General features: G+C 46.8%; 94 protein-coding genes, 2 tRNA genes, 6 pseudogenes and 2 riboswitches (1 of these 104 cut by a window edge). Of the genes and pseudogenes, 24 read left to right on the forward strand and 78 right to left on the reverse strand.

The genetic code is table 11. The features are described 5' to 3' along the window. Positions 1 to 115: 115 nt before the first annotated feature. The 22 genes and pseudogenes from DWY89_RS04815 to gap all read right to left on the reverse strand — a co-directional run bounded on the left by DWY89_RS04815 (position 116) and on the right by gap (position 18,472). Complete coding sequence (locus tag DWY89_RS04815; protein ID WP_004843292.1) at positions 116 to 295, reverse strand: hypothetical protein; 180 nt, start codon at positions 293 to 295, stop codon at positions 116 to 118. 12 nt (positions 296 to 307) lie between these two features. Next, positions 308 to 1,465 (reverse strand): helix-turn-helix transcriptional regulator, encoded by a 1,158-nt coding sequence (locus DWY89_RS04820; RefSeq protein ID WP_039959803.1) that lies wholly within the window; start codon positions 1,463 to 1,465, stop codon positions 308 to 310. Positions 1,466 to 1,828: 363 nt separating this feature from the next. Further along, entirely contained in the window at positions 1,829 to 2,074 is a 246-nt protein-coding gene (locus DWY89_RS04825) for a hypothetical protein (protein ID WP_233447377.1), read from the reverse strand. Between the two features lie 486 nt (positions 2,075 to 2,560). Next, positions 2,561 to 2,680: pseudogene (locus DWY89_RS14795) on the reverse strand (sigma-70 family RNA polymerase sigma factor); the annotation flags it as partial. A gap of 294 nt (positions 2,681 to 2,974) precedes the next feature. Continuing rightward, positions 2,975 to 3,235, reverse strand: a pseudogene (locus DWY89_RS04840) (topoisomerase DNA-binding C4 zinc finger domain-containing protein); the annotation flags it as partial. Between the two features lie 169 nt (positions 3,236 to 3,404). After that, on the reverse strand, positions 3,405 to 4,142 hold the full coding sequence (gene erm(B) / locus DWY89_RS04850; RefSeq protein WP_008687088.1) for a 23S rRNA (adenine(2058)-N(6))-methyltransferase Erm(B): 738 nt from the start codon (positions 4,140 to 4,142) through the stop codon (positions 3,405 to 3,407). A 124-nt stretch (positions 4,143 to 4,266) separates the two neighbouring features. Next, positions 4,267 to 4,350, reverse strand: a complete 84-nt coding sequence (locus DWY89_RS04855) for a 23S rRNA methyltransferase attenuation leader peptide (protein ID WP_001814874.1) — start codon at positions 4,348 to 4,350, stop codon at positions 4,267 to 4,269. A 20-nt stretch (positions 4,351 to 4,370) separates the two neighbouring features. After that, positions 4,371 to 5,213 (reverse strand): ABC transporter permease, encoded by an 843-nt coding sequence (locus DWY89_RS04860; protein WP_003060411.1) that lies wholly within the window; start codon positions 5,211 to 5,213, stop codon positions 4,371 to 4,373. Beyond that, positions 5,203 to 5,613: pseudogene (locus DWY89_RS04865) on the reverse strand (ATP-binding cassette domain-containing protein); the annotation flags it as partial. The pseudogene DWY89_RS04865 and the gene DWY89_RS04860, both read right to left, overlap by 11 nt. A gap of 14 nt (positions 5,614 to 5,627) precedes the next feature. Continuing rightward, a complete protein-coding gene (locus DWY89_RS04870) occupies positions 5,628 to 6,392 on the reverse strand; it encodes an MBL fold metallo-hydrolase (protein ID WP_008687118.1) in 765 nt (254 codons plus the stop codon). 101 nt (positions 6,393 to 6,493) lie between these two features. Beyond that, the gene (locus DWY89_RS04875) at positions 6,494 to 6,877 is read right to left on the reverse strand and encodes a YdcP family protein (RefSeq protein ID WP_008687119.1); all 384 of its coding nucleotides are present in this window, start codon (positions 6,875 to 6,877) and stop codon (positions 6,494 to 6,496) included. A gap of 15 nt (positions 6,878 to 6,892) precedes the next feature. Beyond that, positions 6,893 to 7,219 carry a YdcP family protein gene (locus DWY89_RS04880; protein WP_008792581.1) on the reverse strand — a complete coding sequence of 109 codons (327 nt, stop codon included), beginning with the start codon at positions 7,217 to 7,219 and terminating at the stop codon, positions 6,893 to 6,895. A gap of 236 nt (positions 7,220 to 7,455) precedes the next feature. After that, a pseudogene (locus DWY89_RS04890) lies at positions 7,456 to 8,079 on the reverse strand (VaFE repeat-containing surface-anchored protein); the annotation flags it as partial. Between the two features lie 60 nt (positions 8,080 to 8,139). Continuing rightward, a complete protein-coding gene (locus tag DWY89_RS04895) occupies positions 8,140 to 8,337 on the reverse strand; it encodes a SymE family type I addiction module toxin (RefSeq protein WP_039959807.1) in 198 nt (65 codons plus the stop codon). A gap of 60 nt (positions 8,338 to 8,397) precedes the next feature. Further along, entirely contained in the window at positions 8,398 to 9,312 is a 915-nt protein-coding gene (locus DWY89_RS04900) for a ComEC/Rec2 family competence protein (RefSeq protein WP_243022740.1), read from the reverse strand. Positions 9,313 to 9,533: 221 nt separating this feature from the next. After that, positions 9,534 to 10,496 carry a GerMN domain-containing protein gene (locus DWY89_RS04905; protein ID WP_107001067.1) on the reverse strand — a complete coding sequence of 321 codons (963 nt, stop codon included), beginning with the start codon at positions 10,494 to 10,496 and terminating at the stop codon, positions 9,534 to 9,536. Between the two features lie 201 nt (positions 10,497 to 10,697). Continuing rightward, a complete protein-coding gene (locus DWY89_RS04910) occupies positions 10,698 to 12,212 on the reverse strand; it encodes an ATP-binding protein (protein ID WP_118524454.1) in 1,515 nt (504 codons plus the stop codon). Between the two features lie 105 nt (positions 12,213 to 12,317). Then, on the reverse strand, positions 12,318 to 13,193 hold the full coding sequence (locus tag DWY89_RS04915; protein WP_118523237.1) for a DegV family protein: 876 nt from the start codon (positions 13,191 to 13,193) through the stop codon (positions 12,318 to 12,320). Positions 13,194 to 13,523: 330 nt separating this feature from the next. After that, positions 13,524 to 15,065, reverse strand: a complete 1,542-nt coding sequence (gene gpmI, locus DWY89_RS04920) for a 2,3-bisphosphoglycerate-independent phosphoglycerate mutase (protein WP_118524470.1) — start codon at positions 15,063 to 15,065, stop codon at positions 13,524 to 13,526. 165 nt (positions 15,066 to 15,230) lie between these two features. Then, positions 15,231 to 15,980 carry a triose-phosphate isomerase gene (gene tpiA, locus DWY89_RS04925; RefSeq protein ID WP_022359187.1) on the reverse strand — a complete coding sequence of 250 codons (750 nt, stop codon included), beginning with the start codon at positions 15,978 to 15,980 and terminating at the stop codon, positions 15,231 to 15,233. Positions 15,981 to 16,149: 169 nt separating this feature from the next. Continuing rightward, a complete protein-coding gene (locus tag DWY89_RS04930) occupies positions 16,150 to 17,355 on the reverse strand; it encodes a phosphoglycerate kinase (RefSeq protein ID WP_107001070.1) in 1,206 nt (401 codons plus the stop codon). A gap of 103 nt (positions 17,356 to 17,458) precedes the next feature. After that, positions 17,459 to 18,472, reverse strand: coding sequence for a type I glyceraldehyde-3-phosphate dehydrogenase (gene gap / locus DWY89_RS04935; RefSeq protein WP_022359484.1), 1,014 nt, complete (start codon positions 18,470 to 18,472; stop codon positions 17,459 to 17,461). A 539-nt stretch (positions 18,473 to 19,011) separates the two neighbouring features. Between gap and DWY89_RS04940 the strand changes: the two genes are divergently transcribed. The 4 genes from DWY89_RS04940 (at position 19,012) to DWY89_RS04955 (ending at position 24,277) form a co-directional block, all read left to right on the forward strand. Next, positions 19,012 to 20,667: an ATP-binding protein gene (locus DWY89_RS04940; protein WP_118523238.1), complete on the forward strand. Its 1,656-nt coding sequence runs from the start codon at positions 19,012 to 19,014 to the stop codon at positions 20,665 to 20,667. After that, positions 20,660 to 21,349: a response regulator gene (locus DWY89_RS04945; protein ID WP_117795944.1), complete on the forward strand. Its 690-nt coding sequence runs from the start codon at positions 20,660 to 20,662 to the stop codon at positions 21,347 to 21,349. Before DWY89_RS04940 ends, DWY89_RS04945 begins: the two co-directional genes overlap by 8 nt. Positions 21,350 to 21,584: 235 nt before the next feature. Beyond that, complete coding sequence (locus DWY89_RS04950) at positions 21,585 to 22,838, forward strand: sodium/glutamate symporter (RefSeq protein ID WP_107001073.1); 1,254 nt, start codon at positions 21,585 to 21,587, stop codon at positions 22,836 to 22,838. Positions 22,839 to 23,254: 416 nt separating this feature from the next. Beyond that, positions 23,255 to 24,277: a TAXI family TRAP transporter solute-binding subunit gene (locus DWY89_RS04955; RefSeq protein ID WP_118524455.1), complete on the forward strand. Its 1,023-nt coding sequence runs from the start codon at positions 23,255 to 23,257 to the stop codon at positions 24,275 to 24,277. Positions 24,278 to 24,405: 128 nt separating this feature from the next. Here DWY89_RS04955 and ribE read toward each other — a convergent pair whose 3' ends face one another. The 11 genes from ribE to DWY89_RS05010 all read right to left on the reverse strand — a co-directional run bounded on the left by ribE (position 24,406) and on the right by DWY89_RS05010 (position 38,140). Then, positions 24,406 to 24,876, reverse strand: coding sequence for a 6,7-dimethyl-8-ribityllumazine synthase (gene ribE, locus DWY89_RS04960; RefSeq protein WP_107001075.1), 471 nt, complete (start codon positions 24,874 to 24,876; stop codon positions 24,406 to 24,408). 44 nt (positions 24,877 to 24,920) lie between these two features. Then, on the reverse strand, positions 24,921 to 26,123 hold the full coding sequence (locus DWY89_RS04965) for a bifunctional 3,4-dihydroxy-2-butanone-4-phosphate synthase/GTP cyclohydrolase II (RefSeq protein WP_107001076.1): 1,203 nt from the start codon (positions 26,121 to 26,123) through the stop codon (positions 24,921 to 24,923). 15 nt (positions 26,124 to 26,138) lie between these two features. Beyond that, a complete protein-coding gene (locus DWY89_RS04970; RefSeq protein WP_118523239.1) occupies positions 26,139 to 26,786 on the reverse strand; it encodes a riboflavin synthase in 648 nt (215 codons plus the stop codon). 56 nt (positions 26,787 to 26,842) lie between these two features. Then, on the reverse strand, positions 26,843 to 27,976 hold the full coding sequence (gene ribD / locus DWY89_RS04975; protein ID WP_118523323.1) for a bifunctional diaminohydroxyphosphoribosylaminopyrimidine deaminase/5-amino-6-(5-phosphoribosylamino)uracil reductase RibD: 1,134 nt from the start codon (positions 27,974 to 27,976) through the stop codon (positions 26,843 to 26,845). A 365-nt stretch (positions 27,977 to 28,341) separates the two neighbouring features. Next, positions 28,342 to 28,457: riboswitch (FMN riboswitch) on the reverse strand. A 134-nt stretch (positions 28,458 to 28,591) separates the two neighbouring features. Next, on the reverse strand, positions 28,592 to 29,983 hold the full coding sequence (locus DWY89_RS04980; protein ID WP_118524456.1) for an MATE family efflux transporter: 1,392 nt from the start codon (positions 29,981 to 29,983) through the stop codon (positions 28,592 to 28,594). A 669-nt stretch (positions 29,984 to 30,652) separates the two neighbouring features. Continuing rightward, entirely contained in the window at positions 30,653 to 32,014 is a 1,362-nt protein-coding gene (locus DWY89_RS04985; protein WP_022359656.1) for an NCS2 family permease, read from the reverse strand. Between the two features lie 40 nt (positions 32,015 to 32,054). Then, on the reverse strand, positions 32,055 to 33,332 hold the full coding sequence (locus DWY89_RS04990) for a ribonuclease E/G (protein ID WP_118523240.1): 1,278 nt from the start codon (positions 33,330 to 33,332) through the stop codon (positions 32,055 to 32,057). A 105-nt stretch (positions 33,333 to 33,437) separates the two neighbouring features. Then, the gene (locus DWY89_RS04995) at positions 33,438 to 34,244 is read right to left on the reverse strand and encodes a TIGR03936 family radical SAM-associated protein (protein WP_118523241.1); all 807 of its coding nucleotides are present in this window, start codon (positions 34,242 to 34,244) and stop codon (positions 33,438 to 33,440) included. Between the two features lie 13 nt (positions 34,245 to 34,257). Further along, a complete protein-coding gene (locus tag DWY89_RS05000; protein ID WP_107001291.1) occupies positions 34,258 to 36,126 on the reverse strand; it encodes a TIGR03960 family B12-binding radical SAM protein in 1,869 nt (622 codons plus the stop codon). 294 nt (positions 36,127 to 36,420) lie between these two features. Continuing rightward, on the reverse strand, positions 36,421 to 36,744 hold the full coding sequence (locus DWY89_RS05005) for a pyridoxamine 5'-phosphate oxidase family protein (RefSeq protein WP_118467244.1): 324 nt from the start codon (positions 36,742 to 36,744) through the stop codon (positions 36,421 to 36,423). A gap of 82 nt (positions 36,745 to 36,826) precedes the next feature. Continuing rightward, positions 36,827 to 38,140 carry an ATP-binding protein gene (locus DWY89_RS05010; RefSeq protein ID WP_118524457.1) on the reverse strand — a complete coding sequence of 438 codons (1,314 nt, stop codon included), beginning with the start codon at positions 38,138 to 38,140 and terminating at the stop codon, positions 36,827 to 36,829. A 724-nt stretch (positions 38,141 to 38,864) separates the two neighbouring features. Between DWY89_RS05010 and DWY89_RS05015 the strand changes: the two genes are divergently transcribed. Beyond that, complete coding sequence (locus DWY89_RS05015) at positions 38,865 to 39,215, forward strand: GyrI-like domain-containing protein (RefSeq protein ID WP_279218422.1); 351 nt, start codon at positions 38,865 to 38,867, stop codon at positions 39,213 to 39,215. 10 nt (positions 39,216 to 39,225) lie between these two features. On the opposite strand, the gene DWY89_RS05020 is transcribed toward DWY89_RS05015, so the two are convergent. From DWY89_RS05020 to hrcA, 18 genes are all read right to left on the reverse strand, one after another. Beyond that, the gene (locus DWY89_RS05020) at positions 39,226 to 40,935 is read right to left on the reverse strand and encodes an acyl-CoA dehydratase activase (protein WP_118471956.1); all 1,710 of its coding nucleotides are present in this window, start codon (positions 40,933 to 40,935) and stop codon (positions 39,226 to 39,228) included. Beyond that, positions 40,932 to 42,212 carry a 2-hydroxyacyl-CoA dehydratase family protein gene (locus tag DWY89_RS05025; RefSeq protein ID WP_118523243.1) on the reverse strand — a complete coding sequence of 427 codons (1,281 nt, stop codon included), beginning with the start codon at positions 42,210 to 42,212 and terminating at the stop codon, positions 40,932 to 40,934. Before DWY89_RS05025 ends, DWY89_RS05020 begins: the two co-directional genes overlap by 4 nt. Before the next feature lie 331 nt (positions 42,213 to 42,543). Next, entirely contained in the window at positions 42,544 to 45,606 is a 3,063-nt protein-coding gene (locus tag DWY89_RS05030) for a YDG domain-containing protein (RefSeq protein WP_118524458.1), read from the reverse strand. Between the two features lie 129 nt (positions 45,607 to 45,735). After that, positions 45,736 to 46,248 carry a hypothetical protein gene (locus DWY89_RS05035; RefSeq protein WP_118524459.1) on the reverse strand — a complete coding sequence of 171 codons (513 nt, stop codon included), beginning with the start codon at positions 46,246 to 46,248 and terminating at the stop codon, positions 45,736 to 45,738. Positions 46,249 to 46,413: 165 nt separating this feature from the next. Then, the gene (locus DWY89_RS05040) at positions 46,414 to 48,255 is read right to left on the reverse strand and encodes an ATP-dependent helicase (protein WP_118523247.1); all 1,842 of its coding nucleotides are present in this window, start codon (positions 48,253 to 48,255) and stop codon (positions 46,414 to 46,416) included. Between the two features lie 281 nt (positions 48,256 to 48,536). Then, the gene (gene gltX / locus DWY89_RS05045; protein WP_118523324.1) at positions 48,537 to 49,994 is read right to left on the reverse strand and encodes a glutamate--tRNA ligase; all 1,458 of its coding nucleotides are present in this window, start codon (positions 49,992 to 49,994) and stop codon (positions 48,537 to 48,539) included. Between the two features lie 162 nt (positions 49,995 to 50,156). Continuing rightward, entirely contained in the window at positions 50,157 to 51,512 is a 1,356-nt protein-coding gene (mgtE, locus tag DWY89_RS05050) for a magnesium transporter (RefSeq protein WP_118467208.1), read from the reverse strand. A 371-nt stretch (positions 51,513 to 51,883) separates the two neighbouring features. Next, positions 51,884 to 52,993 carry a hypothetical protein gene (locus DWY89_RS05055; RefSeq protein WP_118523248.1) on the reverse strand — a complete coding sequence of 370 codons (1,110 nt, stop codon included), beginning with the start codon at positions 52,991 to 52,993 and terminating at the stop codon, positions 51,884 to 51,886. 3 nt (positions 52,994 to 52,996) lie between these two features. Continuing rightward, positions 52,997 to 54,190, reverse strand: a complete 1,194-nt coding sequence (locus tag DWY89_RS05060; RefSeq protein ID WP_118524460.1) for an ABC transporter permease — start codon at positions 54,188 to 54,190, stop codon at positions 52,997 to 52,999. A gap of 10 nt (positions 54,191 to 54,200) precedes the next feature. After that, complete coding sequence (locus DWY89_RS05065; protein ID WP_118523251.1) at positions 54,201 to 56,015, reverse strand: zinc ribbon domain-containing protein; 1,815 nt, start codon at positions 56,013 to 56,015, stop codon at positions 54,201 to 54,203. Positions 56,016 to 56,080: 65 nt separating this feature from the next. After that, positions 56,081 to 56,752: an ABC transporter ATP-binding protein gene (locus tag DWY89_RS05070; RefSeq protein ID WP_118523252.1), complete on the reverse strand. Its 672-nt coding sequence runs from the start codon at positions 56,750 to 56,752 to the stop codon at positions 56,081 to 56,083. Between the two features lie 165 nt (positions 56,753 to 56,917). Beyond that, complete coding sequence (locus DWY89_RS05075) at positions 56,918 to 59,017, reverse strand: polyribonucleotide nucleotidyltransferase (RefSeq protein WP_118524461.1); 2,100 nt, start codon at positions 59,015 to 59,017, stop codon at positions 56,918 to 56,920. A gap of 216 nt (positions 59,018 to 59,233) precedes the next feature. Beyond that, positions 59,234 to 59,500, reverse strand: a complete 267-nt coding sequence (rpsO, locus tag DWY89_RS05080; RefSeq protein WP_022358577.1) for a 30S ribosomal protein S15 — start codon at positions 59,498 to 59,500, stop codon at positions 59,234 to 59,236. Between the two features lie 166 nt (positions 59,501 to 59,666). After that, entirely contained in the window at positions 59,667 to 61,775 is a 2,109-nt protein-coding gene (locus DWY89_RS05085; protein ID WP_118467198.1) for a L,D-transpeptidase family protein, read from the reverse strand. Between the two features lie 459 nt (positions 61,776 to 62,234). Further along, the gene (gene dnaJ / locus DWY89_RS05090) at positions 62,235 to 63,389 is read right to left on the reverse strand and encodes a molecular chaperone DnaJ (RefSeq protein ID WP_118467196.1); all 1,155 of its coding nucleotides are present in this window, start codon (positions 63,387 to 63,389) and stop codon (positions 62,235 to 62,237) included. Between the two features lie 385 nt (positions 63,390 to 63,774). Continuing rightward, positions 63,775 to 65,643 carry a molecular chaperone DnaK gene (gene dnaK / locus DWY89_RS05095; protein ID WP_118523255.1) on the reverse strand — a complete coding sequence of 623 codons (1,869 nt, stop codon included), beginning with the start codon at positions 65,641 to 65,643 and terminating at the stop codon, positions 63,775 to 63,777. 144 nt (positions 65,644 to 65,787) lie between these two features. Then, positions 65,788 to 66,399 carry a nucleotide exchange factor GrpE gene (gene grpE / locus DWY89_RS05100; RefSeq protein ID WP_118467194.1) on the reverse strand — a complete coding sequence of 204 codons (612 nt, stop codon included), beginning with the start codon at positions 66,397 to 66,399 and terminating at the stop codon, positions 65,788 to 65,790. Positions 66,400 to 66,430: 31 nt separating this feature from the next. Further along, positions 66,431 to 67,474: a heat-inducible transcriptional repressor HrcA gene (gene hrcA / locus DWY89_RS05105; RefSeq protein ID WP_107001098.1), complete on the reverse strand. Its 1,044-nt coding sequence runs from the start codon at positions 67,472 to 67,474 to the stop codon at positions 66,431 to 66,433. Positions 67,475 to 67,944: 470 nt separating this feature from the next. On the opposite strand from hrcA, the gene DWY89_RS05110 reads away from it, so the two are divergent. Next, the gene (locus DWY89_RS05110; protein ID WP_182426607.1) at positions 67,945 to 68,628 is read left to right on the forward strand and encodes a 3D domain-containing protein; all 684 of its coding nucleotides are present in this window, start codon (positions 67,945 to 67,947) and stop codon (positions 68,626 to 68,628) included. 225 nt (positions 68,629 to 68,853) lie between these two features. On the opposite strand, the gene DWY89_RS14360 is transcribed toward DWY89_RS05110, so the two are convergent. Next, positions 68,854 to 68,997, reverse strand: coding sequence for a hypothetical protein (locus DWY89_RS14360; RefSeq protein WP_022358601.1), 144 nt, complete (start codon positions 68,995 to 68,997; stop codon positions 68,854 to 68,856). Between the two features lie 318 nt (positions 68,998 to 69,315). Between DWY89_RS14360 and DWY89_RS05115 the strand changes: the two genes are divergently transcribed. The 3 genes from DWY89_RS05115 to DWY89_RS05125 all read left to right on the forward strand — a co-directional run bounded on the left by DWY89_RS05115 (position 69,316) and on the right by DWY89_RS05125 (position 70,349). Beyond that, positions 69,316 to 69,389 (forward strand) — tRNA-Pro (locus DWY89_RS05115). A gap of 18 nt (positions 69,390 to 69,407) precedes the next feature. Then, a tRNA-Glu gene (locus DWY89_RS05120) sits at positions 69,408 to 69,479 on the forward strand. Positions 69,480 to 69,719: 240 nt separating this feature from the next. Beyond that, entirely contained in the window at positions 69,720 to 70,349 is a 630-nt protein-coding gene (locus DWY89_RS05125; protein ID WP_107001100.1) for a DUF4397 domain-containing protein, read from the forward strand. A gap of 185 nt (positions 70,350 to 70,534) precedes the next feature. Here the strand turns inward: DWY89_RS05125 and DWY89_RS05130 are convergent, their stop codons facing one another. The 4 genes from DWY89_RS05130 to DWY89_RS05145 form a co-directional block, all read right to left on the reverse strand. Then, complete coding sequence (locus tag DWY89_RS05130) at positions 70,535 to 70,945, reverse strand: metal-dependent transcriptional regulator (protein ID WP_107001101.1); 411 nt, start codon at positions 70,943 to 70,945, stop codon at positions 70,535 to 70,537. 241 nt (positions 70,946 to 71,186) lie between these two features. Next, positions 71,187 to 71,474, reverse strand: a complete 288-nt coding sequence (locus DWY89_RS05135) for a DUF2325 domain-containing protein (RefSeq protein WP_022358490.1) — start codon at positions 71,472 to 71,474, stop codon at positions 71,187 to 71,189. Positions 71,475 to 71,685: 211 nt separating this feature from the next. After that, on the reverse strand, positions 71,686 to 72,672 hold the full coding sequence (locus DWY89_RS05140; protein WP_118467190.1) for a glycyl-radical enzyme activating protein: 987 nt from the start codon (positions 72,670 to 72,672) through the stop codon (positions 71,686 to 71,688). A 117-nt stretch (positions 72,673 to 72,789) separates the two neighbouring features. Beyond that, the gene (locus DWY89_RS05145; protein WP_118467189.1) at positions 72,790 to 75,177 is read right to left on the reverse strand and encodes a formate C-acetyltransferase/glycerol dehydratase family glycyl radical enzyme; all 2,388 of its coding nucleotides are present in this window, start codon (positions 75,175 to 75,177) and stop codon (positions 72,790 to 72,792) included. A gap of 178 nt (positions 75,178 to 75,355) precedes the next feature. Here DWY89_RS05145 and DWY89_RS05150 point away from each other — a divergent pair, with 178 nt between their 5' ends. Next, positions 75,356 to 76,264, forward strand: a complete 909-nt coding sequence (locus tag DWY89_RS05150) for an AraC family transcriptional regulator (RefSeq protein ID WP_118467187.1) — start codon at positions 75,356 to 75,358, stop codon at positions 76,262 to 76,264. A gap of 96 nt (positions 76,265 to 76,360) precedes the next feature. On the opposite strand, the gene proC is transcribed toward DWY89_RS05150, so the two are convergent. From proC to DWY89_RS05215, 13 genes are all read right to left on the reverse strand, one after another. Beyond that, positions 76,361 to 77,191: a pyrroline-5-carboxylate reductase gene (proC, locus tag DWY89_RS05155; protein ID WP_107001105.1), complete on the reverse strand. Its 831-nt coding sequence runs from the start codon at positions 77,189 to 77,191 to the stop codon at positions 76,361 to 76,363. 105 nt (positions 77,192 to 77,296) lie between these two features. Then, a complete protein-coding gene (locus DWY89_RS05160) occupies positions 77,297 to 77,911 on the reverse strand; it encodes a GntR family transcriptional regulator (protein ID WP_181357223.1) in 615 nt (204 codons plus the stop codon). Between the two features lie 189 nt (positions 77,912 to 78,100). Then, positions 78,101 to 79,072 (reverse strand): hypothetical protein, encoded by a 972-nt coding sequence (locus tag DWY89_RS05165; RefSeq protein WP_107001107.1) that lies wholly within the window; start codon positions 79,070 to 79,072, stop codon positions 78,101 to 78,103. A 35-nt stretch (positions 79,073 to 79,107) separates the two neighbouring features. After that, positions 79,108 to 80,166 carry a TRAP transporter substrate-binding protein gene (locus DWY89_RS05170; protein ID WP_182426606.1) on the reverse strand — a complete coding sequence of 353 codons (1,059 nt, stop codon included), beginning with the start codon at positions 80,164 to 80,166 and terminating at the stop codon, positions 79,108 to 79,110. 30 nt (positions 80,167 to 80,196) lie between these two features. Further along, positions 80,197 to 81,477: a TRAP transporter large permease gene (locus DWY89_RS05175; RefSeq protein ID WP_118467183.1), complete on the reverse strand. Its 1,281-nt coding sequence runs from the start codon at positions 81,475 to 81,477 to the stop codon at positions 80,197 to 80,199. Positions 81,478 to 81,493: 16 nt separating this feature from the next. After that, positions 81,494 to 82,003, reverse strand: coding sequence for a TRAP transporter small permease (locus tag DWY89_RS05180; RefSeq protein WP_118467181.1), 510 nt, complete (start codon positions 82,001 to 82,003; stop codon positions 81,494 to 81,496). A 68-nt stretch (positions 82,004 to 82,071) separates the two neighbouring features. After that, a complete protein-coding gene (locus DWY89_RS05185; RefSeq protein ID WP_107001111.1) occupies positions 82,072 to 82,788 on the reverse strand; it encodes a hypothetical protein in 717 nt (238 codons plus the stop codon). A 16-nt stretch (positions 82,789 to 82,804) separates the two neighbouring features. Next, positions 82,805 to 83,884, reverse strand: a complete 1,080-nt coding sequence (locus DWY89_RS05190) for a Gfo/Idh/MocA family oxidoreductase (RefSeq protein ID WP_118467179.1) — start codon at positions 83,882 to 83,884, stop codon at positions 82,805 to 82,807. Positions 83,885 to 84,265: 381 nt separating this feature from the next. Continuing rightward, positions 84,266 to 86,842 carry a transglycosylase domain-containing protein gene (locus tag DWY89_RS05195; protein WP_242995738.1) on the reverse strand — a complete coding sequence of 859 codons (2,577 nt, stop codon included), beginning with the start codon at positions 86,840 to 86,842 and terminating at the stop codon, positions 84,266 to 84,268. 283 nt (positions 86,843 to 87,125) lie between these two features. Then, positions 87,126 to 89,741, reverse strand: coding sequence for a cation-translocating P-type ATPase (locus DWY89_RS05200; protein WP_118467177.1), 2,616 nt, complete (start codon positions 89,739 to 89,741; stop codon positions 87,126 to 87,128). A gap of 217 nt (positions 89,742 to 89,958) precedes the next feature. Continuing rightward, a complete protein-coding gene (locus tag DWY89_RS14565) occupies positions 89,959 to 90,921 on the reverse strand; it encodes a hypothetical protein (RefSeq protein WP_243015294.1) in 963 nt (320 codons plus the stop codon). A gap of 288 nt (positions 90,922 to 91,209) precedes the next feature. Next, positions 91,210 to 93,162 (reverse strand): oleate hydratase, encoded by a 1,953-nt coding sequence (locus DWY89_RS05210; protein ID WP_118467757.1) that lies wholly within the window; start codon positions 93,160 to 93,162, stop codon positions 91,210 to 91,212. Positions 93,163 to 93,410: 248 nt separating this feature from the next. Further along, a complete protein-coding gene (locus DWY89_RS05215) occupies positions 93,411 to 94,589 on the reverse strand; it encodes an MFS transporter (protein WP_118467175.1) in 1,179 nt (392 codons plus the stop codon). A 117-nt stretch (positions 94,590 to 94,706) separates the two neighbouring features. Between DWY89_RS05215 and DWY89_RS05220 the strand changes: the two genes are divergently transcribed. Beyond that, positions 94,707 to 95,606: an AraC family transcriptional regulator gene (locus tag DWY89_RS05220; RefSeq protein ID WP_118467174.1), complete on the forward strand. Its 900-nt coding sequence runs from the start codon at positions 94,707 to 94,709 to the stop codon at positions 95,604 to 95,606. A 44-nt stretch (positions 95,607 to 95,650) separates the two neighbouring features. Here the strand turns inward: DWY89_RS05220 and DWY89_RS14570 are convergent, their stop codons facing one another. After that, positions 95,651 to 95,884 carry a hypothetical protein gene (locus DWY89_RS14570; protein ID WP_243022741.1) on the reverse strand — a complete coding sequence of 78 codons (234 nt, stop codon included), beginning with the start codon at positions 95,882 to 95,884 and terminating at the stop codon, positions 95,651 to 95,653. On the opposite strand from DWY89_RS14570, the gene DWY89_RS05230 reads away from it, so the two are divergent. The 4 genes from DWY89_RS05230 (at position 95,883) to DWY89_RS05245 (ending at position 98,130) form a co-directional block, all read left to right on the forward strand. Beyond that, entirely contained in the window at positions 95,883 to 96,662 is a 780-nt protein-coding gene (locus DWY89_RS05230; protein ID WP_118523256.1) for a DUF134 domain-containing protein, read from the forward strand. The genes DWY89_RS14570 and DWY89_RS05230 overlap by 2 nt on opposite strands. A gap of 86 nt (positions 96,663 to 96,748) precedes the next feature. Then, the gene (locus DWY89_RS05235; RefSeq protein WP_276530431.1) at positions 96,749 to 97,267 is read left to right on the forward strand and encodes a rubredoxin-like domain-containing protein; all 519 of its coding nucleotides are present in this window, start codon (positions 96,749 to 96,751) and stop codon (positions 97,265 to 97,267) included. A 21-nt stretch (positions 97,268 to 97,288) separates the two neighbouring features. Beyond that, entirely contained in the window at positions 97,289 to 97,663 is a 375-nt protein-coding gene (locus tag DWY89_RS05240) for a desulfoferrodoxin family protein (RefSeq protein WP_117795958.1), read from the forward strand. Positions 97,664 to 97,845: 182 nt separating this feature from the next. After that, the gene (locus tag DWY89_RS05245; protein ID WP_147352785.1) at positions 97,846 to 98,130 is read left to right on the forward strand and encodes an ABC transporter ATP-binding protein; all 285 of its coding nucleotides are present in this window, start codon (positions 97,846 to 97,848) and stop codon (positions 98,128 to 98,130) included. Between the two features lie 50 nt (positions 98,131 to 98,180). Here DWY89_RS05245 and DWY89_RS05250 read toward each other — a convergent pair whose 3' ends face one another. The 5 genes from DWY89_RS05250 to DWY89_RS05270 form a co-directional block, all read right to left on the reverse strand. Further along, the gene (locus DWY89_RS05250) at positions 98,181 to 98,534 is read right to left on the reverse strand and encodes an Hpt domain-containing protein (RefSeq protein ID WP_118467168.1); all 354 of its coding nucleotides are present in this window, start codon (positions 98,532 to 98,534) and stop codon (positions 98,181 to 98,183) included. A 51-nt stretch (positions 98,535 to 98,585) separates the two neighbouring features. After that, positions 98,586 to 101,414: a transporter substrate-binding domain-containing protein gene (locus DWY89_RS05255; protein ID WP_118467166.1), complete on the reverse strand. Its 2,829-nt coding sequence runs from the start codon at positions 101,412 to 101,414 to the stop codon at positions 98,586 to 98,588. 69 nt (positions 101,415 to 101,483) lie between these two features. After that, complete coding sequence (locus DWY89_RS05260; protein WP_243022742.1) at positions 101,484 to 103,772, reverse strand: ATP-binding protein; 2,289 nt, start codon at positions 103,770 to 103,772, stop codon at positions 101,484 to 101,486. 2 nt (positions 103,773 to 103,774) lie between these two features. Next, a complete protein-coding gene (locus DWY89_RS05265) occupies positions 103,775 to 105,619 on the reverse strand; it encodes an ABC transporter substrate-binding protein (RefSeq protein ID WP_118467164.1) in 1,845 nt (614 codons plus the stop codon). Positions 105,620 to 105,719: 100 nt separating this feature from the next. Then, positions 105,720 to 105,795, reverse strand: a riboswitch (cyclic di-GMP riboswitch). Positions 105,796 to 105,929: 134 nt separating this feature from the next. Next, the gene (locus DWY89_RS05270) at positions 105,930 to 106,262 is read right to left on the reverse strand and encodes a helix-turn-helix transcriptional regulator (RefSeq protein ID WP_181986209.1); all 333 of its coding nucleotides are present in this window, start codon (positions 106,260 to 106,262) and stop codon (positions 105,930 to 105,932) included. Positions 106,263 to 106,847: 585 nt separating this feature from the next. Between DWY89_RS05270 and DWY89_RS05280 the strand changes: the two genes are divergently transcribed. Next, positions 106,848 to 108,542, forward strand: a complete 1,695-nt coding sequence (locus DWY89_RS05280; RefSeq protein WP_243022743.1) for an ATP-binding protein — start codon at positions 106,848 to 106,850, stop codon at positions 108,540 to 108,542. Positions 108,543 to 108,554: 12 nt separating this feature from the next. Beyond that, positions 108,555 to 108,782 carry a response regulator gene (locus tag DWY89_RS14575; RefSeq protein ID WP_227589577.1) on the forward strand — a complete coding sequence of 76 codons (228 nt, stop codon included), beginning with the start codon at positions 108,555 to 108,557 and terminating at the stop codon, positions 108,780 to 108,782. 151 nt (positions 108,783 to 108,933) lie between these two features. Here DWY89_RS14575 and DWY89_RS05285 read toward each other — a convergent pair whose 3' ends face one another. Continuing rightward, the gene (locus DWY89_RS05285; RefSeq protein WP_118523259.1) at positions 108,934 to 109,374 is read right to left on the reverse strand and encodes a MerR family transcriptional regulator; all 441 of its coding nucleotides are present in this window, start codon (positions 109,372 to 109,374) and stop codon (positions 108,934 to 108,936) included. A gap of 390 nt (positions 109,375 to 109,764) precedes the next feature. Here DWY89_RS05285 and DWY89_RS14580 point away from each other — a divergent pair, with 390 nt between their 5' ends. Both DWY89_RS14580 and DWY89_RS05295 read left to right on the forward strand, forming a co-directional pair. Further along, complete coding sequence (locus DWY89_RS14580) at positions 109,765 to 110,205, forward strand: flavodoxin (RefSeq protein ID WP_243022745.1); 441 nt, start codon at positions 109,765 to 109,767, stop codon at positions 110,203 to 110,205. A gap of 15 nt (positions 110,206 to 110,220) precedes the next feature. Continuing rightward, positions 110,221 to 111,192: an alpha/beta hydrolase gene (locus DWY89_RS05295; protein ID WP_118523260.1), complete on the forward strand. Its 972-nt coding sequence runs from the start codon at positions 110,221 to 110,223 to the stop codon at positions 111,190 to 111,192. A 43-nt stretch (positions 111,193 to 111,235) separates the two neighbouring features. On the opposite strand, the pseudogene rhuM reads toward DWY89_RS05295, so the two are convergent. Further along, positions 111,236 to 111,442 (reverse strand): annotated as a pseudogene (gene rhuM / locus DWY89_RS05300) (RhuM family protein); the annotation flags it as partial. Positions 111,443 to 111,446: 4 nt separating this feature from the next. Between rhuM and DWY89_RS14235 the strand changes: the two are divergent. From DWY89_RS14235 to DWY89_RS05320, 5 genes and pseudogenes are all read left to right on the forward strand, one after another. Then, positions 111,447 to 111,665, forward strand: coding sequence for a hypothetical protein (locus DWY89_RS14235; RefSeq protein ID WP_147353087.1), 219 nt, complete (start codon positions 111,447 to 111,449; stop codon positions 111,663 to 111,665). 85 nt (positions 111,666 to 111,750) lie between these two features. Next, entirely contained in the window at positions 111,751 to 112,023 is a 273-nt protein-coding gene (locus DWY89_RS05305; RefSeq protein ID WP_118467157.1) for a type II toxin-antitoxin system RelB/DinJ family antitoxin, read from the forward strand. Further along, a pseudogene (locus DWY89_RS05310) lies at positions 112,020 to 112,301 on the forward strand (type II toxin-antitoxin system YafQ family toxin). Before DWY89_RS05305 ends, DWY89_RS05310 begins: the two are co-directional and overlap by 4 nt. A 34-nt stretch (positions 112,302 to 112,335) precedes the next feature. Then, a complete protein-coding gene (locus DWY89_RS05315) occupies positions 112,336 to 112,872 on the forward strand; it encodes a TIGR00730 family Rossman fold protein (RefSeq protein WP_107001131.1) in 537 nt (178 codons plus the stop codon). 79 nt (positions 112,873 to 112,951) lie between these two features. Further along, entirely contained in the window at positions 112,952 to 113,395 is a 444-nt protein-coding gene (locus DWY89_RS05320; RefSeq protein ID WP_118467155.1) for a GNAT family N-acetyltransferase, read from the forward strand. Positions 113,396 to 113,696: 301 nt separating this feature from the next. Here DWY89_RS05320 and DWY89_RS05325 read toward each other — a convergent pair whose 3' ends face one another. Continuing rightward, positions 113,697 to 115,343, reverse strand: the 3' portion of a protein-coding gene (locus tag DWY89_RS05325) for an FtsX-like permease family protein (RefSeq protein WP_118467153.1). It continues 798 nt past the right edge of the window; 1,647 of the gene's 2,445 nt are visible here — the last part of the coding sequence; the start codon falls outside the window, past its right edge; its stop codon occupies positions 113,697 to 113,699.

A 115,343-nucleotide genomic window follows, 5' to 3' on the forward strand; every position in this document is an offset into this window, starting at 1 on the left:
AAGTAAACTTTTCTGGACCAACCTAAAAAAGGACAAAAAAATAGAGTTGCTACGCAATCTTTCGATTGCAGTAACAACTCTGGCATATAGTATCTCATAAATTATGGATCAGGGCTCAGTAGCTTGTCTGTGCTTCTTCAATTTGTTTCATAACATCCGTCAGTGCTATCCTTTCCGGATTTTTATGTACTTTTGATTCAAAATATATCTTTCCCTCATCGTCAATCAATGCATCAAACATTCTTGGCTTTGTGGGTTTGTTGCTGTTAAGATTTCTGATTTCAATTCTCTGCATCAGCACCACCTCCTATTTAAACGGCAGATCTATATCAGTCATAAAATCATCACTTGAAGGTTCTGGTACTTTAAAAGTCTTTGAGAGAACCTTTTTGTCCTTATTTAAATATGCATCAATAACACTCCTTGCCTTGTTATCAATATTTACGTGAGATGCCAATACCTCTATCTGCATGTATAAATCTATCACAGCAGATTTAATCAGATCACACGCCATAATCGTATTGCATAACGGAACTACGGATTTATCAGGAGCTACAAGATAAATTTCATAACATGCCTGTCCTTCTACGCAATTATCATCCATATTAATTGTACACGGAAGGATGTACATATCACTTTCTGCATCTTCCAATCGTGACCAATATACATTTCCAGTTACCTGTATTGCTTTTTCAGGATAGAATCTTGAAAAGAAACTGGCTACTCTATAATTTCCGTTACAATCCATGCTGTCATCATCAGGACTCTGCAATGGATGTGGTGCTGGACCAAATTCAGAGTATAAATCAGTCGGATTATTCAGCTTCTGATTTGGTTCTCTATGCCAGTACAAATTCCCACATTTGGAATCATCAGCTATTTTCTTTATAAATTCCAGGACATATTTTTCTGTCGGTGTTACCTCATCTATATTAGCTGATATCAAAAAGTCAATGCTGACTCCAAGCATCTTAGCTGCCGTTGCCACAAATTCCAATGTTGGTTCGGATGAATTATCCGGTTTTTCCAGTCTTGACATATATCCCAAGCGGACACCTGCTTCCTTTTCTATCATTCCGATTTTTACATCTGGATTTACTTTTAATAAAGCACGGATATTGTTAAAGCATGTGTACTTGTTAAAATTTTTAAAGTCATCTAATGCATCTGTTATATTTGTAAGATAATGCGCTAAACGGTTTCTCTGTTCCTGCAATACTTTTATTTCATCCCTTGATATAGCAGCAACTCCATGTGACTCCATTGCCTTTTTTACTTCGTCAGGATTAGTATTATCTTTTCCCTCAAAACTCATCATCTGTAAAACCTGTTCAAAATCGGCACATTCCGCATTCTTATCCTCAACTGCAGATTCAAGTCTCTCCTTGGCATCCAACAAATCTTCTTTTGGGCAGCATCCCAGAGATGCTTTTTGTAATAAAAGTTCAAATTCTTCATTATTCATGATAATCATCTCCTTTTTCACATCTATGAGCAAATTATAGTACCTTTTGTATCTATTGTCAATATATGCAAATTATTTTTTTCTTTGCATTTGTATGTGAATAAAATGCAAAATGCCTGACAAAAGCAAAAGTAAATAACTCATTGCTTCGTCAGGCATTGGTTGCTATGATTTTCATGCACCTATTCGCTCAGTACGAATCTTTTTATTATGTAATGATATCTGTATTATTTTTCTGCAGCACGGGCACTTGATTTGTATAGTGCCTTCTGTATCAGGCAGCACATCAAACAATCTACCGTTTTTGCAGCATGGACATGATACTTTCAGAATCTGCTCTCCCATATGCTATCCCCCATTTCTCTATAGATAATCATACGGAGAACGAAATCCTGTTCTCTTCTGTACTTGTTTCTTAGGTAAGCAACTTTGTGCTTCTTCCTTCGAAGAAAAAAGCCTGCTTGCCCTAAGTTGTATACCGCCTGATGTATTTTCTACAAAACGGACAGTAAAAAAATCTCTGCTCCTTTTCAGAACAATCACTTCTCTGACAATGCGATTGCTTTCTATAATAAAAGCTTTATCGCCCACTTCCAGTTTGGTAACCACGTTATCGCCTCCATATAATAATTGAAGGCCAGCTAAGGGAAAGTCAGGCTGACCTAACCTTGGTGTCAAATTTGTCTCTGTTTAACATTAATAACCTCAGGTAGCGAACCTGAGGTTATTATATCGAACATCTGTTCTGTTGTCAATAGTTCATTTACGTGCCCATTGGATTATTCCGGAAATACGCTGCGGACGAATTTCTCCAGTATAGAATCAAACGTTCCTCCGGCAACATCACCATTTATTATTTCTTTCCGCTTATCAGCATAAGTTATCTGAAGGTAATAACTACAACCGTCACACACATGTCCTTCAATAACATTCTTCTCCCATAAGGGAGCTCCTATGATTTTCTGCAGACTGCATGCAAGTCTGTATACCTTCTTTTCAGATACCTTCTCTTCCTTCTTAAACTGATATTTACGATTCTGCCCTTGATATATATATTCTTTACACCTTCCATCAGGATATATTTCATATACCCATTTCTTTATTCTTACGACGGTTTAATTCCTTGTAATAATCTTTCACGACACTACGGACAACTTTCTTTAAACAACTTTCAAAACGACATTGAACTGTTTTCTGGAAGTCAGACGGTTTCATCAATCTCACCTCCTTTCCTTTATGATTTGAAAAGTGTTTATCCCTCTTTCCGCACCATATAAGGACAGCTAGGTGTGATTTAATGACCTCTTTTGAAAAATTTTTTAAATTTTTTCGGGTATGAAAAAAGCCCGCACAAAACATATAGTCTGTACGAGCCTTTAAAGCTAAAACATAGTAATATTGTATCATTAAGAATCACAAATCACAAGTGATTTGTGATTAATCACTTGTGATTTGTGATAAGTGATTTGTGATTAATATATAAAAGCCCTCTTTAAAGGGCTTTTATGTTTATTTTGAAAAAGAGATAAAATCAATATATCCCTTTTCCCCAATTTTTACAACGGCATTGTAGGGCTTTTTCTCTTTGTTTTTGATTCCTTTTACCAGGGTTTCTTTTCCCTCCAGTAATTCTTTTACATTCGTTTTGGTTAGTTTTTTCTTTCTAAAATGTTCAGCTAAAGTAAACTTACATTCAGGATAATTTGAACAACCATAAAACGATTTTTTTAATACAATATTGTTGCCACACTTAGGACATTTTCCTACAAGGGGTCCCGAGCGCTTAGTGGGAATTTGTACCCCTTATCGATACAAATTCCCCGTAGGCGCTAGGGACCTCTTTAGCTTCTTGGAAGCTGTCAGTAGTATATCTAATAATTTATCTCCATTCCCTTTAGTAACGTGTAACTTTCCAAATTTAAAAAAGCGACTCATAGAATTATTTCCTCCCGTTAAATAATAGATAACTATTAAAAATAGACAATACTTGCTCATAAGTAATGGTACTTAAATTGTTTACTTTGGCGTGTTCCATTGCTTGATGAAACTGATTTTTAGTAAACAGTTGACGATATTCTCGATTGACCCATTTTGAAACAAAGTACGTATATAGCTTCCAATATTTATCTGGAACATCTGTGGTATGGCGGGTAAGTTTTATTAAGACACTGTTTACTTTTGGTTTAGGATGAAAGCATTCCGCTGGCAGCTTAAGCAATTGCTGAATCGAGACTTGAGTGTGCAAGAGCAACCCTAGTGTTCGGTGAATATCCAAGGTACGCTTGTAGAATCCTTCTTCAACAATCAGATAGATGTCAGACGCACGGCTTTCAAAAACCACTTTTTTAATAATTTGTGTGCTTAAATGGTAAGGAATATTCCCAACAATTTTATACCTCTGTTTGTTAGGGAATTGAAACTGTAGAATATCTTGGTGAATTAAAGTGACACGAGTATTCAGTTTTAATTTTTCTGACGATAAGTTGAATAGATGACTGTCTAATTCAATAGACGTTACCTGTTTACTTATTTTAGCCAGTTTCGTCGTTAAATGCCCTTTACCTGTTCCAATTTCGTAAACGGTATCGGTTTCTTTTAAATTCAATTGTTTTATTATTTGGTTGAGTACTTTTTCACTCGTTAAAAAGTTTTGAGAATATTTTATATTTTTGTTCATGTAATCACTCCTGAAGTGATTACATCTGTAAATAAATACAGAAGTTAAACGATTTGTTTGTAATTTTAGTTATCTGTTTAAAAAGTCATAAGATTAGTCACTGGTAGGAATTAATCTAACGTATTTATTTATCTGCGTAATCACTGTTTTTAGTCTGTTTCAAAACAGTAGATGTTTTATCTACATTACGCATTTGGAATACCAACATGACGAATCCCTCCTTCTTAATTACAAATTTTTAGCATCTAATTTAACTTCAATTCCTATTATACAAAATTTTAAGATAACAGTCAAGAACATATCTGCACAAGTTGTAGATATACCATAAATGCTGATAATCAACATGATTACGCTTACCATCAAATAAGTAAGTGTTTCTTGCTTATTAAAATTATCCATAGTACAACGTGAATTCCAGAGAAAAAGAGAAATCGCACCAAGAATAATACTTAAAACAAAAATGACATTTCTTTTTTTACTGTCACGGAACATTTTCTTTTCATTTTGTTTGTCAAAATAAAGAAAATCACGTATCGTCATTTTACTTATTCTTCTTAATAGATTAAGCAAAACCAAAACATAAATAGTTAAAAAATAAATTATCAATAGTCCAATAGAAACGAAATTCAAAGAAATAAAGAGAGTTTTTGGAATACCCAGTAAGTTTACAATTACTAACGACACAAACTGGCTGAATAAAAAGCCAATAGGAATAGCTAATACAAATGCTAAAATTCCCAACAGTATATTTTCAATTACAACTAAGTGGGCAATTTCTTTTTTCTTAATGCCAAGAAGCATATATGTTCCTAATTCTTTACTTCTTTTTTCAAACATAAATTTCGTTGTATAGTTGATCAAAAAGCATATCACAAAAATAATAAGAATATTTACAGCGAACAATGAATTCTTAAATGCATCCATACTGGAACATAACTTTACAATTTCATCAGAATTTGCCACCAAATTAAAAGCAAATATAAGAGAAAAGGATGCAGTAACGGTTATCAGATAAATCAAATAATCTTTAATATTTCTTTTTGTATTTCTATACGCTAACTTACCTAACATTTCCCACTTCACCTCCGAGCAAGGTTAATATATCCAGTATTTCATTGAAGAAATCTTTTCTGCTTTTTTCCCCTCTGAAAATTTCATTGAATATTTTACCGTCTTTCAAGAACAAAATACGTTCACAGAAAGACGCACTAAACGGGTCATGTGTTACCATTAAAATAGTAGCCTGCATTTTCTTGTTGATTTCAGACATTGTTTCCAGTAATAATCTGGAAGCTTTTGAGTCCAAAGCTCCCGTCGGTTCATCAGCTAAAATCAGTTTCGGTTCATTGATTAAGGCTCTAGCACAAGCACAACGCTGTTTTTGTCCGCCAGAAACTTCATAAGGAAATTTCGATAAAATATCACGAATACCCAATTTATCGGCGATAGCATGAACTCTTTTCTCAATATCAGTAAGATTGCATTTCAGATATGGATTTGAAACCCCTCATAGCTGAATATACCATTCCCTTGTTTTAATTTCCCTTCATTTGACAAGTTGTGAAAAGCTGTCTCTATCTTGTCAATTATAGTAACTGGAATAGATAAATGATGATGTCCTGGCAAAATTCGACTTATCTTTAAAGATTGAATTTTTCTAACAGACTTCCAAAATTCTTGTGGGTTTGTTGATGGATAAAAAGCATCAAGGCAACCGCTATATATCAAATCGCCGGAATACAGATATTTTCTATCCGCTTCATAGAAACAACAATGTCCGGGAGAATGACCGGGCGTGTGAATAACTACCAACTTTCTGTTCCCTAAGTCAATACAATCTTCATCATGTAAAATCATTTGCGGAACCCCTTGAAAAATCTGATATTTCTCTACCTTAAAATCCGAGGGGAAATCACATGGATTGCACATAATATTGTTTTTTACCACTTGCAAAGGTATAGGGAATTTGACCGATAGCCATTCTTTTTCTGCTTCATGAACTGCAATAGACCGAAAATATTTATGTCCACCGATATGATCCCAATGAACATGAGTAGTGATTACTGTAACGGGCAGTTTCGTCAATCCATCAATAACCTCTCTGATGTTGGAAACACCTAAACCTGTATCAATCAGAATGGCTCTTTTTGTCCCACACAATAGATAACAATGTGTTTCTTCCCAGTGTTTGTATTCGCTGATGACGAATGTATCTTGGTCTATTTGTTCGACGGTAAACCAACTGTCCATATACTATTCTCACTCCCTAAAAATTTTAATTTGTCGCTTTCTTCATACCCATATTATAACAGTTCCGTATATCCTCTACAACGAAAATCTATTCAGCAAGTCTATTTTTTCGGTTGTCCCTGCGGTGTATGGTTCTGTGTATTGCCTGCGTTCTGGTTGCTTTTATTCTTCAATACAATATCCTCTGCCTTTACATACCAGTCCACATCTGCACCCGTATAGGTTTTTCTTGATACCGTATCGGCTACTGGATTGACAAGCTCCACAACCGCATTGTACGGAAATTCCCTTAACGGTACTTCTGGCGGTACGGACACGGGGATAATTCCACCATGCAGACTGCACTTCAAATCATAGATACGCTTTTTAAGCTGGGTACTCGGTGTCCCGTCCTCATTCTGCAAGAACACATCTCGCACCGCTGTAAATTTTAATTCTCCAAATGTTTTCTCTTTGTCAATAACAAACCCGTTTGATAATCTCATAAATTCTTCACTCCTTTACTTTTCTTCAACTGCTACAATATCATCAGCAAGCAACACATAATCGGTATGTCCCATATCCCCGATTGCGTAACCTCTGCCATATAACTTCGGATTGACAAGTTTTACTTTCTGTTCATACTTGAAATGCTTTTCGCCAGCCTGCACGGGAATTTCTACCACAACATTTTCGCCTTTTTGTACGTCAGAATAAAGGTTATAGCTTCGTCTGGCTAAGACCCTGCGGTTATTTTTATCTCTTTCAAAGACTGGCTCACTTTCGCCTGCAAATTCAAGAGTTCCAAAAGACTGTGCCATATCTGGCACGACATATTTCATTTCCATAGTGTTTTACCTCATTTCTTTCTATTTTTGATAAGTTTTTTGATTGTGATTTCTTATTCTGGCGGTTTGGGAAGTACCAGCAATCCCCCAGATAGTAAAGGGTAAAATCAATGCTTACGCACCCTTGACTATCCGTGTTCTTGCAGGTAAGTAGCAGACAATCCAGAATAAGCGGAAGTCTGCCGACACGGTATCGGCGGAGAACGTGATTTTTCTTTTCTCATACCGTTACCGCCTTATGATTTCTTCATTTTACGGCGTTTGCAGAAGAAGATACCTGCCAGTCCAGCACCAGAAGTCAAAAGAAGTGCAAGCAGTCCGTAAAGGTTTGTGCTATCGCCAGTTTTTGGACTGTCTGTTTTATGCGGTGTATCTGGTGTCTGTGGTGTTTCGGGTTTCTTTGGTTCTTCTGGGACTTTGGTTTTTTCCTTAAAGGTAATCGTCTGTCCCTTATCCTCAATATCCTTATGCTCGGTAACTTTCTTCGGCTCGTCTGGATTGCTTAAATCGTACAATTCTTCAAAAGTTACAAGCTGTTTGCCGTCAAGAGAAGTAGCGTCAAAGGTAAAGGCAACTTCCACTTTCATAGTTTCGCTGTCAGCAGTAAAAGTGTAATCACTTTTCACACGTTTTCCATTGATAAGAAGCTCTGCATTTTCTTCTTTCAACATCTGCCAGCCCACAAGTTTGTACTGTGTACCGACTTCTAAGCCCTCTAAGATTACGGTATCAATGATTGTAACGTCTTTTCCAGCTTCAAGCTCTTTGTTGCCGTCCTTATCCGTAGCAGTCGTATGAATTTTGACGATACGCTCTGTGATAAGTACCGTCTGTCCGTCGTCCTCAATGTCTTTATGTTCCTTAGTATACATAATAATGTTAATTTTAGCAGCTTTAACTAAGTCGGTCAAGACACTACATCAGGCTTCAGCACTCCATATTTCATTTGCTTTTGTTATAATCAATCGACCGTCTTCGCACTTCACCTCAATTTGCTCTCCGATGTCAAATCCCAACTCTGAGAGCCATTTTCCTTTCAGGATAATACTTGGTGTTCGCTTGTACTGGTATCCGCTCGCTTCATAAACCTTCATTTCCCTATATTTTTTATATGCCATATTCATCTTCTCCTTTTGCTATTTTTTAGACTTCTGCCATAAGATTAAACTTACGCTGAATTATTGCTTCTTTTGCCAATTTATATAATTTGTGAGATACCCCCTTGAACAAGGGAAACGACAACGGGGAATAATTTCCTCGTCTAAGCACAGTTTTAGAATGTAAATTATAGCGATATGTAGTGGCACAAATGCCCAGTTTATGCGGGTTTCAGGCACTAGGGGGATACCCAACTTTAGAGTCTTAACACCGCTGACTGCCAGAATATGTGCAATCCCATTATCCTGAAACCGTTCGTGCAGCTCTTCCGATAACCCGGATTTATCCCCCAGCAAAATTGCCTGGAAAATCCCTGCATCTTCTGGATCACAGATTTCCTGAAAAACAGCCGTCGCGTACGCCCGGAAGCATTCTGCCTGACTTCGGAGAGGGGAACTTTTTCCTTCTGAAATAAAAATCCGATCCGCCGTCACCCGGTTTCTGATTCTTAGTCCCCGATAATACATCCGATACGAAAACTGCCCCGGATTGCGCGCTTCTTCCAGAAACTCAGCAGTTCCCGTCAGATGAATCTGACTTCCGCAGGGTGGCAGAACTTTTTCTTCATACTTCTCCAGTAAATCTCTTTTACACGATATCAGTACCTTTCTTACACTTTCATCCTCTACCTCCACCTCCGTCAAAATCATCGTACACCACCCATTTTTTTCCGAAACAGAATCCAGTGTTCCCGATACCGCCACCTCTGCCGAACCGCCCTTCTGCGTTACCATCCGTTCCAGCGCATCCGGGCGCATTTCCACCATCATCCGTCCCCATCCTGCCAGGAAACAGAAAAACAGCAGAAAGACACGGCACATCATCGGATCTTTCCAATTCCAGACGCGTTCTGCGTCTGTCTGAAAGTCCGAATCTACCCGTCCTTCTGCTGTTTTTATGACTGCAGGTGAAAAAGAATGTGCCTTGTGTTTCATAGGACACAATTTCCTATGAAACAAAAAAAACGCTGCTGCAATTATAAACCACACCGTCATGCCCATCTGGTACGCTGCGACCTCTCCAAGTACGAAAGCCACCATCATCCACATTACCGGTCGTTTGATATTCAATTCCTCTTTTCCTGTATTCTACAAAACATCAACAAAATCCCATTGCTGCTCTCTTCCAAATATGGCATATACATTCTGTCTGACAGTTACTTCACAATATACTTCTCCTCTCTCTCCAGAGGCTGCACCAGCGAAATCACATTCCGGTACGTCACATCTGCCGAGCCATTGACCGTGATCTGTACTTTATTTACCGTCTGAAGCTCTGTCAGCGAATCGACGATCGCGTAAATCGGAATATACTCCGCCACATCGATATCCCCGGAAATAAAACTGCTATCCAGGTTGACATAGCAGGTATTATCTGTCAGTGATACGTTTAATACCTTTGTATTTTTCGGCATCACTGAAAGCCCGCCATTCTGGGAACCTGCCAGCAGCTGTTCCACTACCAGGCGTTCCAGCGACGTGTTCATACTGTGAAATACTTCCCGTTTTTCTGCCACCAGACCATCTTTTTCTTCATTGGCAAAATACAGGGTCAGCTCTACTTTTTCATACGAATTGACATCCGAAATACTGTCTACAAAATCACTTCCTGCGATCGCGCCCACCGGGTTTCCATGTGTGTCCAGGAGCGGCTGTCCCTCGCAATTAATGCTGATATAATCGACTCCCTTAACCTGTGTAAAGGTCTTTGCCAGCGCCGCCCGGCACAGAATCTCCCGCGACGCTTTCGTATTCATATATTCCTGATTAAAATTCAACGTCAGCACGTTATTGTCCCGGTTAATATCCAGGAATTCAACCTTATCGCTTAAAACTGCCTGATACTCCGGGTTTTCCGGTGCCGCAAGGATCTGCCCCGCCAGCTCCCCGATCAGAATCTCAGCGTCCGCCGTCTCCGTCTGATAGGAAACACTCGCCAGCCCCGTGCGCGTCGAATTGAGATAATAAATCTGATAGACGCCGTCCTCACCCGCCGTCGGATGCACCTCTTCTTTTTTTCGGCATCCGCTCAGAAGAAGCAGACATGCCAGGCAAAGGATCAGCCACAAACTTACGCTTCCTGCCCATTTTCCAGAGCTTTTTTTTCTTATTTTCTCCATTTATTATTTCCTGTTGTTATTTTGCAATCTATCTCACAATAGACATTGCCCTGACCGCACATTCGAACACTGCAACCCTCAAATACTGCAACATTCAAACACTGAAACATCCGAACACTGCAGCATTCAAACACCGAAATATTCGAACACCGCAGCACCAGCAACCCTCTCGAACCTCTAAACCGCCCAGAACCACGCTGTCTACGGAATATAATTCAACGGAATCCGCACCGTAAAGGTTGCTCCCTTGCCTTCTTCACTCTTCAGGCGGATCGCGCCCTGATGAAGAAGAATAATATTCTTCGTGATCGCAAGCCCCAGCCCGGTACCGCCTGTCTCGCGTGAGCGCGCCTTATCTACACGGTAAAAACGCTCAAATACGCGCTCCTGGAATTCTTTCGGGATTCCCACGCCATTATCCTCTACCTTCACATAAAAGAACTTGTGGTCAGCATCCAGCGTCACCCAAACTTTTCCCTCTTCGCGGTTATACTTGATCGCATTTTCCACCAGGTTCGAAAGTGCCAGGCTCAATTTTACCTCGTCCACATCCGCCGATACTTCCCGCTTGCTCTCATACGTGATCTCAATGTTCCGCCGCTTCGCGATCGGGGTCAGACGTTTTAAAATCTGTTCCAGAAGACCATTGATCGAAGTCTGGGCAATATTCAGATCCGGCGATGATTTATCCATTTTGACTAACGTCAGCAGATCATCGATAATCTTGCCCTCGCGGTCAATCTCCGCCGAAATATCCTGCATAAACTCCTGATATAACTCCGCCGGGGCGTTCTCCATCCCCATCAGAGAATCCGCCAGCACCCTTATCGAAGTCAGCGGTGTTTTCAGCTCATGCGACACGTTGGAAACAAACTCCTGACGCGACTGATCCAGGTTTTTCAGCTTCCGGATGGTCTGCATGACTGCCTCCGAAATGTCCCGCGTCTCCCGGTACGTTTTTACATCAATATCCTGATCCAGATTTCCCTCTGCCACCATATCGAGCTGCTGCTGCAGGCGGCGGAATGGTTTCAGCAGGCAAGCCGCCGCCAATAAATCTGCGATCAGAATAAAACAGAACATAACGAGCTGCAAAAATCCCGTCTTCTGCACAATTTTCTCCTGCAAAAGCGCCGAATTTTCCGTGGACGCCATCAGAAGAAGGACTCCCTGCACGCCTGCCGTATTTTTCCCATTTCCGACTGCCACATCCGAATCGATCGGCGCTGCATCCGTGCTTTTTGCCTGAATCGGCTGCGCTACATAGAAATACTTTTTCTTCTGGTTCAGATAGCTGGAAGTTTCCCCGTCAAATGCCTTTAACACATCCGATACAACCAGCGTTTTCCCTCTGGAAAGACCAAATGTGTCTTTCAAAATTTTAAAGCTGTCGTCCACCAGCACGATTCTTCCGTTCATCAGATCCGCCGTTGTACTAAGTTCCGCATCCAGCGCCAGATTTGGATTTCCCGACAGCAGTACATTGATATAATCACTGCTGCGTATCTTGTTTGCTAAAATCAGACACCGGTTCTGCGCTTCCGCCATCCGTTCTTCCACGTGGCTCTGGTAAAAATACCCCGATGTAAAACGAACCTGTACCAGAAGCGGAACCAGCGTCAGGATCAGAAAGGCAAGGAACAGCGGGATTCGCATCCCAATCGTGTGCTCCATCGCTTTCCATATCTTTCTTTTATGTTCTGCTATTCTTCTCATGTTCCTGTCCTGAACGATTACAGTTCACACGCTCTTTGCGTTGCTTAACTTACTGACATTGGCTGTGAACTTTAACCCCGAAATGCTGCTCCGTAACTGCGTTTCTCACAACAACGATCCGATTTCAAGCTTCTTCGTTGCCGCAATCGCCAGCGCTCCCGGTCCGATATGGCAGGCTACACTTAAGGACAGCGGCTCTACACGGACTTCCGTCTCCGGGAAAAGTTCCCGAAGCTCGGCTGCCAGCTCCTGCGCCATCTCATCATTGGCGGTATGCGCTACATCAATATACGTTTTTTCTCCCGTCATATCATCAAACCGATTTTCCAGATCGCGGGTGATCGCCGTGATCATCATGGAACGCGCCTGTTTCATCGTCCGCGCCTTCGCAAATGCGTCCAGCTTCTCGCCCTGTATCGTCAGAACCGGTTTTAAACGGAGAAGTGTTCCGAGCGCTGCTGCCGCTGGTGTGATTCTACCGCCCTTTTTCAGATATTTTAATGTGTCAACTGTGATATAAATAGTTGAATCCAAACCTGTCTCTTCCAGCTTTTTGCAGATCGCCTCCGCGTCCATGCCGGCTGCCGCCATGTCAAGCGCATCCTGCACCGAACGGCGCTGGGTCACGAAAATCCTGTGATTATCCGCCACCTGCACTTTTCCGTCGAAATCATCTGCCAGCATCTTTGCCGTCTGGCAGGAGCTCGAAAGCCCGCTGGACATCGGAATGTGCACAACTGCATCGTATTCCTCCAAAAGTTTTTCCCAGAGATTTAAGATCGTCTCCGGGGACGGCTGGGATGTGCTCACATCGTGATCCCCGCTCAGATGCTCGTAAAATTCCTTCTGTGTCAAATTTATATCTTCCAGATACTCGGTTCCATCAATCATAAACGGCATCGGCAGGACATATACGCCCATCTCTTTCGCCTGTGCCTGTGTAATTCCGCTGTTGCTGTCTGTAACAACCGCTACCTTCATGCTTGTTTCCTCCTGTTTCCCTGTAAATCCGCTGCCATCCTATTTTCCGCATAACACTTTCTTTTCTAAAAATGTCTGCCCTGGAACAGCCTCCGAGCGGTTCACATAGATGATTTTATTTTATCCTATTTTCTTATGAAATGGAAGAGAGAAGTAACGGGATTTTCACGGGATTTTCAGTTCAGAAAATTCCCACCTGTGAACAAAAAACTGCCACAAAACAAGCCCCGACCAGTCCTCTGTTCATGATCTTTTCTTGCTTTATGGCAGTTTTCCCGATTCTTATTGACGGTTATATTTATACTTTCCTAATATATTCGAAAATTCTCCCTATTTCACCAACAGCGACTCTCCCGTCATCTCCTTCGGCTTCTCAAGTCCCATCAGTTCAATCAGCGTCGGCACAATATCGCAGAGGCGTCCGCCCTCGCGCAGCTTGTACGCCGGGTCAGCGCCGACCAGGACAAACGGTACCTGATTGGTCGTATGAGCGGTCCACGGCTCGCCGGTTGCCTCATCGACCATCACCTCTGCATTACCGTGATCGGCGCAGATAAAGAGAACACCTCCGGCTGCCTTGATGGCTTCAACTGCACGTCCTACGCAGGCATCGACGGTCTCAATCGCCTTGATCGCAGCCGACTCCACGCCCGTGTGGCCTACCATATCCGGGTTTGCAAAATTGATGATGATGACATCATATTTGCCGGACTCAATCGCCTCCACCAGCTTATCGCACACGATCGGTGCGCTCATCTCCGGTTTCAGGTCGTAGGTCGGAACCTCCTTCGGAGACGGAACCAGAATGCGGTCCTCGCCCTCGTTCGGCTCTTCCACGCCGCCGTTGAAGAAAAATGTTACGTGTGCATATTTCTCGGTCTCGGCGATACGTGCCTGCGTCATATGGTGCGCCGCCAGGAACTCTCCAAACGTGTTCTTAATCTCTTCCTTCTTGAACGCAATCAGCTTGTTCCCGATCGTCTCATCGTAATCGGTAAAGCATACAAACGTCAGATCAAGCTTCTTCTCTCTCGCAAATCCGGTAAATCCCTCATCGCAGAATGCGCGGGTGATCTCTCTTGCACGGTCCGGACGGAAGTTGAAGAAAATGACGGAATCGCCATCCTGAATCGTGGCAATCGGCTTTCCGTCCTTCTCTACATAGAACGGTACGACGAACTCATCGTTTACCTCTTTATCATAGGATGCCTGAATGCCTGCACACGCGCTTTCTGCCTTCTCGCCCTCTGCCTTTGTCAGCACATCATAAGCTTTCTGGACACGATCCCAGTTTTTATCACGGTCCATCGCATAGTAGCGTCCCATCACGGAAGCCACCTCGCCGATGCCAAGCTGCTGCATCTTCTTCTCTAATTCTGCTACGAACTCCTTGCCGGAGGTCGGCGGTGTATCACGTCCGTCCAGAAAGCAGTGCACATACACTTTTTTAAGTCCCTGACGTTTTGCGAACTCCAGAAGTCCGAATAAATGAGTCAGATGGCTGTGAACGCCGCCGTCTGATACCAGTCCGAACAGATGCAGGGCGGAATCATTTTTCTTGCAGGTGTCTGCGGCTGCCAGAAATTCCGGATTTTCAAAGAAATCGCCATCCTCGATTGATTTCGTGATACGGGTCAGCTCCTGGTATACGATACGTCCGGCGCCCATATTTAAATGACCAACCTCCGAGTTACCCATCTGTCCGTCCGGCAGACCGACCGCCAGACCGCTGGCATTGCCGCGCACAAACGGGCACTGGCTCATCAGCTGATCCATGATCGGTGTCTTTGCCTCACACACGGCATTGTGCTCACAGGTATCTCTCATGCCGTATCCATCGAGAATCATTAATACGGTTGGCTTTTTTTTCATCTCTTTCTTCTTCCTTTCCTTCCATGAAATGAACCGTTTTTCTGAAACAACCGGATGAACCAACAATTTTGATTGTTTCAGGTCAAAACCTTCACCTTCTTTTTTTACTGGCAAAAAGGGGACTGCCACGCCTCACACGTGCGACAGCCCCCTTTTTCTCATCTCTTATTTATAATTTACAATCTTTCCAAAATCTGCCTTTAAGGATGCGCCGCCTACCAGACCGCCATCGATATCCGGCTGTGCAAACAGCTCCGGAGCCGATGCTGCAGATACGGAACCGCCGTACTGGATGCGGATCGCCTCTGCGGTCGCCTCATCGTACACTTCCTTGATGCACGCACGGATCGCGCCGCACACTTCCTCAGCCTGCTCGGTGGTCGCTACCTTTCCGGTACCGATCGCCCAGATTGGCTCGTATGCGATCACAGCTGTCTTTGCCTGCTCTGCGGTCACATTCTGGAATGCGATCTTGATCTGCTGACGGATCCAGTCAAGCGTGATGCCCTGCTCTCTCTGGGTCAGAGTCTCGCCGCAGCAGATGATCGGGGTCAGACCGTGCTCAAATGCTTTCAGTACCTTCTTATTGACCGTCTCATCGGTCTCTGCAAAGTATTCTCTGCGCTCGGAATGTCCGATAATCACGTATTTAACGCCTGCATCGGTCAGCATATTCGGGGAAATCTCGCCGGTGTAAGCACCTTTCTCCTCGAAATACATATTTTCAGCGCCGACTGCGATGTTGGTTCCCTCGCACGCTTTTACAACCGGGATAATATCAATCGCCGGTACGCAGAATACAACGTCTACATCTTCCGAAACAACGAGTGGCTTCAGAAGCTCTACCAGAGCTACTGCCTCCGACGGCGTCATGTTCATTTTCCAGTTGCCTGCTACGATCTTTCTTCTAGCCATGACTATTCTATTCCTCTTTTCTGTTTGTTTATTTGTTACTGTTCACGCATACGTGCCCAGTAACGGAATTTGCCGTGGCTTCGCATTTAAATACGGCAAATTCCTGCTGCCACCACGTTTTCTTACGGCACTTTCGGTTCCAAAAGTGCCTACCTGTAAACAGTAACATTTATTTATTATTCGCTGCCGCTACACCCGGAAGCTCCTTTCCCTCTAAGAATTCCAGGGAAGCGCCGCCGCCGGTGGAAATATGGGTCATCTTGTCGCCAAATCCAAGCTGGTTGACCGCTGCTGCAGAATCGCCGCCACCGATGATCGTGGTCGCTTCGGTGTCTGCCAGTGCTTTTGCAACTGCGATTGTACCCTGTGCCAGAGTCGGGTTCTCAAATACACCCATCGGTCCGTTCCATACAACTGTCTTAGCAGATTTTACGGTGTCTGCATACAGCTTTGCAGTTTCCGGTCCTATGTCAAGTCCCATCGTGTCAGCCGGGATAGCGTCAACCGATACATTCTGTACCTCGATCGGTGCATCGATCGGATCCGGGAAGGATGCTGCTACAGCTGCATCAACCGGAAGAAGCAGTTTCTTGCCAAGCTTCGCCGCCTTCTCTACCATCTCACGGCAATAATCTAACTTTGTATCATCGACTAAGGATTTACCAATCTCCTTGCCCTGTGCTTTTAAGAAGGTAAATGCCATGCCGCCGCCGATGATCAGCGTGTCGCACTTCTCCAGCAGGTTTGAGATAACGTTTAATTTATCGGCTACCTTCGCGCCGCCTAAAATGGCAACGAACGGGCGGACCGGGTTATCTACTGCATTTCCAAGGAAATCGATCTCTTTCTGCATCAGGTAACCAACTACTGCGGTGTCCACATACTGGGTCACGCCTACGTTTGAGCAGTGTGCGCGGTGTGCAGTACCAAATGCATCGTCCACATAGACATCACACAGGGATGCCAGATCCTTGCTGAACGCCTCACCGTTCTTGGTTTCCTCGGCACGGTAACGGGTGTTCTCAAGCAGAACAACCTCGCCATCCTTCATCGCCTCAACGGCTGCCTTTGCGTTCGGTCCAACCACTTCCGGATCGGCTGCAAATTTCACTTCCTGTCCCAGAAGTTCAGACAGACGAACGGCTACCGGTGCCAGAGACAGCTCCGGCTTCGGCTCTCCCTTCGGTTTGCCAAGATGGGAGCAGAGAATTACCTTTCCGCCGTCCGCAATCAGTTTTTTGATCGTCGGAAGCGCTGCCACCAGACGGTTTTCATCGGTGATCTTTCCTTCTTTTAACGGTACGTTGAAATCACAGCGTACCAGAACGCGTTTGCCCTTTACATTGATATCATCCACGGATTTTTTATTCAGCATATCCTGTCTCCTTTACATTATAAAAGAATAAAAAACAGGTCCGGTCCCGACCGAGGACCGGACCCATCTTGAATCCTTATGATTTTCTATCGAATCGATAAAATTATGCCAGCTCTGCGAAGTATTTGATTGTACGAACCATCTGGCTTGTGTAGGAGTTCTCGTTGTCATACCAGGAAACAACCTGTACCTGATATAAGTCATCACCGATCGGAGATACCATAGTCTGTGTAGAATCAAACAGGGAACCATAGCGGATACCTACGATATCGGAAGATACGATCTCATCCTCGTTGTAGCCGAAGGACTCAGTCTGAGCTGCCTTCATAGCCTCGTTGATAGCTTCCTTGGTAACGTCAGCTTTCTTAACAACGGCTGTCAGAATAGTAGTGGAACCAGTCGGAACCGGAACACGCTGTGCGGAACCGATGAGCTTGCCGTTTAATTCCGGAATAACCAGACCGATCGCTTTTGCAGCACCGGTGGAGTTCGGAACGATGTTGACAGCGCCTGCTCTTGCTCTTCTTAAATCGCCTTTTCTGTGCGGTCCGTCCAGAATCATCTGATCGCCTGTGTAAGCGTGAATGGTGGACATGATACCGGACTGAATCGGAGCATAGTCGTTTAATGCCTTAGCCATCGGAGCCAGGCAGTTAGTTGTACAGGATGCTGCGGAGATAATCTTATCTTCTGGTTTCAGTGTCTTGTGGTTTACATTGTATACGATAGTCGGAAGGTCATTGCCTGCCGGTGCGGAGATAACGACTTTCTTAGCGCCTGCATCGATATGTGCCTGTGCTTTTGCCTTGGATGTATAGAATCCGGTACACTCCAGAACTACGTCTACACCAATCTCGCCCCACGGAAGTTCAGCAGCGTTTGCCTTTGCGTAGATAGTAATCTTCTTGCCATCTACTACAATATAATCTTCGCCAGCTTCTACCGTATGTCCATCGTATCTGCCCTGAGCAGAATCATACTTTAACAGGTGAGCTAACATTTTCGGATTTGTCAGATCGTTGATAGCTACGACTTCGTAACCCTCAGCGCCAAACATCTGTCTGAAAGCCAGACGACCAATACGACCAAAACCATTAATTGCAACTTTTACTGCCATGATCTCATTCCTCCTAGAAATTCATCTTCATGATTGTTAAATATTAATCAACCCTGTTTGTATTGTACCCAACTTTTCCTAAAATAGCAAGTGGTTTTTTGTAAATTTTGCAGCAAATATTCAGTATTCTCTCTCTTGCTGCGCACAACTTCGACGGATTGTCATACCTTAAATGGAATTTTGTGCTGACAGCCTTAATTTTGCATAATTTTTTAACCAAATGCTCTAATTCGAACTATTCTCATTTTAATCGATCTCTTCTTGTTTTTCAACCTTTTTCCGTGGCTTCGCATTTGAATACGGCAAATTCCTGCTGCCACCACGTTTTCTTACGGCACTTTCGGTTCCAAAAGTGCCTACCCGTGAACAATAACCCGGCCACTTTGCAATTCGCCATCCAGCGCCTTGTAAACCTCCACACTTTCTTGCAGATCGTTTCTTTTTTTACTATAATAACTTTAATCATCGTTTTGGTTTACACATTTTGCAGACCGGATCAACTCATTTCCTACATCAAATAAATTCCGGAGGTTTTATATATGAAGATAAAGGAAGGAAAATCAGCGCTGGAACAGAATCTGTACCGATCCTTTCTGCTCCTTTCCGCTACCCTGGTGCTCATCTCACTCGGTTTTACTCTGTTTTTTGATATTTCCAGGCAGCGAAAGGATATGGACAAGCTGATCAGCGGTACTGCTTCTTATATTGCTGCAATTCCGGATGTCGCCGCCATGCTGGAAAACGGCTATCCTGATTCCACCGTGACCCGCGACCTGGATTCTCTTTCTTCGAATATACCAGATATCAATGTCATCGTCATCAGTGATAAAAACGGACTGCGCTTTTACCACACGAACCGTCTGAAAACCGGCGATTCCTACGTGGCAGGTGACGAGGACGCTATTCTGGCAGGAAGTGATCCATATATCACAACCGGCTACGGCACGCACGGCATGCAGCGGCGCGCCTTTCACGCAGTAAAAAACAGCGACGGAGAGATCGTCGGTTTTGTGATGGTTTCCCTGTTCACCGCTACTCTGTCAGCCCAGCACCGCAGTCTGCTGTTCTTTTATATAATTATATTCCTGATCATGATGATCGTCAGCATTTCCCTGACGCACACAATGTTCTCCCTGCTGCGCGACTCCCTGTTGGGATATGACCCGGAAGAACTCGTCAATATTTATACCCGCCAGGATGAGGTAATGAATATGATCGACGAGGGACTTGCCGCAACCGATCTGGACGGCAGAATTCTCTTTGCCAACCAGAAAGTTTCCACGATACTCGGTCGTCCTGCAAACGAACCTCCGCTCACCCACTTAACGATTCAGGAATTGTTTCCACAGACCGCTTTCGATCAGGTCATAAAAACCGGCGAAAGTGTAACGCACGAGAGCATCAGCTTCGCCGGACGCCAGCTCATCGTCAAGGAGGTGCCGATCCATGGACGCGGCAAACAGGCGCGCCGGGGTGTCCTGGTCGTTTTATTTGACCGCACCGACCTCCTGCGTCTCTCCGACGAGCTTTCCGGCGCCCACAATATGTTGGACACGCTGCGCGCGTTCAACCATGAATTTTTAAATAAGCTGCACATCATTCTCGGCTACCTACAGACCGGGGAGATTCAGCAGGCGATGAATTTTATCACCAACAGCAGCCTTGTCTCCAGCCAGTCCGTCCGTGAGACAGCCAACTGCATCCGCGTTCCGAAAATCTGTGCGCTTGTGATCGGGAAAATGATGCACGCCGCCGAGCTTGGCATCCGCCTGCAGGTCAGCGCCGACAGCACCTGCCGCGACCATGATCTGCTGATCCCGGTGGAAGGATTTGTCACCATTCTCGGCAATCTGATGGAAAATGCCATTGAAGAGCTAAGCCACGATCACACCGCCAGTCCGGATGTCATTAACGCATCTGAAAGTCCGCGCGAGATCCACATCGGCATCTACTGCCGCCCAGACGTCAACATCATCACCTGCGAGGACACCGGGCGCGGCATACAACCGGAGCTGCTCGATCATATTTTTGAAAAAGGTGTTTCCTCCAAGGGCGAGAACCGCGGAACCGGGCTTTTCCTGGTTCATGAGCTGATGGAGGAGTACGGTGGAACCATCGATATCGACACAGAGCCTGGCGAGGGCACCTGCTTCACCCTGACATTTACCCGAAAGGAGACAGAATCTAATGTATAAAGTCATTATTATAGAAGATGATCCGATGGTTGCATCCATCAATAAACAGTATGTCGAGCTGACCTCCTCTTTTCACGTGGAGGCAACTTTCAAAAACGGCATCCTTGCCCTGCAGTATCTGCAGAACTGCACGGTTGACCTGATTATTCTCGACTACTACACGCCTCAGATGAACGGCGACGAATTTATCGACCAGCTCCACGCGGCTGGCATGACCCCTGCGATCATTATGGTAACCTCTGCCAACGACGCAGAGACCGTCCGCCGGCTTATATCCCGCGGCGTCACCGATTATCTCGTCAAACCATTTGAATATGACCGTTTCAAAGCTGCCCTGGAACGATTTGCGAAACGTCAGGAGGAATTGAAAACATCGGCGTCCGCTTCTGACCTGGGACAGGCGGAGATCGACCGCCTCTTCTCCGTCCCGGATGTCTCCTCCCAGAGCGCTCCGCTGACAAAGGGCTTAAATGAACGCACCCTTGGACTGATCCGCCTCTTTCTCTCCGAACATCCGGAGGAGGTCTGGTCCAGTGAACAGATTTCGGAACAGGTTCATTTGTCCCGTATTACAGTCCGGCGGTACTTAAATTACTTAGTCGAAACCAACGAACTGGTCAGCATGATCGATTACCAGACCGGTGGACGCCCTTCTATTAAATATAGATATTCCGGAAAATAAAAACCACTTCGTTTTCCAGCAATATACAGGTTTTTCCTGCCTTTTCGCGGCTACAGCTGTACAGATTCATCATAGAACCGTATCTATACTGCAGTCGCTTTCTTATAGTCATTTTTATTTACAATACTTACAAAACTGTATTTAAAATTACATAAATTGACTTCCCTTTTTCAATCTTATAAACTGCTTATAAAAGAAATAAACAAATTCTTAAAAAAGAATGGAGGGAAGTTCTATGTTAGAACACATTATGGGGTACTTTGGAACTTACACACCGGCAGCGGACGGTGCGATTGCTACATTCCAGTTCGAGTATCTGACCACACTTGGTTTCGCAGCCATCGTTATCTTCTTAGGACGCGCGATTGTCGCTCACAGCGCCCTGCTCAGAAAATATGCAATACCGGCTCCGGTTATTTCCGGTATCATCTTTTCTGTTGTTGTATCTATCATCAAGGGTTCCGGAATCATCGGTTTTTCCTTTGATGCAAAAATCGTGAAAGACTTATGCCAGAACTTATTCTTCCTGTGCGTAGGTTTCGGCTTCAGCTACAAGATGTTAAAGCATGCAGGCGGAAAGCTTTGTATCGCAATCGCAGTTGCAGCCTGTGTCCTGATTACCTTACAGGATGTCGTTGGTTACCTGGTAGGCAGCGCCATCGGTCTTCATCCGCTTCTGGCTCTGCAGTGTTCTTCCTCAGCTATGTCCGGCGGTGTTGGTACTGCTTCTGCATTTGGTCCTATCTTCGAGAACATGGGTGCTCCGGATGCAACCACAGTCGGTGTAGCAGCCGGTACTATGGGCAACATCATGGGTTCCTTAATCGGTGGCCCGGTTGCAGCTTTCCTGATTTCCCGTCACGGTCTGAAATCTGACCCGAACGACAGACCGGAATCCGCAAAAGCAGGTTCAGCAGCTGTTCTTAACAACACCCGTATGATCAAAGCATTTGCCCTGTCTCTGCTTGTAGCAGCACTTGGTATGCCGATCTACTGCCTGTTAGACAACATCCCAATGATCGAGATGCCGAAATTCATCGGCTGTCTGTTCGCAGGTGCTATCGCAAGAAACATCATGGATGCAGCTGGTATCGAATTCCCGGTTCCGGAGATCGACGCTATCGAGCATATGTTCCTGGAACTCTACCTGGCACTGGTTCTGATGACCATCGATATCACAAAGCTGGCTCCGGTAGCTGGTCAGATGGGTATCATCCTCCTTGCACAGGCTATCCTGATGGCACTCTTTGCAATCTTCGTATCCTTCAACGTATTTGGCCGCGATTACGGTGCAGCTGTTATGGCAGCTGGTAACTGTGGATGGGGCTGTGGTTCAGGTCCGAACGCAGTAGCAAACGAGAAAGCCGTTATGGATCAGTATGGATGGCACACCGTTGCTTGGGTTCTGTATCCGTCCTTCGCAGTTATCATCGACGATATTTACAACCCGATTTTCCTTTCCATCTTCTCCAGCCTGATTACAAAATAATCACTGAGACGAGATAGGAACACTTCATATAAGACATCTTTTATATAACAACATACCTAAAGCTCAATTGAAAATGTAACCTGAAAGAAGAGCGTCCGGTTCCCCCACATAAACCGGACGCTCTTTTTTGTTACTGTTCACGCATACGTGCCCAGTAACGGAATTTGCCGTGGCTTCGCATTTAAATACGGCAAATTCCTGCTGCCACCACGTTTTCTTACGGCACTTTCGGTTCCAAAAGTGCCTACCTGTGAACAGTTACATTTATATTTTCCTCTTCCTTGGTCTTGTCTTATCACTGTTTTTTATGTTATACTTTTATAGAGTTTTAATATTCTTTTAATCGCTAAGGCAGCATTCGACAGAACCGCTGCGTTTTTTTCTATATACTGATAAACTACGAAAAGGTGAGATCTATGAAAATAAAAAAACTGGTAAAATTGGCACCAATGATGCTTCTTACCTTCCTGCTCGGACTTTCCGGCTGTTCCGGCAGCACCTCCGCAGATGCGCGGGTCAACGACCATCCCAACGAAGCAGACGAAGAGCTGCACGTTCTGACCATCGGAACTGCCGACAGCGGCGGAACCATGTACCCGGTTGGCAGTGCCATCGCCTCTGTTTTAAGCGGACATGATGAACAGCTCAAGGTCAATTTAAGCGCCTCCAACGGTTCCTACACGAACGTGGAAAATATCAAAAACGGACAATTTGATATGGGACTGGTCAGCGGCGATGTGGCATTTTCCGCCTATCAGGGAACGGACGAATTTTCCGGTCATCCGGTCGAATCCCTGCGGGCGATCGGGGCCGTCTATTCAAGCCTGTCCACCTGGATGGCGCCGGAATCCGAGCATATCTCCTACGTTCATGAACTCGCCGGACACCACATTGCCGTCGGACCAGAAGGATCCACCACGGAGCTTTCCGCCCGCACCGCTCTCAAGGCAGCCGGGCTCAATATTGCCAACACTGCCCTTGAAAACTACAGCTTCTCCGCCAGCGTGGACTCTGTCTTAAACGGTAAACTCGACGCCGTCCACAGCTTCGCCGGAATCCCGGTCCACAGCCTGACCGACCTGGCCAGCCAGACGCCCTGCCGCCTGCTGGAGTACACTGACGAAGAACTGCAAAAAATTCTTGCAGCCAGCCCCTTCTACGTCCGCGCCACCGTCCCAGCCGGTACCTATCCGGGACAAACCGAGACACTGAAAACCTTCGGAATCAAATGCCTTCTCTGCGTGGACGCATCTATGGACGAACAGCTGGTCTACACCATCACCAAGATTCTCGACGAATCCCGTGAAGAACTGATCAGCACCCACCCATCCTTAAGTAACTTATCTGATCCGGAATATATATGCAGCCAGCTTCCTATTCCGCTGCATCCGGGAGCTGAGAAATATTATACGGAACAGGGGCTGTTGAAAACAGAGTAACATGATAGCAAACAAAAACAGATAACACCCAAAACCTGGCGCATGGACAAATTTTCCTAAGACAAAAAAGCCAGGGCTGCAGCATTCCGCAGTCCTGGCTTTTTCGATGCCCGATTACCTGATTATTTTTACTTCCGGATCTCCCGCAGCAAATTCACCATCTCGATTGCTCCCGTCGCGCAGTCAAATCCCTTATTTCCGCTCTTTGTTCCCGCTCTCTCGATCGCCTGCTCGATCGTATCCGTCGTCAGCACACCGAACATAACCGGCACGCTGCTTGCCAGAGAAACCTGTGCGATTCCTTTCGAAACCTCGCTGCACACATAATCATAATGGCTTGTGCTTCCACGGATAACTGCACCCACGCAGATCACCGCATCATACTTTCCGCACTTCGCCATCTCCGACGCAATCAGCGGAATCTCAAAAGCACCTGGAACCCACGCAACATCTACATCCTCCTCCGAGACATTGTGACGGCGCAGCGCATCCTGCGCGCCTGCAACCAGTTTCGAGGTGATAAACTCATTGAATCGTGCCGCCACAATTCCGATCCTCATATTATTTTCCGCTACTACGTTTCCTTCAAATGTACGCATAAGTACCATCCTTTCCGACGATCTATTTTCGCCTGTCACTTTTTCTATTTAAAATTCAAAATATGTCCCATCCGCGCCTGCTTCGTTTTCAGGTAAAATCCATCATACGGCGTTGCCTCCATCTGAATCGGCACGCGCTCCTTGATTTCCATGCCAAAATCCGAAAGCTGATATACCTTATCCGGGTTATTGGTCAGAAGACGCAGCGTCTTGATTCCCAGATCCTTTAAAATCTGCGCCCCAATGTAGTATTCCCGCAGATCGCCTTTAAATCCCAACGCAAGGTTCGCATCCAGCGTGTCCATACCGCCATCCTGCAGCTTGTAGGCGCGCAGCTTATTTAAAAGCCCGATGCCGCGTCCCTCCTGCCGCATATAGAGGAGAACGCCTCGTCCCTCTTTCTCAATCTGGGTCATCGCCGACGCAAGCTGCTGTCCGCAGTCGCACCGCAGGGAACCAAATGCATCGCCGGTCAGGCACTCCGAATGCACGCGGCAGAGTACATCCTTCCCATCTCCGATATCGCCCTTGACGAGTGCCACATGGTGTTCTCCATTTAAGAGATTCAGGTAGCCATACGCGCGGAACTCGCCGTATTTCGTCGGCATCCGCGTCTCTGCCACACACTCGACCAGCTTTTCATGTCTCTTGCGGTACTCCTGCAGCTGTTTAATGGAAATCATCGCCAGACCCCATTGTTCTGCCATCGCAAATAATTCTTCCGACCGCATCATCGTTCCATCCTCGCGCATGATCTCGCAGCACAGACCGCATTCCGGCAGCCCTGCAAGCCGCATCAAGTCTACCGTCGCCTCTGTGTGACCGTTGCGCTCCAGAATGCCGTTTTTCTTCGCCATCAGCGGAAACATATGTCCCGGGCGGCGGAAATCCTCCGGCTTTGTGTCCGGATCCACGCACGCGCGCGCCGTAATACCGCGCTCCTCGGCAGAAATACCGGTGGTCGTCGTTTTATGGTCGATCGATACGGTAAACGCCGTCTCATGGTTATCCGTGTTATCCATCACCATCTGTGGGAATTGCAGCTTCCGGCAGATTTCTGCGCTCATCGGCATACAGATTAAGCCCTTCGCATGCGTCGCCATGAAATTGACATTTTCTGTCGTGGCAAAACTTGCCGCGCAGATAAGATCGCCTTCGTTTTCTCGATCCTCGTCATCCGTAACCAGGATTAAATGTCCCTGTTTCAGCTCGTCCAGAGCCTTTTCAACTGTATCAAACTGCTTCATTGTTCTCCTCCTCTATTAAAATCCATACCGCTGCAGAAATTCTCTTGTCATGCCCTTTCCTGCCTTATCCTCTTCTTCCGCTCCTATCAGCTTCGCCACATACTTTCCAATGCAGTCATTTTCCAGATTGACGATGTCGCCTGCCCGCTTAAACGCTAACGCTGTCTCCTGCAGCGTATGCGGGATGATGGAAACGGAAAATGATACGTGATCCACCCGTGCGACCGTCAGGCTGATTCCGTCGATCGCGATCGATCCTTTTTCCACAATCAGCCGCAAAATCGGTTCTGGGGCCTGAATCGTATACCAGACGGCATTTCCGTCCCGGCGCACATCCCGGATGGTTCCGGTTCCGTCGATGTGACCGGAGACGATATGTCCGCCAAACCGTCCGCCCGCCAGCATCGCCCGCTCCAGATTGACCGGGCTTTTGACACCCAGCGCCCCCAGGGACGAACGGTTCAGCGTCTCATGCATCACATCCGCACAGAAATAATCTCTCCCAAATGACGTGACCGTCAGACACACACCGTTGACCGCAATGCTGTCACCCAGATGGACATCCGAGAGCACCTTGGACGCCGCAACCGTCAGCCGTGCCGAGACTGCCTGACGCTCAATCGCGCGGATCCTTCCCACTTCCTCTATGATTCCTGTGAACATCTTTTCTCCTTTTCAAATCAGCGATTTTTTCCCGTTCTAACACCGCCTCATGCATCTTAACCGGACACCTCATATTCCAGCAACAGATCCTCTCCCAGCCACACTGCCTTCGGCTTTTTAAGAAGAAATGCCTCCGGCGGCGCATCCACGCCGGTTCCCCTCACCGGGGTCGGGGCGCCTGCCCCTCCGAAAATCTTCGGTGCAATGTAGGCCTGCACCCGGTTCACAAGCCCCGCCTTTAAAAACGACCATGCCAGCGTCCCGCCGCTCTCGACCATCACGCTGTCCACTTTCTCCTCGCCCAGCCGCTGCATCATCGCCTGCAAATCCAGTTCTCCCTCTTTTGCCGGGACACTTAAAACACGGCAGCCGGCGTCCTCATATGCTTTCTTCCTTCCGGTATCCGATACCGCCGTCACAATCCAGGTCGGTGTCTCCCGCGCGGACTGTACCACGGTCGATGAAAGCGGTGTCCGAAGCTTCGTATCTGCAATCACCCGGATCGGATTTTTCCCTCCCGGAATCCGGCAGGTCAGCTGCGGATTGTCCGCCAGCACCGTCGAAACGCCAGTCAGAATCGCCATATAACGCCCGCGGTCCTCATGCACCCGCTTCCGCGCCACCTCGCCCGTGATCCACTGGGATTTACCCGACACCGTCGCTGTCTTTCCGTCGAGTGTCATCGCGTATTTCAGCACCGTAAACGGAAGTTTCGTCCGCATGAAATGGAAGAACACCTCATTCTGCCGTTCACACTCTCCGCGTAAAACTCCGGCCACCACTTCCAGCCCTTTTTCCCTCAGAAGCCGGATGCCGCGCCCTGCCACCACCGGATTCGGATCCGTGCAGCCGACAATCACGCGCTTCACCCCGGATGCCAGCACCGCTTCCGTACACGGCGGCTGTTTTCCGGTGTGACAGCAGGGTTCCAGCGTCACATACAAATCTGCTCCCGCCGTCTCTTCGCCCCGCTCTACCGCATTCTTAAATGCCTCCCGTTCTGCATGAAGCTGTCCATATCGTGTATGATATCCCTCGCCGATGATGCGTCCATCCTTTACCAGCACCGCGCCGACCATCGGATTCGGATTGACCCATCCGTGCCCTTTTTCTGCCAGCGCTAACGCCTGCTTCATATATTCCCGATCCTGTGGCTGCTCACCGGGAACCTTTACATGGATTCGTTCCATCTTTTTCCCCACCTTTCTATCAAAAGAATGTGCCAAGGCACATTCTCGCACCGAATGCGGTCGCCTGCGACATATTTCTGCTTCGCGCAAGTGTGCATCCTCACGGAGCGTTTTTTGTTTCATATGATACAATTTTCTATTGAAACAAAAAAGCCCTGAAATGTGAAATACTTTTATTTTCACATCTCAGGGCTTATAATTTCTATTTTATAATATCTTTCATGATATTAATTATCGTAAATATTTTTTTACATCCATTCTCGATGACTTTTCTCTCTCTTTTGCCATAGCGGTATATATCCGCCATATCCATCATCCGGGGGAGTGTATCTGGAAGCTTCCCGGCACCGCCGTTTTTATTTACGTTTTCTCTTCTTTCATCCAGACTATACAGTCGGTTTTGGAATTGCACCAAATCATGCGCCATGCGCTCGCGGACTTTACCGCCGGTCGGGAATTACACCCTGCCCTGAAGATATCGTTATTTTGTTGTCATTCATTATCTGTATTGCATTATAGATCCAGAGAATCCGTTTGTCAATCCATTATTTTTTTCATTTATTGATGGATGACAACGTTATCTGACACACATTTTCAGCCATTTTAAGCGCCGCTTCAAGTGTCTGCTTCCACTGCTTTCCCGTTCAATTTAGCGCGCTCTACACAGCGCCCCATAATGCGCCCAATCAAAAGAAGATACACGATCACCGACACCGTCGTTCCGCCGAAATCCGATACCACTTCTGCATAGAAAACATTTTCAACTCCCGCAAACACCGGAATCAGGAACACGCTGACCAGGTACAGCAGCTTCCGGAACATTGACAGCGAGATCGCCACCGACGGCACACCCATTCCGGTAAATCCATCTACGACCTCATACTGGACTGCCAGCGGAATAATCCCCATCGTGTAGACCCGGATCGCCCAGACAGTCAGTTCCACATAGGACTCATTGCGCGTAAAGAGATACACAAAATATTGCGCCAGCGTCCGGGAAAACAGGAACATGATGCTGCACTGCACCACCGCCAGCAATGTGATATACCTCTGTGCGCTCCGGATCCGATCCGGGCGTCCCGCGCCGAAATTGAAGCCCAGGATCGCCCCCGTTCCCGATGTAATGCCTCCGAGCGGCATCGTCACGATCAGCATAAAGCTCTGCACGATTGTCGTACAGGTCAAAAGCATATCCGACTCCGCGCCGCCATGCATCTGAATCACTGTATTAAGCGAAATGATCAGCACATTATCAAATGCGATGATCAAAAATGGCGACAGTCCCATCAACGCAATCTTACAGACTGTCTTCACCTGCGGACATTCAAATTCAAGCCGCAGAAGCACGCGATTTCCTCGCAGAAAACGAAGGACAAAGGCCGCCGACGCAAACTGTGACAGAACCGTGGCAAACGCCGCCCCCGCCACGCCCATGTCAAACACAAAAATAAACACTGGATCCAGCACAATATTCGTTACCGCACCGAGCGCCACCGAAATCATTCCAATCCGCGCAAATCCCTGGCAGATAATAAACTGGTTCATTCCGATCGAAAGCAGCGCAAAGACCGTTCCCAGCAGATAGATCGTAAAATACGATTCCGCATACGGCAGAATCGCCTCACTCGCACCAAACCGCGTCAAAATTTCACGTTTAAACACAAACAGAACTAACGTCAGAACCGCCGACAGCCCGACAATCATCCAGAAGCTGTTCGCCAGAATCTTTTTCGCTTTCTCATTCTGTCCCTCACCCATACGGATGCTCATGAGCGGCGAGCCGCCCACACCGACCAGATAGGCAAACGCCGAGATCAGCGTCACAATCGGTCCGCTGACACCGACACCCGCAAGCGCTGTCTCCCCGATCACTGGGATATTTCCAATATAGATTCGATCGACCACGCTGTAAAGCACATTGATAAACTGCGCCAGCATCGAAGGAATCGCCAGACGGAACACCAGCCGCCGGATATCGTCCCGCCCCAAATCATTTTCTATCTTCATATGTATCCCACCTCCGTATGAAACCCGCCCTGCTGTTTTGTTTTCATGTTTTCTTAACTTTTCCTCCCAGAACTGGTTCCATGCGTGTTTCTTTCGCCAGAGTCTACTCCCTCTTCTGTCGTTACTGTTCACACACGTGTGCCCAGCAACGGGATTTTGCCGATGCTGCGCATTCCAAATCGGCAAAATCTGCTGCCAGAACTGTATCGTACGGAATTTTCAGTTCAGAAAATTCCTACCTGTGAACAGTTACCCTCTGTCCTTTATACCGTCTGCCCGCCAAAATGTCAATGAGATATTCCTGATAAAAATTACCCCTTTTTTGTACAGTAAAAAGCGCCGGCACTGCAAGCAGGTCCGGCGCTTTTTACCCAATATCGGTTGCTGGTTGTCAACCGATACCGAAAAGATCCCAGCAGAAAATCTTGGACAGTTCGTAACGGAGTGTAATGCATCAAGGAATTTCGAGTAACTTGATTTTTTTTGTTCGTCTCTGTCCGCGTTCTTCCGCGCGGGAATGATTTTCATCCGTTCAATAAGTTAATGCGCTGCATACGCATTTTATTGCACGTTAATCAAAAAAATTTTTAAAACTTTTTTTGATATAGACTATTTTATTATGAAAACCTGTTTTCGTCAAGTTTTCAGGGGTTAAATTATTACAAGTTGTTACAGGAAAATATATTTGAGAACGAAGAGCACCGCCAGCACATACATAAGCGGAGTGATCTTCTTTGCTTTTCCTGCTGCCACATTCAAAAGCACATAAGAGATAATTCCCATGGAAATACCCTCGGAAATGCTGTAGAACAGCGGCATGGCGATGATTGCCAGATATGCCGGGATTGCCTCGGTGATATTGTCCTCATCGAAACGAATTTCGGTTACAGTTCCCACCATCAGGAAGCCAACCATGATTAATGCCGGAGCCGTCGCAAAGGACGGGATCGCCGTAAAAATCGGTGCAAACAGGGTGGAAAGCAGGAACAGGAGTGCCGATACCAGGGCAGTCAGACCGGTACGTCCGCCGACTGCAACACCCGATGCAGACTCAACGAAGGTAGTCGTTGTGGAAGTACCTAATACCGCACCAAAGGAAGTTGCGATCGCATCTGCCATCAGCGCCGGACGGATACCCGGAAGACGGCCTTCCTCGTCCAGCATGTCTGCCTTGGTTGCTACACCAATTAATGTACCAAGTGTATCAAAAATATCTACAAACAGGAATGAGAAAATAACTACGATAAAATTGATAATTCCAACTGCATCGAAGTCAACGGTAAAGCATTTACCAAATGTCTCTCCCAGTTTGGAGAAATCGGTGATTCCCAGGGTCGGGAACAGGGTGTAGAAACCATTCTCTACGTCCGGTGTGTAAATGCCGGTTACCTGGCACAGCATACCGAGAATCCAGGTTCCCAGAATGCCGTACAGAATCGCGCCCTTCACACGGTAGGTGTATAAAACCGCCATGATAAACAGACCGATCAGCGCCAGCAGCGCGCAAATACCCGCGGTATGGAAATTTTCCGGGAAGCTGATGATCGTTACCAGTGTGGAAGAGTCTACTGAAAGTCCCGCATTCTGAAGACCGATAAATGCGATGAACAGACCGATACCGACGGACACACCGCGCTTTAAAGTCAACGGAATCGCATTGAAGATCGCCTCGCGCACGTTTGTCAGAGACAGCACGATGAAGATCAGACCCTCTGCAAATACAGCCAGCAGTGCAACATGCCAGCTATAGCCATAGCCCGCGCACACCGTATACGCCATATACGCGTTGAGTCCCATGCCTGCGGACAGAACGAACGGCAGGTTCGCCATAAATGCCATGCAGGCAGTACCGATGAATGATGCCAGAGCCGTAGCCAGAAGCACCGCAGTCGGGTCCATGCCGGTCGATCCGAGAATGCTCGGATTAACTGCCAGAATGTACGCCATCGTCATGAAGGTCGTAATTCCAGCCATGACTTCCGTCTTTACGGTCGTCTGATGCTCGGATAGCTTAAATACTTTTTCAAACATCTTTTCTTCTCCTTGTATGTTTCATTCTATGATTCAACCGCTACAAAATCTCATGAAGCGGACGACGCACCTTTTTGCGGGTGATCTCCACCAGCCCAAGCCGCGTCATATCCACCAGGATCGTTTTGACCGGGTCACGGGAAAGCTCTTCCCCGAGCGTCCGCATCAGCGTCTCCTGATCTTCTTTCGATTCCATATCGATAAAATCCACAATAATAATACCGGAAAGATTCCGCAGGGAAAGCTGGCGCGCCACCTCATGCGCCGCCTCCAGATTAATCTTAAGAATGGTCTCCGCCGGTGTCTTCTTGCCGGTGTATTTCCCCGTATTGACATCGATAACTGTCAACGCTTCCGTAGGTTCAATCACAAGATATCCACCGGATTTCATCCAGACACGGCGATCCGATGCACTTTTAAGCACCGATTCCAGGCGGTACAGCTTCATTAATGGAAGGTTCTCATCTGTATATAGGGACAATTTCGGAACCGCCTGTTTTATGCTTTCATTTTTATCTGCCTGGGTCTGATTTTCTTTTTGTTCCTTATCCTCTTCCTTCTCTTCCTCCAGCCACGCCGCAATCCGCTCCGCATACTCCGGCACGTCCGTGATGACCTCCGAAAGCGTCCCTTTCTTCGCGTCGCGCAGGCTCTGGATATACGGCGGGGTTCCCTGCTCTAACAGGGTATAGCAGGTACGGCACGCCGCGCGCGCAAACAGGTTTTCCATCTGCGATTTCAGCGCCTCCGTCTCGGCACAGAGTGTTTCGATGGAAGCCGACGCCCCATTCGTCCGGACAATCAGTCCAAAACGCTCATCCTTATGTGTCAGAAGTTCCTCCCGCACCTTCTCTTTCCAGGCATTATCCTTGATTTTTGCCGAAAATCCGATCTGCGGTTTTCCAACCGTCAGAACCATATAGGTACCCGGAAAATTCAGACAGCAGGTCACGGACGGATCCTTGGTTTTCAGGGCGTCGCGGGACACCTGGACGAGAAGCTCGTCTCCAGCTTTTAGTTTCCGTGGACTTACTTTCTTCTCAGAATTTCCAGAATATCCGAATGAACACAGCTGGTTCAGCTCGTCTGTATAAAGCAGAACCGGGTTCTCCGCCAGGCTGAAATATCCGGTTTTTCCACCGCCGAGGTCAATAAACGCGGCGTTGATGTTTTTTACCATATTTTTCACCTTGCCGATGTAAATATTCCCCAGCAGGCTTTCATCGCCAGATTCCAGCGTCAGCGACCGACAGTGCCCGTCCGAGAGGAGCGCCGTCAGGCTTCGATCCTTCCATTTTGTCACTATTAACTGATCCAAACTCTTCGTCTCCTCTCATTTTTTGCTGCCATTCACACTTCGTGCTACCTGCAGCCGGATTTTGCTGGCGCTTCGCATTTCATCTCTTAATGAACATTGAAGCATTTACACAATCTCGCCTCCATACGCCTCAAGCGGCACATACTCCGGTGCGCCCTCGGCGCCCTCGTCCGCATACAGCTCCTCGCGCTCGACCTGAATAGCAAACGGGCGGTAGGTCAGCCCCAGGCTCTCATAGAATGCCTGCAATACCTGCTCCGGCTTTCCGTTTGCCGCACTGCCCGATAAGAGGCGCAGGAAGACACAGATTCCTTCTGCCTGTTTTTCCTCCTCAACCGTCTCATTTTCCAGATCCGGATACCAGTCTGCGACCATCGCCGGAACATACTCTTTCCGCTCCGCGATTCGCGCCTCACAGATCAGCGGACGCAGATCCACGGTTCTCTCGCCCTTTTTCGTCTGCTTCACAAACGGAATTGTCTCGTTTTTGCAGAATGTCAGGAATTTCCCGAAAAATTCTTCTACACTGCTGCCGTCCTCCGGTGCAAATCCCTCTTTAAACCAGAATGTGTAATCAGCAGCTGCCACCAGCGACATCGCATTCTTTGCCGTCTCCGGAAGCTCGCGGTAGCTGAGCACCTCCAGCCCCTCGGCGCTGACCTCATTTAAGCGGCGCACCATCCCGGTCGAATTTCCGCTGGAATTGACATCAATATCCACATACTCCGCATGGCTGATAAGCCCCACGCTGAGCGGAGACGCAAACGACATGATCTGGTGCGGGCTGAATCCTTCGCTATAACGGATATCCACTTCCGCCCGGCGCATCACCTTCTGGAAGTAACGCATCACGTCCAGATGACCGATAAAACGCACCGTTCCCTGTTTTTGAAATTTAATTCGTATCTTCATGACCGCTCCTTCCTCATGCCCGTTCTTCGAAACAGACTCCGCCGCCGTACTTACGGACACCACATCCCGAACAGCGCATCCGGCAGTTCGGCGTTACCGTTTCCGCCTGTGCGTTCGCCCACTCGCGTTTCAAGAAATCCTTCGTCACACCCGCATCGATGAAATCCCACGGGAACACTTCATCAAGGCTTCGCTCACGCGTCGTATAGAAATCAATGTCCACGCCGCAAGTCTCAAACGCCTTCATCCAGATATCATTGTTGAAATACTCTGACCAGGAATCGTAGATTGCACCTTTGCGGTATGCCTCCTCGATCACAGCTGCCACCTTGCGGTCGCCGCGCGCCAAAACACCTTCCAGCACGGTCACATCCGCCTCATGCCAGTTATAGCGGAGACTCTTCTTATTTAACATCTCCTTCATGCGGTGGTTGACGATGCTTGCACGCTCTAAGAACTGCTCTTTCGTGCACATCGGCGCCCACTGGAACGGGGTAAACGGCTTCGGCACAAAGAACGAGGTGCTGGCGGTTACCTGCACCTTGCCGTGGCGCTGTTCCTTCGGAACCGTGTCATAGTACACTTCCGCCACCTTCTCCGAAAGCTCGGCAATGCCCTGCATATCTTCCACCGTCTCGGTCGGAAGTCCCAGCATGAAGTAGAGCTTTACGCGGTTCCAGCCGCCCTTGAACGCCTCGGCGGAACCATTTAAAATATTTTCCTCGGTCAGACCCTTGTTGATAACGTTACGCAGACGCTGGGATCCCGCCTCCGGTGCAAAGGTCAGGCTGCTCTTCTTCACGTCCTGCACCTTGCTCATGACGTCGAGGGAAAATGCGTCAATACGCAGGGACGGCAGGGACACATTGACGCCCTTTCCGTCAAACTCGTCGATCAGGAAATTGACGATTCCCTCCAGCTTCGTGTAATCACTGGAGCTCAACGAACTCAGCGAAATTTCCTCATGTCCGGTGCTCTTTAGCATCGTCCGCGCCAGACGTTTCAGTTCCTCCAGGCTGCGCTCGCGCACCGGGCGGTATACCATGCCCGCCTGGCAGAAACGGCATCCGCGAATACAGCCGCGCATGATCTCAAGAACCACACGGTCCTGCGTCGCGCGCAGATACGGAACCACCGGCTTCTCCGGATACCAGGTATCGCTCATATCCATGACAAGCTGCTTGGAAACGGTCTGCGGCGCGTGCGGGTTGTTCGGCGTCATCGCCTCGATCGTGCCGTCCTCTTTATATGTCACATCATAAAATCCCGGCACATAGATACCCGGAATCTGCGCCGCCTGCTCCAGAAATTCCTTCCGGCTGCCGCCGCGCGCCTTGATCTCCTTGTAGCGGTCGATCAGGTCAAAATAAACCACCTCGCCCTCGCCCATATAGAAGAGATCAAAAAACGGCGCGATCGGCTCCGGATTGTAGGTACACGGACCGCCACCGATAACGATCGGATCCTCCTCGGTACGATCTTCTGCATGGAGCGGAATCTGTGATAATTCCAGCACCTGCAAAATATTGGTGTAGCACATTTCGTACTGGATTGTAATTCCAAGGAAGTCAAATTTTTTGATCGGATCCTGGCTTTCAACAGCAAACAGCGGAATCTTCTGCTCCCGCATGATCGGATCTAAGTCCATCCACGGGGAATAAACGCGCTCACAGTAAACGTCATCCCGGCGGTTGAACATATCATAAAGAATCTGGATGCCCAGATGGGACATACCGATCTCATACACGTCCGGAAAGCACATGGCAAACCGGACTGCTACCTTCGACGGATCCTTCTTCACCATATTCACCTCGCCGCCAATATAACGCGCCGGCTGGGAGATCTTGAGAAGGATTTCATCACTTAATGCTAATTTTCTCATAAAATTATTTTTACCTACATTTCTCATTTTTTGCGATGTGTTCATCGCTGTTTTTTAGTTCTTTTTTGTTCTTCTCCGTAAGCGTAAAAACACAAATTCTTGTCAAGTATTTTTTTGCAGACAGTTTACATAACTTTTTTTCACTCTTACAGCAAAAAATTGTTTCTGAAATACGCACAATTCTGATTTTTCATTTTTTTACGGACAAATCTGTTGCATATGTGCAGATCAGACCGCATTATTATACGGTATTTCCCGCGTTTCCGCAACAGATTCTTTCCCGAAAGAAATTTTTCAAACTCCTATCATCGAACTTTTTATCAAGTTTTCCGAATATTCATCAAATCCAGGAACCTCAAATAACATCGGCTCGATGAGCTTTGCCGTTCCCATGACCAGTACGCTTTTCAGCGCACCAAAGTCCGGGGGCTTTTCAAAGACAGCAAGACTGACATTTTTATTCCTCTCAAGTCCTATGAACTTCTCGCCGCCTTCTGTAAAAATCCAAAACTGGCCATCATGATAGCTATATTCCAAGAGAGTACATCGCACATAGTCACCGATTCCGGCAGCTAATGCACATACTACATTGCCGTGAAGGGACTCCAGAACCTCCATTTCATTAGTTCGCTTAGCGCGAACTTCTGTATTGTCTGATTCAGAACAAAAAATACCCCGTTGGTTTTGAGGTAAATTGTTATCAGCTTACCACATATATTGTTCTTTTCAAATATTCCGCAAGCATATATAACGGAACATTTGTCAGCCAGTCTTCCTGCTTATAATTTGACATACTGCTACGAATCGCCATGCCCGGCTTATATTTATCGCAAAATGCCCTCAAACTCCTGGCACGGAGATTCTGTTCTGCCTTCACCTCAATCGGAACGCAGTCTAAATCTCCCTGCAACATAAAATCTATCTCTCCAGTTGATCGTGCTGTTGCAAAATAATAAAGCGGATATCCTGCAGCGTGTAACTCCTGTGCAACATACTGTTCCGTAAGTGCCCCCTTGAATTCTTCAAAGATCCGGCTTCCCTCCAATAGAAGTCTTGCTGATAGTCCGGTCTTTGCTGTTAACAATCCCACATCGAACATGAACATTTTAAAACTGTTCATTTCCATGTACGCAATCAGTGGAATATCTGGCTTTGATACTCTATAGCTTTTCAGGATTAACCCTGCATCTTCCAACCACTGAATTGCAAGTTCAAAATCTTTTGCCCGTGCACCCTCTCGTAGTGCTCCATACATAAACTTACGATTTTCCTTAGCCAATTGGGAAGGAATCGAATTCCAGACCATCATGATGCGCGGAACAACTTCCTTTGGCGCATGTTTGCTAAAATCCTCTTCATAGTACTGCAGAAGATTGTTTTGGATCTCACGTACCTCAAATAGATCATCGGAATCAATATATGTCTGGACTACTTCTGGCATTCCGCCCACATAATAATACTTTTTTAACAAATCCGTATATTTCCCGGCATATGCATTGATCAGTTCATAATCTTGGGACCTCAACGCTTCATGCAACCCCTTTTCACCAACTGCCAAAATGAATTCATTGAAGCTCATAGGACATAATTTTAAAAAATCAACTTTCCCAACAGGAAAGGATGTTCCCTGATGTAATGCAACACCGAGCAGGGAACCAGCTGCAATGATAGAATACTGCGGTGCATTCTCATAGAAATATTTTAAAGATGCCAGCGCCTTTGGTGCTTCCTGGATCTCATCAAAAATAATCAATGTATTTTCAGCCTGAAAACTCTTTCCGTACTCAATTTTGATTGCAGAAAGGATCCGCTTTAAGTCAAAGTCTAGGTCAAATACATCCTTCATTGCTTTATTATTATCAAAATTGATATAGACTGTATTTTCATAGAACCTGGATCCAAATTCCTTCATAATCCAGGTTTTTCCGACCTGGCGCGCTCCTTGTATGATCAGCGGCTTTCTGTTCTTTTTATTCATCCATCGTTCCAGTTTCGTAAACAGCTCTCTTTCCATTAAGAAACCTCCTGCGCAACATATACATCCAAAAGCATCTGTATTCTATCTTAACACTTTTCAGGGCATATTTCCATTGCTAAACAGCATTTTTGCGGACATTATTTTATTATAAATCACATTTTTTCGGTTAATATTATTATAATTCCAACATTTTTTCGGACATATTCATTCTTCCAGAAGCGCCCATTTGACGGCCTCCAGATAGACCGAAAGCGTTTCTTCTTTTTCGTGTTCCAGAAAATGGGGGAAGGTTCCGCTTGGAATACAGTTGATTTTTATAGCCATATGTAAAGTCTTTTTATATTGCAAAAAGCTATACCATAGATATAAGGATTCCAATCAGTATGCTTCCCGCACCGTCCAAAGACATCAAAAATGAGGTGTCCTATACAGCCTGATTGGGTAAAAAAATACCCCTTTGGCTTCCCAACGAGGCATCGAAGATTATAATGTTTTAATTTGATTTCTGATTTCAGAATGTAGATGCATTCTTGGATTTTTATTCACTTTACAGTCCAATCATATAAAATTATCCCTGGTATCACTCCAGGAATCACTGAATCAGAAACAGGCAGAATACACAGAAGATGAATTATTCTTCCATACAGAAAATAAAAATGGTCGTATTTTTCTCGAGACGACACCGGAAGAATATCTGATTCTCAGCGATCCGATTCATACAGATGACCATCAGAAAATCATCCAGGCTCTTTGCCGCCACATCGGTTACTGCAATGCCCACGCTCTAAATGCCGGTCATCCTTATGGAGCCATGCTGGATGTGGCAGATTTACGAAAAAATCATCTGAATACCTATGCTTATTTTTTCACAAAAGTTATAACAAAACCGAAAAATCACCCCTATCACTTAAAACCGGCCGGAACCTATGCAGTTGCTTACTTAATGGGAAATTACTATGACTCGAAAGACACCTACGAAAAACTCTTTGATTGGATCGATGAACACAAGTTTAAAACCGGCAAATACTCTTATAAAGAGGCTGTGATCGACGAATTGGCCACAGCCTCTCCCAGTGAATATCTGACGAAAATATCGATACAAGTGTTTTAACCCTGCCGCTTCATCGCGTTTCCTCCGCACTGCCTTTACATTTCTCATAAGCAAATAGCGCCGCTCCCAGCGCACCGCAGAGCTGCGCCTCATCACAGATATAAAGTTTAGCACCAAGCTTCTCTTCCAATGCCTGGATGATACCCTGGTTCTTCGCTACACCGCCGGTCATCATATATTCGCCTGGATGATCCTTTCCAAGGCGGGCTGCCAACGCGCCGACTTTTGAGGCAACTGACACATTTAAACCGTGGATAATATCTGCCACATCCTTATTCTGTGCCACCAGCGACACGACCTCCGACTCTGCAAACACCGTACACATGCTGGAAATCACGATATTATGCTTCCATTCCAGCCCTTTCACACTCATTTCCTCCAGGGAAAGTCCCAGCGTTTTCGCCATCATTTCCAGAAAACGTCCCGTTCCGGCGGCACATTTGTCATTCATCAGGAAATTTTTCACGGCTCCCTGCCCGTCGATGCTGATCGCCTTGATATCCTGCCCGCCAATGTCGATGATAGTGCGGACATTCGGATTCAGATAATTTGCGCCCTTGGCATGGCAGGTAATCTCCGTGATGCTGTCATCCCCGCTGTCAATGTAGGATCGTCCATATCCGGTCGTATCGATCCGCACGATCTCCTCTTTCTTAATTCCCGCTTTCTCAATCGCCAGATCCAGACTCTTCTCGGCGCTCATCATCGCACCGCCGCCGGTCGGAATAATCATCGTCGATTTAATTTTTCCATCCTGATCCAGTATGACCACATCCGTACTTGTCGAACCGCTGTCGATTCCCGCTACATAAAAAATGCCCGACTCCATCTTCTTTCTTGCCTCCTCACTGATACCTTTTCCCGGATCCATATCCTCTGATCCCTCGATTGTCTCCTCAAATGCCTGAATGCGCGTCAAAAGCTGCCCCGCGCTCTGGCTCGTAAAATCAGTCTCAATCTTAAGGAGCGGAACCTTGATATCCCGCTTGATACTCGCATACTCAAATCCATAATAATCACAGAACTTGATCGTGTGATAAATAATTCCCTTTAAATTCGGATCCAGATACAGACGGTTTCTGCGGATCGAACGGTTCATGCGGAAACACGGCATCTGTCCCAGCAGGACGTCCGCGTAAGAAAGAAACAGCTCCTCTTCCTCCATATTCCACATTTCATCCTGTACGACCGACAGTTTCCGACCACCCGTACAGGTCAGATTTTCCACATCCATCTGGATATTGTCCCGGATCATATCCTCCAGAATGCCGCTGACCCGCACGCCCAGCACACCAATGTACGGCTCCGTGTTCATTTCCGGCGTAATAAAGGACTTGATAAAAGCGCGTTTATCAAACACTTTCCCGGAATATGCCTCATATGCCTTTTTAAGCCTCCGGATCGTACCCGCAAATTTCACTTTTTCACATTCATTATCATCATGCGGCAGATCCAGCATATATAAAAACTTACATTTTCCCGTGCTCTCCACGATATCGTAAACGCGCCGCATCGAATCGCAGCAGTTTACCAGCACCAGCTGTTCAACCTTTCCTTCCAGCACTGCCTGAATGACCGATTTTCCAAAGCCGCACAGATTTGCATGTGCAATCTGATCCGACTGTTCGAAATTTTCCGGCATTTCCTCCAAAACAGAACATTCTTCTCCAAACCCCCGGAACAGCTCGATCGGGGTGTACTTACAGACGTAATAAATCATGCGTGTTTCTCCTCCTTGCCCTTTTCCAGCATTTCCACAAACGCCTGAAGCCGCGTCGATACCTGACCGTCGCTGGTATTGGCGGGGTTGCAGCCGTCACCGTCGAGAATCATCGTCGGAAGTCCTGTCTTTTCTAAGGACTGCTTAATCAGGCTGGATGCACCGATCGTTCCCTTACAGCCCCAGTGGGCAAATAAAACAGCACCATCCGATTCCGTGATTCTGGCAAGTCGTTCCGCTTTCTCAATTCTCTGTTTCACACTGCCGTTGTAAATGCAGTAGACCATTTTCTCTGCCATCGCCTCATACGGGTCTTCCGCATGCATCTCCTGAAAACCATCTGCGATGAAATCACAAGCGCGGATGTGCATTTTCTTACTATAATTAAAAATATCCTTAACCGGCTCCTGTAAAAATGGCATGATGTGCATCCAGATTACCGAAAGACCATCTCCCCTCGGTGACATCCGCACATCGCGCAGAAGTTTTTCCGTATAGGTAACCGCCGTCTCTGAGCCAGCCATCAGATGGCACATAAAAAGCGCATACAATTCATTCGTCAGAGAGGTCACCGGGTCATGCGCACACCGCAGGGCAAGCTGTTTTTTATAATTCGCCGCCGCTTTCCGGCTGTTATCTACCGCACTCCGCACTGTTTCCTCCGAAATCCGTCTGTCCGTCGTCTCCTCCAGAAACCGTTTCAATTTCCGCAGCTGATCCGCCACATACAGAACCGATTCCCGGTTTTTCTCATACGGAACATCAATATAAAAGCCTGGACATTCAAATTTATCCTTTAAATACGGAAACGTCATCATATTTCCATCACACGCAAGGTTCGTATAAATCATGCAGTTCGGTTTTGGCAGAATCCCCGTCAGCGCCGCCCCCAGAAACACCCTGTGGTACGAACACATCGTCTCCGGAAATCCTTCTTCCTCCGTTTTCCGAAGAAACGTCTGCTCACACTTCGTTCCCGCCATAAAACAGGACATCGCCTCCACTGAGTACGGCGTCAGCCCTGCCGCCATCACCAGCTCTCCCGGCACAAATATGCTGACCATCGCCGCATTCTCCGGTTCCGACAGCGACTGAATGATATTTTTCATAACCACCCGCGCCACATACTGTCCCGACGACGGCAGTCCCCGATCCGGCAAAAACTGAAGCTTCTTTTCCTGCAGGCGGTATCCCGCAAGAAGCAGCCGACGCGCTTTTTCCGGATCCTTAAGCGCCTGGCTGCTCACCCTATTTCCAAATTTTTCAATTACATCCATTGTTCTTTCTTCCATTCTTTTAAGTTCATTTTTCTGTCATATCGCCCTGATGCAGATGGATATGGTTCCGCGCCTTTGCAGACAAACGGGCATTCTTTATTATAGTCAGTTGGATGGGAATTGTAAATATATCGGATATGAAACGCGAAACAGAGGGGGGAAGAGCTTTTCACCTGTGACAAAATCATCTATATTCCAAAAAACTGAGCAAACAACCACCTATCATTTCCTACAAATTCTGGTGACCGTTTTTCAATTTTTAAGACCTCAATATGAGCAAAGAAAAGCGGCTGACCTCCCGATCAACCGCTTTAAATAACTCTTTTTCCTATTATCTTCCCGCTTCTTCATCCCAGCTGCCGTCTTCTTTCACGTACCAGCCGTCCGGTGTCCGGCGGTTTGAATACATGATGCCGGCACTGCCGTCGTGACTCGGATTCAGGTAATACCATTTTCCATTGATGAACTGCCATCCTGTAAGCATACCCTGGTTTTCGTCCATATAGAACCATCCCTGGTACAGGGTGTCATAGAGCCAACCGGTACTCAGATATCCATCAGCGCCAAATGCCCACCATCTGCCGTTGACTTTTTCCCAATGGAATGCACCGGTATTGCCCATAGGCCAGGTGCCGTCACTGTAGCGGAGCCACCAGCCTCGGGCATCCTTCATCCAATGGCTGTAACCGTCATTCACTGCCTGATTCGATGCACCGGTGATAACCCCCTGCTCCTCGCTGCGGTAGCCTTTCTGGCTATCTTTGGTTACTGTACCGGAACTTCCGCTGCTGCTTTTTCCACTACTGCCTTTTCCACTGCTGCCTTTTCCGCCGCTGCCTTTTCCGCCGCCTGAATGACTGCCTGAGTTTGAAGACGCTTGCTGAATCGTCACATCGACTGTTTTTACCGCATCATTGAAATTGGCCATCGAAGCTTTCACATATACCTGATAGGTTCCCGCATCGGTAAAGCCTGGGATCTCACTCTGATAATCCACTCCATTCTTAGAATAAGTAAATACTACTGCATCCGGACTCACATTTGAAAGACCGGTTTCCACAGATGCATGGATCTGCGGCTTCTGTTCGGTACCATTGTAGGTAAGCGGATCTGCCGACACAGTCATGGATGCAAAATCACGTGCTATGATGCTGCCTTTAATGGATGCGCTATTTTCTGTCAGCTCATAATTCTTTGCATTGTCACCTGCTAACGTGATATTTGCCGCCTCAATATTGTGCTCTCCAACATCCGCACTCTGATATGCCAAATTCACCTGGTCAGCACGAACATCCTGAGAATCAGGAGTGCCGGAATCACTGTAAAGCTGAACGGATAAATTCTGCTCCTCCGTAATATCTGTCGTTCCATCATAGACTTTATCGAAAGAGCCTCCTGTTATCCGTGCATTTAATTTACACTTGTCGATTGTAAATATAGCTGTATTCGATTCATTCTTATAATTTCCCTGTCCCAACAGATGGACAGTGTATGTTCCAGCATCTTTTCGCTCTTTAACTATCCTATTATCAGTTCCTGTCCAATATGTCCAATCTTTGATTGTATAATCCGCCTTATCCACTTCATCTTCGGAAGCTCCCTGCCAGTTCTCAACCACTTTGATCTCCGGGCTCCAGGATTGACCATTATAAATGACGGTCTCTGGTTCGAGTGTTACTTTTGTATCTGCAAACCTCCGTTTGATAATACTCGTTGGGTTGCCAGAGCAAAATACCTTCGACTTGTAATTATCTACTGTCACTCTTACAAATACAAACTGACCCGACTCTGCTACATTCACAATCTTCGGACACTCCGACTTCCACTGATCTTCTTGTAAATCATCCGTACTACTTGTACTCTTCAGCTGATATTCATACCTTGCACCACTAGGAATGCCACTTGCGCTAATGAAAGCTGCCGGATATCCTTGGGCTCCCCTATATTCATCGCTGGCAGCCGTTACGCTCAAGTTCCAGGAATCAGGAAACTTTGCTTTATTAACAGTCAATGTTATACAAACCGGATTTTCTCCGGCTTTATAGAATCCACTTTCCTGTGTATTCACCTCGATTTTAAATACACCAGCCCTGTCCACCTTCAACTGACCCGATTCCTTGTCAATCGTTCCTTCTCCTTTATCACTTCCTGTATATTCAGCAAGTTCATATTGCAGGTTTCCGGCCCTATCCGGTTGATGAATACCCGCAAGGCTTGGAACATCGATCAACATATTGTTGCGATAATCTGCAATTATTTCCGTTTTACGAACTGTAATTGTATCTGGAATCTGCTTTACACCATCGGGTAGACTTCCGGTTCCGCTGATTGTACCGTTATTGATAAATCTTCCGTTTTCTTCTTTTACAAATGGACCGTTTGAAACAAATTCTCCTTCATTGGTAAGTGTGCCACTATTAATTATCGTACTTTCAGAGGTTACCTTTCCGCCTCTTGCAACAGTGAAGGAACTATTTCCAGTAATGTTTAATCGATCCGTATTCAGTTCGTTGGCTTTGATCGTTACAGATCCAAGCCCCTGCAAAAATCCTATTCCACCACTATTAGATTTTGTTGAAATTGTTCCACCTAAAAGTTCAAAAGTACCCTCATTCTCAATTCCGGGTTTCCTACTTCCAGTTGCCGTTAATGATCCACCCTTCATCCGGAAATTTCCACGGACAAACACGCCATTCTTGCCTGTTCCCGCAGCAGTAACAGCGCCTCCGTTAATATTTAAAGTTCCATTGCTTCCCACAACAATGCCCCCTGAGAATGAAGCGCTATTTTCTCCCCCATCGGCAGTTGCTTCTATCGTTCCACTTTCTATCGTCAAGTTACCTTCGACTGCTATTCCGCTGGATCCATCCCTACTTGTTCCTGTCGTTGGAGAATTCTTAGCTGTCAAAGAAGCGGGTGCTGTTCCTTCCTTAATCGTCGCTCTTACATTTTCCTTAATTTTGAGGCCAACTCCTCCAACACCTTTTCCTTTTCCCTCTAATACATTGCTTCCATTTAATACTATCTCCCATGTTCCCCGGCTTAACTCAAGGTTCTGTATGGTAGTAGCATTCGTCATTCTTAATTGAAAGCTATTTTCTCCTGAATTAGTAACCTCTATACCGCGATCGTTCAATAAATTCATTACGTTGTTGTTAAGACTAGAAAACCCACTCTCATCATAGGCAAGGCCTTTAGAAGGTTCCCCTTTTTCAAAATTTACATTTAACACAACATTATTAGGATTATATACCGTCAATGCCGCCTGGTCTCCTGTCACAGATACTTCCACCACCAGCGCCTCTGCATCTTCCGCCAGTTCATATGCCTCCGGCAGCTCTGCTGCAAACTCATAGGTGCCTTCCAGCGGCCAGCGGCCTTCTTCATCCTGCACATACTCGTTACAGCTCCAGCCAGTGATCGAAAGTTTTTCCTCTTTACCAGCTTCGCTTTCTTCTCCGACCTGGGCAACAATAGCCTCTGGTAAGTACTCCGTGACTTCTTCGAAGGATGGCTGGGCTTCCTAGGTAACTCCGCTAAGCTCTAATTTTCCATCCAGCAGGTTCTCTTCCGGATCATACCAGGACCAGGAGAAGATCTGGGACTTCACAGCCGGTATCACTGTTCCGCCTGGAACTGTCGTATCTTCCATATCCGATGGTGTACTGACGGAAGGTGCATCCTCCTGTTTCTCGTCATCCTCTGCTTTGTCAGCAGAATCCTTCTGATCGTTGGTTTCTTCATCATCCGGCCCGGTTTCAGAATCGTCCTCGTTCGTACCGGAAGACGCGGCTGTATTCCGTATGCATCCGCTTTCTACAGTGCAGACGTGGGTACATTCCGTCGGCTCTTCTCCTATCTGGGACGAGGTCGCTTCCTCATCCGGCTCGCCGTAGCACTCCTCGGTATGCACATGAACACATTTTTTCCTCTCCGTCTTCTGCGGCATATCCGCCCATGCTGTATTTCCAAATAATGTCGATACTGCCAATGTCATTGTCAGACACACCGCTGCTGCCCTTCGTATACCTTTCATTCTCCCATCTCCTCTCTGTTTACCTTTCATCTATTTTGACGCCCATGAAGATTAATTCTCATGATGTTATTATTAAACAATTTTCAAAAAATGTCAATAAACCGTACACAATATATGTTTAATACCGTCATTTATATGATTTCCCGATTTTCATTGTGAATTTCGTTACCTGCTATCTCCATCCCGCCCCAGATACTCCCACACAAACCGCGATACTTCCGCCTTTTTATGGTACCTCTCCCGCACCGCATATACATGCAGCCGGGTCTTTGCACGCGTCATTGCCACATAGAACAGACGTCGTTCTTCCTCCATATCCTCGTCCAGCATCGCGCGGCTGTGCGGTGTGATGCCCTCATTGGCATCGAGAATATAGACAATGGGAAATTCCAGCCCCTTGGCGCTGTGCATCGTCGCCAGCGTGATCGCATCCGTCTCCGTCCGCCGCTGCGCCGCCTGCCGGAGCAGTTCCTCCTTGTACGCCTCGATGTGTGCAAACCACTCGTCAAAGGTCTTGAAACCCGCCGCACTTTCTTTTAACTCATCGGCAGTCTCTAAAAGTTCCTCCGGCCGCATCCGCCGGAATGCCGCATACTCGATCAGATATTCATCGTATCCCATGCCCTGGCGGATATAATTGACGGCTGCCAGAGGTGACATCCGGGCGATCGCCCGCAGATCCCCTTCCAGACTCTCGATCCGCTCGGCAATCCAGTCTTTCTCCGCATAGAATGCCTTCATCTTCTCGAACGAAACCGTCTCATCCGGCATCGCATCCCGGCTGATATAACGCTTCGGACGGTTGATGACCTGCAAAATATCTTCCCGCACCCGGCTTCCCATGGCGATCCGGATATAGGTCAGGATATTTCGCGAAATCCAGTGTTCATAGAGGTTCGGCACCGTATCCCTTGTCCGGAAGGGAAGGTTGTATTCCATCAGCTTTTCCATCAGAAAACGAGGACCAGCATTGGTCCGGTATAAAACTGCGATATCCCCCGGCCGCACTCCCGACTGCAGATACAGCTGTATCTCCCTGGCAATGGCCAGATTTTCTTCCCCCGGATCCTGCCAGAGCTTCGTGATCACGTTCTTCCCATGCCGTCCCGTTGTATGGATGGCCTTTGAAAAACGTTTCTGGTTTTCTCCGATCAGCCGCAATGCCGGTGCCACGATCTCCTCGGTGCTTCGGTAATTCACATCCAGAAGAATCCGTCCGGCACCCGGATAATCCCGCTCAAACCCCAGCATAATCTCCGGTTTGGCCCCACGAAACCGGTAAATCGACTGATCATCATCGCCCACGATAAAAAGATTATCTTCCGGCTTGGCTAACATCCGCACGATCTCATATTGAAGTCGGTTGATGTCCTGAAACTCATCAATCAGGATGTACCGATACCTCCTCTGCCAGGCAGACAGGATATCTTTTCTTTCCGTAAAAAGTTCCAGACACAGCACCATCATGTCATCGAAATCGATGAGTCCGGCCCGGCGCATTTTCTCTTCATAGCCCGCATAGAGCTGACGGAAAACTGTATCCGGACAGTTTTTGGAATAGTAATGTTCCAGTGCAATCCTCTCTCCCTTGACAGAGCTTATCTCACTTAAAATGGAGGCTGCAAACTCATTTTCATCCTCCGGCTCCAGACCTCCGGCCTGAGCCAGCTCCCGGACAAACTGCATCTGCTGCTCTTCCCGGACAATATTGTCAGCGGTATATCGGTATGCCAGCTTTAAGATCCTAAAAAAGATCGAATGAAAAGTACCGAAGGTGACTCTGGAGCCGCCGCCGGTCAATGCTTCATACCGCTCCCGCATCTCCTCGGCTGCTGCCCGGGTAAAGGTAATCACAAGAATATCCCCCGGATCGATTCCGTACTCCTTCGTCAGATACTGGACCCGATGGGTGATCACCGTTGTTTTCCCTGATCCCGGTCCCGCCAGAACCATCATGGGACCATCTTTATGCATGATTGCCTGTGTCTGTGCTTTACTGAATGCCATTTCCTGTTTCCTTACTCCACAATTCAAGAATATCTCGGCATATTTGCTTCGAAATTCGCATTTTGATGTGCAAGACATCCTTCTGCCGCGCATCTGAAGCAAATCTGTCAAGTACAAATGTAAGAAAAGTGCGCCTTGGAATGTATTTCTCACAAAGCGCACCTTTTCACTGCTTTTCATGCATCTACGATACATGAAAAAGCAGTTGTTTATTTACTACCTACTGATTTAATCTGCGAAGCCAAACTTGCTTCAAGTCGAACATCGACGGTTACGACAGCCTACTGCTGTGCCTCCAGAAGTTCAATCCCCTTCTTGATACGGCTGATCGACTCCTCCTTGCCAAGCACTTCCATGATCTCGGTCGCGCCTGCCGGCGTCATCTGCTTGCCGGATACAGCGGTACGGATCGGCCACATTACAAAGCCGGTCTTAACGCCCTCTTTGGATACATACTCGGACAGCGCCGCGTACAGGGCGTCGTTGGAGTAATCTTCCTGTGCTTCCAGAATCGGCAGAACATCTTTTAATACCTTTAAGGATGTCTCCAGATTGGTCTTCATCTTCTTGTGAACATACATCTGCGGATCATACTCCGGCAGTGTCTCAAAGAAATCGATGTGTCCCTCGATATCCGGGAAAATCTCGATTCTCGTCTTAACCATCGCCGCGATCTTCTTCAGAGCCAGATCCTTGGTGATTACTTTCTTGATGTACGGCTCTGCCATCTCATAGAACTTATCAAAATCCATCGCCTTGATGTACTCGCCGTTCATCCATTTCAGTTTTACCATATCGAAAACAGCCGGAGATTTGCTGATATTCTTGTAGTTGAACTCTTTTACCAGCTCGTCTAAGGAGAAAATCTCCTGATTATTTTCCGGTGACCAGCCAAGCAGGGCAACGAAGTTGACAACTGCCTCGGAAACGAAGCCCTGATCGATCAGATCCTGATAGGAAGAATGACCGCTTCGCTTGCTCAGCTTCTTGTGCTCCTCGTTCGTGATGGTCGGGCAGTGCACATAAACCGGAACCTTCCATCCGAATGCGTCGTACAGACGGTTGTACTTCGGTGAAGAAGACAGGTACTCGTTACCGCGGACTACATGGGTGATCTGCTGTAAATGATCGTCCACCACATTTGCGAAATTGTAGGTCGGGAATCCATCCGATTTGATTAAAACCATATCATCCAGCTCGGAGTTATCTACGGAAATATCTCCGTAAATCTCATCGTGGAAGGTAGTCTTTCCCTCGGTCGGATTGTTCTGACGGATGACAAACGGCTTTCCTGCCTTTAAGTTTGCCTCTACCTCTTCCTTGGAAAGGTGCAGGCAGTGCTTATCATAGGTCATGATCTCTTCGCCGTTTACTTCTCTCTTTAAGCTGTTTAAGCGTTCCTGATCGCAGAAACAGTAATAAGCTTCGCCTTTATCGATCAGCTTCTTCGCATATTCCATGTAGATGCCCTGTTTCTGACGGTCGCTCTGTACATACGGGCCAACCGGACCTCCGATGTCCGGACCTTCGTCATGCTTCAGTCCGGTATCGCGCATCGTATTGTAAATGATCTCGGTCGCGCCTTCAACGAAACGCTCCTGATCGGTATCCTCGATTCGCAGGATAAAATCGCCGCCCTCATGTTTTGCAATCAGGTATGCGTATAATGCAGTTCTTAAGTTTCCTACATGCATTTTGCCTGTCGGGCTCGGTGCGTATCTGGTTCTGATCTTTGTCATACTTTTCACACGGCTGTCTGGAAGCTTATGTTCCAAACAGTTTTTCCTTTCCTAGAAATAATTAAAATATTGGAATTATAAAATAAAGTAACTGTTCCGTAAGTCTGCGCATTTACTGCGCTGACCATACGAAAACATGGGCCAGCAGGCAGGTAATTTATATCACGCCTTCATATTCAGCAGATGGCACGCCAGCTGGAAATAAATCATCAGGCTGCACGCATCCACGATCGTCGTGATCATCGGCGACGCCATGATCGCCGGGTCGAGATGGATCGTCTTCGCCGCAATCGGAAGCACACATCCGATCGTCTTCGCGATGATAACCGTGCAGAACAGGCTGATAACTACCGTCAGGCAGATGAGTACCTGCCCCGGATACTGGATCATCAGGCGCACGAAATTGACAAGCGCCAGAGAAAGTCCACAGAGCATTCCCACGCGGATTTCTTTCCACATAACTTTCAGAATATCCGCCGGTTCTACCTCGCCGACCGCCATACCACGGATGATCATCGTGCTCGCCTGGCTGCCGGAGTTTCCGCCCGTATCCATCAGCATCGGAATAAACGTAACCAAAAGCGGAATTACCGAAAAGGCATTCTCATATTTTAACAAAATACCGCCGGTCACCATACTGCTCAACATCAGGATCATCAGCCACGGAATACGATTTCTCGCAAGCTGGAACACGCCCGTCTTCAGGTACGGCTTCTCACTCGGCAGCATCGCCGCCATCTTCTCGAAGTCCTCCGTCGCCTCCTGCTCCATGACATCCATGACATCATCGACCGTGATGATGCCGACCAGACGGTCTTCGCCGTCCACAACCGGTAAACTCAAGAGGTTGTACTCATTGAACGTCTCCACGACCTTTTCCTGGTCTTCCGTCGTATACGCCTTGATCACATGCGGATCCATGATATCGCCCATGAGCGCCGCATAATCATTCATCAGAAGATCCTTGACCGTCACAACGCCCTCTAAGCGGCGTTTTTCATCCATGACGTAGCAGGTGTAAATCGTCTCCTTGTCCACACCATATTTCCGGATATAATCAAATGCCTGCTCCACCGTCATATTTTTCTTGAGTCCCACGTACTCCGCCGTCATGACGCTTCCGGCGCTGTTTTCCGGGTAATTGAGGAACTGGTTGATCAGTTTTCTCGTATCCGGGCTGGAGTTCTGAAGTACGCGCCGCACGATCGTCGCCGGCAGCTCCTCCAGCATATCGACCGCATCATCGACATACAGGTCGTCAATGATGGCACGCAGCTCATTATCCGTAATACTGGTAATGATGTGCTGCTGCTGTTCGACTTCCAGACAGGCAAATACCTCCGATGCCAGCTCTTTCGGCAGCATACGGAATACAACGACCGTCTTTTCTGAATCCAATTCTTCGATAAATGAGGCAATATCCACCTCATTCATCTCGACCAGCTGGCTTTTCAGCTCCCGGTACTTCTTCCCGGACAGCAGAGCCAGCAGCTCTTCTTTCTTCTCTTCTTCTAACATTCCCGTCTCCTTCCAAAATATTGTCATTTTGGAAATCGGACAGGCTGCTCCCTTCCTGCTCCTGCACACAGGCAGAATGCCGGAAACTTATCCACAGATGCGGCAGTGTACACAAGGAATCCGCTGTTTGCAGCTGTCATTCCTGCAAATGCATGTGTACGCTGCCTTCGGTTCTGGGTAGCTGCCGTCTGATTCCGCCTTATGACTCCGGCTTTCCATTGTGTTCACTCCTCTCCTGATTTTCTCGCATGAAAACATCCGGCAGATTGATGCTCGATACCGGATGTCTCTTTTTATTATAATAATTGAATGAAAAAATAGCAATCTTTTTATCGAAGTTATCCAAAAAAACGTTGTAAAAAAGTAATTGTTCACGGGTAGACACTTTGGAAACCGAAAATGCCGCTCAGATACCACCACGGCGGCAGCAGCTTTCGCATACCCGCGGCTCCCGGCAAAAAGACTGAAGCGTCAAAAAAGATCGGGCAGAGCAGGAGGCTCGCAAGGATAAACACCGGAATCAGCGCCGCCAGAAATCCCGGCTTCCGGCAGACTGCCAGGCATCCAAAGGCATACATGGTCACGAAGAAGAGATAAAAAAGCAGCTTTCCCGCCTCTAAAAGCGGCTCTGCCCCATTTCCCGACGCCAGAAGCGCCGCATAGGCCGAAATGGATGCTAAAAAGACAAATGCCGCGATCTCCGCCGTCTGCAGCAGCCACCGCTCCCGGCTCCGGACCGCCGCATAAAGCCCGCGCTCTGCATCCTCGCCCGCCATGACAGCTGCCGCCAGCCCCATGATAAAAAGGAAAACCGCCGTCAGCCCGCGCACCGGAAAGACCACCTTCATCGCCCCTGTCTGCAGTGCCGTTCCTCCCTGTAAGGTCTGATAATCAAAGGTAAAGGTGCTTCCGTTGCTGCGGTATTTTTCATAGAGTTTCATCAGCACGCCGCACGCCTTTTCCCGCGCCTCCGTCGTCTGGCAGCGCGCCATCACCGTCTGGAATGCCGCTCCATTTTTCCCATAGTCTGCCAGCAGTTCCCGCCCATACACCTCGAACAGTTCAGAAAATATCTTTTCTGATATAATTTTCTCTGCCACCGTGGACGGCGACACCAGCACGCGGACCGCACGGGTATAATGCCCCTCGTCCAGCCGTTCTTTTAATCTCTCTGGAAACAGGTAGGCGCACTCCGCCCGTCCGGTCATAACCGCCTTCTTTGCCTCTTCCTCCGTCCCGCACGGATAAAAGAAAAATGAACGGCTCTCTTCCGATTCCAGTCTTTCTGCAAGCGCCTGATTCCACGCATCCGTTCCCGGGCAGAGCGCCACCGCGATCCGCCCGGAATCCCGTTTTTCCACCTGATGGAGCACGCCCATTCCCAATGGAAAGATCAGAAGAAACAGGAGGAACACCGGGCGGTAAAGAGCCCGCCGCAGCGTCATTCCAAACATACAGAACCACCACGCCAGCTTCCGCATCCGTCAATCCCTCCTTTTTCCGGCGGCAAGCGCCAGTGCAAAGCATGCCAATGCCGCCGCAGCCAGTTTCCACAGCACCGAAACCGCCCCTGTCTCCTCGCCCGAAGCAATAAAGCGGATTCCATCCATCCAGAGCGCCGTCACCGTCATATTTCCGACTTTCTGAACCAGTTCCGGCAGAAAGACGGACGGGATGATGCCGCCCGCCAGAAAGAGAAATACCACATTGACCGCAAACAACGTCAAAATCGCCGCTGCCGAACTTCTGCACACCTCATAAAACAGCAGAATCCACGCCGAAACTGCCGCGCAGGTCAGCCCCCACGCCGCCAGTTCTTCCCGCCCCGCCAGCGCATATCCCTTCTGCACCGCCCAGCCATAGCCGCCCGCCGTGACTGCCATCAGAAGAAGCGTCATGCACAAGCATTTGCAGAAAAGCGGATACCACCGCCGGATCCCGATGCGCCGAAGCCCCTGTTCCAGCGCCTCCGTCTGGGGAGCCAGAAACGGTGCTGCCGGGATTCCGGTAAGAATCATCAGAAATACAATCCCCGAAATTCCATAAAAGACCGCCGTCGATACATTCCCTGCAGCGCTGACCGTTTTCTTCCGGAAAAGTGCCTCGCGGTTCATCGCATATTTTAAAAAGATACGGTTCAAATCCTGTTCAGACACCGAAATCTGTTCCGGCACTCCCTGGATATTTAAACATTCATTTGCCGCGTAGATCGCCGCCTGCGAAGTGCCAAGCATCGAACTGCCCGACTCCGCCAGCTCCCGGAAAACGGCGCCTTCCAGCCCGCTCTCATCCGGAAACCAGATCGTGGCGGGCTGGTTCGTACCGTCCAAAATGCCGCGCGCCATGCCGGACGGCACCTCGAAAACCGCTTGAAGCTCCCCGCTTTTCATCTTTTGAAACGCTTCATCGTGTTCCAGATACGAAAAGTCGCAGAGACTTTCCACGCTGTCCAGCGAGGCAATCATTTTGGTTATCTTTTCCGAAAGCGCATCGTCCTCCGGAAGCACCACGCCCACCTCGATTTTCTTTAAAGATGTTTCCCCATATAAAACCTTAGACGCCGAAAATGCCGCCATGCCGACGAGCAGCACCATCACCGCCAGCCCTGCCAGAAAATACGGCAGCTGGCGGAGCAGGCGCTTTCCGGTCAGCAGCAGATATATCATATATGTTCGCATTTTCCGCCGCCTATGACATGACTTTCAGGAGAATTGCGAACAGGTTGCCTGTTATCTCCGTTGTGACCTGGTTATAATCCTCCTCGGAGGAAGCCAGCACATCAAATGGAACGCCGTCCGGCTGCACGATCTCATCCTCCAGCGGGTTGACATAATAGGAACCGGCAAATTCAACATAAGAACTGCTTCCATTTAACAATGTAGTTTCCAGACGCAGGGAATCCATATCGATATGGACGCTCTCGCCCTTTGAAAGGTCGCTGACCGCGCCATTCGTCGTGAGCGACGCCTGAGACGCACCGTTACTCTGCAGATCCAGCTTTACCTCATAGCTTCCGTCCGCGATCTGATAGTCGCCATCCAGGATAAACTGGTATTTCTCTTCGTCGCCTTGCAGGGTCGCAATTACCTGACCACTCCAGCTCTTTCCAGCCTCGTAAGCGCTTGTTTTATCCAGGGAAACCGTGATAATCTGACCGTCCGAATCCTCAATATTTAACGCCCCATTCACATTCGACAGCATGTTGTAACCGCCGCCAAAGGAAACATCGCCGTAAAAACGGACATTTTCTTCCTCAACCGTTGCATCCGTCTCATAGGAAAATCCAGCCATTTTGCCGTCTTTTCTCACATAGACATCCATCGTCACATCCCCGATGGTATTTTCCATTTCCTCTACCAGATTGTCCAGCACCGCTTCCGCCTGCGCCCAGAGTTCCTTCTGCTGTTCCTCCGGATCCACGCTCTCTCCGTCCCCGTCCGCTGCATAGATGCTGCTTGCGTCGCCTGCCAGTTCCAGATAGCGCACCACATCCTGTTTGAGTGTCTCATCATTCAGGAAAAATTCTCTCGTCGTCTTTGCAAAGCGAATCAGCGCATCCTTCGGCAGAGTCACATGGTAACCGCGGCAATTCTCGCTCTGTCCGTCGATCGTAAACTCTTTTTTGTCATTCTTAGTGACGGTCATAGCCGTTTTGAGGTCATCAATCGCCTTGCTTCCCTCTTTGTAGCGGTTCCAGAGTGCTTTCAGATCCATCATCGGCTCCTCGTCCGAAAGCGCTTCCTTGTACTGTCCCAGATAATTTGCCAGCCCCTCAATATCAATCCCCTGCTCTTCGAGCTTCTGCGCCGCATACGGAGAATTAATGAGCTGTCCTTCCAGATCATTGACATAGTCAAGGGTAAACATACGGCTGGAAAGTGCCGGAATCGCCGCCATGATCTGTGTATCATCCATGTAAAGCTGTGCGTCCGCCAATTCTCCGCCGCCATACTGCAAGGAAAGATTTAGCAGCTGCCGTCCGCTGTCCACATCGCGCTTCACATCCAGACCGATGCCCGCACCGCTCATCTGGTTCAGGGATTCATCGAAAATACCTGTCATGCTTAACTCCATACCCGTCTGCGCAGATCCCTTCTGTAAAAGGTCTTCCAGCTCTTTCGTCCCAAAGATCTCCTCAGACGGATTTAACTGCCCTTCCGCCGTGATACTCTTGAACGCATCGATCACTGTGTCCTTCGGATCTGCCTGATGGCTGAGCATCACACCGCCGCCGATCACGGCCACCGCTGCGGCTGCTCCGGCTGGAATGAGCCATTTCTTCCTGCCGGAACCATTTCCGCCCGTTCTGCCACCGTCACTGCCGCCTGCAGCATTTCCACCGATTCCGCCGCCAGCACCAGCGGATCCGCCTGCACTGGTTCCATCCGCTGTGTCAGATGCGGCCGTAAGCGCCTGCGCCGCTGCCTCTGCCGGGTTTAGCGGGGTTGAATTGTTTGACATGTTTGTATTGTTTGTATTGTTTGCATTATTTCCCTCTTCCATCTTGTACCTCCTCCTGTTTTCTCACTCTTAAAACGTTACTGTTCACGCATACGTGCCCAGTAACCTTAAAACCTCTGTATCAGCTCCCGCGCCGAAAGCCCTGCCTCCGTCGGAACCAGCGCACCGTTCTTTAATACATACAGGGTTGTACACGCCCCTATCTCTCCCATCTCATGGGACGTTAAAAGAACTGTCCCCCCTGCTTTCACATAGCTCCTGATATAAGTCAGGATCTGCTCCTTGGCCTCCAGGTCAAGCGCTGCCCCCGGTTCATCGAGAATCAGGATATCCGCGCGTCCGGAGAGTGCCGCCGCGATGCTCAGCCTCTTTTTCTCTCCGCCTGAAAGCCGTCCCGCCTGCGTTTTCAAGAATCGGTCCACGCCCAGCACATGACCGACGCCGCATTCCAGATCCCGTTCCATCTCCCGCCGTTTCCCCCTGAACCAGAGACGGTAATTATCAAATGCCGTCAGCTCCGGGATCAATGGATTTTCCTGAGGCACATAGGCGATTTTTTCTTCTAATAGACGATGTCTTCCAAGCGCCTCCTGCCCGTCAATCCGAATACTCCCCCGATCCGGCTTGCGGATCCCCGCGAGGATCGAGAGCAGCGTCGTCTTGCCGCATCCATTTCCGCCGACAATCCCGATGCATTCCCCTGGATTTGCCCGAAAAGAGATATTTTTTAGGATCGTCCTTCCGCGGTACCGTTTTTCTATCCCTGTTACCTCTAACATATTTTTCCTCTTTGTAAAGTAAAAAGGAACACCGCAAAGCAGAAGCGAACCGCTTCTCTGCCTTGCAGCATTCCTTACTTTATCTGGTCTGCGCCGCAGTGATGCAGGCACATTGATTTTATGATGGATGATTGCAGCACATCGTGTGCATTTGCAATCTATTTATTATTTATTTTCAGCCAGATCGCCTGGTTTCATGCTCAGGTTGATACGACCCATCTTATCGACCTCGATTACCTTTACAGTAACTTCATCGCCGATGTTGACAACATCCTCTACCTTCGCTACGCGCTTGTCCGAAAGCTTGGAAATATGAACCATACCATCTTTGTTCGGAGCCAGCTCTACGAATGCACCAAAATTCATGATACGGACAACGGTACCTGTCAGAATCTGACCCGGCTCGATGTCGGTCACGATGCCCTTGATGATGGAAACTGCTTTGTCGATCATTGCCTGATCGGTGCCGCATACAGCTACGCTGCCATCGTCCTCGATATCGATCTTAACGCCGGTCTGCTCGATGATCTTGTTGATTACCTTGCCCTGTTTGCCGACTACATCGCCGATCTTCTGCGGATCGATGGAGATCTGAACGATCTTCGGAGCATACTGGCTGACGGTCTTTCTCGGCTCGGAGATAACCGGCGCCATAACTTCATCCAGAATGTAGATTCTTGCCTCTCTCGTCTTAGCGATTGCCTCCTCGATGATCGGGCGGGTCAGACCGTGGATCTTGATATCCATCTGGATGGAAGTAATACCCTTGTGAGTGCCGCCTACCTTGAAGTCCATATCGCCGAAGAAGTCTTCCAGACCCTGGATATCGGTCAGAACGATGTAATCATCATCGGTGTCGCCTGTTACCAGACCGCAGGAAATACCAGCTACCGGAGCTTTGATCGGTACACCTGCTGCCATCAGGGACAGAGTGGATGCACAGATACTTGCCTGGGAGGTAGAACCATTGGATTCCATCGTCTCAGATACGGTACGGATTGCATACGGGAACTCTTCCGCTGTCGGAAGTACCGGCACAAGCGCACGCTCCGCCAACGCACCATGACCGATCTCACGGCGTCCCGGTCCTCTGGACGGTTTGGTTTCGCCTACGGAGTAGGACGGGAAGTTGTAATGGTGCATATATCTCTTGGATGTCTCGTTCTCATCCAGTCCGTCGATCTTCTGTGCCTCGGACAGCGGAGCCAGTGTACAGATATTTAAAATCTGTGTCTGTCCACGGGTGAACATACCGGAACCGTGTACTCGCGGCAGAATGTCGATCTCTGCTGCCAGCGGACGGATCTCGGTGATACCGCGGCCATCCGGACGCTTGTGGTCTTTGAGGATCATCTTGCGGACAGTCTTCTTCTGGTACTGATATACAGCCTCACCCAGAACAGCCAGCCACTCCTCGTTATCAGCGAATGCCTCTTCCAGGCGCTCGGTGATTGCGCGGATATTCTCTTCTCTCTTCTGTTTCTCGTCTGTAAATACAGCCTCTTCCATCTCTTCCTGCGGAACCAGCTCACGAATCGCTGCAAACAGCTCTTCCGGAACTGCACAGCTCTCGTAGGAATGTTTCGGCTTGCCGCACTCTGCTACGATGGTGTCGATGAATTTGATGATCTCCTGGTTTACTTCGTGTGCCTTGAAGATCGCGTCGATCATGATGTTCTCCGGAACTTCCTTTGCGCCAGCCTCGATCATGATAACCTTCTCGCGGGTGGAAGCAACGGTCAGAGCCATATCAGATACTTTCTTCTGTGCATTGGTCGGGTTTACGATAAACTCGCCGTCGATCATGCCGATCTGGGTGGTCGCACACGGACCATCAAACGGGATATCGGAAATGCAGGTTGCGATTGCAGAGCCTAACATCGCGGTATACTCCGGGCTGCAGTCCTGGTCAACGGATAATACGAGGTTATTTAAGGTAACATCGTTGCGGTAATCCTTCGGGAACAGCGGACGCATCGGACGGTCGATAACACGTGCTGTCAGAACTGCGTTCTCAGATGCCTTTCCCTCTCTCTTGTTAAATCCGCCCGGAATCTTTCCGACCGAATACATCTTCTCCTCAAACTCAACGCTTAACGGGAAGAAATCAATACCGTCACGCGGCTTGTCAGAAGCTGTCGCGGTTGATAATACGGTTGTATCTCCATAATGCATAAATGCAGCACCATTTGCCTGAGCTGCCACACGGCCAACATCCACTGTTAAAGTTCTGCCAGCCAGTTCCATCGAAAAACTCTTGTACATCTCATATCTCCTTTCATCTTGTTTTGCAGAAGAACCTTCACATTCTCATACGCCGCTTTCGGTTCCAAAAGTGCCTTTCTGTGAAAAGTAATACCGAAACTACTGCTCTGCCCGCAAATATGTTTTTCTGCTTTACGGGTACAGCAGCGGTCTCGGACTTTTCTTCTACATAAACAACTAGGGTGGATTGCTCCACCCTATACGTTTTAATCTTAATTACTTTCTGATGCCTAACTTCTCGATCAGTGCACGGTATCCTTCCAGATCGGATTTCTTTAAGTAATCCAGAAGACCACGTCTCTGTCCTACCATCTTCAGAAGTCCGCGGCGGGAATGATGATCCTTCTGATTGGATTTTAAATGCTCTGTAAGCTCAGCGATTCTAGCGGTCAGAATTGCGATCTGAACCTCCGGTGAACCTGTATCGCCTGCTTTTCTTCCGTACTGTTCGATAATAGCTGCTTTCTTTTCCTTTGAAATCATTGTGATTTCCTCCTTAAAATAATTATTCGTACCGTATGCTAAGTTTATGTCGGAGTCGTCAAAAAACTGAGCACCGGCGGACTCATACGTATTTAGTATAACACAATATGTTTTCGGTGTAAATCATTTTATGCAGGTTTTTTCTCGATTTTATTCCCGTTTCTTCCTATGCTCCTGGTCCCACTGCAATATTTCCACCATTATCCCCCGAAGGACCTCCCGGTCCTGCCTGGGTCGGTGCCGCAGTCTCCGGCGCTTTCGTCTCCGCCTGCGTCGGCGCTGTGGTCGGTGCCGGACCCGGTGCCTGTGTTTCTGCCGGTGCTGGCGCCTGCGTCTCTGGCGGAGCTGCTGTTTCTGCTGGCGCCTGCGTCTCTGCCGGCTTCGTCTCCGCCGGTTTTGCCGTACCGCTCGTCGTACTCTTCTCCGTACCAGGCAGATTGTAGCAGATCACCGGAGTTCCTGCCGAAATATTGTCAAAGATCGTCTTTGCAACACTCGGCGGCAGGTTGATACAGCCGTGGGAACCGCCCGTCTTGTAAATCGTACCGCCAAAACTGCTTCTCCACTTCGCATCATGCATACCGATACCATTATTGAACGGCATCCAGTAATTAACCGGCGTCCGGTAATTTTCACCCTTCAGGACCGCATTTTTCTGCTTATATGCCAGCGGATACGAGCCTGCCGGGGTTCCCCAGCCTTTCGCCAGGTTTCCAGATACGAAATCCGACTCTACCACCAGCTTTCCTTCTTTATAGAAGAAAAGGTGCTGTCCGGTCAGGTTGATCTCCACGTAAGTATCGCCGTAGTCATTTGCCCCATGGCTCGCCGCCTTCTGGGAATACTCCGGCTCACGCGTCGTACTCTCGCCGGAGGCAATTATCGCTGCCAGCGCTTCCGTCTCTGCCGCCTGGTTGATCTTCCAGCCATACGTTCCGCCGCTTACCTGAATCGTGGAACCATACGATGTTTTCAATGTTTTCGCTTTGTTTGAAGTATTGTGTGCTTTCGCCATCTCAGACACGTACTCCGACACCTTGGAGGAATCTACCGAAACACTTCCGTCTGCATTGGCAATCAGCCACGCATGAATCTGATCTCCATTTAAGGTCTCCGTCGAATCGCCAAACTGGTATGTCACGCTCATTTTCGCGTATTTATTCATCTTATCCAGCTGTTCTGCCAGAGATGCATCGTCTTTCAATACCGTCGGCTTCTTATAGACATCTGCTTCCTCCAGCGATAAATGATCCTGCAGATTCTCGATCGCACCCGTTACCGCCTGTGTCAGCTTCTCCGCCTCGACTGCCGTTCCTTCCTGTTCGGGCTCAATCGAATATCCCTGTCCGGACACATACTCAGAAATCTTTGCATTGACCGGTTCTACCGCTTTCTCCGGGTCTAAACACGATAAATTCCGGATCTGGCTTTCCAGCGCCGCATCGTCATACGCCACCATCGTTCCGATCGTATATTCTTCCTGTTTCATATGCCACAGCCATGCGAACGGGTTCTGCGCCGCTACCATCTTTTCCAGGCTGCCGTCAAACTCCGCATGCAGCTTGATATCGGTTCCGGCGATCGTTTCTGTCTGATTATTTCTCTCATCGATCGTCAGTGTATAACCATTCACACCTTCCGCAATCAGTTCCTGCACCTCTGCCGCTGTCTTTCCGGACGCGTCAACACCGTTGATCTGCGTATTCGGAAAGAACCGGGTCTTATATTTCTGGGACATTCCCACATAGACGCCTCCGGCTGCCACGAGCAGAATGCCCGCCGTACAGGCAGCGATCCACGCCGCCTTTTTACCGTTTTTTCTATGCTCAGCTTTCAGAGCTGCCTTTTCCGGGGTGGCTTCCGTCCAGGATGCCGTCTTTCCGGAATCCTGTCCCCGCTGCGGCGCCGCATGGGCTGCCTCCCGCCCTGTACCCGCGCTCTGATTTCCACGGGCGCGGCTGCGCTTTCGACTGGCTGTCTCCTCCGGCTCTTTCTCCGGCAGGCGTTCCGGCTCTTCCCACCGGTTCTGATCCTGACGCTCTGGCTGGTGTATGTTTTCCATGTCCAGCTCTGCTTCCCTTAGGATCCGTTCTTCCATATCCCGGTCGAAATAATCATCATCCAAATAGCCCTCATCCGGCTCATCCAGATAATCTTCATCTTCCAGCATAATCTCCCGGCTGTTCATCGCCGTATTTCGTCTCACCGGCTCCCGCCCATCTTCGCGGCTGCCGGAACGTGAATTTTTATTCAAATTCCCGTTTCTATCTGTCATCTTCCTATTCTCCCTTTAAAAATCCAATACGGGTTCCTATTCCCGGAAGGACCTGCCATTCAAGTAATGATTTTATCATTTGGCATATTTTTCTGACAAAAATCCATGCTATCTGTGTTGCTGGTCCTCCATCGTCCTATTGTATATAAGTTTTAAACGGAAGTCAACTTACAAAACTCTGTCATTTTCTGGTATATTCTGTTACGTTTCTGTTCACGGGTAGGCACTTTTGGAACCGAAAGTGCCGTAAGAAAACGTGGTGGCAGCAGGAATTTGCCGTATTTAAATGCGAAGCCACGGCAAATTCCGTTACTGGTCACGTATGCGTGAACAGTAACTATATTCTGTTACAGAACGCGTAATGGGACGTAATTTTCTATGAAACAGAAACAAAGAGCTGCCGCGCCGCATTTTTATGTCAGCCCGACAGCTCTTTTCTATTTTTGTCCTGTCCGTATTCTATTTCTCCAGCTTTCCGAACAGTCCTTTCTTCTTATGTTTCTCGCCCTCCGGTGCAATTCCGTTCATGGCATCGTCAAACTTGCGAAGCGCTTCCTTCTGTGCCTCGGTCATGCGCTCCGGAACCTGTACCACCAGCGTCACGAAATGGTCGCCGCGCACGTTGCGGTTACGCAGGGACGGAACACCTTTTCCTTTCAGACGGACTCTCGTATCTGTCTGGGTTCCCGGTTTGACCTCATACTCTACCTCGCCGTCCACCGTCTTGATGCGGATCGGACCGCCGAGTGCTGCTTTCACGAAGGAAATCGGCACAGTTGAGTAGATTGTTGTATCCTGACGCTTGAAGACCGGGTGCTGGGATACCACTACTTCTACCAGTAGATCTCCGCGCGGACCGCCGTTGGTACCCGGTTCGCCATTGCCGCGGTCACGCAGCATCTGACCGTTGTCAATACCTGCCGGGATCGTCACTTTGATCTTCTTTCTCTTCGCTACATAGCCGGTTCCGTAGCAATCCGGGCATTTATCCTTGATGATCTTTCCGGTTCCGTTGCAATCCGGACAGGTCTGTACATTCTGAATCTGACCAAAGAACGACTGCTGCGTGTACATGATCTTGCCTTTACCGTTACATTTCGGACAGGTCTGCGGCTGGGTTCCCGGTTTTGCACCCGTTCCATGGCATTTCTCACAGGTTTCCTTTAAGTTTAACTCCAGCTCTTTTTCACAGCCGAAGATCGCTTCTTCAAAAGTAATCCGCACACTGGTACGCACATCCGCGCCGCGCATCGGTCCGTTGCTTCTGCCGCCGCGGCTGCGTCCGCCGCCAAAAATATCTCCGAAGATATCTCCGAAAATGTCTCCCATATCGCCGCCGTTGAAATCAAAACCACCGAATCCGCCAGCGCCGCCTGCACCGCCGTCAAAAGCCGCATGGCCGAACTGATCATACTGACGTCTCTTCTCCGGATCACTCAGTACGCTGTAGGCCTCCGATGCCTCCTTAAATTTATCGGCTGCCGCCTGATCGCCCGGATTTGCATCCGGATGATACTTTTTGGCCAGGGTTCTGTATGCTTTTTTGAGTGTCGCATCGTCCGCATCTTTCGGGACGCCTAAGACCTCATAGTAATCTCTCTTACTCTCTGCCATTTCAGCTCTTCCTTCCCAAAATCCGCCGGTACATTTGACCGCATCCGGCAGAGTTTCTATCGTATCTATTTATCTTCCCACAACGTAACTGTTCAGTACCTTCACAGTCACGCGCAAAAATCCATTAAAAATTGCCTACGGCAATGGGATTTTTGCCTGCTGACCCATGTTTTCGTACGGTCAGCGCAGTAAATGCGCAGACCTACTGAACAGTTACCCCACAACCTACAAATGGGGGTCTGCCGCAGATTCCTGCGACAGCCCCTCACTGCGTTTTTCTATTGATACCCCGATGCCCCGGATTGCTCCGCACTGCGTGCTCCCGCAATCCTCAAAAGCATTCGTAATCCGCTCATTTTTCTTTGAAAAATGGCTGCTTATTATATTATACCTCTTTAAAGTCGCCGTCAACTACATTATCGTCGTGCGGTGCACTTCCTGCATCAGCTGCACCCTGAGCACCGCCCTGTGATCCTGCTGCGCCAGCTGCCTGTGCCTGCTCGTAAACCTTGCTGAAGAGTGCCTGTGCGCTGTTCATCAGTTTTTCCTTGCCAGCCTTGATTTCATCAATCTGTGCATCGGTCATCTGGTCGATCGGAGCTTTGTTGATAGCCTCTTTCAGTGCATTTAAGTCAGCTTCTACGGCTGCTTTATCGTTTGCATCGATCTTATCGCCTACATCCTGCAGAGCTTTCTCGGTCTGGAATACCATGGAGTCAGCTTCATTTCTTGCATCGATGCCCTCTTTTCTCTTCTTATCCTGTGCCTCGTACTCAGCTGCCTCTTTGACTGCCTTATCGATATCGGAATCGGACATATTGGAACCAGAGGTAATCGTGATGTGCTGCTCTTTACCTGTACCAAGGTCTTTTGCAGATACATTTACGATACCGTTTGCATCAATATCGAAGGTAACCTCAATCTGCGGAACACCTCTTCTTGCCGGAAGAATGCCATCCAGACGGAAGGTTCCCAGTGTCTTGTTGTCCTTTGCGAACTGTCTCTCGCCCTGTACAACGTGGATATCAACAGCGGTCTGGTTATCGGCTGCGGTAGAGAAGATCTGGCTCTTCTTGGTCGGGATTGTGGTATTTCTCTCAATCAGTCTGGTTGCTACACCACCCATAGTCTCGATGGACAGGGACAGCGGAGTTACATCCAGAAGAAGGATATCACCGGCACCGGCATCGCCAGCCAGCTTACCACCCTGGATAGCTGCACCGATTGCTACGCACTCATCCGGGTTTAAGGATTTGCTCGGCTCTTTACCAGTCAGACGTTTTACTTCTTCCTGTGCTGCCAGCATACGTGTGGAACCACCTACCAGAAGTACTTTGCTTAACTCAGAAGCAGTGATACCAGCATCTTTCAGTGCGTTCTGTACCGGAATTGCGGTTCTCTCGATTAAGTCTCTGGTCAGCTCATCAAATTTAGCTCTGGTCAGGTTCATATCCAGATGCTTCGGTCCCTCGCTGGTTGCAGTGATGAACGGAAGGTTGATATTGGTTGTAGTTGCGGAAGAAAGCTCTTTTTTCGCTTTCTCAGCTGCTTCTTTCAGTCTCTGAAGCGCCATCTTATCAGCGGAAAGGTCTACACCCTCTGCTTTCTTGAACTCGTCGATCATCCACTGGGTAATACGGTTATCGAAATCATCGCCGCCCAGATGTGTATCGCCGTTGGTTGCCAGAACCTCGATAACGCCGTCACCGATCTCGATGATGGAAACATCGAATGTACCGCCACCTAAGTCATATACCATGATCTTCTGCTCTTTCTCATTATCAAGGCCATACGCAAGCGCTGCTGCCGTCGGCTCGTTGATAATTCTCTTTACATCCAGACCAGCGATCTTACCTGCATCCTTGGTTGCCTGACGCTGTGCGTCGTTGAAGTAAGCCGGAACAGTAATAACTGCCTCGTTTACCTTCTCGCCCAAGTAGCTCTCTGCATCTGCTTTCAGCTTCTGAAGAATCATCGCGGAAATCTCCTGCGGCGTATATTTCTTGTCATCAATGGTTACTTTGTAGTCGCTGCCCATGTGTCTCTTGATAGAAGAAATGGTCTTCTCAGCGTTGGTAACTGCCTGACGCTTTGCCGGCTCGCCGACCAGTCTCTCGCCTGTCTTTGTAAATGCCACAACGGACGGTGTGGTACGGATACCTTCTGTATTTGCGATAACAACCGGTTTACCACCTTCCATAACGGCTACACAACTGTTTGTTGTACCTAAGTCAATACCGATAATCTTGCTCATAGTTATTTCCTCCTGAAATTATCTTTTTCTGGCAGTTCTCTTTCTCCTCATGGGAGCTAAATTCTGCCGCCTGTCTGTCTATATTATATCAAATCAACCACCAGCACCGAATTCTGGGTGCCAGCTGTCTACGTGTTACCTATTTTAATTTGCCACTTTTACCATGCTGTGGCGAACCACGCTGTCGCGGTATACATAGCCTTTCTGGAACTCCTCGGCTACCACATTCTCACCCAGGTTTTCATCCTCAATATGCATCACTGCATTGTGGAAGTTCGGATCAAATGGCTGACCAACCGCTTCGATTGGCTTTACACCTGCATCACCCAGTGTTTTTACGAGCTGCTTGTAAACCTTATCCATGCCCTCGGCGAAAGCACTTTTTTCTTCGCCCTCCGGGATGGTCGCCAGACCACGCTCGAAATTGTCCACCACCGGGAGAATCTTCTCGATGATGTCCTTTGCGCCAATCTCATACATCGCTGATTTTTCTTTCTCCGTTCGTTTCCGGAAATTGTCAAATTCAGCCATCGTGCGCTTCAGGCGATCCGTCAGCTCCTCGATCTGCTCATCTTTCTTATCCTTCTTCTTGGAGAAAAATCCTTTTTTCTCTTTTTCTATCTCCGGCGCTTGTGCGTCTTCCGAAGAAGCTTCCTTTTCCTTCACTGCCTCAGCTTCTGCCTGGGTTTCTGTTTCTTTTACCTGCTCCTCATTTGCCGCCTCGGCTGCTTTGGAATCTATCTCTGTCTTTGCCATGTCTCTCACCTCTTTATTTTGCACATCCGTGCTACTCGGTATCTTTATGATTGAATGTCTGATCGAGCTGGCTCTTTAATGAGCGCAGGGTCGATACAACTTTGTCATAATCCATTCGTTTCGGTCCAACGATTCCTATCGTTCCCCGAAGTCCGTCCCCCAATTCATAATTGGCAGTAACGATACTGCAGTCCTTCATCGACTGCACCTGTGTCTCACTTCCGATGTAGACCTGAATCTCATTTTTCTTATCGCTGTCCGCATCGTCCTCGGTAAGAATCTCTCTCCAGAGGTCTTTCTGCTCCAGTGTCCCGATGAGCTGGCTGGCTTTCGCGCCATCGCTCAGTTCTGGATATTTGAAAATGTTCGTCGTACCTTCGGTGTAAATCTGTAAATCTTCCTCGCCGGAACGAATCGCCTCGGCCACCTCGCTTAGTACCACATCCACGATGTGGCTGCGCTCGCCTGCCTGCCCTTTCATCCGGGTAATGACATCCAGATTAATCTGCTCCATCGTCAATCCGTTGAGACCGCTATTTAAAAGAATATTCAGATTCAGGATGTCCTCATCGGTCAGCTCCGCATCGAGTGCCACAATCGAGTTCTTGATAATGTTGCCTTCTAAAACAGTGACAATCAGGAGTTTCCCGGCTTCCACTCTGGAAAGCTGTATAAACTTGATCTTCGTCTGGTGATACTGCGGTCCGCTGATCAGCGTCGCATAATTCGTATTGCTTGCCAAAAGCTTTGCCATCTGCTTTAACAGAAGCTCCACCCGATCCACTCTCTGGATGACCATATCACGCACTTGCGTGACCTCCGTCTCTTTCTCATGAATCAACTGATCCACATAGAAACGATATCCTTTATCTGAAGGAATCCGGCCTGCCGATGTGTGCGGCTGAATGATATATCCCAGTTCTTCCAGATCCGACATCTCATTTCGAATCGTCGCCGAACTGAGTTTCAAATCGGAATACTTGGAGATCGTTCTGGAACCAACCGGCTCTCCGGTCTCCAGATAGTTCTGGATAATCGCTTTCAAAATCTTTTCTTTTCTCTCATCCAGTTCCATCCAATCTCTCCTTCCGTGCATCCGCTTCCGCCGGTCTCTTAAACCCGCTCTGGAAGTTTTCTGTTAGCACTCAATCTATCAGAGTGCTAATATCTACAGTTCATACTATATTACTTACGCAAGTATTTGTCAATGATTTTTTTCGGTTTTTAAAAAAAATTTTTTCTTCTTTTTTCGAATAAAATTTTTCATTCTGCATACCCTGTTTTTAGGCACGCTGATTTTCACACTTTCTATAGGTAGAAACTCACTCACCCGCTTTCCTGTTTGCGCTCGAACAAGTTTTCGACTTGTCGAACCTCCGACCGCTCCCAAAGCCCTATTTCCGGCTCTCCGGCTTGACATTTAACATTTTTGTAATATAATAGTAACAAATTATAACATTTGTAAACGCATTGCAATATTTGTGAGATACACAATCGTTGCGGTGAGACAAATGAATCTAAATTGAAATGAGAGGTTTTTATTTGATGAATATGATGAACACCATGCGGCGCGGACTTGCCACAACGGCAATGAGCCTGGTCTGTCTCATGGCAGGCACCATGAATACACTGGCAGCCACAGATGCCGGAACCGAGCTTGTCTCCCAAATAGATGCGGCAGCCGGTGAAGAAACAAACGGCACTTCCACCGAAGCAGCCCAGACACCATCTGGTCCGGCTTCCGATCCGGAGCTGATTAGAAAGCAGACAAACGCTGCTGCGGAAGAAGCGGCTGACACGAACGCTTCCGAGGCAGAAGTCGCTGCATTTTCAAATGAGTCTGCACAGGTGGAGGCAGAGAACGCTGACGAAGCTGCAATGACTGAAAATACTGACACAAATGCTGCTGCCGAGGCACAGGAAGCAGAGGCACCTGCTGAAATCTACGCCGGACGTTTTACGACAACTGCTTACTGCAGCTGCCGCAGATGCTGCCGTGGCGGAAAAAACCGCACTAAATCCGGCACCATTCCGCAGGCAGGACATACCATTTCCGCTGACTTGCGCGTATTCCCGCTCGGAACCAAACTCCGCATCAACGGCGTTGTCTATACCGTCGAAGACAGCGGCAGCGGCATCCGCGGAAACAAACTGGACATCTTCTTCAACTCCCACAGTCAGGCACTACAGTATGGAAAGAGAAGCGCCGATGTCTATATTGTCCGATAATTACATTGATTTTAAGCAAAAAAGGGTCTTGCAGATAGAAAATCTTTCATCTGCAAGGCCCTTTTTTTATAATTCTTATTTGTAACTGTTCAGTACCTTCACAGTCACGCGCAAAAATCCATTAAAAATTGCCTACGGCAATGGGATTTTTGCCTGCTAGCCCATGTTTTCGTACGGTCAGCGCAGTAAATGCACAGACCTACTGAACAGTTACCCTTATTTTACTTAATCCGTCAGCGCCTTATGATATTTCGTTTTCCGGTAAATTTTCCAAATAATGATACCCGGAATGCTCACGGTACATACGACGGTACTCACGCCTCCGATCACTCCATATATTCCAAATAAGATGGCTGCGATGATGTTCATACTTAATTCCTCCTGACTCATTCATTTTTCAATGCAAGCTCACTATGCTTTGTTCCCCATTTTATTCTTTTTATCCAAAATGAAAAGAGTTTCGGCGCATCCTTAGCAAGACTTTAATCATCCTTTCGCTTTCTTACGTTATTCATAATAATTTCGAAATATAAGTTAAAAGCGTGAAAATATTGATTTTAAAGGGTTTTTTCAATTTTTTAAAACTTTTTCAATTTTTTTCAAAAAAAACGCTTGCATTTTTTGGGAAGGCGTGATAGTATATAGGAGTCGCTGATGAGCACCGCTTCAAAAGCGAGAAAATCATATCGAGGCGTGGCTCAGTTTGGTAGAGCGCTGCGTTCGGGACGCAGAGGTCGCGTGTTCGAATCACGTCGCCTCGATTGAATAAAATTAAATATGGCCTGTTGGTCAAGCGGTCAAGACGACGCCCTCTCACGGCGTAAACCCGGGTTCGATTCCCGGACAGGTCACTGAAAAGAGATTCGAGATTCGAGTCTCTTTTTTATTTTCTTCATTCTTGATCTTTCACCAAATCATGTAAACTATAACTGAATTTTGCCGATGCTCCGCATTCCAGATCGGCAAAATACACTTTTCTACAGTATCGAACAGGATTTTCAGTCCAGAAAATTCCTGCCTGCAAATAGTAACTCTCCTTTTTTCTTCTTCATATACTGCAATATAGCCAATATGAAAAGAGGTATCTTTTTATGGAAACATACAACTACGATGCAGCAGCAGTGCCTGAGGGGGATGCTGACACGACTCCGGCGGCGGCACCGGAGACGGATGCGGCAGCAGCTGGAACCAGTGATACGGCACAGTCTGGATTTAGTTCTCAGCCTCCTGTTATCTTAACATATCCGGACAGCTCATCCAATGATCTTCAGGTATCTCCGGGCTTCGGACCATACGGGGATGTGATGCCCACCCTGCCGTCCAATAATCATGGCAGCCCGAACACCGGTGGCTGCATAAACTGCGGCGGTTCCAACTGGAAGCCATCTCCAAATGGCGCGCTCTGGACCTGGGGCATTCTCTCGCCGTTCTTTTCCACCTCATCGGAGATCGCGCACCTGCGTTTTTACAATGCCGCCTCCATCCGCGAACCGATCGATATATACCTGAACGGACGTCTGGTCGTATCCGATCTGGATTACATGAATTATACGCGCTACATGCACATCATCCCCGGCATCTACCAGCTGACCGTCTACCGCCGGACCAATCCGGGCTTCGCCATCGTCAACACGAATATCCGGCTTCGCAGCGGTTACAGCTACACGCTGGCGGTTCTGGGTACTTTTAATGATTTTTCGGTACAGATGCTCAACGCCTGATCGCTTTTATTTGAGAAAAGCTTCTTCACGCGAGTGCAAATCCCGCGAAGCGTTTTTTGTTTCATAGGACGTAATTTCCTATGAAAAAAGAGACCGCCACGTTCACGCGTGCGGTCTCTCTTCCGTGTCCTCTGCAATTATAAATTTATGATGAGAATATAACTGTCCGAATCTTAAACAGCCATCTATTTTTCCGGCTCATCTGTCCGGTTTGCTTTCTCGAGCTTTGCCAGATGCGCGGCTGCAAATTCTTTGATTGCCTCAAAACTCTGCGGGCTGATCACATGTTCAATGCGGCAGGCATCTTCCACTGCCACCTCTCTTGGCACATCCAACGCTACTAAAAGCTTTGTCAGTAATGTATGACGCTCATAAATCATCTCCGCGATCTTCCGTCCCGACGGCTCCAGAGTGATATATCCCTCATGATCCATCGAAATATAACCGTTTTCACGAAGATTCTTCATCGCAACGCTGACGCTTGGTTTTGAATACCCCAGCTCATTGACTACATCGATCGAACGGATCATCGGCTTGCGATAGCTTAACATAAGAATCGTTTCCAGATAATCCTCTGCTGACTGCTGTATTTTCAAAGTGATTCCCTCCAAACTTCTAACACATAACCGGCCTGGCTTCGTGCCTTCCCGTCTCCCGCAGAATAGTCTTCCCAAGCTGCCGACCAGTTACCATAATACTATATACTAGAATACCATATTTGGAAGAATATTTCAAACCATATCGAAATCAATCTATCGTTTCCAGAAACCGACGGAGTTACTGTTCACGCATACGTGCCCAGTAACGGAACTTGCCGTGGCTTCGCCTTTAAATACGTCAGCAAGCTGCACAGTGTTCCTGCAAAATTTCTTCCAACGCGGTTTTGCTGCTGGTGTGGCAGCGGACAACTTCTGTCCGGCTTCCCTTTGCACCATCAACCGCCGTCCGAATCATTTTATGGGAAACGGTGCTTGTAAAGAGTACAAGCAGATCCGGCGCTCCGATCTGTTTGCCGAAATCCGCCGTCATCTGTGTAAATACCTTTGCCTTACAGTTAAATGATTTGCAGATTTTCACGTACTGGCTGACCATGCGGTCATGACCACCTACAATTACAACACTCATATTTTATCCTCCGAAAGTTAGTTCTGTCTAACTGCTGATGAAGTTAGTATACACTAACTTATCTTGTTTGTCCAGAGGAAAATTGAAATTCATAGAAAATTCATAGAAATAAACGTACCGTGCAAGACTATTTTTCACCAACCAACCTTATCTTACACGGTACGCATTTTCCCATTATCCATTTTTATCCAATACTAATTTTTATCGTATTTTACGCTTTTAACACCTCCTCTGTTACTCCCGTTTTTCCTATTCCAGCTTTATACACCTCCAATCCTGATATCGCTATATCAAACATCCAATCCATTTCGCACAGAAATCCCATTTTCTGATACACATCCCAACGGCTCATCGACGCATGTTCTTCTAATTGATAGTTTCTTCCCAGCTGCCGGTATGCATGAAGCCCCAGTCTATGATATGGCAGAAATTCCAATTCCTGACAATTTTTAAGTTCCTGGCATAACTGCGCCGTTTTCCGAATATTTTCCACATCATCATTGACTCCTTCTACCAGCGGCACACGGACATGAATCGAATGCGGCGCGCAGATCGCATCGGCTTTGCGGATATTTTCCAGAATACAGGCATTGTCCTGCCCCGTCCATTTCTTATGCTTTTCCGGATCCATGGTTTTCACATCCACATAAAACATCTGCAGATGCGGCACGATCCGTTTCACATTTTCAAACGAAGTAAACATATCTAACTCTGCCGCCGCATTGATACAGGCATCATCACAGGCCTCCAGCAGTGCTTCCGCAAAATCCGTCTGACAGAACAGATCACCTCCTGAAAGTGTCACGCCACCACCAGAATAGAAGAAAAACATCTCATCCTTCTGGATCTCGCGCATTACCTCTTTTACGGTCATCTCCTTGCCATAGATCTGCTGTGCCCGGTAATTGCAGGCATCCACACACTGAAAGCACTGTTTACAGCGGCTGTAATCCCTCACGATCTCTCCCGTTTTTTCGCTCCGGCGAAGTGCCTGTTCCGAACAGACCTGGATGCAGGCGCCGCATCCGGTGCAGCGCTCTTTCATATAGTAGACTTCCCGCTGCCCCGACTGTGACTCCGGTGTCGAACACCAGGCACAGCGCAGGGGACAGCCCTTAAAAAATACAACCGTCCGCATTCCCTTCCCATCGGAGAGGGATAACCGCTCAATCCGAAGAATATTTGCTTTTAATTCCATACGCTGTTCCTCCTGTCAAGTACACCTTGCCTGCTGCCCGCCACCGCGCATGATGCACATCCCCGGTAGCTGATTTGCCGTATTTTTTATGAAACACGGCAGATTTCACTCTTTTTCCTAGCAGATATTGGAATGTGAAGTTCTGGAAATGATATCGTCCTGTACTTCTTTTCCAAGCTCTGTAAAATATGCTGTATAACCAGCTACACGTACCAGCAGTCCGTTGTAATCCTCCGGATGCTTCTGTGCTTCTTTTAAGGTCTCCGTATCAATGACATTGAACTGTGTGTGGAATACGCCCAGGGAGCAGAGACTCCGCAGGTAGTTCATCAGTTCTTTTGTCGAGTTCGGGCTGTCGCGAAATACCGTATCCATCTTTACATTCAGCAGGGTTCCCTGATTGAAACGGCCATGCGGAATGTGGGAAATGGATTTCAATACAGCGCCCATGCCCTCGGTATCGGTTCCCTGGTTCGGAGATACGCCGTCTGCTAACGGTTTCCAAGCCAGACGTCCGGACGGAAGTGCACCGACCTCCAGACCAAACGGAGTATTTCCAGATACCGGAAGAATACCTGGCGTCATCTTGCCGAATTTGCTGTGGAACGACTCGATATAGTCCGCGATAAAACAGAACATATCACCGGTCAGCTCGTTTACTTCGTCGTCATCATTGCCGTACTTCGGAGCTTCATCACACATCTTCTTGACATCCTCATAACCCACAAAGTTTGCATCCAGTGCATCCAGAAGACGCTGCATCGTTACTTTTTTCTCATCAAATACAAGTTTCTTTACTGCAATCAGGCTGTTGATCAGGTCTGCTACGCCGATCGCATCAATACCATTTCCAAGGTTATATTTCGCACCGCCCCATGCGTAATCTTTCGCATTCTCTACGCACTCATAGAAGGAAAGGGAAAGTGCCGGAACGACCCTCTGGAAGCCAATGTCATCGCATACATGGCTGGAAGCCACGGTTCCGCGAAGTTCATAGCGGATCTGCTCTTTGACTGCCTCTTCAAACTCTTCGTAGGTATTAAAGGCAGTCGGATCGCCGGTCGTCTCAGATGCCTGAATGCCATATTTACGGCTCTTGCCGTTTAACAGGGCAAATTCAACCGCAGAACCTAAGTTAAAGTCTGCATATGCGGTGTAGCATCTCTGTTTTCCTTCCAGGTTCGTCTCTACACAGCCGCATGGATTCCAGTTATATGCTTCTTTTAACGGGATTCCCTTGTTCAGGAGCATCTCGATACCAACTTCATCGTTGTGGAATGCCGGGAAACCGGTTCCAAGCTTGATAACCTCTGCAATCTTCTTTAAGAAGCTGCTCGGATTCTTCGCCATATTGTAGCGGACAGACAGGGACGGCTGATATAACTGTACTTCTGCGGTTGCCTGCAAAATCAGGTACGACACGTCATTGACTGCGTCCATGCCGCGCTCATCCACACCGCCACAGCATACGTTCTGGAACATTGGGTAACCGGCGGAAAACTGTGCGGTTACCTGATCCTGGAACAGGCACTGCTCAGAGAATTTAACCCATAAGCAGTCCAAAAGTTCCTGCGCCTCTTCCTCTGTCAAACGGCCAGCCTCGATATCTGCCTTATAAAATGGGTAAAGATACTGATCCATACGTCCCGGGTTGTAGCTTGCTGCATTCTGCTCCATGAAAATACAGGTCTGGTAAATATACATCGACTGAATCGCCTCGCGGAAGGTACGCGCCGGTTTTTCCGGAACCTGATCGCAGGTCCCTGCAATCTGTAACAGTTCTTTTCTGCGCTTCTCATCCGGCTCTGCCTCTGCCAGCTTTCTCGCCTCTGCCGCATAGCGGTGTCCCAATGCGGAGATACCGTCAGCTGCCAGCTCCATCGCTTTCAGGTATTCAATCTTCTCATAGTCACCCGGACGGGTAATATCAAGTGTATCAAGCACTTTATGGATATGCACCTTGATTCCCTCCATGCCTTCTTTAATGACTCTGGAATAACCCGCAGTCGTCTCGCCCCAGCCACGAACCGATTTACGGTTGATGTAAAGAGCGCCGCAGTCACGTAAGGTTGCCGCAAAATCCGGGCATTGTACCAGCCACTGCTCATATGTGGAACGTCCCTTCCAGTACGGGCGGATGATCTCCTCAAATGCCTTCCGATCCTCTGGGCGCAGATAGAATGGGTCATATGGACGGGTACTGATGGTATCCAGCTCCTCATCCAGAACCGACCAGCAGGTATCGACACTTAAAATACCGCCGCGCTGCTTGCTTCCGGCATTGCCGACAATCAGCTCATCCCCCCAGATTTTTACAGTTTTCTCCAGGCACTGTTTCTTAAATGCATATGCTTTCCGGATGCACAGCGGCTGCCCCTCTGATTCCTGGAAACCCTTTGTCAGGATAATTGCATTTTCCAGATCCATCTCTGGCTTGGTCTTTAATACTCTCTGTTTTAATCGATCAATCCGATCCATGTATGGTTTTCTTTCGATTGCTGCCATCTGATTTCCTCCTATTTTTTACTCACATTCCCATTCTGTGGGATTTATTTTTTAGCACCTGCTATAAATCTCTTTTCGTTTAAAAGTATAGCAATTCTTATGTGGAAATGGTACAATATCAATAACTAAAAATACCAAAATCTTAACATATTGAATTTTTATAGAAAGAAGGGATCCTTTGAAATCTACTTCCCAGTTACAGGAAATCAACCACTATCAAGATCAAGATTTTCCGGTCAATGTCTACTATTCTGATATTCATTCCATGCAGCCGCCGGGACGCTGGCTGCGCGACTTCCACTGGCATGATGAGCTGCAGTTTACCCTCGTACTAAGCGGAACATTGACAATGCAGGCAGATAATCTTTCTCTGCCCGGACAGGCTGGAGATCTGATTTTCGTCAACACCTCCTTGATTCATGCCGTCACACAGATGTCGGAAGACGGCTCCTATGCAAGCCTCAATTTTCCTTACCGCCTTCTTGCCTTTTTTCCTGGAAGCCGCATGGATCAGGACTACGTCCTGCCCTATACCGCCGGCGGGAAATTCTCCGCTTTCTCTATTCACCCGGAATCCGAATGGCAAAAAGAGTTGATCGGACTGCACAAAAAAATAACCGATTTATTTCTTTCCAATCAGGTTAAAGGCAATGAATATTCTATTTGCATTAAGATTGCCTCGATGTGGAATCTGTTGATTTCCAATTTTCACAGCAGTGGGAATTCTACCTCTATTAACCTCCTGCGCCAGCAGCGCCTACAATCCATTCTCCTGTTCATCTATGCACATTACGCAGATGATTTACAGCTCTCAGACCTGGCTGCATCAGCCAATATCAGCGTCGGAGAATGCTGCCGGATTTTTCAAAATATTCTTCACACAACTCCTTATGGATATTTAACTAATTACCGCATCCAGACCAGTGTTTCCCTCCTTCACCGCGATCTGCCCATCTCACAGATTGCCGGACTGGTCGGATACAACCAGGTCAGCAATTACATCGCCACATTCAAACGGATCATTGGCTGCACACCGGCACAGTACCGGAAACAGCACTTATCAAAACCAGATATCCCAAGCAGTTAATGGGAAACCGGTCGGCTTCTCTTCATCAGGGAAACCGACCGGCTGCTAAGGTGGTATAAAAATATAAAGGGGGGCTTTTTCAGGATGATGCAACGATTATTTTAATTTTCCAATTTCATCAAATCGTTTATAAGCATCGACAACTGCATTGATCACGCTGCTGCGGAATCCACGGTCTTCCAGTGTCTTCACACCGATCATCGCCGGACCAGCCGGAGAACACACATCATCTTTTAAATTCTCAAGATGCTTTTCGCTCTGTAAAAACAGCTGCACGGTTCCAAGGATTCCTTCCAGTGCATATCTTCTCGCCTGATAACGTAAAAGACCATTGTAAACGCCGCCGTCTGCCAGAGAATTAGCAAACATTGCGATAAACGCCGGGGATGTAGATGTTAATACTGTGCCTGCCACAAACTGGGAGGCCGGAAGGCTGTCAAATCCACCGGCTTCACGTAGAATATACCGGAATTCGTCCTCCTGTTCCTTCGTGTAGCTGTCGCCCTGTTCGATCAGGATAAAACCTTTTCCAATCAAGCAGGCTGTATTCGGGAGAATACGGATAACCGGAACATTCTTTCCTTCTAACTCTAATTCTTTCATATAGGTTGAAACCTCAACACCCGCTACAATCGAAACGATAATTTTTTCCTGCCCTTCTTCTGCACATGCCGCAAAGACCGGTTTCACCTCTTCCAGAACACTCTTTAAAAACTGCGGTTTTACACAGAACACAACATAATGAGCTGCCTTGATCGCTTCTCCATTGGTCTCAACAAAGTTGCATCCCAGCTCGTCCGCTAATTTCTGTCCTTTTTCTGTAACCACATCTGTAATCACAACTTCCGATGGATCAATTCCCTTGCAGGCTGCCGTTGCAAGAGCTGTACCCATAGTTCCACTTCCAATAAAAGCAATTTTTTTCATAGCTGGTCTCCTTTCAACTTAAAGTCCGAGTTAGTAATATACTTCAAATATATCTTATGTGGCTTATATTTCCCTTCGCCTTTCAGCGAAGGGAAGTTCCCGCTCTCAGCGGATAAATTTTTCTTTAAATGCCTGAACATGCGCTTTCTGAACCGATATCAATTTATCTACATCTCTCTCCTGAAGACAACGATAAATTTCCTCATGATGTCCAATATCCATATCATCAATCGAAGATAAATTAATCCGGTTTAAAAACAGAAGACGAATACTCAAATCCTGGTAATTATTCATCTCCCGCTCAAGAAACGGATTCCTAGTCATAGAAGAAATAATTCTATGAAATGCTCGATCCAAAAGAACTCTTTCTTCCGCATCTGTCTCCTCTCTCAGGACTTCCAGGCTGTCTTTCAGCCGCTTTAAATCTTCTTCCGTCCGATTCATAGCAGCAAGCTCTGATTCAAGTGGAGACAGAGCAAATCTCATCTGATAAATCGATTCCACTTCATATAAGGAAATCTCATTTACCATAATACATTGTCTCGGGACAATTTTCACAAAGTTTTCCCATGCCAGTCGATTCAGTGCCTCACGGATGGGAGTTCGTCCCATCCCCAGCTCTTCCATCAATTCAGCCTCTACTAATGTCTGTCCGGGGCGAAGTCTGGCTGTAATAATCATCATCTTAATCTTCTCGTATGCCACATCACTAACTCGCATTGTTTCCCTCATCTTTCTTGTAGAACAAATCTGTGATTTGCATCCAACTTCTTTTAGTCTACAGGAATGCTTATTTTTATAATAGCGCAAATAAGGATCAAATTCAATTAGACTTTTGTATATACCCCGTTTCTGATATAGTTACTGTTCACGCATACATGCCCAGTAACCTGATATGCCCTATTTTTTTTATAATTTTTCGACGCATCGCTTGTAATTTTCTTCCGCGTTGCCGCCCTTATGCCAGATATCCGCGATCGCTTCCGCGATTGGAAGCGGATCCGATTCATTGTACATAACATTTCGTCCCAGCAAGATTCCGCGGATATTGCTGCTGATTCCGATCTCTTTCGTGTACTCTTCTACAACCTCAATCGGCTCACTCTTTACCTCGTCTGGAACTACCAGCACCGGACAGGTGGTCGCCGCCGTCGGAACTGCATATTCATGATTCAGCGGAACTTCAATCCATTTGCCGGATGCACGGCAGCCAAGAGCGCCTACCACGCCGACTACCTTACACAGACTCTCTGAATCCGTCTTCATCGTAAACCCCGTTTCCGTCGTTTCTACATACAGCGCCTCGATAAAAATTGGAAGACCAGCTGACTCTGCTGCATTGACAGCTTCTGCACAGTACCGAACCGTATATTTGCTTCGCTCATCCATCGGATTCAGACGGATCATAAACTTTACACCGTCCATCCGAAGTTTCACTAGGCGATCGACTGTATAACAGGACGGCATATCGTCCATCTCCCATACCGTATTTTTCAAACCGCCCCGGTTCACAGTGCCAACCAGCATCTTCCCATCCAGAAACGCCTTTTCTCCACGTTCCCGCTGCAACTTATTGAGGATAAATAAATCTTCAATAATATCCGGTGTCGCCTCGATTCCATCAATCTGATCACTCTGCAGCATCCGCACCAGGCGGGATAAATACTCCCGCCTATTACTTAAACCAATCGGATTTCCTTTGTACTCATTGATCATTCTGGCATTGTGATCCGCTGCCGCAAATACCAGCTTATCATGCGGAAATCCCGGTTTTTTTCGCGCCGCCGCTTCCTGCTCAATAACCTCCGGAGAAAAGGCTTTTATCTTGTTTAATTCTTCAAAAATCTTGTCATTCAAAAAACTTTGATAATCAAATCCCATATACACCTTTGCCTTTCTCTGTCACTGAACACATTTTATTTTCCAAAATTAACGATTGCGTCAATTTTATCTCTTCCGCCTACTTTATCGCCCCACTGATCATATACGCTCTGGGCTGCCTCGATAAATGGTTCGCGATCCGGCTCTGTGATTTCGATGCCCTCTCCCTTTAACAGTTCCAAGCACTCATCCTCAGATGCTGTATAAAGTTCTCTCTCTTTATCGATCATTTCTTTGGTGCACTCATCGATAATCTGTTTGTGCTCGTCCGAAAGAGAATCATAGAAATTCTTAGCAACTACGCAGATACCTAAGTCGTTGGTCCATCCAACCATTGCCCAGTGCGGCGCTGCCTCATAAAACTTCTTGGAATAATAGTTTGTATTGGCCGCTTCTGCACCGTCAATAATGTTCTGCTGCAGCGCTGTGTATAATTCGCCGTATGCCATCGGCAGCGGGCTTGCGCCGAATGCGGTAAAGGAATCCAGCTGTACCTGATTTTCCATGGTCCGGATCTTGAGGTTCTTTAAATCCTCGATACTGTTGATCGTCTTCTGCGTTGTCATGATATGTCTGGTTCCCAAATCCAGGAAGCCCATCAGATGGAAGCCTTTCTCCTCACAGTCACCGCTATAGGACATTCCAATCTCGTCAGAGTCCAGAACGGAATACATATGTTCCTTATCTCTCCAGAGGAACGGAAGGCAGAATATATTAACAGATGGAACAAAGCTGGAGAACGGCGCTACCGACGTCATCGCCATCTCTACAGTGCCAAGCTGCATACCCTCAATGACATCTCGCTCGTTGCCAAGCTGGTTATCCGGATATACTTCTACTTTAATTTCGCCATTGGAGCGCTCTTCCACAATCTCTTTAAAATACTCCGCTGCTTTTACCGGAGGTTCGGTTGCTGCCTGTGATAAGGAAACCTTTACGGTCACCGCACCACCGGATGAACCGCCTGTATTAGCCGCTGCCTTTGCGGACTCTCCTGTGGAAGCGCTGCCGCCTCCTCCACATCCTGCCAGAGAACCAGCTGCCACCAGCATCGCCATCGTCATGCTTACAAACCGTTTCACATTTTTCTTCATAACAATAAATCCTCCTTTCATTTCATCTTTTTATCCCATTAACTGCGGCAGCCATAAATAGGTCTGCGGGAAATATGTAACAATAATCAGTACAACTAACATTGCAAGAATCGTAGGAATTACAAACGGGAATACCTCTCTTACACTCTTGCCGGTCAATCCACAGGCAACGAATAAAGTTGCTCCATAAGGCGGTGTTACGTATCCAATCGCCAGGTTGATGCAGACAATAACACCAAAGTGAATCGGGTCGATTCCATAAGCGGTTGCTACCGGGAATAAGATCGGCATTAAAACGATAATTGCAGAGAAACTTTCCATAAACATTCCAACTAAGAACAGCGCAATATTTAAGAAAATAAGGAATGCAGTCTTACTTGTGATGAATGTATTCATAACCTGGATTAAGAGCTGCGGCAGCTGTTTTGCTGTGATAAACCATGCAAAGATATAAGCGCAGCCTGTGATAATCATGATGCCAGCCGCCGTCTGCGCGGACTTAACAAAAATACCAGGTAAATCTTTCAATGTAATTTCTTTGTAAATAAACATACCTACCAGGAAGCCATAGACAACCGCCACAGCCGCTGCTTCAGTTGCAGAAAAGATACCGCTGATGATACCACCGATAATGATAATCGGAAGTCCTAAACCAGGAAGTGCAGAAAACATCGTTCTCCGTACTTCTTTCGGATCAAACTTGGTTGTCTGGATATATGCATCTCCGCCCCTGGAAGCGTGAATATAGGAGTAGACCATCAGTGCCACACCAATCATAACTCCAGGAATAGCGCCTCCGAGGAATAACTGACCAACAGATGCACCTGTGGAATATCCAATCAGAACCATTAAGATACTTGGCGGAATAATCGGTCCGATACTTCCTGCTGCTGAGAGCAGAACCGTTACGAAACTCATGTTATAGCCTTTTTCTTTAAATGCAGGCGTCATGATCGAACCGATTGCTGCTGTTCCAGCCGTTGCTGAACCGGAAATTGCCGCGAAAATCATGGATGCCAGTACGGCTACCATCGCCAGACTTCCTTTTACAAAGCCGATCGACGCACTTGCAAAATCTACAATCCGTTTGGACATACCGCCCTGATCCATCAGATTTCCTGCCAGCATGAACATCGGAATCGCCATGATCGGCCAGCTGTCAAGACCCGCAAACATTCTCTGTGGTACCAGAACCAATGGGAAATTTCCCTCAAGCATAATCGAAAGTGTCGTTCCCATTCCGAGTGCAACAAAAATAGGGGCTCCGATTAGAAACAGACACAAAATACAGATAAATAAAAATCCTAACATATCGCAGCCTCCTTTACTAATCTATAAATTCTCTCGGTTCTTCCGGTGCATTCTTGTTTTTTAAGCGTTCGATAAAGGTAAGGAGCTGTTCCATAATCATCAAAGCTCCACCGGTTGGGAATGCCGCGTAAATCAAAGCCATCGGAATCTGCATCGCCGGAGACGTCTGAGCCGTCGTAGACTGTACTACTTTGAACCCGAAATATGTCATAATACATAAGAAAACAATCGTTAAAAGATCTACAATCGCGGTCAAAATGCGTTTCGGCTTTTGCGGAAGTGCAGATGTCAGAACATCTACCTGAAGGTGAGAACGATTTCTCATCGCAATCGCCGATGCCATCAATACCAGCCATATCATCAGATATCTCGCTAATTCTTCGGTCCATCTAAGAGGACTCTGTATTACAAAACGGAAAAAAACCTGAATAATAACCGTAATTGTCATCGCAAGAAAAAGAACAACTACTACCGCATCATTTACATTTCGAATTATCTGGAGAAGTGGGTTCCCCTTTTCTTTCATAACGTATCCCCCTTTCCTGGATAGTTTTTACAAAGGCGGCAGCCTGTGAAACTGCCGCCGGTTTTTCATTAGATCTTTCTCTCCAAGCCGCGTTTCTCATAATAAGAATCCGGGATATCTTTCGGATCTTTGTACATAACCATCACACACTTACCGTCGCTGCCGATAGTCGGCACATCCATGATGAATAATGGCCATCCAAACCATTTGTACCAACCAAACTCCCACATGGTTGTACAGTTCAGGCAGTAGCACTGGAATCCTTCCTTATTATAAGCTCTTGGATCCGGTTTATCTAAAGTCTGTACCTTGTCTTGACATTCGGTTACCAGCCAGCCGCCGCTGTTACAACGCGGAAGTGTAAAGGTAATCTTCTCCTCATCCTCTTCCCAAATCTGATCGCCGTTATCATGAAGAGCAGACCATAATACTGCACGGTTCTCCAGGAAATCTTCCATTGGGAAATCTTTATATGTAGCCTGACCCGCTTTATATTTCTCCATCCAGTCCTGCAGACATGGCGGATAGCACCATAATGCATAGTCTTCCATACATTCAAAGATCGCCTCATCCGGTGCCCATTTCTTGAAATTGCGTAATGTCTGATTTACCCAGCGGACTGCGAAATGGTGAAATCCTGTCTTTTTCTCTACATTTAATTTGTGCAGCTCCAGCGCTTTTTCCATATCACCGGCTTTGATCGCTGCCTCTAATTTATCAATATTGCGAACCGCATAATCATTGCGAACCTTTTCCAACGTCTCTGTATACATCTTCTTTTCCATAATCTATACCTCCTTATTACCAAGCTGTCTTCTTTCCGTATTTTTCATCTTCCTGGATCGGGAAATGCACTTCTTTACCAAGGTCGCTCGACTGATAAATCGCACGGATAAATTCAAGTGTTCTTCTTCCCTCTACGCCGTCTACCATCGGCTCACGATCTTCTTTGATCGCATGGATGAAATCAGTAAGCTGTCTTCTGTGATTTTCGGTTGCCACATAGCCAGCACCCGTTGCTGTATCACCAGAGTCAACTTTTACCTTGGTCAGGTAATCATCCTCGTTCATGCCTTCTACTTTCCATTCTACGATCTCTTCTTCCACAATCTTGATCGTACCTTTTTCACCATGGATTTCGATGTGACGCGGATAACCCGGACGGACTGCACTACTACTTACCAGGCTTCCCAACGCCCCATTCTTAAATTTGAATATTGCGTTGGCTACGTCATCTACTTCAATATCCGGATGCAGGGTTGTCATATAATTACCAGTCAGTCTCTCTACATCGCCGACTAAATAAAGCATTAAGTCAATAAAATGAACGGTCTGGCTAATCAGGGAACCGCCGCCCTCACCTTTCCATGTACCTCTCCATGCACCGGAAGCATAGTATTCATCGCTTCGGAAGCATTTTCCAGAACAATCAACCGAAAGAAGTTTACCAAGCTTGCCTTCATCCAGCGCTTTCTTGATCAGCTGAGCCTGATCCATGAAACGGTACATAAAGATAACACCAAATTTAACGCCCGCTTCTTTACATGCTGCAATCATCCTGTCAGCTGCATTACAATCGACAGAAATTGGTTTCTCACACATTACGTGTTTGCCAGCCTTCGCACAGTCCACAACCATCTGCTCATGCAGGAATGGAGGTGTTACTACACAGACAGCATCGATATCATCTCGTTTCAGCATCTCTTTATAATCCGTGTAATAAGACGGAATATTGTACTCTTTGCTGAATTCCTTTGCCACATCCTCTTTCACGTCACAGAATGAAACAACCTCTGCTTCCGGGATATCCCGAAGTGCTCCTGCATTTAACGGACCTGCCATACCGCCGCCGATAATACCAAATCTGATTTTGTCGCCCATACTCTTTTTCCTTCCTTTCTTTTTTAATCTTTTATTAGTACATGCACTTTGTTTTCTTTAATATATCTCAGATATCTTACTGATATATTAGCACTTTATTTTTTCATTTTCAAGTCGTTTTCTGATTTTATTTGACGAACTTTAAATCGTATTGATCTTTTATCATGTTTTATTTCATTGTATTGTACATTTCCAATCCATTTTCCCCCATATTTCCCTTATTGCATAAACAATCGGTCAATTTTATTCTCATTCAAATATTCTTCCGCCATTGATTCCACATAAATCTTGAACAGATTTCATAGAACAATTCTTTTCTACAAAACAAAGAAGAGCCATTTAATGTCTCTGCATCAAATGACTCTTCTCATTTTCAATTCTTTACTGCCCAATCTCCGCCGCCGGACCCACTGCCGGTTCCTGCGCCGGACCGTGTCCTGGTCCGATGTCGCTGCCCGGTCCTGCCGGCACGATCGTCGTGCTAGATTCTGCCGGATCTTCAACTGTCTCGGCAGGTGTTTCCGGCACCACCGCCGGGGCTGAATACCGTTTTCCTGCCGTACCCGTCTTGTGGATCCGCTGCATCCGCTCTTTGATGGATTCGCTCTTGATCTGCTCGATCTTGGCGCTGGCGTCTTCTTTTAACTCCTTGCTGCTGCGGCCGGAATCGCCGCTCTTTGCAGACTCCAGAAGCTTCGCCGCCTCATCCGAGAGCAAATGATCCCTTCTGAAATTCGCCGCGGTATATCCGCTGGTTGTGATTTCAAATGCATCCGGATGACCTGCCAGATAGGTTCCTTCTCCGCGTCCATTGTCCGTCTCCGGGGTATCAAAGGACGCCGCCGGAAGCCCCTCTACCATCTTTTCCATCGCATTTTTCCAGATCTTCGCCGGATACGTGCCGCCGTACAGGCTGGAAAGTGTCTTCTGCTGGTCGTAGCCAACCCAGACCGTCATCGTATAATATGGCGTCATGCCGCAGAACCAGCCGTCACGGCTGCCGTTGGTCGTACCGGTCTTTCCGGCCGCCTCTATATTGCCGCTCCACCCCATCGACGCCGCCGTACCTTTTGTGACAACTCCCTTTAAAATATCGGTCATCAGCACGGCGCTGCTCTCCTGGTAAACCTGAACCGATTCATAATCTTCAAAAATATCTTCGCCCTGGTTATTGATCATCTTGATAATACAGGTCGGTTCGCGGTACTGTCCCCGGTCTGACAGCGCCGCATAAGCGCCCGCCATCTCCTCGGTCGTCATACCGGTGGTAAAGCCGCCCAGGGAGGTCGCCGGATAATAGTCCGCCGCTTGCACACTCGCGAAGCGCATCTGGGTTAAATATGCCATGCCGACATCCGGTGTGATATCATCATAGATATACCATGCCACACCATTTTTACTTCGCTCGACCGCATTTCGAAGCTCCAGCCTCTCGCCGGAAAGGGACTTCACATCCACGCCCTTCTGCTTCGCCGCGTCAATATCGATATTCGGAATCCTTGTTTCCGATGTGTAACCATTTTCCAGTGCCGGTGTATACACAATCAACGGTTTGATAGAACTTCCCGGCTGTCTCGGGCTCTGGAACGCACGGTTTAATGTGTAGGTATCCGTCTCCTGACTGCGTCCACCCACAATCGCCACGACGCGGTTCGTCTTGTTGTCAATAACGGTGGACGCGCCTTGCAGCTTGTAAACGCCGTTTTCGGATGTATTGCCATCAAAGGACAGAACTCCATCTAATGCATCCTGCAGGATCGTCTGCTTGTCCGGATCCAACGAGGTATAAAGGTTATAGCCGCCCGTATAGAGCGCATCGCGCTCCTGGTTGTACACCTCGTTGTAATTGGCATTGTACTCTTTGTAAGCCTCGTCGCTGCGGAATCCATACTGGAATTCAAAACCGTCACGGCGCATCAGATAGCGAATCGCACAGTCGATCGCATACGTCGTCTCATAGTTGTGCAGCGGCACTCTCTGACGGTTGACCGTGATCTCCTCCGCCTTTGCCTCTTTGCACGCTTTCTCCGTAATAAATCCCATACTCAGCATATCTTCCAGAATCTTATCGCGGCGTGTCAGCGCATTTTCCGGATGACGGTACGGGTTGTAATACGTCGGCGAGTTCGGAATCGCACACAAATATGCCGTCTGGCTCAAGGACAGTTCATCCGCATCCTTGCCAAAATAACCTCTTGCAGCCGCCTGAAGCCCGTAGTACGTGTTCGCGAAGCTGATATCATTGATATAGAACTCCATAATCTGCTCTTTGGTGTATTTCTTCGTCAGATCTAAGGAAATCAGCATCTCCTTGATCTTCCGCTCCATCGACACCTCGCGGGTCAGAAAACGGTTTCTCGCTAACTGCTGGGTGATCGTACTCGCGCCGTGCTTTTCTGCTCCCTCAGTCAAAAAGTAATTGATTGCGACACGGAAAATACCTTTTATATCAATGCCTGGATTTTCCCAGAACGTCCGATCCTCGATCGCCACAAATGCGTTGACTGCATTCTGCGGTATCTGGTCATACGTCAAATAACTGGAATCCTCGTCTCCCGTCAGCTTCGCCAGCACATTACCGTTGGAATCATAAATATAACTTGCCTCCTGCAAACGGAACGTATCCAGCGTACTGTTTTCCACCACTCCCTCTATCTGGCTTTTATAGTCCTCATAGAGCGGAATCAGCTTATATGCGCCAAATCCGGCACCGCCAATCACCAGCAGTACCAGACACACCAGAAGCGTCTTGAACATGGTTCCAAAGATCCTTGCCATCGCATGGAACACGATCTGCCCACCGCTCCGGCTGTTATTTTTGCCCGCTTTCTTTTGCTTGCCGACATCAATTTTCCCGCTTTTCTTTGCGGTGCCCCGCCTGCCCGAAGATCGTGCGGATGAAGCTGCCGGCTTCTTTCGAACGCCGGAGGCGTCCTCTCTCGTCTGTTTCTCCCTCATCTCTTCCCTCATCTTCCTATGTATCTATGGTTGCTTCCATTCTATTTTCATGCGGCACCTTAGACTTCAAAAATGCCTGTCTGCGGACAGCAACTTTTTATACTTTTCTGACAAAATCAGCTTGGACTCCCTTTTATTATAAGTTTTTTTGTCCAAAAGAACAAGCCTGTTTTCGAAATCTGCTCAATCTCCTGCCGCGTGTTACTGTTCGCGCATACGTGCCCAGTAACGGAATTTGCCGGGGCTTCAAAAATACCTATCTGTAAACTGCATTTTCGCTGTATCAACGCCGTTTCCGAAAAAGAAATGCTAAAAGTTCATGCACTAACAGCGGCGTGGCGGATAACAGGAGAAGCGCCAGCCACTCTGCCGGGTGCAGCCGCACCGTGTGAAGGAGTTTCATCAAAAAAGGAATCTCCGTCACCGCAACCTGCATCAGAATCCCCACAAGGAATGCCGCAAGCATCAGCGGATTTTTTCCAAGACTGCGTGAAAATGCCGAGCCCGTAAGCGAGCGCATGCCGACCGCATGAAAGAGCTCCGACAGCCCCAGAACGGTAAATGCATACGTCTGCGCCCGCAAAAGCTCCTGTCTGCTGAAAAATGCCCCCAGCGTGACTGCTGCAATCAGAGACCCGTAAAATACCATGCAGAACCACCCTCCTCCGGCAAACAGCGACTCGCCCGTCCGGCGCGGCGGCTGACGCATCAAGTTCTCCCGGTCGTTTCCATCCATGCCGAGTGCCAGCGCCGGAAGCGAATCCGTAATCAGATTGATCCAAAGGATGTGCCCGGCTCCCAGCGGCGCCGGTATTCCGATAGCAACGGCGGCAAACATGGTTAAAATCTCCCCCAGATTGGAGGAAAGCAGAAACAGTATAGATTTTCGTATATTTTCATAGATGCCGCGCCCTTCCTCAATTGCCCTCTCGATCGTCGCAAAATTATCATCCGTCAAAACCATATCCGCCGCCTGCCGCGCCACATCGGTGCCACTCTTTCCCATCGCGATCCCGATATCGGCTGATTTAAGCGCCGGCGCATCATTTACGCCGTCCCCGGTCATCGCCGTCACGCACCCGGCGCGTTTTAAAGCCCGCACAATCCGGACTTTATGTTCCGGCGACACCCGTGCAAAGACTGATACAGAACCGATTCGTTCCTCCAGAGCTCCCTCATCCAGCGTTTCCAGCTGCGCCCCCGTCATGCATTCTTCCCGCCGTTTGGCAATCCCCAGCTGCCTGGCGATCGCAAGCGCCGTGTCTGCATGATCTCCAGTGATCATGACCGTCCGCACAGATGCCCTGCGAAATGCCTCAACTGCCCCGGCTGCTGCCTCCCTCGGCGGATCCATCATGCCTGCCAGACCCAGAAATATCAGGTTCTGCTCCAGCTGTCCCACCTGTTTCTCCCTCTTTCCATCCGGCATTTTTCCTGTTTGAAGCTCCCTATACGCCCCCGCGAGTACTCGCAGGGCACGCGCGGACATACGCGTGATCTCCGCCTCAATCTCTGTCCGCCTCTCCCTGGTCAGCGGCACAATTTTGTCCTCTTCCATCTCATAACGACACCTTTTAAGAATCACATCCGGCGCCCCTTTTACACAAGAAATCCAGTTTTCTCCCTGCTCATGCACCGTCGTCATTCTCTTCCGATCCGAATCAAAGGGAATCTCCCCTTTCCGCGGATATCTCCGACGCAGATGCTCCGGAGAAACACCACAATTTTCACAAAATCCGTACAGCGCCCGCTCGGTGGCATCCCCCACCGTCTCCCCGGCATCGCTGCACAGCGCAAATACCTCCAGAAGCCGTTTTCCCACTTCTCTTTCCTTAGAGCGCGCCAATTCCTGTTCCGTATACTCCTGTCGATTTACATAACATGTCGTCACCGTCATCTCATTTTTCGTCAGCGTCCCCGTTTTATCTGAGCAGACCACGCTGACTGCCCCCAGTGTTTCCACGGACGGAAGACGGCGCACGATCGTGCCAGCCCGCGCCATTTTCGTCACTCCCAGCGCCAGCACAATCGTCACCGTCGTCGGAAGCCCCTCCGGCACGGCAGCTACCGCCAGGGAAATCGCAGTGAGCAGCATTTCCATCACGTCGCGCTTCTGCCAGACGGCGAGGGCAAATAATAAAACGCACAGCCCGATCGTAAGAATACTCAATAGTTTCCCCAGATCCGACAGCCTTTTTTGCAACGGTGTCTCCTCCTCCGGCGCCTCGCGGATCAGAGAGGCAATCCGCCCTACCTCCGTATTCATGCCGGTGGCGATGACAATTCCCTTTCCCCGCCCTGCCGTCACATAAGAAGTCATAAATGTCTCATTTTTACGCTCTGCCACCGGAAGCGCACCGGCGGCTAAAAAATGGCTGTTTTTCTCAACCGCCCGCGATTCGCCGGTCAGCGCTGATTCTTCTGCCCGCATTTCAGCTGTCTCGGTAAGACGCAGGTCGGCTGGAACCTGCCGCCCGGCATCGAGCACGACCAGATCCCCCGGCACCAGCTCCCGCGCGGCAATCTCCCGCCCTTTTCCTTCCCGGATCACAACCGCCTCCAGCTGCGTCATCCGTTTTAAGGATTCGAGCGCTTTCTCCGCCTTCCCCTCCTGAATCACGCCCACCGTGGCATTTAATACGACAACCGCCAGAATTACCCCCGCATCGCCGTACTCGCCCAAAAGCAGGGAGATCCCGGCTGCCGCAAACAACACAAAAATCAGGGAGTCGCAAAGCTGTGCCCCGATGCGCACAATCAGACTCCGCGGTGGTGCTTCCCGCAGCTCATTTTCCCCATAATGGCGCTGCCGCACCTCCACTTCCGCTGCCGATAAGCCTGTCCGCAAATCGACCGAAAACTCCCTGCACACCTCTTCCACCGTCCGGTTCTCATACATGCGCATTTCCCCCTTTTTCTGTCCCTGTTCTGTACTTTTCACAGACTGCATTTATTCATATGCGGAAAATAGGGGGGATTAGAACTGAATGGTTAGAATAAAGAAATGGAAAGCATAGTCCTGTTTGATGCTCAAATGGCATCGGAACTCTTATTGTTTCGATGCCATTCTATAAATTCTGTGATTTAATTTTATCGTTCTGTTTCTGTCACATACCTTACACCTGTGGTTCCGGCTCCTGCGTCTGCGCGGCCGGTTTGCGCTCCATCGGCATATAACCTTCTTTCTTCCGCTGTATCGGCTGTACAGTCACCGTTGCTGCCGTATCCCGGAACGCCGGGAGGCTGCCTGTCTCCATGTAAGCGCGGAACGGAAGTTCGCCCTGCACTGGGTCTTTCACGGCCTCATTTTTCTCCACTTCTGGCCGTTCTCCTCTGCGCGATGGACGGCGCTCAAACCGCTCCCGCCTTCCAGAAGCCGGGCGGTCTTCCCGTTTCTCATTTTCCGGCACCGCGCGGTTTCCGCTACGTCTGTCCGCTGCTCTCTCGGCTCCCGAAACACGCGCTGCCCTCTCTCTCTCTGAGCAAGCTCTTTCTCTGCCCTGCGTGCGCTCAGTATTCCCCTCAGCAGCACGATCCGCTGTACGGTTCCGATAGCTTCTCTCCGATCGTTCCGGTCTGTCACTGCCAGACGGACGTTCTTGTGCGCTGCGCTCCTGTTCCGGCTTTTCGGCTTTTTCCGGTGTTTCCAGACGTGTTCCCCTATTCGGACCACTTACGCCTCTTGGCGCCTGTGTCCGCTCCGAAAGAGGTCGAACCTGCATCTTATTTTTCTTTTCCTTCTCCCGGAAGCTTTTAAGTACGATCGCCGCCGAATACTGGTACGCATAGATACAGCTTTTCATCAGTTCCTGCTCTTCCTCCGTCTTGCAGGAACTCAAGAGCATCTCTTCCTCTTCTTTTTCCAGATATGCCTCTCCGTTCGTATCGCGTTCCTTTACCGGCTTGTAGATCCGGTATTTCTTGTAATACGGCGGACATGGAAACTGCTTATTCTTAACCGGTTCCGGTACAATCCGCAGTTTGTAGGTATCGGACATGCGCGCCAGAACATTATGTATTTTCTCACAATTCTCTCTCGTATTTGTCTCCCGCGCCGGGATACAAAGTAAATAATCCATCTATTTTCCCTCACATCTATCAAACGATCCTTTTCAAAATCGTTTTCTTCTCAAATTTTCTACATTTACGCCAATCTTTATTGTATCATGTCAGAGAAAAACGGGCAAGTGAAAAAGAATGTGCCTCACGACAATTTCCTGTTACACAAAAAAGGCTGCCACACGAATGCCAAACGAACGTTTTCCGTCCGGGGCCTTCTGTTTGTGACAGCCTGTTTTCCTTTATCTAACGCAGCCATATTTACCTGCGTGTTACTGTGAACAGTAACACCTGCGTTCCTCAGTCTCTTACACCATCCAGTCTTTCAGCACGCCGTGATCGCGCAGCAGCTTTCCAATCACCGTCTTGTCAATCTTCCGGAGAATCGGCTTTTTGAGTGCTTCAAACGGCATCGGCAGCTTCATTTCCAGCGGCGATCTGCCGTCCATCAGCTTGACCGTGCTGTCCAGAAGCTCGCGGATATCGTAGACACTTCCCCATACCTCCGGTACGCCGCGGTCTACGCCGCACAAGCCATACACCGCTTCCATCGCGGTGCGGACGGAATACTCGGTCGTGAAAATAGTATCACGCGGGGTCTCCGCAAACTGCCCCAGAAATGCCGCATTGACACATCCATCCGGGATAACGTCCGGGCGGTCTCCGGCACGCCGCGGCATAAAGAATGCTGTAATATACGGCATCATCGTCGGCGTACAGTTCGCATGGTTCTCAGCCAGTTCCTCGATCTGATCCTCCGGGATTCCGAGATGGTACAGCCATTCTTCTGTGATCTCCTTGCCCGTGCAGGCGCGCATCGGCTTCTTCACATAATCGCCCGGTACATCCGTAAATAAACTGTATACCCAGACGCAGATCTCGTCCTTATCCTGCGCTTTGAACTGTCCCTGACGGTTGATCGTCCAGCTGAGCAGCCAGCTTGAATCACGGCAGCTCACGATACCGCCTGTTACGACGCGTCCACTTCTCGGATCCCTGCGGCAAATCTTGCGGATCTGGGAAATGATTGTCTCATCCGAAGTCGTGACCGTCGCAGACTCCCAGTTCGTCTTCTGGATATCCGAGCAGAATTTCTCCGGATGTCCAAATGCCGGATCCTGCGCAGCAATCTGACGCCACAGACTCCAGCAGCCGCTGGTACGCACTTCCGCACCTTCTACCGGTGCCTGATTCTGGTCACCGTAGATCGTTCCCTCAGTACAGCTTCCGTTCGTAATAAAGACAAAATCATCCTCAGTCAACGCGATTTCCTTCTTCTCGCCGCCCTTCACGTACTCGATCGCCTTCGCAACCTTTTTCTCACCCTGGATGTCAAACCGCACATTCGTAACCTCGGTGCCAAACTGGATCTGGACGCCTGCCGTCTCCAGATATTTCTGCATCGGCAGAATCAGCGACTCATACTGGTTGTAACGCGTAAATTTAAGTGCCGAGAAATCCGGAAGTCCGCCAATGTGGTGGATAAAACGCTGAAAATAGCGTTTCATCTCTAATGCACTGTGCCAATTTTCAAACGCAAACATTGTTCTCCAGTACAGCCAGAAATCCGAATCAAACACCTCATTATCAAACACATCCTCAATGGATTTGTCATACAGATCCTCATCCTTCGTGAAGAACAGCTTCATGATCTCCATGCTGCCTTTCTGGCTCAAGCGGAATTTGCCGTCCGTGTGTGCATCCTCGCCTCGGTTGACCGTCGCACGGCAGAGCGAGTAGTTCGGATCGTGTTTATTCAGCCAGTAATATTCATCGAGAACTGATGCCCCCGGCACCTCCAGGGACGGGATGCTGCGGAACAGATCCCACAGGCACTCAAAATGATCCTCCATCTCGCGGCCGCCGCGCATCACATATCCACGGGTCGGATCCTGAATACCGTCACATGCACCACCTGCTACCTCCATCGCCTCCAGAATATGGATATTTTCTCCCGGCATCTGTGCGTCTCTCACTAGAAAACACGCCGCCGCCAGAGAAGCCAATCCACTTCCGACGATATAAGCCGATTTGCCCTCGATTCCCGCCGGTTTCTCCGGACGTGCAAATGCCTCATAATTTCCCTTTGAATAATAAATTCCCTTGCTGTTTTTCTCCTGGCTGCCGCGTTCCGTATTCCGGTAATCCGAAGCCGACTTAACCACTTTTCCTGCCTTTTTCCGCTTCGACGCCGCTGCCGCCAGCCCCGCTCCAACTGCCAGTGCCGATACCGCACCCGCTTTCCATGCTTTCTTATTCATGTCCTGATCGCCCCTGCCTTTCTTCAACTTTCAAACCACTTCTTTTTTACATTACCCCGATATCTAGTTTTTAATACTATCTAATAATGATTTGATAGTAAAACTTTTTTGAAGAAAAGTCAAGGGCATCATCTTCTGGCACTTCCCGCTTGCCTTTGGTCATTCCATTTTCTTACTACCTTTTGTACTGACTTTTCATGAGCTTTGGCTTTATACTTCTTGGCTTTGAATTGATTGTAAAAAAGCTTTCATTTATTATTTTTTTGCCTTGCAAAAATAAAAAGCACGATTAATAAAATAACCGGGAACAATAGCCCAACTCCCATACCTGCACGAATATTGTCTCCTGCACTTTGTGTAACACGTCCAACAATCCCCGGACCTATGCTTCCACCCAGGTCCCCCGCCATAGCAAGCAAAGCAAACATAGCCGTTCCACCTGCCGGAAATCTTTCTGATGAAATACTGATTGTGCCGGGCCACATAATCCCAACAGAAAAGCCACAGATAATACATCCAATCAAACCTGATATCGGATTCAACGATACAGAAGCAAGCAGGTAGCATATCACACATAAAATTCCAGATCCGATCATAAATTTCATCAGATCCATTTTATCACCATATTTTCCGAAAATTATACGACTGATCCCCATTGTAACAGCAAACATGCAGGGACCGGCCAGGTCACCAACTGTCTTTGACAGCCCCAGAGCAGCTTCCGCATAAGCAGATGCCCATTGTGCCATAGCCAGTTCTGATGCACCGGAGCAAATCATCAAGCATATGGAAAGCCAGAAAAGAGGTTTTCGAAACAGTTCTTTTATTCCCATTCCTTCCCCCTCATCTACCAAATGCTCGATCGGACAGGTTGCAAAATTATAGATATTTATGGCCGGAACAAGCGCCCATAAGACAGCCAGCCATTTCCAGCTGTCCATGCCAAACACCGCAAAAAACAGTGTAGAGATCACAATCGTTCCCACTGCTCCCCAACAATAAAAAGAGTGAAGCAGACTCATCGTTGCCTCTTTGTTATCAAATGGACACGCCTCCACGATCGGGCTGCAAAGCACTTCAATCAGACCACTTCCGACTGCATATACAATCACACTCAGGATAATTCCAACAAGCGGTTCCGGCAAAAGCTCTGGCAAAAAAGCCAGACCAACCAATCCTGCTGCGGAACATACCTCAGAAGTAACAATACAGATGCGATACCCTATTTTGTCCACAAACTTTGCACAAAACAGGTCTACCAACAACTGTGTAAGGAAAAAGCAGGTAGAAATCAATGCGATTTTTCCAAGTGCAATCTGATAATCATTATGAAATTTCAAAAATAACAATGGGGCAAAATTAGCTGCAATTGCCTGTGTAATAAATCCCATATAACAGGCTATTTTTGTTTTCCGGTAATTTGGCATGGTCATCACTCCTCGTTTTTTATTGAATTATATAACATAACATCTTTATTTTCATTGATTTATTTCCGAAATTTATTGTATAATATCGTAAAGTATGTTTCAAAGAGTGGGGTTTCTATGAATATAAATACAACCTATACCAAAATCATTACAGGTGAAGATTTGATGGAGACAGCTCAGCACGGAAGCACTCTCTATCCTTTCCAGTTTTATTATGAAGATCTGTCCGTTTTCGATTTCAACTGTATCGAATGGCACTGGCATACTGAATTGGAGTTTATTTATATTGAATCCGGAACCGTTACTTTGTGGATTGGAGAAGACCAATTTCATTTAACCGAAGGAAATGGCGTATTCATTAATACAAAGGTACTCCATCGCCTTTATTCTCCCTCAAAAGCCCTCATTCCCAATTTTGTATTTATGCCTTCTTTTATTGCCCCTTGCGACAGCCTGATTTATCAGAAATATATTCTGCCGATCATTTCTTCCTCATTGCCATTTCTCGTATTTCATAAAAAAGTATGCTGGCAAGCAAAGGTTTTATCTATCATGCGGCAAATTATTTCTGCACAGGATTCCGTTTTATCCAAAGAACTCCTTACCAGTTCTCTCCTTCAGAATCTCTGGCTGGAAATATTTGAAAACACAGACATTTCATATCAGGAAGAACACAAGGATCATTCAACCGCTTCTCAAGCCCGGTTACAGCTCATGCTGCAATTTATCCATCTAAATTACTCACGGAGTATCTCATTGGATGACATTGCAGAACAGGCAATGGTCAGTAAAAGTACCGCTTTGAATCTGTTTCGGAAATATTTACATATAACGCCGGTTAACTATCTCATTAACTACCGTTTAAAACAGGCCGGTCAGTTGCTTTCAAAAACCGAGAAAAAAGTCAGTCTCATTTCTTCTGAGACAGGTTTTCATAACGTTGACTATTTTTGCAGATTATTCAAAAAACGCTACCAATTAACCCCAACGGAATACCGGAAACAGAAAAGCCGCTGATTGGGACGGCGCTGCATTTCCGGCTGCCATCCGCGGGATTCTGGTCAATGCCTCCCACAACGCGGTGAGGAAGATAGGGTTTCAAGTGCGTGTTTGACCACTTTCTCTGTTTCATCCAGCGTCCAGTCGTGCATGGTCCCTGCCTTGCCGAAACTCATGCAGCCGACACACAGCTCGGAGATAAGCATTACAGCGGCTTTTAAAAAATCTGTATTGATTTTTCTGCGTGAGATGTTATAATCGGTATATACCGAAAACAAAAGGAGGAAATCGTCCATGCCAAGACCGCCACGGTGCCGCCGGATTTGTGGCGCACCACAAATTGATACCTTCTGCCCCAATGGGTGCGAGAATACCAAGCCGATCCTGCTGACGCTGGACGAATACGAGGTCATTCGTCTGGTTGACTTGGAGCAGCAAACCCACGAACAGTGTGCCGCGCAAATGGACATTTCACGCTCTACCGTGCAGGAGATTTACGAAGTCGCACGGCGCAAGATCGCAGCGTGTCTTGTCCACGGGAAACCGCTGCACATCACCGGGGGAAACTACCGCATCTGCGGAGGACAGGAGGCAGCCCACTGCGGCCGTTGGTGCCGGATGCAGAGAGCCAACACAGAAAAATCCAACAAAAAATGCAAAGGAGATTCCATTATGAAAATTGCAGTTACCTATGAAAACGGTCAAATTTTTCAGCATTTCGGCCATACCGAACAGTTCAAGCTTTATGAAGCTACAGACGGCAAAATCACTCATGCGGAAGTTGTTGATACCAACGGCAGCGGTCACGGCGCACTGGCAGGCTTCCTGATGCAGAACGGCGTGGACACTTTGATTTGCGGGGGCATCGGCGGCGGTGCCCAGGCAGCTCTGGCCGAAGCGGGCATCAAGCTCTACGGCGGTGTCAGTGGGGACGCTGACGCAGCAGTGAGCGCATTGCTCAGCGGAAATCTGGGCTATGACCCCAATGTTCATTGTGATCACCATGACCATGAGCACGGCGAGTCTGGTCACACCTGCGGTAACCACGGCTGCGGCAAGCATAGCTGCCATTGATATGGAACGAACACTGACACAGCTTCCGTTCTGGTCATCCTTGACCGAACACGAAATGGAAACGCTTTTCTGATGTGATGTGGGCGATGCAGCAGATCATGTTCAAGGGATTGGATCGGCGGCTGGCAGAGTTTCTCCTTGCCGAAGCGGAACGTACTGACTCCGACACGATACACATGACCCATGAGCAGATCGCGGCGTTGTTCCTTAAAACCGCTGACAACGAAAAGGAACATGCTAAGCTGTGGTTCAAAGAACTGAACGGCATTGGCGATACCTCTGAAAATCTTCTCTCTGCCGCTGAGGGCGAGAACTACGAGTGGACGGATATGTACGACGGCTTTGCCAAAACCGCCGATGAAGAAGGCTTTCATGAACTGGCGCAGCGCTTCCGTCTGGTTGCCGCTATTGAAAAGCACCATGAGGAGCGCTACCGTGCCCTGCTGCACAATGTGGAGATGGCGGAGGTCTTTGCAAAGAGTGAGGTCAAGGTATGGGAGTGCCGCAACTGCGGCCACATTGTGATCGGTGAGAAAGCGCCGGAAGTCTGCCCTGCCTGCAATCATCCCCAGAGCTATTTTGAGATCCACGCGGAAAATTATTAAAGAAAGAAAAGGAGAATCATCATGGAGCAGAAGTTTTACATTTGCAAGCATTGCGGTAACATCATTGCCAAGGTCAAGGACACGGGCGTTCCCGTCATCTGCTGCGGCGAGCCGATGAGCGAGATCGTTCCCGGCACCACCGACGCCGCCGTGGAGAAGCATGTTCCCGTCTGGACGGTAGAAAACGGCATCGTCCATGTCAAGGTCGGCTCCTTGGAGCATCCTATGCTGCCGGAGCACTACATCGAATGGGTATCTCTCCAGACCAAGCAAGGCAATCAGCGCAAGGAACTGCATCCCGGCGAAAATCCGGAGGTCTGCTTCGCTCTCTGCGAGGGCGATGAAGTCGAAGCGGTCTACGCTTATTGCAACCTCCATAGTCTGTGGAAAGCGTGATTCATCTTTCAAAAATCTGTTGCCATTTCTCAACCCCTATCGCGGCAAGTGTGTATTCATCCTACTTGTCACGCTGGCGAATGCGGCAGGCGCTTTGCTGATCCCTACCATCACCGCCGACAAGATCAACATTGCCGTGGAGGGCAGACACATGGATTGCGATCCTCGGCGGTGGGATGCTTATGAAAGGCAGCCTGACCCCCGGCACGTTCCAGGCCTTTTTCCAGTACATGAACATGTCCAGCGAACCGATCACAGAGCTTTCCTATATGACAAACTCTCTGCAATCGGCGCTGGCCTCCATGGAGCGGGTATATGAGCTGCTGGATGAGCCGGAGATGGAAGCAGAGCCGGAAGCACCGAAGCGAATCGGCCATGCGCTGGGAGCGGTGGAGTTTTCCCACGTTCGCTTTGGCCAATTATTGGTGAATCGACATTTTGTTTCCTTTATCCACTCATTTTTATGATGTTCCAAGCACTTGATTCAAGGCAGAAAGTCATGTCGCATTACTTAATACTACAGCCCCTTCTTTATTTCTTCAATTGTCATCTCATATACTTCTGTTACTTTTTCCATTGCTTCCGATATCCCCGGCTGCTCTCCGGTTCCATCTCTCAAAAGTTCTATCAACTCATGACTAACCTCATACAGACGGTCAAAAGAAAGATTCTGACACACCCCTTTCAGTGTGTGTGCACCGCGGAAAGCATCTTCATAATTTTTATTTTCCAATGCCTGTTTTAACTGTATATAACTCTGATCTTCAAGGAACTTTAATGCAAATCTCCGAATCAGTGCTTCGCTGTGAAGGCGTCCCAAGACAGCTTCATAGTTTCCTCCAATAGCTTCGTAACACTCTTGCATTGTCATATTTTAGTCCTCCTGTCAATTGTATTCCACTAATTCATGAACCTCTGCGAATCAATTATATACATACCTTAAAATCGTTTTTATAACTTCATCAATCACAATCGGCTTTGACAAATGTGCGTTCATTCCTGCATCCAGTGATGCCTGAACATCTTCTGCAAATGAATTAGCTGTCATTGCTATAATAGGAATGTTTTTTCCATCCGGTCTGTCATTCATTGCCCTGATTGCTTTTGCTGCTTCATAACCATTCATTTCATGCATCATGATATCCATCAGGATTACATCAAATGTGCCTTCCGGATGATTTCTGAAAATCTCAACAGCATTCTTTCCATCCACAGCTCTTTCTACATTCATCCCGAACTCTTCCAACTGCACGGTAGCAATCTCTGCATTCAGTTCATTATCCTCTACAAGAAGGACATTCACACCTGTAAGATTTACCTTTTCAGAAAAACCTGTGTCTGACTTATTACATTCCTTATCTGTAATTTCCAAAGGAATATCCACAGTAAATGTGGTTCCCTCATGCTTTTTACTCTGCACGGAAATAGTTCCACCCATCATATCTACATACTTCTTTACGATAGCCATCCCCAGTCCAACTCCATGGTACTGCGTTCTCACATCGGAATCTTCCTGCGCAAATTCCTCAAAAACTTCTTTTGTAAATTCCTCACTCATGCCAATACCAGTATCCGAAATGCGATAACGCATATTTATATATCCATCCCCGCCCTTTTCCTGACACCGGGCTTCAAATGTAATCGTCCCTCCATCCGGAGTGAATTTTACGGCATTGCTCAGAATATTGACCAGCACATCACGCAGGCGTGCAGGATCCGCAAGCACATTTGGAATCTTTGCTTCTTCACGCCGAATCTTAAAGTTGATATCCCTGTTCGTAAGAAAACCTTTTGTAATATCCAATGCAGAATCTGTAATGTTTTTCACATCCGCCGGTACCGGATTGTAATTCACTTTTCCACTTTCGATGCGGGTCAGATCTAATATATCATTGATCAGCGACAGTAAATGCTCTGAGCTTTCGTCAATCTTTTCCAGACAATTTTTCACTTCGTCTGACGGATTATTTTTCATTGCAATACCGGTAAATCCTATGATTGCATTCATCGGTGTCCTCATATCATGGGACATATGTGACAGAAATGCTGTTTTTGCCTTGTTTGCAGCCTGTGCCTGCTCTGCCAGTTCCGCCATTTCCTCAGCTTTCTCCTGGGCCGCCTTCTGAGCTTTTTTTCTTGCACTGAGACGCACCATTGTCACAGCCATAGCAGTCAGCAGCCATCCAAAAATAAGAAGAACCAAAACAGTAACAACAGGATGCAGACGGATCCAGTCAACAAATGTCAGCTCTGTTGCTTTGTATGTGGTATACTGTGCTGCAAGATCTTCAACAAGATTTTGGGGCATGGCATACATTGCTTTCGTCAGAATACCAGCCAGCGCATGGTTCTCAGTTGATGAAATTACCATGCGGTAGGTGAATGTAGGCTGTTCCAGCAGAGTATATGTCATGGTGCCTGTAGTGTCACTGTTCACAAACGCCTGTGCCATGTAATAGTAGACGAAGGCAGCATCTGCTTTACCCTTACGGACAGCTTCCATCATTTCCTGTCGGGTACTGCACATCAGTTTTTCTGCACCGGGTGCCATTGCATCTTCAATTGAATTTGATACTGTCTGGTCAACAGTAGTAACAACATTAATTTTCCCATCAAAGTCACGCCGTGTCACCCTTGCCAGCTGCATCGTAATGAAAGGTGCAGTAATCCCCCATTTTTTCGTCTCAGCATAGTTATCTGTTTCCAGGCGTGCATCGATGCTCATATCTGTGGTTTCCTTATTTTTCTGATAAGCAATATACTCATCTCTGGTGACAGGTGTAAGAAACTCATAGGAAATCCCGGCATAGTCTGCAATTTTCCGGAAGTAATCCGGGATAATACCCTTCATCTCACCATTTTCATTATAAGAATATGGATAACGGGTCGGATCACACAGAACATGAAGCGGGTTGTCCTTGGAATACTGTGAAATAATACTTTTTTCTTTCTCCGTATATTCCAGATTCTTAGTTTCTATGCTTTCATAATTTTTATTGTAAAGCGTCGTTTTCCAGTCACCCTCAACCGCATTCATCTGATCGATCGCATAATTGATCTCATTCAGCAATTCTGTATTGCCCTTTTTAACAATGACATAGAAATCGCTGCTGCCAAATTTCTCCACGATTCGCTCATTGTTTGTTTTTCTCAGAGAACTGGTAACAATCGCATCAACTTTTTCGCTCTGAAGGGCTTCATCCATTTCTGTGGTCGTATCAAAATAAGATGGAACATATGTAAATCCTTTGTTGTCTGCAAAATCCGCAAACTCTTCATTCCGGGTGTTTCCGTTCAAAAGCGCCACACGCATACCGTTGTAAGTGCTGTAATTGCCGTCCACAATCGTGCTGTTGTCACTGCGGACGGTCAGCATCCCATAATTGGTTCCGATTGGACGTGAAAAATCAAACTTTTCTTCTCTGTCCGGTGTTTTGCGGGCAGATGTTACCATGTCAATCTCGCCATCTTCAAGCATCTGCTGCATATCATCCCAGCTCTTATCATATCCGACATATTCGTAATCTACATCCCAATAACGGGCCATCAGCCGAAGAAAATCATAGCCATACCCGCTGCGGTTGCCTTCTTCATCCATCACATGATAACCATCCATGGCAAAGAAACCGACTTTGACAGTTTCATGCTGCGAACTGTCCTCGGCTGCATATGCGGTCTGGGGAGAAAATATCATACACACGCATACAAAAGCCAGTAACACTGCCACATATTTCTTTGCTCTCGAAATCATATTAAATCTCCTTGTCAACCTCCTGGTTTAATAAAATTGCACTGCCGCATCAAATCCATTTGTTACTGTTCAGTGACCTGCGGTTCGGTACCCCCCCCCACCAGATTTTATGCTTCTGATCGTCTTTTCCAGCACCTTCATCTCAACCGGTTTTGAAATATGTGCATTCATACCAGCTGCCAGAGAATGCTGAACGTCCTCCGAGAATGCATTGGCAGACATTGCAATGATTGGAATTTTCTTTGCTACTTCATGGGAGCTTCTGCGGATTGCCTTCGTTGCATCATAACCATTCATAACAGGCATCTGCACATCCATCAGAATCATGTCATAATCACCTGGAGCAGACTGTTCAAATGCTTCCAAAATCTCTTCGCCATTTTCACAAATGGTACATTCCGCACCTTCAATCTTTAACAGTTCTATCAGGATCTCCGCGTTCAACTCATTATCCTCTGCACACAGGAATTTCATTCCCTGCAGAATATTTCCATCCTGCTCATCTGTTTCTTCTTGTGCCGCCAGAGCAACCGTTCTATCCTCTGCAATTTTCAGATCCAAGAGAACCTCAAAACAGCTTCCCTGTCCCAATTCACTCTCCACATCAATGGTACCTCCCATTGCCTCAACCAGATTCTTAGTAATCGCCATTCCAAGTCCGGTTCCCTGTATTTTATTTGTAAGGGAACTTTCCGCACGGGTAAACGCATCAAAAATTGTATCCTTGAAATCTGCCGACATTCCCATACCATTATCGCTAACTAAGAAACGGTACTTTGCATAGACAGATGACTTTGTCTCACATTCTTCTACAAAGAACTGAATTCCCCCACCTTCCTGGGTATACTTCACTGCATTGGAAAGCAGGTTGCTGAAAATCTGCATCAGGTGAACCTGATCCGCATTCACCCACTCATGCTGAATATTTTCTTTTATGATTGTAAGGGTCTGCTGCTTTTCATATATTTGAGTATGAAATATAGTGTCAAGTTCCTGTACAAGATCCAGAATAGAAAAGTCAGAATACTTGAAGACTGTTTTTCCTGCCTCAATCTTGCTCATATCCAGAACATCATTGATAATTCCTAACAGGTGCTGTGATGAAATGTCTATTTTTTCTGCATACTCTATAACTTTTGCTTTATTACCTGCATCATGTCTGATCAAAGATGTGATACCAATGATTGCATTCATAGGTGTACGAATATCATGTGACATATTAGACAGGAAATCCGTTTTCGCCTTATTTGCATTTTCAGCTGTCTGCAAAGCCTCTGTTGCAACGTTCTTTGCCTTTTTCAGTTTTTGATTGACTACTTCCATTTCCTTCATTGTTTGTAAATGAAGTTCATTATTTCTTTTTTCATATTCTGCTTTTTGATCTGCAAGACTAAGTCTGGAAATACTGTAGAATAATCCGGCAAAAAGTAAAAATATATAACCTGCCATGAGTATTGTTGTAAACAACACCGTTTTCTGGTAATCCCTCAGCACATTGTCAACAACTCCCCTTTCCACAATACATACCAAAATGGTGTTGTTGCTTTCTATCGGGCAATACCCCAGATAATAGGGGTTCTGTTTTCCCAAAAGTGCAACTCCGGATTCTCTGTTATTAAACTTCTTTTTGAACAAATCAGCCTCTTCTTCTGTAATAGCCTGTTCTCCTTTTAAATGTTTTAACAGGGAATAATTACGCAGGTATTTATCACCACTCTGGTTCGTATACGTAATATTTCCGTCATTATCCAGAATGAACAAATATGCTTTCCCGTCATAACCTTTCAGTTTTAACATGGAATCCAGTTTCGAATGATCATACACGCTTCCAATTGCCGTATAAATTTCCCCATTGATAGTATATTCCTGACATGGAATCGCAACCAGATAACCGTCTTTTTTCTTCTGATCATAATCAACACGCACCAGTTTTCCAATATTGTATCCATTCTTTAAGTCCAGCAGAAATTTACTTGGCATATCAATCCGCATTTTTGTTCCACCTGCTGATATTGCCTGACCATTTTCCCGAAGGAATATAAGTGTACTTTCCGATTCTTTTTCCCATGCTTCAAAGAAACTTTTGTTCATATCCGTTTCAAGAGACAGCTCCCTCTCATGAAGTAAAAATTCCTTAACCAACTGCAGCTGGCTGTAGTACCCACTCACTTGAAGATCATAGGTCTGCTGCATCTGCTCAACAACAGCTCCCATACTGCTTTTTCCATTTTCACTGATATACTTGCTAGACTTACTTATAAGATACTTTATACAAACTACGCTTAAAAGAATAATAAGTAGTATAAGCAACAGCCTTGTTATTTTTTTTCTTTTATTTACCGTTTGTTCTATCTCCACTTTTACTGTTCAACCTCTATATAATCTTCCGGTGCTGACGGCTGCTGTCCTTTTGACATTGCTTCGATCCATGCACTTGATAATGTTGTATCTTTAAGCTGCTCAATCTCACATTTCGGATTTATTTTTTTCAAAACAGACATTGTGGTGTCTGTAAGAAGAATAGAGTATTCCTTTTCTTTGTCTATTTTCTTATCATTAACTGTCAAGTCCTTTAATGAAAATCCACTTTCCGCTTGATTGACGATAATTTTCATACCGGATGCAATTGGTAATTCGTATTTATTGGTTACATAAAAATTCTCATCCGCATCGGCGAAATAATTTTCCACGAGTTCACAAACCTGTTTACCACTAATTTTTGTAAAATATAATGCTGTATCTGAACTCTTTGCTGTCATCATGCCAACCCGGCTATTGGTGCATTCTCCTTTATACATAGAAGAAGTGAAATAATAATATGGTGCCAGAGCCAGCTGTGCATCATTTTCTTCTCTGATCGTAGTTAAAATGGAAGATGCTGAATCACGGCCATTTCTATCGTTCAGTGAAATGGAATATTCATTTTCAAAATTCACCGTTGCTTTTTCTTCCGGAACTTTACGATTCATTACACTGCGCAAAGTATCATAAGCCTGTGTTTCATCCATTTCCCCTGACAGTAATCCGTGAACAGCCTCAAGACTTGCATCAAATGATTTTTGAGCGGAATATCGGATATAAACAGCATTATTTTTAATTTCCTCTTCCAGTCCAGGTACATCCTGCATCATGGTTGGAACATCTGTATTCAATGAAATAACACCGCTTCCATCCGCAATCAGCTTTTGCCCCTCTTCTGAAATCATACAATCCAGCACATCCAGTGCAGTATCCAGTTTCTCCCGGTCTTTTTCCAGGTTTTTGTTAAATGCAATGTTTAATGACGGAGTCATATACACATAGGATTCATCCGATGTCTGTGAAAAGTAAGGAATACGGATCAGCTCCGCATCCATCTGTTTCTGCAGCTGCTGCATAACCGTCGGATGTCCATGAAACATTGCTGATTTTCCCTCGACAAACATCTGGGTTCCTGTATTGATGTCAATATTGATATCTTCTTTGCCAAAATGCGAGTCCTTAAGAAACTGACTGGTTTCTGAAAAAATACGTTTCCATAATGTATCATCAAACTTTACTTCATCCGCTGCAGTCTCTGCACCGTTTCGCCATTCAATACCATCCAGGCTTGTAAACTCACCGATTGCCGCTGCCTGGATGATTTCATTATTAGACCAGTCTTCACCAAGATCCATGGAATACGGTTTTATGCCATTATCATAAAACTGCTGACAGGCCTGTACATATTCCTCATAATTTTCTGGAATCTTTATGCCATACTGATCAAACAGTGTTTTGTTGGCAATGATCGTCTGCGGAATACCACAGATTGGCAGCCACTGGATTTCATCCTCCTCATTCTTATAATATTGCACCGCATAGGAATAATACTTAGAAACAACATCATAAGAAGCAAAATCCATAAGATAAGGCTGTAAGTCCTGTGCATCTGTTCCAGAAAATCGACGTACTGTTATGATATCCGGTAATTCATCATGTTCTTTAAAATAACTGTATAAATCGGTATCATTGTTACCAATAATAAATTCGATATCCTGATCAGGAAACTGTTCATGGATATAGGGTGCAATATTTTTCATCAAACGATTTTCCCACAGATAAACGGTAAGATGATCATCATTTTTAGATACTTCTTTCTTTGACTGTCCACATCCAGACAAGACAGCAGCTGCTACAAGTACACCTGACACCACCGCTATCAGACAACGTTTTGCCTTTTTCATACTTTCATTTTCCTCATTCTTTCCTATATAAAGTCATTATTGTTACGTCTATGAAATAACACCACAAAAAAGCACTGTCAGACAGACAGTGCACCTCATTTTATGCAACTGGCTGCCATTTTACAGGCCCTGTAGTTTTGCGTCCCAGACTTTCATCTGGTTTGCCGATTTCCTTATTATAGCTTTTAAACTTATGCAAAAAACTGGTTTTATTATACTATAGCGCTCTACTGTACACAAGAAAAACATTACCGTTTTAACGCCTGAAAACAAAAAAAGAACAGTCGATATATATACTTGAACTGTTCTTCTACTTCCGAAGTCCACGAAGCATTGACATTACTGTTTCCTGCTCATTTGCATTCAGATCGTTCCATATCCCTAGAACTTCTTTCTGTTTTTCTGTCAGATTCTCTGAATTACCTTCCTGAAAAAACTGCGATAATGTCACGCCCAAAGCTGCACATATTTTTTCAAGTGTGATCAGCGACGGCAGGTTTTCCTGCGCCATGATCCTTCCCAGTGACGACTGGGAAATTCCCGACAGCTGCGATAATCTGTATTTACTGATATCACGCTTTTCACATAAAGATGTTATTTTATCCGCAATATACTTCTCTACCTGCAAGTAACTATACCTCATTTCCGCTATTACATGTTCTTATTGTACCTGTAATAATGAAAAAATATTAGTAATCAACTTTGCAAGTATTTATCCCCATCATGGGAAGTATACGGATAAAAAAATATAAAGATACTTTCGTTTCCGCAAAAGTCATTTTCGCTTATATCATTTTTATAATAACACAGACAGTTATTTTTGTCACATAAAAGTTTGAAACCCCAAACAAAAAAATAAACCTTCTCATACCGCAAAGCCGCATATCCACGGATAAATCCCCATCCCAGAGGGATCACCCTTCTGATGAATATAAAGGCTATTCGCAGATGGCTACGCAATCTGACATGGATGCCTTTTCACAGAAAGTTCACAGCTCATATAATGACACTATATTGACGTGACACGAGTATGTGAGTATACTGTAAGCCATGTGTAGGTTGTGCGTATGTCAGCAACAAATCTGAACATCCGAACGGATAAGGAAACAATTAAAGGATAAATCTGAAAAGCGAATCAGCTGATGGAAAAATGCACGCTCTGCAGATGCGGTATTTACATCAGCCCCTTCCACATATTTCTATGAAATAAAAAGTGGAGTCAAATTGAATGAAAACACAAGCAGACAAGAAGTCAGTCAAAGACATCCAAGAGTTAAAGCAGAGATTTACCAAGTTTTCCATAGGTTTATTTGCAATTTTGACGCTTTCAATCACATTGTTGGCATCAGCATATACATATATTCTGCAAAAATCGTATACAGATATCGCCCTTGAAACGGAACTCAAACGTGATATGGAAAATGCAGATGCAATTCATAAATTGGTAAATAAAAAAATCGGAAGAGAAGAATTTGCCACGCTCCGCCATCAATCTGATGAAAATACAGAAATGTATCACGAAGTTTCCTCGTTTCTAAATGAAATTCGAACGCTGAATTCAACCAGATATTTATACACCGCCACCCGAAATGAAGAAAACAGGCTGATCTATGTGGTGGACGGTCTGGATCCCAACGCAGGAGATGTCAGACATCCGGGAGACTATATTGAGGATGAAATGATTCCGTATATTAACAAGGCTCTTTCAGGAGAAACGGTGTATTCGCAGAACATTGTTGATACGACATGGGGTCCTATTTTCACAGCCTGTTATCCTATAACGGGCGATTTAACGGGTGATTCGGATGAAATAGTTGGTGCTTTATGCATTGAAATGGATATGCAGTCTGTGAATGGGCTGGTAAAGCGAACAAGAAGAGCATCCGTTTATGTTGGAGCTATGGCAGGATGTGTGCTGTTTTTGCTTTGTGCTGTCTGCTTTATCGGCTACAAAAGAAAAAGAGAAGATGAAATTGAACAGACGATTTTGTTGCGCGAGGCTGCGGAAAAAGCAGAGACCGCAAACAGAGCAAAATCATCCTTCTTACTTAATATGTCACATGATATTCGATCACCTATGAATGCTATTATCGGATTTACGGACATTGCACTGAACCAGACAAATGTATCTGAAATTCACGATAGTCTGCAAAAGGTAAAAATAAGTTCAGAGCATCTGCTGTTTTTATTGAATAATGTACTGGATCTTAGCCGTATCGAGAACGGAAAGGTAAGCTTCTCACCTGAGCCGGAGAATTTGCCTGTCCTAATAGATAATGTGATTGCTATCGTGGATGGACTCCTACTGAATCGTGATTTAACATTTGAGATACATCGCAACATCCCCAAAGAACTTTATGTTCTGACGGATGCAACAAAAATTCGTGAGATATTGACGAATCTTCTGAGCAATTCGGTCAAGTTTACAAAAGATGGCGGAACGATTACTTTTGAAATTAGTATCAAACCGGGCATAGACGAACGGCATATTGTAAGCAGTTATGCGGTAAAAGACAATGGCATTGGTATGAGTGAAGAATTTCAGAAAAGGCTGTTTGAACCCTTTTCACAGGAGGATAACGGCGCACGAACACATTATGCCGGAACGGGGCTTGGAATGGCAATTTCCAAGCAATCTGTAGAACTGATGGGCGGTACAATTACGGTTCACAGCAAGAAAGGGTGTGGTTCGTCTTTTACAGTAGAAATTCCTATGGAACTTGCAGACCCAAAACAGATACCTGAGCTGAATCTGATACAAGATGTCAGCCTTAATGGAGTAAAGGTTCTTCTCGCAGAAGATAATGAGCTGAATGCGGAATTGGCAATCACGCTGCTCGAAGAAGCAGGTATGCATGTAACTCGTGCAGTAGACGGACAGGACGCAGTTGCTTGTTTTGCCAACAATCCAGCAGACACATAGGATGTGATTCTAATGGATGTCCTGATGCCTAAAATGAATGGGCATCAGGCGGCAAGGGCAATTCGTGCAATGAGCAAGGAGCGCCCAGACGCTGCGAAAATTCCAATCATCGCACAATCTGCAAATGCTTTCAAGGAAGATGTACAGGCATCCTTGGATTCTGGAATGAACGGACACATTTCAAAGCCATTCAATATAGATGCAGTGACCACTGCAATAAAACAAAATATAAAGAGATAGAAGATTGAGCAACAATCCGCTAACTATCAGAGCATCGTTCAAGGTTTATTTGGACGGTGCTTTTTCTATACCCACAAACTAAACCTTCATTCCATTTGAATACTACTAATGCCGTATATTTGTCTCTAAAGGGCAAATATGCAGCATTTCTTTATTCTTTATGTGCGTGATCGTACATCTTTTGAATATCCTCCGGCAACTTATCCGGTATCATACTATGTACCCGATCTTCGTTGCCATCCTGCATGGCTTGTTCATAATACCAGCGCTTGAATTTAATCATATCCAACACACGACTTAAATGTTCAATTTCAGCTTCCACTGTTTTCTTTTGCTTCTCAAACAGTTCTTTTCGTTGAGGATAAGTAGCTACTCCCTCCACACACCAGTCCATAAACTGTTTAATATCCTTGATTTCCAGACCGGAGCGTTTCAGGCACTCAATTACACGTAATGTTTCAATCTCTTTCTCACTGAATTTACGGATGCCGGAAATTCTTTCCATTCCCGGAAAAAGCCCCTGCTTGTCATAATAGCGCAAAGTTGAAATCGGAAGTCCAAACATTTCCGAAACCTGTCCAATCGTATACATGTATGCCTCCACAAAAAGTTAACAAATTTATTTTACAAACCCATTGACCTAAAGTTAGGTTTATGTTTTATCATTAGTATAGCAGTTATACAGAAAGATTGCAATGGCTAACATGGATTATGAAAAAAGTTATATCGTTGTTACTCATACTTTTCATGTGTTTTGCCTTATCTGCCTGCAATAGCAGTCAGAATGCCGAAACAACAGAAACTACCGGGTATACCGTTTCAGAAGAAAGTAATGCCGCAGAAGAAGAAAGTAGCAGCACACAACAAGATGAGAATGGAGATACAGAAACTATGAAAGTTCTAGTAGCATACTTTTCCCGCACTGGTGAAAATTATGGTGTCGGGCATATTGAAAAAAGGAAACACTCACATAATAGCAGATATGATTGCAGAACAGGTCGATGCTGACCTATTCGAAATCAGCACCGTTGTGCCATATCCCGATGAATACGAAGCTTGTACAGAAACCGCAAAGCAGGAGCAGGAAGAAGATGCCCGTCCTGAACTGTCAGCTACTGTGGAAAGCATGGAAGATTATGATGTTGTCTTTCTCGGTTACCCGATTTGGTGGAGCGACATGCCGATGGCAGTCTACACATTTCTTGAGAGTTATGATTTTTCGGGAAAGACAATCATTCCGTTCTGTACCCACGAAGGCAGTGGTCTTTCTTCCACCGACAGCAGCATTGCTGAAATCTGCACAGGTGCAGATGTTTTGGATGGATTAGAAATAAGAGGTTCTGTGGCACAAAATTCGCAGGATGAAGCATTAACAGCAGTTACAGACTGGCTTGATAAAATTGAAATTTTAGACGAGAACTAAGGAGATATTACCATCATGGAAAAATTAAGCTTAACACAAGAATGGGACAAGGTGTTCCCGAAAAACGACAAGGTGGATCACAAAAAAGTGACTTTCCATAACCGCTACGGCATCACACTGGCGGCGGATATGTTCACGCCAAAGAGTGTGGTGGGCAAGCTTCCCGCTATTGCCGTCAGCGGTCCGTTCGGTGCGGTCAAGGAGCAATCCTCCGGTCTATATGCTCAAAAAATGGCAGAGTACGGATTTTTGACCGTTGCTTTTGACCCGTCCTTTACAGGCGAAAGCGGCGGCAGTCCTCGTTATGTGGCTTCTCCGGACATCAATACGGAAGATTTCTGTGCGGCTGTGGATTTTTTGTCCGTACAGGAGAATATTGACACAGACAGAATTGGTATCATCGGTATCTGTGGTTGGGGCGGTATGGCAATCAACGCAGCAGCACAGGACACCCGTATCAAAGCAACTGCGGCAATGACCATGTACGACATGACCCGTGTAAATGCCAACGGTTATTTTGACAATGAAAACACACCCGAGGCTCGTTTCGCCAAAAAACTGGCAATGAATACCCAGCGTACTGAGGATTATAAAAATGGCAGTTATACCCTTGCAGGCGGTGTCATCGATCCTTTGCCGGACAATGCCCCACAGTTTGTAAAAGATTATTATGCTTACTATAAAACCGAGCGTGGTTATCATCCTCGTTCTCTTAATTCCAACAACGGATGGAATGTGACCTCTCCTCTGTCCTTTATGAATATGCCAATTTTACAGTATGCCGCTGAAATTCGGTCTGCGGTTCTACTGGTACATGGAGAAAAAGCGCATTCCCGTTACTTCAGTGAGGGAGCTTATGAAAAAATGGCCGGAGATAATAAAGAACTGCTTATCATTCCGGGAGCGAGCCATGTTGATCTTTATGACAATTTAGATGTCATTCCTTTTGAAAAGCTGAACAGCTTTTTTAATATGCATCTTAAATAAGGATAGAAAAATCAGTGTATAGGATAGGAGGAATGGAACATGTAATACGCTCTAACTGCTCGTCGAAATACTTCTCTGTCAGATACGTTCCTCGTTTCAGCCGTTCATCATCCATCACCCAGCCTTTGATGGTGTAGTCCTTGGCGATCTGGTTTACCCATTTACGAAACTGTACGGCACGCTCGGAATTGACCTTGAAGCCTACGGCAATGATCATTTGAAGGTTATAGTGTTTGGTATCGCGTGTGACCTGAATGTCCAGACGGATATGGAGTCTAAAAAAACTTCACGCAACTGACCGCCCGATGACCACACCATTGTTTCTGCTTCGCTGCGTACAGCTCGGCATCTCCATCCGGGATCTTGACTTACTCACAATCGGAATGGTGAACGACATGTACGCGGAAAGCAGCAATGATGAGTACAAAGTCTATTCGCAGATTGCTACGCAGAAGGACTTCGATGCATTTTAACAGGAAATCCACAGCTTGTATAATGACATTGTGTTGACATCACCCGAACTTCTGCATATACTATACTTGAATGGAGGTGTTCTGTATGGCAACAACTAATTTAAATATTCGTACAGACAAGGCAATCAAGGATCAGGCGGAGGAAATCTTCAATGAGCTTGGTCTGAATATGACAACTGCTGTAAATATATTCCTGAGAACCGCTATCCGTGAGCATGGTATTCCTTTTGAATTAAAACTGGAAGTACCGAATGATACCACAGCCGCTGCCATTGAGGAAGGCAGAAAAATGATGAAGGATCCTTCTACTCCGCATTATTCCAGTATGGATGCGCTTAAGGCAGCTCTCGATGTATGAAATACGACATTTAGTTTACCAATCAGTTTAAAAAGGATTTGAAGCTTGCCAAAAAGCAAAATAAAAATCTTGATAAGCTGTTTGAGGTAATCGATATTCTGGCGAATGGCGGTATGCTGGAAGCAAAATACAGAGATCATGATCTTACAGGCAACTATAAAGGCACGCGTGAATGTCACATCGAACCAGACCGGCTGCTTATTTATGAGATTCGTGGAGAAGTTCTTCTTTTGATGCTTTATCGCCTTGGTTCACATTCTGAGCTGTTTAAGAAATAATCCCAAAATCGGAAGTTGTAGGAGGAAATTTTTAATGAATATAACGGTTTATCTTGGGGCAAATGAAGGAAATGACCCATGCTTACGAAAAGCAGTTGAGGAATTGGGGGCATGGATTGGAAACAGTGGAAATGCACTTGTTTACGGCGGTTCTAAAGGTGGTTTAATGGGAGCATTGGCAGACAGTGTATTGAAGGCAGGCGGTGATGTTACGGGTGTTGAGCCGAATTTTTTTATTGAAAATGAGTTTCAACATGATGGACTGACAAAACTGATTGTGACTAAGGATATGTCTGAGAGAAAAAACAAAATGATTGAGTTAGGAGAAGCCTTTATTGCCTTCCCGGGCGGCACGGGAACATTGGAGGAAATTGCAGAGGTAATGTCGAAGGTGTCTTTGAAACATCTGGAGGCACCCTGCATTCTCTACAACCTGAACGGTTACTACGATGATTTGAAAGCACTTCTAAATCATATGATTGAAAAAGGATTATCTTCTAACGAGCGACAGGAGGGAATCTTTTTTGTTGAAAATCTGGATGATATAAAGCGAATCTTGAGACGGGCATAACTTATGTTTGCACAGTAAAATGGAGTTGCATTAGCGAAAGACAGAGCACGATCAATTCCAATTTGACGGAGTAATGGATATGAAAATCCGAGAAGTGAACGAAAATAAAAAGCAATTTATATCATTATTGTTATTAGCTGATGAACAGGAGAGCATGGTTGAGCGCTATCTTGAAAAAGGTACTATGTATGTGCTTGAAGACAATGATGAAAAAGCAGAATGTGTTGTTACCGATGAAGGTAATGGAATACTTGAAATCAAGAATATCGCAGTCGATCCGGAAAATCAGGGAAAGGGCTATGGCAAAGCACTAATTGATTTTCTTGCCAGTAAATATGCAGATGAATATTCTGTTTTGCAAGTTGGAACAGGTGACAGTCCATTGACGATACCATTTTATGAAAAATGTGGGTTTGTTCGTTCTCACAAGATTCCCCATTTCTTTACTGACAATTATGACCACCCAATTTATGAGGGCGGTGTACAGTTGATAGATATGATATATTTGCAAAGATGTTTATAACTTCCAGTATTTGTCAACTTCTTACTTTTGCTCATATTATCACCTCATCAAATTCCGATTGAGATTTCACCTGTTTTAAGAGATTTAATAACTGTTATATTTTCTTATTAAATTCTCCGCAAACCCTTGAAAACACTGGATTTGTCGCAGGTGAGCTTTCCCTTATTTTTTCCCTTGTGTTATATATTCCCATATAAGTTTACGAACTCTGATAAGGGAAAATACAAGGGCACAGAATCTTTTGACGTATACTCGCAAACAAAGCTGTCACTCATTGTCCGAGTGACAGCCTGGTTACTTGCTATCCCTGATACCTTATTCTTTCAACCAACGTTTCCTTTTTCAGATTACTGCTTAAAACGAGGGAAAGCACAATCTGCAACAGACCGACCAAAAAAATCATAATAAAAATTGGTACGATTGGAACATGATAGATATTCATTCCAAATATTCCATTATGCTTTGCATAGGCAAAGAGCACGTAGCCAAGTGGCAGACCAACGACAAGTGCTACACATATGGTGCCAACCGTAAAAATCAGTCCCTGTAACTGCAGACATAAATTTAATTGTTTATTTGTCATACCCACAGCCTGTAATACACCATATTCCTGCTTTTTTGTCGTAATATTCATGATCATGGTGTTTGCCATATTCATAAAACCGATGAATCCTACAACCGCCATAAACAGATAACAGCCAAGCTTCATCGTGCGAGCTGAGAATTCTGCAGATTGTAACTGCGCATGATAAGTACCCATTTTTATATGCGAAGTATTAGAAATCAATGTATTCAGATTTTGCTCCACAGATGCCACATCTTTTTTGTCACAGTCCACCCACAGATAGCCATAGGCTGTTCCTCTCGGATTCATGGAACGGTATACACCTTCTGGAATGACAAGATAAGTGTCCGCGCTTACAAAGGATCCTGCAATCTTTCCCTGATAGGTATAGGTTTCACTTCCATTCTCAAAGTCAAATACAATGGATTCACCCGGAGCATATCCATCTTGTTCCATCCACGTTGACCAGCCAAAGAAAATATCACCATTCTTTACCGCCTGATCATAGTCCATAGAGCCAATATCCCCGTCCTGGCGCATAAAATCAAAATCATTTTTACTCACAATATCAGCCGGAAATCTTGTTCCGTTCAGATTTACAGAGACTATCTCTCTCGTCATGACATCTGTCACTCCCGGAATGCTTTTGATTTCTTCAATCAGCGAATCATTCAATGGATCATCCGTCAGAATCGTATCCAGATTATTCTCCGGATATCTTTCATCATACTCAGCAGAATAGTCAAGCTGCAGTTCAAATTGTCCATGATTAACGGAAAGACGTGCTTCATGCTCCGTGTCAATATTTCCCACATAATTAGAGATAATCACAAACAATACGCAAGAAAAACCCATTGTGAGGATAGTACCAATAGTTCTTTTGGGATTACCCGTTACATTTGCCATTGCCATAGAAAACACGGTGACATTTTTTCTGCCATTTCGTTTTCCTTTTTTTTGTGTTTCTGCATTTTCTAAATACCGTGTTGCTTCGATAGGTGAAATCCATGAAACAATTTTCATTGGTTTACGCAGTGCCAAAGCAACGGTAAGAAATGATACGAAAATACAGAGAAACATAACAGGCAGGGAAAACAGAGGCACCTGCTGATTTTGAACTCCCATAGAGCCAGTTCCGGTTGATACAAGGTTCCCCTGTTCTACCAGCCAGTTAAAACCGCATTTTGCAATCAGAAAGCCAAACAGCAGCCCCAGCGGTATCGAAGGAACCGCCAGAAGAATGCCCTCACGAAAGATCAACTGCTTCATCTGCTTTCTGGTTGCACCCAGCGCCTTGATTTTTCCGTACTCCTGAACCTTCTGGGCGATCCCGACCTGGAAGATATTATAAATGACCCCAACGGAAAACAGCACGATTCCGAG

It is taken from the genome of Clostridium sp. AF27-5AA, from assembly GCF_003478415.1.
GTDB lineage: Bacteria > Bacillota > Clostridia > Lachnospirales > Lachnospiraceae > Otoolea > Otoolea fessa.

Coding starts and splice junctions, on each gene's coding strand:
- DWY89_RS04815 (WP_004843292.1), bottom strand. CDS start 295: ATGCAGAGAATTGAAATCAGAAATCTTAACAGCAACAAACCCACAAAG.
- DWY89_RS04820 (WP_039959803.1), bottom strand. CDS start 1,465: ATGAATAATGAAGAATTTGAACTTTTATTACAAAAAGCATCTCTGGGA.
- DWY89_RS04855 (WP_001814874.1), bottom strand. CDS start 4,350: ATGTTGGTATTCCAAATGCGTAATGTAGATAAAACATCTACTGTTTTG.
- DWY89_RS04860 (WP_003060411.1), bottom strand. CDS start 5,213: ATGTTAGGTAAGTTAGCGTATAGAAATACAAAAAGAAATATTAAAGAT.
- DWY89_RS04870 (WP_008687118.1), bottom strand. CDS start 6,392: ATGGACAGTTGGTTTACCGTCGAACAAATAGACCAAGATACATTCGTC.
- DWY89_RS04875 (WP_008687119.1), bottom strand. CDS start 6,877: ATGAGATTATCAAACGGGTTTGTTATTGACAAAGAGAAAACATTTGGA.
- DWY89_RS04880 (WP_008792581.1), bottom strand. CDS start 7,219: ATGGAAATGAAATATGTCGTGCCAGATATGGCACAGTCTTTTGGAACT.
- DWY89_RS04895 (WP_039959807.1), bottom strand. CDS start 8,337: ATGGCATATAAAAAATATAGGGAAATGAAGGTTTATGAAGCGAGCGGA.
- DWY89_RS04900 (WP_243022740.1), bottom strand. CDS start 9,312: ATGAAACACAAGGCACATTCTTTTTCACCTGCAGTCATAAAAACAGCA.
- DWY89_RS04905 (WP_107001067.1), bottom strand. CDS start 10,496: ATGGAGAAAATAAGAAAAAAAAGCTCTGGAAAATGGGCAGGAAGCGTA.
- DWY89_RS04910 (WP_118524454.1), bottom strand. CDS start 12,212: ATGAGAAGAATAGCAGAACATAAAAGAAAGATATGGAAAGCGATGGAG.
- DWY89_RS04915 (WP_118523237.1), bottom strand. CDS start 13,193: ATGAAGGTAGCGGTTGTTACAGACAGCAACAGCGGAATTACACAGGCA.
- gpmI (WP_118524470.1), bottom strand. CDS start 15,065: ATGAAAAAAAAGCCAACCGTATTAATGATTCTCGATGGATACGGCATG.
- tpiA (WP_022359187.1), bottom strand. CDS start 15,980: ATGGCTAGAAGAAAGATCGTAGCAGGCAACTGGAAAATGAACATGACG.
- DWY89_RS04930 (WP_107001070.1), bottom strand. CDS start 17,355: ATGCTGAATAAAAAATCCGTGGATGATATCAATGTAAAGGGCAAACGC.
- gap (WP_022359484.1), bottom strand. CDS start 18,472: ATGGCAGTAAAAGTTGCAATTAATGGTTTTGGTCGTATTGGTCGTCTG.
- DWY89_RS04940 (WP_118523238.1), top strand. CDS start 19,012: ATGAAGATAAAGGAAGGAAAATCAGCGCTGGAACAGAATCTGTACCGA.
- DWY89_RS04945 (WP_117795944.1), top strand. CDS start 20,660: ATGTATAAAGTCATTATTATAGAAGATGATCCGATGGTTGCATCCATC.
- DWY89_RS04950 (WP_107001073.1), top strand. CDS start 21,585: ATGTTAGAACACATTATGGGGTACTTTGGAACTTACACACCGGCAGCG.
- DWY89_RS04955 (WP_118524455.1), top strand. CDS start 23,255: ATGAAAATAAAAAAACTGGTAAAATTGGCACCAATGATGCTTCTTACC.
- ribE (WP_107001075.1), bottom strand. CDS start 24,876: ATGCGTACATTTGAAGGAAACGTAGTAGCGGAAAATAATATGAGGATC.
- DWY89_RS04965 (WP_107001076.1), bottom strand. CDS start 26,123: ATGAAGCAGTTTGATACAGTTGAAAAGGCTCTGGACGAGCTGAAACAG.
- DWY89_RS04970 (WP_118523239.1), bottom strand. CDS start 26,786: ATGTTCACAGGAATCATAGAGGAAGTGGGAAGGATCCGCGCGATTGAG.
- ribD (WP_118523323.1), bottom strand. CDS start 27,976: ATGGAACGAATCCATGTAAAGGTTCCCGGTGAGCAGCCACAGGATCGG.
- DWY89_RS04980 (WP_118524456.1), bottom strand. CDS start 29,983: ATGAAGATAGAAAATGATTTGGGGCGGGACGATATCCGGCGGCTGGTG.
- DWY89_RS04985 (WP_022359656.1), bottom strand. CDS start 32,014: ATGTTTGAAAAAGTATTTAAGCTATCCGAGCATCAGACGACCGTAAAG.
- DWY89_RS04995 (WP_118523241.1), bottom strand. CDS start 34,244: ATGAAGATACGAATTAAATTTCAAAAACAGGGAACGGTGCGTTTTATC.
- DWY89_RS05000 (WP_107001291.1), bottom strand. CDS start 36,126: ATGAGAAAATTAGCATTAAGTGATGAAATCCTTCTCAAGATCTCCCAG.
- DWY89_RS05005 (WP_118467244.1), bottom strand. CDS start 36,744: ATGGAGGTTCTGGAGTCCCTTCACGGCAATGTAGTATGTGCATTAGCT.
- DWY89_RS05010 (WP_118524457.1), bottom strand. CDS start 38,140: ATGGAAAGAGAGCTGTTTACGAAACTGGAACGATGGATGAATAAAAAG.
- DWY89_RS05020 (WP_118471956.1), bottom strand. CDS start 40,935: ATGATTTATTACGTCTGTAAGTACACCCCGATCGAGCTGTTCCGGGGG.
- DWY89_RS05025 (WP_118523243.1), bottom strand. CDS start 42,212: ATGGATGTAATTGAAAAATTTGGAAATAGGGTGAGCAGCCAGGCGCTT.
- DWY89_RS05035 (WP_118524459.1), bottom strand. CDS start 46,248: ATGAAAGGTATACGAAGGGCAGCAGCGGTGTGTCTGACAATGACATTG.
- DWY89_RS05040 (WP_118523247.1), bottom strand. CDS start 48,255: ATGGCATTCAGTAAAGCACAGACACAGGCAATCATGCATAAAGATGGT.
- gltX (WP_118523324.1), bottom strand. CDS start 49,994: ATGACAAAGATCAGAACCAGATACGCACCGAGCCCGACAGGCAAAATG.
- mgtE (WP_118467208.1), bottom strand. CDS start 51,512: ATGTTAGAAGAAGAGAAGAAAGAAGAGCTGCTGGCTCTGCTGTCCGGG.
- DWY89_RS05055 (WP_118523248.1), bottom strand. CDS start 52,993: ATGCGGAAGCTGGCGTGGTGGTTCTGTATGTTTGGAATGACGCTGCGG.
- DWY89_RS05060 (WP_118524460.1), bottom strand. CDS start 54,190: ATGCGAACATATATGATATATCTGCTGCTGACCGGAAAGCGCCTGCTC.
- DWY89_RS05065 (WP_118523251.1), bottom strand. CDS start 56,015: ATGGAAGAGGGAAATAATGCAAACAATACAAACAATACAAACATGTCA.
- DWY89_RS05070 (WP_118523252.1), bottom strand. CDS start 56,752: ATGTTAGAGGTAACAGGGATAGAAAAACGGTACCGCGGAAGGACGATC.
- DWY89_RS05075 (WP_118524461.1), bottom strand. CDS start 59,017: ATGTACAAGAGTTTTTCGATGGAACTGGCTGGCAGAACTTTAACAGTG.
- rpsO (WP_022358577.1), bottom strand. CDS start 59,500: ATGATTTCAAAGGAAAAGAAAGCAGCTATTATCGAACAGTACGGAAGA.
- DWY89_RS05085 (WP_118467198.1), bottom strand. CDS start 61,775: ATGACAGATAGAAACGGGAATTTGAATAAAAATTCACGTTCCGGCAGC.
- dnaJ (WP_118467196.1), bottom strand. CDS start 63,389: ATGGCAGAGAGTAAGAGAGATTACTATGAGGTCTTAGGCGTCCCGAAA.
- dnaK (WP_118523255.1), bottom strand. CDS start 65,643: ATGAGCAAGATTATCGGTATTGACTTAGGTACAACAAACAGTTGTGTA.
- grpE (WP_118467194.1), bottom strand. CDS start 66,399: ATGGCAAAGACAGAGATAGATTCCAAAGCAGCCGAGGCGGCAAATGAG.
- hrcA (WP_107001098.1), bottom strand. CDS start 67,474: ATGGAACTGGATGAGAGAAAAGAAAAGATTTTGAAAGCGATTATCCAG.
- DWY89_RS05110 (WP_182426607.1), top strand. CDS start 67,945: ATGAATATGATGAACACCATGCGGCGCGGACTTGCCACAACGGCAATG.
- DWY89_RS14360 (WP_022358601.1), bottom strand. CDS start 68,997: ATGAACATCATCGCAGCCATCTTATTTGGAATATATGGAGTGATCGGA.
- DWY89_RS05125 (WP_107001100.1), top strand. CDS start 69,720: ATGGAAACATACAACTACGATGCAGCAGCAGTGCCTGAGGGGGATGCT.
- DWY89_RS05135 (WP_022358490.1), bottom strand. CDS start 71,474: ATGAGTGTTGTAATTGTAGGTGGTCATGACCGCATGGTCAGCCAGTAC.
- DWY89_RS05140 (WP_118467190.1), bottom strand. CDS start 72,672: ATGGAATTAAAAGCAAATATTCTTCGGATTGAGCGGTTATCCCTCTCC.
- DWY89_RS05145 (WP_118467189.1), bottom strand. CDS start 75,177: ATGGCAGCAATCGAAAGAAAACCATACATGGATCGGATTGATCGATTA.
- proC (WP_107001105.1), bottom strand. CDS start 77,191: ATGAAAAAAATTGCTTTTATTGGAAGTGGAACTATGGGTACAGCTCTT.
- DWY89_RS05160 (WP_181357223.1), bottom strand. CDS start 77,911: ATGCGAGTTAGTGATGTGGCATACGAGAAGATTAAGATGATGATTATT.
- DWY89_RS05165 (WP_107001107.1), bottom strand. CDS start 79,072: ATGGGATTTGATTATCAAAGTTTTTTGAATGACAAGATTTTTGAAGAA.
- DWY89_RS05170 (WP_182426606.1), bottom strand. CDS start 80,166: ATGAAGAAAAATGTGAAACGGTTTGTAAGCATGACGATGGCGATGCTG.
- DWY89_RS05175 (WP_118467183.1), bottom strand. CDS start 81,477: ATGTTAGGATTTTTATTTATCTGTATTTTGTGTCTGTTTCTAATCGGA.
- DWY89_RS05180 (WP_118467181.1), bottom strand. CDS start 82,003: ATGAAAGAAAAGGGGAACCCACTTCTCCAGATAATTCGAAATGTAAAT.
- DWY89_RS05185 (WP_107001111.1), bottom strand. CDS start 82,788: ATGGAAAAGAAGATGTATACAGAGACGTTGGAAAAGGTTCGCAATGAT.
- DWY89_RS05190 (WP_118467179.1), bottom strand. CDS start 83,884: ATGGGCGACAAAATCAGATTTGGTATTATCGGCGGCGGTATGGCAGGT.
- DWY89_RS05195 (WP_242995738.1), bottom strand. CDS start 86,842: ATGAGGGAGAAACAGACGAGAGAGGACGCCTCCGGCGTTCGAAAGAAG.
- DWY89_RS05200 (WP_118467177.1), bottom strand. CDS start 89,741: ATGTATGAGAACCGGACGGTGGAAGAGGTGTGCAGGGAGTTTTCGGTC.
- DWY89_RS14565 (WP_243015294.1), bottom strand. CDS start 90,921: ATGGATTATTTACTTTGTATCCCGGCGCGGGAGACAAATACGAGAGAG.
- DWY89_RS05210 (WP_118467757.1), bottom strand. CDS start 93,162: ATGAATAAGAAAGCATGGAAAGCGGGTGCGGTATCGGCACTGGCAGTT.
- DWY89_RS05215 (WP_118467175.1), bottom strand. CDS start 94,589: ATGCCAAATTACCGGAAAACAAAAATAGCCTGTTATATGGGATTTATT.
- DWY89_RS05220 (WP_118467174.1), top strand. CDS start 94,707: ATGAATATAAATACAACCTATACCAAAATCATTACAGGTGAAGATTTG.
- DWY89_RS05230 (WP_118523256.1), top strand. CDS start 95,883: ATGCCAAGACCGCCACGGTGCCGCCGGATTTGTGGCGCACCACAAATT.
- DWY89_RS14570 (WP_243022741.1), bottom strand. CDS start 95,884: ATGGACGATTTCCTCCTTTTGTTTTCGGTATATACCGATTATAACATC.
- DWY89_RS05235 (WP_276530431.1), top strand. CDS start 96,749: ATGCAGCAGATCATGTTCAAGGGATTGGATCGGCGGCTGGCAGAGTTT.
- DWY89_RS05240 (WP_117795958.1), top strand. CDS start 97,289: ATGGAGCAGAAGTTTTACATTTGCAAGCATTGCGGTAACATCATTGCC.
- DWY89_RS05245 (WP_147352785.1), top strand. CDS start 97,846: ATGAAAGGCAGCCTGACCCCCGGCACGTTCCAGGCCTTTTTCCAGTAC.
- DWY89_RS05250 (WP_118467168.1), bottom strand. CDS start 98,534: ATGACAATGCAAGAGTGTTACGAAGCTATTGGAGGAAACTATGAAGCT.
- DWY89_RS05255 (WP_118467166.1), bottom strand. CDS start 101,414: ATGATTTCGAGAGCAAAGAAATATGTGGCAGTGTTACTGGCTTTTGTA.
- DWY89_RS05265 (WP_118467164.1), bottom strand. CDS start 105,619: ATGAAAAAGGCAAAACGTTGTCTGATAGCGGTGGTGTCAGGTGTACTT.
- DWY89_RS05270 (WP_181986209.1), bottom strand. CDS start 106,262: ATGAGGTATAGTTACTTGCAGGTAGAGAAGTATATTGCGGATAAAATA.
- DWY89_RS05280 (WP_243022743.1), top strand. CDS start 106,848: ATGAAAACACAAGCAGACAAGAAGTCAGTCAAAGACATCCAAGAGTTA.
- DWY89_RS14575 (WP_227589577.1), top strand. CDS start 108,555: ATGGATGTCCTGATGCCTAAAATGAATGGGCATCAGGCGGCAAGGGCA.
- DWY89_RS05285 (WP_118523259.1), bottom strand. CDS start 109,374: ATGTATACGATTGGACAGGTTTCGGAAATGTTTGGACTTCCGATTTCA.
- DWY89_RS14580 (WP_243022745.1), top strand. CDS start 109,765: ATGATTGCAGAACAGGTCGATGCTGACCTATTCGAAATCAGCACCGTT.
- DWY89_RS05295 (WP_118523260.1), top strand. CDS start 110,221: ATGGAAAAATTAAGCTTAACACAAGAATGGGACAAGGTGTTCCCGAAA.
- DWY89_RS14235 (WP_147353087.1), top strand. CDS start 111,447: ATGTCCAGACGGATATGGAGTCTAAAAAAACTTCACGCAACTGACCGC.
- DWY89_RS05305 (WP_118467157.1), top strand. CDS start 111,751: ATGGCAACAACTAATTTAAATATTCGTACAGACAAGGCAATCAAGGAT.
- DWY89_RS05315 (WP_107001131.1), top strand. CDS start 112,336: ATGAATATAACGGTTTATCTTGGGGCAAATGAAGGAAATGACCCATGC.
- DWY89_RS05320 (WP_118467155.1), top strand. CDS start 112,952: ATGAAAATCCGAGAAGTGAACGAAAATAAAAAGCAATTTATATCATTA.